Origin of the sequence: Allobranchiibius huperziae (assembly GCF_013410455.1) — a bacterium.
Classification (GTDB): domain Bacteria; phylum Actinomycetota; class Actinomycetes; order Actinomycetales; family Dermatophilaceae; genus Allobranchiibius; species Allobranchiibius huperziae.
The window spans coordinates 226866-339876 of the sequence record NZ_JACCFW010000001.1; the positions used below are offsets into that span (position 1 = coordinate 226866).

The window sequence follows — 113011 nt, forward strand, 5'->3', positions numbered from 1 at the left end:
GGTGCGGGCGGCAGCGGGAGCTCGGCATCCGTAGTGCGCTCCCGTCTCATCCAACCCTGGCGCGTCTGGTCGATGAAGGCGTTGGTCAGCGTGCGCCGGGCATACCCGAGCGGGGTCTCCATCGCTTCTACGGCGGACCACCGCACGTACAGCTTCGTCAGCGTCGTCTGCACCAGGTCCTCTGCAGCACTTTCGTCACCGACAGTCAGTAGCACCGCAGCCCGCATCAGGCCGCCACGGTGCGCTACGACGAACGCCGTGAACTCAGCCCTGTCCGGCATGTGCTCCCCTCCCCGTTCCAGCCATACTCCTAGAACGTCACCAGAGCTCGATCAGGTTGCCCCGCGTGGCATCGCGGCGCCAGTAGCGGTGGCCGCGGAGATGTCGAGCGCGTCGTATTCGGACGGGATGAGCATCTTTGCGTGATGCTTGCGCGACATCTACGAGCAAGGGGCACGCCATGCCATGGGGAAAAAGCGACGAAGAGAAGCAGGTCGAGGCCGCGCAGAGGAAACTGCAGGCGCAGCAGGCTGAAGACCAGCGGGCCCGGGAGGCATTTCTGCGCACACCGGTCGGGCAGGCCACAGAGGCGAAGAAGCGTGGCGACCGGTTCTTCGAGGCGCAACTCGACGCCGCGCAACTGAAGGGAGCAGCCAGCGCGTTCGGGTCATCGGACAACACACTGCGGCCACACGCTAGTGCCCCCGACACCCTGGGGCAGATCGAGGAGATCGGGTGGCGGCTGGAACACGTCAGCCACGCGTTCATAGAGACGGGCGCCACGACGACGAACCGGATGCTCGGAACGGGTCAGGGCATGGTGACTCGGGGCCTCGTCACCGGGTTCTACCTGTTCCGCAACGCCGACTGACCACCGTGCCCGGTGATGGGCCGGGCCAGTCGGATTCCGCACGCGCTCTTGCACTCCCGAGGATTCGCTCGAGTACGGATGGCGTGCTGGCGTGCCCGCGCGCCGATCCCCACGGACACCCACGGGTATCGCGTCGGGAACGTCGCGATCAGGCGGCTGAGCGCTCTGCGGCGGGGCGTCGGCGCATGGTCTGGTCGCCGACCGCAGGACCGCGGTAGACCATGTCCATCGCACCGATGCTCTCCCCGGGCGGGACGATCGCGTCGATACGGTCGAGCACGTCGTCCGAGAGCTCCAGGTCCACACCGGCGAGGGTGTCCTCGAGCTGCTCCATCGTGCGTGGCCCGGCGATGGCGGACGTCACGCCCGGGTGGGCGATGGCGAACGCCATCGCGAGGTGCGTGAGCTTCACGCCGAGGTCGTCGGACAGCGCGATGAGCTGCTCGACGGCGGCGAGGCGCCGTTCGTCCCGGAAGTGGCGCATGCCGGTACGCGCCGAGCGGAAGTTGTCGTTGTCCTGGTTCGCCCGGTAGCGGCCCGTGAGGGTGCCGCCGGCGAGCGGGCTGTAGACGAGCGTGCCCATTCCGTAGCGTTCGGCGACGGGGAGGATCTCCCTCTCGATCTCGCGGTCCAGGATCGAGTAGTTCGGCTGCTCGGTGCGGAACCGTTCGAATCCCCGCCGCTCGGACATCCATTGGGCCTCGACGATCTCCGACCCACGCATCGACGACGTGCCGATCGCGCGGACCTTTCCCTGACGCACGAGGTCGGTGAGCGCTGAGAGGGTCTCGTCGATGTCCGTGTCCGGGTCGGGCCGGTGCAGCTGATAGAGGTCGATGTGGTCGGTCTGCAGGCGGCGCAGCGAACGCTCGACGGCCTGCATGATCCACCGACGGGAAGCACCCCGGTGGTTGAGGTCATCGTCGACGGGTCCCCAGAACTTCGTGGCGAGAACGACCTCGTCGCGTCGGCCCTTCAGTGCCTCGCCGACCACTTCCTCGGAGTCCCCGTAGCGGTCGGCGGTGTCGACGAAATTGATGCCGGCGTCCAGCGCTCGGTGGATGATGCGGATCCCGTCCTGGCGGTCGGGGTTTCCGAGCGAGCCGAGCATCATCGCGCCGAGGGCGTAGGGAGTGACCTTGATGCCGGTGCGGCCGAGTGTGCGGTACTTCATCCGAGTGCTCCTCGAGGTGAGTCGTCAGGCGTGGGCGGGTAGGTACTGGCCGTCGCGCATCGTGGACACTGCAGTTCTCACGAATGCTGCGGCTTAGCGGAACGTCGTTCCTCTAAGATAGCAGCCTATCCGGAATCATGTTCCTTTTACAGAGGAGACGTCGCGTGCCTCACACCACGGACGGGGACGGCGGGGAGCCGCGCCGCCAGCGCGCGGACGCCCGGTTGAACATCGACGCGCTGGTGGAGGCGGCCAAGGCGGTCTTCGCCGAGTCGGGTGTCGACGCGCCGGTGCGGTCCATCGCCGAGCGGGCCGGCGTGGGTGTGGGCACGCTCTATCGCCACTTCCCGCTGCGTTCCGACCTCATCTCGGCGGTCTTCCGACGCGAGATGGACGCCTGCGTCGCGGCGGCCACCGACCTCGAGGCCGCCTACCCTCCCGGTGAAGCGTTGGACCGTTGGGTCATGCGCTACACCCAGTTCGTCGCCACCAAACGTGGACTCGCGGGAGCTCTGCACTCGGGGGATCCCGCGTACGAGCCGCTCGCGGAGTACTTCTCGACCCGCCTGGCTCCGACTCTCGAGCGTCTGCTCGACGCAGCGACCGAGTCCGGGGAGATCAGCCAGCGTGTGGTCGCGGGGGAGTTCCTGGGCGCCGTGGCGAACCTGTGCCACGACGGCGGCCCGACCCCTAGCCGGAGTGGCGGACGCGCGGAGCGGATGGTGCGGCTGCTGCTCGCCGGACTTCGGTCGGAGGACGTCGGCTGATCACGACCGGGCGCAGATCTCCCCCGTGCAGCGTCACCGAGAACGGACTCTCGGGGAATCATCGATGCACGAATACGCCCGACCGTCGCGACGCAGTGTCGACGGGCGGCTGACGAGGGTGGGCTAGGGGACGACCGTGACCGGCCACTTCGCGTCGCGCACCAGATGGACCGCGAGCGAGCCCACGAGACGGTGGCCGGCCTGGCTGGAGGCACCGACCACCACTGCGTCGGCGCGGCGCTCGGTGGCGACCGCCACGATCTCCTTGTAGGGATTGCCGTGCCGCTCGACCATCTCGAAGTCGAGGTCGTCGACGACCCCGGACTCGGCGATCTGGCGGCGCATGTCGGCAACCACTCCGGCCTGGGTCTCCCGCAGCAGCGGGATGGCGGCGGGTGCGGCAGCGGCGTACACGCCGAGGGTGTGCACGTAGACGGCGACGAGGGTGGCGTTCATCCGGCGGGCCATGCCGACGGCGTACGCGCCCGCATGGGTCGCCGACTCCGACCCGTCGACACCGACCACGATCACGACCTTGGGTGGAGCGCCGTCCTGCGTCATCTTCGGACGGTATCGAACCCGCACCGGATCGCGGGAGACCTACCGGTCACGGACCCCCACGCCAGTGATCGATCCGTCGATGGTCGGGTGAGAAGCCGTTGTCGACGCCCCACAACACGGCCTGGGTGCGGCTGGACACGTCGATCTTGCGGTAGATCGCGCGGATGTAGGACTTGACGGTGTTGGGGCTGAGGAAGGTGCGTGAGGACACCTCCGCGTTGCTGTGGCCCTGGGTGATCAGGGCCAGGATCTCCGACTCGCGCTCGGTGAGACCCTCGCCCCGGCCGGGCCAGTCCAGCCCGGTCACCGGGCGGGCGCGGCCCGGCGGATCGCTGATGACGATCTCGCCCGCGTGCACCGCCTCGATGGCCGCGATGAACTCCCGGGCGGGAAGTGCCTTGGACAGGTAGCCGTGCACACCCTGCCGCTGCGCGCTCTCGACCAGCTCGGGGTGGAAGTTCCAGGTGTAGACGATCACCTTGCGCGCGCAGGGGCTGCGGATGAGCACCCCGATCTCCTCGCGGTCGGACTCCGGCTGGGCGAACGCGTCGTAGAGCACGACGTCGACGGTGTCCCTCAGCGGTTGGTTGGTGTCGATCTCGGCGATGATCACCCGGTCGCGGTACTGGTCGATGATCTTCGCGACGCCGAGCAGGACGACGTCGTAGTCGTCCACCAGGGCGACGGTGATGGGGGCTTGGGGCACTCCTCCACGTTAAACCTCCCTAGGGGTGTGTTGCAGCAGCCCTAGGGGTGAAAATCTCTAGGAGTACACAGTTCCTCTATCGGAAGGCTCGCCATGTTGGGTCTCATCATCACCATCGTCGTCGTCGGACTGATCGCGGGCGCGATCGCCCGCCTCATCGTCCCGGGCAAGCAGGACATCTCCATCCTCATGACCATCGTGCTCGGCATCGTCGGCTCGTTCATCGGCGGATTCCTCGGCTACGTGATCTTCCACAAGGACGCCGGAGGCGGCTTCCTGCAGCCGTCCGGCATCATCGGATCGATCATCGGCGCCGTCATCGCGCTCCTGATCTGGACTCGCGTCGGCAACCGCCGCAGCTCGGTTCGTGCCTGACACCAGGACACGTGCCTGCCATCCGGGGGAGGCAACGAAAGGCCCCTCACCATCACTGGTGAGGGGCCTTTTGCAGGTGTGTGGAGCGGTCAGCCCTTCGCGGCGGCCTTCAGCTTGCTGCCGGCGGTGACCTTCGCCGCGTGCGACGCGGGGATCTGGATCTCGGCGCCGGTCTGCGGGTTACGGCCGGTGCGAGCCGCACGCTCGACGCGCTCGACGGTCAGCAGACCGGGCAGCTGCACCTTCTCGCCGCGGCCGATGGCCTCGAGGATGACGTCGTTCAGGCCGGTGATCACCGAGGTGGCGTCCTTGACGCTGACGCCGGTGCGCTGCGCAATGGTGCTCGCAAGGTCAGTGCGGTTCATGGAAGTCCTGTTCTGTTCGTTCGCTTGAAGAGGGATCGGATCCGGCGCTGGCCGGATCCGCCCGCCGGCGCGTGACCGGCGGAGCTGACGGTACTGATGGTGCACGGCATACCCACAATTCGGCGGTATTCCGCGGCACGCGATCGTTCTTCACCGTAGACGCCTGCGGCCCGGTGTCAAAAGCCCACACCGCCGGGCGCGTCGGAAAAACGCGTCCTCAGTCCAGTTTCGACTCGCCGCTGTCGGTGTCGGCGTCGACCGGGTGCGCCTCCGCGGCCTCGGCCGCGGCGCGCGCGGCGTCGGGCTGCGACGACACCGGCGGTGCGTCGACCGTGTCCGCGTCGACCGGTACGCCGCCCGGAGCGTCGGCCGAGGCGCCTTCGGCGATGGTCCCCTGCACGACGGGCCCCTCCTTCTTGCCGGTGGCTGCGTGCAGCGCGGCGGTGGCGGCGTTCTTGACGGCCTGCCCCGCACCCGCGGCGGCTGCCTGGCCGGCGGCGGCGGCCACCTCGGGACCGCGCTCGCGGATCTGCTCGCTCGCCTTGGTCACCTGCTCCTGCACCGCCGGGTGCTCCCAGGCCCTGGCCGCCTGCAGTTTGATCTGCTCGTAGCGGCGCTCGCCCGCCTTGGCGCCGAAGACGTACCCGGCGCCGAATCCGACGAGAAACGACAGCTTGCCCATGTCTGGTCTCCTAGCGTGTGATGTCGCGCTCGACCCTACCGGCGGCGTACCGGTCAGCTTGCGCTCGTTCGTGACACCGGGTGAAAGCGCCGTGACACCGGCGTGAAACCGGATGGCCGCACGGTGTCCGCATGACCACACAGATCACCCACCTTCCCACTGCGCCGACCGGCCCGCTCGCCGTCGAAGCGACCGGTCTGGTCAAACAGTTCGGCGCGGCCCGCGCGGTCGACGGCATCGACCTGCGGGTGCGGCCGGGCGAGATCTACGGCGTGCTCGGACCCAACGGTGCCGGCAAGACCACCATGCTGAAGATGCTCGCCACGCTGCTGCCCATCGACGCCGGTACGGCGCGCATCCTCGGGCACGACGTGCAGGCGTCGCCGCACATCATCCGGCAGCTGATCGGCGTCACCGGGCAGTACGCCTCGGTGGACGAGAACCTCACGGCTGCAGAGAATCTGCGGCTGTTCGGCCGGCTGCAGGGACTCTCGCTGCGGGACGCACGGGCGCGGGCCGCCCGACTGCTCGAGCAGTTCGGGTTGTCGGAGGCGGCCGACCGGCAGATCGCGCAGTTCTCCGGCGGCATGCGCCGTCGGCTCGACCTGGCGGCGAGCCTCATCACCAGCCCGCCGGTCATCTTCCTCGACGAACCGACCACCGGTCTGGATCCGCGCACCCGCGGCCAGATGTGGGAGACGATCCGTGGCCTGGTGGCCGACGGGTGCACCGTCCTGCTCACCACCCAGTACCTGGACGAGGCCGACCAGCTGGCCGACCGCATCGCCGTCATCGACCACGGTCGGATGGTCGCCGAAGGCACCCCGGACCAGCTCAAGGCGAAGGTCGGCGGATCCAGCCTGCAGCTCGGCGTCCGCGACGTCGGCCAGGTCGCCGAGGCGGCCCGGATCGCCGAGCGCCTCATCGGCGACACCGCCGTACGCACCCCTGACCGCGCCGGCTTCACGATCCCGCTCGCCGACGCCGACCGCGCCGGTGGGGTGCTGATCGCGCTGCGCGAGGCCGGCATCGCCGTCGAGTCGCTCTCGGTGCAGAAGCCGACCCTCGACGAGGTCTTCCTCGCGCTCACCGGCGAGGACACCCAGCACGACTCATCCCGTTCCACCGACCAGGGAGTTGCCTGATGACCACCGCACAGCTCGAAACCTCAACGACGGCAACACCACTCGCAACGAAAGTCGTGCAGCCGCGTCCGCACGTCGGCACCCGCGCGACGGTTGAGCAGACCTTCAGCATGGCGTGGCGAGCCTTGATGAAGATGCGCCGCAACCCCGAGCAACTCGTCGACGTGATGGTGCTGCCGATCGTCTTCACGGTGATGTTCACCTACGTGTTCGGCGGCGCCGTCTCCGGCAGCGTCGGGCGCTATCTGCCGCTGATCATCCCCGGCATCCTGGCGCAGACCGTCCTCACCGCCTGCGTGGCGACCGGCACCCAGCTGCGCGAGGACATGGACAAGGGAGTCTTCGACCGCTTCCGGTCGTTGCCGATCGCGCGGATCGCACCGCTCGCCGGCCCGATGGTGGCCGACCTGGTGCGCTACGCGATCGCCTCGACGCTCACGGTGCTGGTGGGACTGGTGATGGGCTACCGGCCCGGCGGCGGCGTCTTCGGGGTGCTCGCAGCGGTCCTGCTGCTCGTCGTCACCGGATGGTCGATGGCCTGGGTCTTCACCTGGGTCGGCACCGTGATGAAGTCCGCGCAGAGCGTGCAGGGCACCTCGATGATGATCATGTTCCCGCTGACGTTCCTGTCCAACGCGTTCGTGCCGGCCGGGTCGATGCCCGGGTGGCTGCGCGCGTTCGTCGACGTCAACCCTGTCTCGCACGTGGTCACCGCGGCGCGCGATCTGATGAACGACGGCAACGTCACCGCCGAGGTCGGGTGGGCGCTGCTGGGTTGCGCCGCGGTCATCGCGATCTTCGCGCCGTTGTCGGTGCGGTCCTACCGCCGCAAGCTCTGAGCCGACCGCAGCCGGTCGACCGTCTCGCGCAGCTGCGTGAAACGTGCGGCGGAGTCGTCGCCGATCCCAGGTCGTGCCCGGTCGATGAGATCGGGCGCGACCTGCTGCACGTCGCGGACCGCGCGCTCCCAGTCCATCGAGGGATACACCTGGTTGTAGCCGGAGGCGTGAGCGAGGACCATCAGCCGGGCGCCGGTGTCCGCGGCGTCCGGCAGGTGCGTGACGACCCACCGACCGACGGCGAACGCAAGGGCGCCCGCGGAGGGGTGGTCCAGGTCGGCGAGCGACCCGGCGAGGGTTTCGCTCAGCGCTTCGAGGGATTCGACGTACGCCGTGGTGCTGGCGGCGTCGGGCGCGCCGGCGGTGTCGGCCAGCACCACGCTGTGCAGATACGCGGCGCGGCCGAAGAGCAGCCACGGGGCGGCCCGGTCCAGGGACATGGCTAGCGAGACGGTCAGTCGCTGCATCAGGCACCAGCCGTCGAGGTGCAACCGGGCGGCCGACTGCCGATCCCCCCGCGCGAAGGCGAGCTCGGCGCGCACCGGCTCCGAGGAACCCCACCCCACGACGCCGACCTCGGCGGTCTCCGCCTCGAGTCGCTCGGCCTGCGACTGCGCCTCGGCGAGGTCGCCCGCGTCGATCGCGCCCAGCGCGATGACCATCCGCTGTTGCGCGGCGTCGTCCACCGCGTGCAGGCGCAGCAGGACGTCGATCGCGCGCTCCGCCTCTCGCGCCGCCTCGATCCGTCGGCCGCCCTGCACGAGCAGGCCCGCGCGCTCGGCACGTAGCGCGTGCACCTGCCACGGGCCGTCCGACTCCTCGCTGTTGGACAGCGCGAGGTCCAGTGCGTGCAGCGCGACGTCCAGATCGCCGGCGTTCTCCGCCAGGTGCATCCACCAGCGCGCCGCGAGTCCCGCGAGGTGCCTGTCCGGTGAGCCGGACAGGGCGATGAGTCGTTCCTCAGCCGTCGCCGCGTGGTCTCCCGTGACCTGGGCGAGCACGCCGGAGATCTGCACCAGTGCGGCGAGGCGGGAGTCATCGCCCGGCCCCAGCGTGTCGAGCGCGTCGAGGAGCGCTTGATCGGCGGCCTCGCGGAACAGTCCTTGAAACATCGCGTCCCACGCCAGCAGGGTGCGTGCGGCGTCGGCGTCCTGCGGAGCGACCGGGTGCCGCATGATCACCTGGGCTGCGCTCTCACTGGCATCGAAGGCGCGCAGGAAGTTGCCGCTGACCTGCCACAGCGTGATCAGGGTCGCGCCGATCACGGCGGTCGCCTCGGCGTCGTCGGAGGCGATCGCCCGATCCAACTCGACCGCGAGGTTGCCTTCGTCGCGGGTCAGCGCGTCGATCGTGTCGATCTGGTCGGGGCCGAAGAAGCGCGCGGCCGTCGTGCGGCTGACGTGCAGCGCCCAGGCGCGTACGGCGCCGCGCACCGTCGTGCCCCGGCCGGTCTGCTCCAGACGGTCCCGCCCGAACTCTCGCACCGTCTCCAGCATCCGATAGCGCACCGTGTCGTCCTCGACGACGGTGAGCAGCGACTGCGACACCAGACTCTCGACGTGCGTGAGCGCGGCAGACCCGACGACCCATTCGGCACCCTCGAGGTCGAAACCGTCGTGGAACGCCGACAGGGCGGTGAGGGCGTCGCGGTCGTCAGCGTCCAGCAGGTTCCAGGACCAGTCGATGACGGCCTGCAGGGTCTGGTGCCGCTCCGGCACCCCGCGGGTGCTCCCACGCAGCAGGCTGAAGCGCTGGTCCAGGCGCTCCGCGATCGCGGTCACCGACATCGCGCGGACGCGGGCCGCGGCCAGCTCGATCGCCAGCGGGAGACCGTCGAGTCGATCGACGAGCGGCCCGACGACCTCGTCGCGCAGCTCCACACCCGGGCGCGCCGCGAGAGCCCGGTCGCGGAAGAGGGTGGTGGCGTCGTCGTGACCGAGCTGGGGGAGCGCGTAGACCCGTTCGGCGCGGATCCCGAGCGCCGTGCGCGAGGTGGTGAGCACGGTCAGCGCCTGCACCTGGGTGATCAGTGCCGCGACGAGGTCGGCGACCGCATCGACGACCTGCTCGCAGTTGTCCAGCACGAGGAGCGTGGGCACCGACCCGAGGCGGTCGATGAGTCGGGTCCGCAGGTCCGTCGGGCGTGGGCGGACCGGTCGGTTCGTGGTGCTGTCGCGGACGCCGACAGCGCTCGCGAGCGTCGGCAGCACCCCGTCCCCGGAGACGACTCCGGCCAGCTCCACGAAGTGCACCGCGGGCTGCGAGGCTCCTCGGGCGATGACGTGCGCCAAGCGCGTCTTGCCCAGGCCACCCGGTCCCAGGATCGTGACCACCCTTGCGGTGCGGGTCGATTCGCGCAGGGCGGACACATCGGCGGCACGCCCGATCAGGTCGGTGTCGTCGTAGCGGACCCCGCTTCGCTGGGGGTCCTCCAGGGCAAGGAGCTCCGCGTGCAGGGCACGCAGTCGGTCACCCGGTGTCGTGCCCAGCTCGTCGGCGAGCGCACGTCGGTACGCGTCGTACCGGGCCAGGGCCTCGGCGGTGCCGGCCGTCTCCGACAGGCTGCGCAGGTAGGCCTCGAACAGCGGCTCCGCTGGTGTCGGACCGGTGACGAGCGGCTGCAGGATCGGTACGGCGCGCGCGTGGTCGCCGAGCCTGCTCGCCGCCTCGCCGAGCACCGCGCGACAGGAATCGACGTCGTCACGGGCGCTGCGGCGCAGGTCGCCCAGCGGGCCGGGCTCGGTGTCGCCGACGTCGATGGCCAGCACCTGCTCGGCGGTGTCGCGAGCCGCGGCCCACTCCTGCGCGGCCGCCGCCCGCCGAGCGGAGCGGGCCAGGTGCTGCAGCCGCCAGGCATCGACCTGGTCGGGTTCGAGGCCGCAGCGGTAGCGGGTGCCGACCCGTTCGATCACGTCCGGCGCCGTCTGCTTCCGGGCGCGGGAGACGATGACCTGCAGGGCTTTTCGTGGATCAGCGGGCGCGTCGTCCGGCCAGAGCCATTCCTCGAGCCGGGTCGCGCCGACACCTTCGCCACCGGCCGCGACGAGGTGAGCCAACAAGGTGCGCACCCGGTCGCCCGCGATCTCCTGGTCGCCCCAGGCCACCGCGTCGAGCAGCCGGAGCGCGAGGGTCACCCGGCCAGCATAGGAGCGGGGCGGCCTCGGCCGGCCGCCTCGCTCTGCTTCGCCGGCTCTGACCGGGAGGGCATCCGCCGGTGGTGTGGGCGTTCTGCGTCGGTGGCCAGGGCTGCAGCACTGGTCACCGACGCAAACCGGCCGCCTCACCGCGGAAGCGGATGCTCGGCCATGAGCGTGCGGGCGGCCACTACGATGGCGGCGGCGCGGCGTACGCCGGCCTGGAGGGCTCGCATAGTGGCCTAGTGCGGCGGTCTTGAAAACCGCTATGTCGGCAACGGCATCGTGGGTTCGAATCCCACGCCCTCCGCAGCCCGGCGGCATCCGCCCGAGGGATGAGTCGCCCCCTCGAAAGACCGTCCTGACGGGCGACGCGCGCCGACGCTGCCCCACCTAGCGTCATACCCATGAAGCGGATGAGTGGCGTGCAGTGATCGAGGTACGGAACCTGAGCAAGCAGTACGGCGACAAGACGGCGGTCGACGACCTGACCTTCACCGTGCGCCCCGGCATCGTGACCGGTTTCCTCGGCCCGAACGGTGCGGGCAAGTCCACAACCATGCGGATGATCATCGGATTGGACGCGCCGACGACGGGTTCGGTGCGGGTCAACGGCAAGCCGTTCGCGCAGCACGCCCGGCCCCTGCACGAGGTGGGCGCGCTGCTGGAGGCCCGCTCGATCCACCCGGGCCGGTCCGCGCGCAACCACCTGCTGGCGATCGGCGCCACCGCGGGCATCGGTCGATCCCGCGTCGACGAGGTCCTCGATCTGGTCGGGCTGAGCGATGTGGCGACCCGCCGGGCGGGATCGTTCTCACTGGGGATGGGTCAGCGCCTCGGAGTCGCCACCGCCCTGCTGGCCGATCCACGCACTCTGATCCTGGACGAACCGGTCAACGGTCTGGATCCGGACGGGGTGCGGTGGATCCGCACCCTGCTCAAACAGCTCGCGGCCGAAGGGCGCACCGTCTTCCTGTCCTCCCACCTGATGAGCGAGATGGCCCTGACGGCGGACCACGTGATCGTGGTGGGGCGAGGCAGGCTGTTGCGCGACCAGTCGATGGCGGACTTCATCGCCGACGCCTCGGTCGCATCGGTGCGGGTGCGCAGCCCCCAATCCGCAGTGCTGGCAGGCCTGTTGGCTTCAGACGGCGTCACCGTGCGCGACGTCGCGCGGGACACCCTCGAGGTCGAGGGCCTGTCCACCGACCGGATCGGCACCATCGCCGCGGAGGCGTCCCTGACCCTGTTCGAGCTGGCGAGTCGGGACGCGTCGCTGGAGGACGCGTACATGGCGCTCACCGAGGACTCGGTCGCCTTCCGCTCGCGCACCTCCCCTCAGCACGACGACGAAACGGTGGACGCAGCATGAGCAGCCCCGCGATCGACACAGACCGCCCCGCATCCGACGAGACCACATCGATCCGCAGTGAACCGGTCTCGTTGCCCCGGGTCGTGACGTCGGAGTTCATCAAGTTCCGGTCGCTGCGGTCGTCCTGGGCGGTCCTCGGTGGCGCCGTGCTCGGCATGCTGGTGGTGGCCCTCATCGTCGGATACAACACCCGCCACCTCACGAAGAACCTGCAACCGGACGATGTCGTGGCCTCCTCGCCGCTGCAGGGGTACTACCTCGGTCAGTTGCTCATCGGCGCCCTCGGCGTGCTCTTCGTCTCCGGGGAGTTCTCCACCGGCATGATCGCCTCGACGATGGCCGCCGTACCCAAGCGCCTGCCGGTCCTGTGGGCCAAGCTGCTGGTCTTCACCTCGATCGTCCTGGTGTCCATGACGACCGCCTCGGTGATCGCCTTCCTGCTCGGGGAGGGCGTGATCGGTCACTTCCGGGCGTCGTACGGACTCGGAGATCCGACCGCGCTGCGGGTGGCACTCGGCACGGGTGTCTACCTCACCTTGGTCGGCGTGATCGGCGGTGCCCTCGGGTGGATCGTCCGCAGCACCCCGGGCGCGCTCGTCGCCTACTTCGCGACCGTCCTCGTGGTGCCGGTGCTCTTCAACTCGGTCCTCGGCACCTGGGGGAAGGACGTGGGCAAGTACCTCCCGAGCACAGCCGGTGCGAGCTTCGTCTCCAGTCTGCGGGAGCCCCAGACGCTCACGCCCTGGGTCGGCCTCGCCGTGCTGGGTGTCTGGGCCGTGGTCGCCGTGGCCGTAGCGGCCGCGCAGCTGAGGCGCCGCGACGCGTGATGCCACACTCGGTGCCATGACTCCGGCGTCCGCGACGGTGCCACCGGCAGCCCCGGTGGCGCGGCCGACGCGGACCCCGGACGTCCGGCGGTCCGGGTTCGGACGTCTACCGCAGGCGCTGCGCACACCCCAGGTGATGGACGTGGGCATCGCGGTCGCGCTCGGTGCCGCCACGGTGCTGATGGACACCCAGGGTCCGGATGCCCGGGTATCCGCGGCGGTGTGGTGGGACCTCGCCCTCGCCGCACCGCTGATCGTCCGCCGTCGCTACCCGACGGTGTGCCTTGCGCTCGTCTCGGTGCTGTGTTTCGGACAGTGGCTGCAGGACGTCCGCGCCTCGGGGCCGCTGGCGTTCCTCATCGCGCTCTACACCTTCAGCAGCAGCGAGGTACGCCGCGCGACGATGGCCGCCGCCGTGGTCGTCGCCGGGCTGGGTGTCGCCTTGGTCATGATCCGTTGGGCGCCCTCGAGCCAGCGCCCGCTGCACACCCTGATGTTCACCGCGGTGGTCGCCGCGGCCTGGATCGCAGGTGTCTACGCGCGAACCCGGCGGGCCTACCTTCGCGCCACCCTCGAGCGGGCGGAGACCGCCGAGCGCGACCGGGACCGGCAGGCCCAGATCGCCATCGCGGCGGACCGCGCACAGATGGCGCGCGAGATGCACGACGTCATCGCGCACAGCCTGTCGGTGATGATCACCCTCAACGACGCGGCCGCGGCCGTCGCGTCGCCGGAGGCGATGCGCACGACGGTCGTGCAGGCATCCGACGTCGGCCGTCAGGCGCTCAGCGAGATGCACCGCATGCTGCGCGTCCTGCGCGAGGATGCCCAGGCCGATCTCTTTCCCCAACCCGGCCTGGCGCAGCTGGGGGATCTGGTCGCGATGGTGCGCGACGCCGGCCTCGACGTGCGGCTCAGCATCACCGGCGACGTCCGCGTGCTGCCTGCGACCGCCCAGCTGGCGGCGTACCGCATCGTGCAGGAGAGTCTGACGAACGTGCTCAAGCACGCCCGGTCGGTGCAGCATGTCGACGTGGCACTCACCGTGGGGGAGGACGAACTGCGCGTGCAGATCGAGGACGACGGGGCCCGTATCGATGAACACGGCCGCGGGCGGATGGGCCACGGGCTGCAGGGGATGTCGGAGCGGGCGGCGCTCTTCGGCGGTACGGCGGTGGCTGGCCCGAGCGCCCCGCGAGGCTGGACGGTGCGCGCCGTACTGCACACCGACCCGATGCCGGACCCGCAGTGACGATCCGGGTCTTCCTCGTCGACGACCAGCCGTTGCTGCGGCAGGGGTTCTCCATGATCCTCGGGGCGCAGGAGGACATGGAGGTCGTGGGGGAGGCGAGCGACGGTGCCCAGGCGCTGGTGGACATCGCACGGGCCGCGCCCGATGTGGTCCTGATGGACGTGCGCATGCCCGGGATGAACGGCATCGACGCCACCCGGGCGATCGCGACGAACTGGCCGGACGTGCGGGTCATCATCCTGACCACGTTCGACCTGGACGAGTACGCCTTCGAGGGGCTGCGGGCCGGTGCGAGCGGATTCCTGCTCAAGAACGCACAGACCGACGAGTTCGTGCGCGCCGTGCGCGCGGTGTCCAGGGGCGATGCCGTGATCGCGCCCAGTACGACGCGTCGCCTGCTGGAGAGCTATGCCGGCGCGTTCACCGCGTTGCGGCCGTCGCGGGTGCAGGACGACGCCATCGCCGAACTGACGGCTCGCGAGCGTGACGTGTTCGACCAGGTCGCCGCGGGCCTGTCCAACGGGGAGATATCCACCTGTCTCACCCTGTCCGAGGCGACCGTGAAGACGCACGTCGCACGGATCCTGCGCAAACTCGGTCTGCGGGATCGCGTGCAGGTCGTCATCTACGCCTACGAGTCCGGGCTCGCCCGGCCCCGGTGACCTTGACCCGCCACCGCTGGACGATCGGCGTCGCTCATTCGACGCCGATCATCACCTCAGTGGACTTCACCAGGGCGATGGCCTTGCTCCCGACCGTCAGTCCGAGCTCCTCCACGGCCTCCTTGGTGATGCTGGCGGTGACCTGCTGACCACCGCCGTCGAGCCGAAGTTTGACGGTCGCCATCACGGCGCCGACGGTGACCTCGGTGACCGTGCCGGCAAGCTGATTACGGGTGGACAGGCGCATGGTTCATCTCCCTGAGTTGACGCGGGTGATCGCGCTTCAGGATCCCACCGAAGAGGGGTGGGACAGGCACCCCGATCCGTGCTAGCGTCAGCCGTGGTTGCAGTTGGAGTTTCTCGCAGGACGATGGAGTGCCCGCAGCAGGTAGGCGGGCATTTTGCATGTGGGCCACGGTTCATGACTTGTGGGTTCGGCCGAGGCAGCCGGAGCTTTGCATCCGCGAAGCTCCACGCCGGAAATAGATAGAGAGTTACCCCGAATGGCACAGGGCACCGTCAAGTGGTTCAACGCTGAAAAGGGCTTCGGCTTCATTGCGCAGGACGGTGGGGGCCCGGACGTTTTCGTCCACTACTCCGCCATCCAGACCAATGGATACAAGAGCCTCGACGAGGCGCAGCGCGTCGAGTTCGAGATCACCCAGGGCGACAAGGGCCCGCAGGCGACCAACGTCGTCGCGGTCTGATCTTTCGACAGACTTAAGGAGTCCGCGGCTCGCCGCACCAACTCCTGCCGAGCACCCCGCTACCGAACGGTGGCGGGGTGCTTTGTCATGTCAGCCGGTGCAGGGTGGCCCGCTCGGCCCGAAACCTATGTGGTGCCGGGCCGAGCCTGCGTCAGCAGGAGCTGGCGGTGTCGGAGATGGGGTTGGCCGACGCGGTCGAGGACGGAGTCGACGTGCTGGGCGTCGTGGGCGAGGTGGAGGTCGTCGCCGACTTCGGCTTCTTGGCGGTGTGCGGACGGTCGATGGCGGCCTTGATCAGCGCCCGGATCTTCGCGAAGTCGGGGTTCCCGCTCGCGATGGTCGGGTAGCTCAGGTTGACGCTGCGCATGTCGCCCTTCTTCATGCGGTTGACCAGCGTCGCGAACGCGTCCAGGTGGTCCTGGGGGATGTCCATCGTGATGCTCTGACGAGCAACGCTCATCACGTCGGTGAACTTGGTGATCATGGTGAACGGGTTCGCCTGGTTGATCAGGCTGTTGACCATGCACCGCTGGCGGCGCGTGCGGTCGTCGTCGCTGTTCTCCACGCGGCTGCGCGAGTACCACAGCGCCTGGTAGCCGTTCAGTTTGCGATAGCCGCCGGGCACTCGGCCGGTGATGCTGCCCGGCACGATCTCGCCGTTGACGATGCGTCCGCCGATGGCGATGCCGCCGGCCGGCACGTTGACGTAGACGCCCCCCATCGCGTCGACCAGCTTCTGGAAACCGGCCAGGTCGATCACCACGGTGTAGTCGATCGGCATACCGACGATGTCGCTGACCACCTCGCGAGTGGTGTCCAGGCCGGGGTTCTTCTCGTCCTTGGGGAACAGGGTCGGATAATTGGTGCCCGCCTCGGTCCACAGCGCGTCCATCAGGCATTCGTGGCCGGTGCCGCGGTTGGGGCAGTAGAAGCCGTTGGGGTAGATCTTGTGCAACGGGTTGCTGGTCGGGATCGGTACGTGCTCCAGGTTGCGCGGGATGCTGACCAGCGTCGTGTCGCCGGTGTGGGTGTCGATGCTCGCCACCATGATCGAGTCGGTGCGGACGCCCGTGCGGTCCGCGCCCGCGTCCGAGCCCAGGAACAGCATGTTGATGCGGGGGACCGACTTCCACGGGTCCGAGCCCGCCACCGGGGTGTGCTGTACGGCGTCGCGTCCCTTGTACCGGGGGACGAAGACATGGCCGAGGGTGCCCTTGGTGACCCACACGTAGTTGGTGGCGACCGCCGCGGGCACAGCGATCACCATGCAGAGCACGGCGGTGAAGAGCCGGTGCATCCACTTGGTCTGGTTCGGCCACCGACGGCCGGAGGTCTCGGCGTACGTCGCGAGGATGCCCCCCAGCCAGATCAACCCGCCGACAACGCACACGAACAGCATGAAGAGCAAGCCACGGGTGGACAGCAGCCGCGCCGCGCCGTGCATGATGCCGCCGCGGGTCAGCAGCCAGGCGAGCACCACGAAGAGGATCACGGAGAAGCCGAGCAGTACGGCGCCGAGCTTGCGCCTGCGGGTGAGGGTCAGGCCCAGCCCCGGCACGATCGCGCTCATCGTGGTCAGCAGCAGCGCGCGGCGCACCTCGTGCGCGCGCGTCTCACGAACCGCGGAGCGCGACCTCAGATGCGTGCGTGGGCCCGTGGCGGTGGCACCGGCCGGGCGGGCACGCCGGGAACCGGCGCCGTCGTCGGCCTCGGAGGAGCTCACCGCATCGTCGGTCGTCGACGGACGCGACGCGCGCGGAAGCTGCGCCCGGCGGTGAGGCGCACCGGGTTCGCCGCGTTCAGTCATGTCTGCTCTCGTAAGTTGTGTCGAAAATCAACCAAGCCCACCACATCATCCATCACCTGTGCACATCGCAGGTGCCAGAACAGCAGATCAGCATCGGTTTGGCCCTTCGCTGTCGCGCCGGTAACCTTGCCGACGCTTGCATTGGAGGCGTCGCCTAGTCAGGTCTATGGCGCCCGCCTGCTAAGCGGGTTTGGGGCTACAACCCCATCGAGGGTTCAAATCCCTCCGCCTCCGCCACAAGGAATCACGTCGGACCCCCATCGAGCCGCGGCTCGGTGGGGGTTTCGCGCATCCCTGGACACTGTGGACACCCTCCTGCCGAATGAAGCAGTGTCGCGCCCGCTTGCTGTGCGCTCGCTGTGTGAAGAATGAGGCCGTGGGAGCGCGTCCGCCGCCCCTGTGGCAATGCTCCGAATGATGGGTCGCATCAGGTCGGCCAGCCGGGTCGGATCGCCGTATCACCAATGATTGCAGCGTTTTAACCGGCACCACATGTGAGCTCCAGTGCGGCGTTACGCGACCGTGACTATCGTTGTGCCGGGATCTGTTGACAGGCTGCTGTGACCCAGATTACTTTAAACATCACCCGAAAGCAGCACAAGATCACACAATTCTCACACGAACGTGGGCAGCGGCCCGTCGAACGTGGACGACGGGCCAGACGTCGATACAAGGAGAGCCAGGCATGCGTGCAGTCGTTTTCGCCAGTGAGGGCACGTTGGTCCTCGAAGATCGGCCCGAGCCCAAGCCCGGCTTCAAGGAGGTGCTCATCGAGACCGCCGCGGTGGGTATCTGCGGCACCGACGCCCACGTCTTCGACGGCGAGTTCGAGGGGACCGTCTTCCCGCTGGTCCCGGGCCACGAGGCCACCGGAACCGTGGTGGCGCTCGGCGAGGGATGTGACACCAGCATCAACAAGCTCGCCGTCGGCGATCACGTCGCCATCAACCCGAGCACGGTCTGCGGCGAGTGCGAGTTCTGTCTCAACGGCAAGAACAACCTGTGCCGGTCCTGGAACGGCCTCGGCGTGGTGGCCTCGGACGGCGCGTCGCAGGAGCGGTTCGTGGCGCCGCTCGCCAACGTCTTCAAGCTCAAGCCCGACACCGACCTGCATCTTGCCGCTCTGATCGAGCCGTTGGCGTGCTCGATCCGCGGGTGGGATCAGCTGCCGCGTCGGATGGGCGACCACGTGCTGGTCTACGGCGCCGGCACCATGGGCCTGCTCATGGCGCAGCTCGCGCCCTACGCCGGTGCCGCTTCGGTCACCGTGGTCGACGTCAACGAAGGGCGCCTGCAGGTCGCTGCGGACGTCGGGATCCAGCACCGGTACACCAACGCCGACGACGCGGATCGCGACCTGTGGGACGTGGTGATCGACTGCACCGGAAACGTCAAGGCCATCGAGGACGGTCTCAAGCGGCTGAAGCCCGGCGCGTCGTTCCAGCACTTCGGCGTGGCCGCGACCGACGCGGTCGCCCAGTACGCGCCGTTCCGGGTCTACCGCGACGAACTGTCGATCGGCGGGTCGATGGCGGTCCTGAACTCCTTCGGTCGCGCGGTGGAGATGTTCGAGGCCGGCGCCATCAAGGCCGCGCCGATGGTCAGCCACTCCTTCAGCCTCGACGACTACTCCGACGCGCTCACGATGTTCCGCGCCGGCACCGGCCGCAAGCTGCAGATCCGGCCCAACGACAGCGAGTCGAAGGTGCTCCTCTGATGAGCACCGCCACCGACGTCGCGCCCACGCAGGACGGTGGTCGCGGCGTGCGGCGAGGGCCGGGTGCGCTGGCGCTCAGGCGTTTCGCGCCGCCGGCCGTGCTCGTCGTGGTCCTGGTTCTGATGCTCACCGTCGGCACCACCTACGCGGGCGGTAAGACCGCGAGCGCGGGCGCCAACGGCGGAGTGGTCGCCTTCAGCCCTGCGGAGTGGGCCCAGAGGAACTTCCCAGCCGTGCAGAAGTACATCTCGACGCATGCCATCGCGGCGTCGACTCTGGTGGCCGATCTGAAGAAGGACCCGACCGGCGCGAAGGTCGGCATCACTCCCAACGGAGCGATCGGTCCGGAGATCCCGGTGAAGTTCACCGGCGTCGTCAAGAGCAACACCGGTGGCGGCATATACAACATCGCGGTTTCGGGCGTACCGACGACACAGGTCATCCATCTCGTCACAGGACCCGCGATCTTGAGCACGGATCTGCGCGATGTGTCGGGCCAGTACACCCAGAACACGCCGGGAATCAACAACCAGACCGATTTCCTGAACGCCGCGCTGGCGTTGAACAACGTGATGAAGTCACAGGTTCTCGCGAAGGCTGGCGTCTCCGACCTCACGGGTAGGACCGTGACGGTCGAGGGTGCCTTCGGATTGATCAACCCGGCCCTGTGGACCATCACCCCCTCGAAGCTGACGGTGTCGTGAGCGACAACCCGGGCGCCAGTGAACAGCCGGACAAGCCCGCCGGTCAGGACAGCGTCGTCGTGCGAGCACGGGACATCGTCAAGAGCTACGGCGGTACGCAGGCACTCAAAGGTGTCAATTTCGACATTCATCGTGGCACCGTCACGACACTGTTCGGCGAGAACGGCGCCGGGAAGTCGACACTGATGAAGATCTTGTCGGGCGTGGAGAAACCGACGTCCGGCACCATCGAGTTGTACGGGAGAGACGTCGCGTTCTCCTCGACGGTCGAGGCTCGGGATCTGGGGATCTCGATCATTCACCAGGAATTGAGCCTGGCGCCGAACCTGAGCGTGCGCGACAACATCTTCATGGGTCGTGAGATTCGATCCGCGACCGGAATCGATTACGCGGAAGAGACGCGCCAGGCCGCAGCGCTGTTGCGAGAACTGGAAGAGGACATCGACCCCTCCGTCCTCGTGTCGTCCCTGCGACTGGGTCAGCAGCAGATCGTCGAGATCGCCCGAGCGCTCTCGGTCGATGCGCGGATCCTGATCATGGACGAGCCGACGTCGGCGCTCAGCGCAACCGAGGTCGAAGTGCTCTTCAAGGTCATTCATGACCTGACCGCCCGCGGGGTGTCCATCGTCTACATCTCCCACCATCTGGAAGAAGCGCTCCAGATCACCGATTTCGCGGTCGTGCTCCGCGATGGGTCGATCACAGCCACCGGATCCGCCGCGGACATCGACCTGAGATGGATCGTGCGCAACATGGTGGGGGAGCACTTCGACCTCGGGTCTCCACCGGAGGGCTACACATTCGGAGCCGTCGCTCTTGCCATCGAGAACGTCACGGTCGACGATCCGCAGAATCCGGGTCGCGCCTTGGTGGACAACCTGTCGCTGACGATCCACGAGGGCGAGATCGTGTGCATCTACGGCCTCATGGGGGCCGGCAGGACCGAGCTCCTGGAAGCGGTGGCGGGCAAGGAGCCCATCGTCGACGGGCGGGTCATGTTGAAGGGCCGCGATATCGCGGGCCTGTCGATCGCCGAGCGAATTTCGGCCGGCCTCGGTCTCGTACCGGAGGATCGCCAACGCGATGGTCTGGTGCAGACGATGACCGTCGGTCGAAATCTTTCCCTCGCCAGCCTCAGGTCGTTCGCGAAGAACCTGCTCATGTCCCGATCCGGTGAGGCCAGCCTGGTGTCCGCCGGTATTCGTGCGGTACATGTCAAGACCTCGGGGGGAGGGGCGATGATCGGATCGCTCTCCGGCGGGAATCAGCAGAAAGTCGTCATCGGAAAGATGCTGGCGACCGAGCCTGAGGTGATCCTGCTCGATGAGCCCAGCCGCGGAATCGACATCGGTGCGAAGGCAGAAGTCTTCAAGCTGCTCGCGGAGCGTGCTCGATCCGGCCTGGGAGTCATCTATTCGACCTCCGAGGTCAACGAATGCCTGAGTATTCCGCATCGGATCATCGTGATGCGCAGGGGCAGGATAGTTAGTGAATTCGGACCTGACATCAACAAAGAAGCGATCATGGCCGCCGCCGGCGAGACCGTGGTCGCCTGATATCACAGGGAACGGGAAGAATCTCATGAGTGCTCCCACGACCGACAAGATCGGGTCGGACAGGAAGGCTCCATCGTTCATGCCGAAAGACCTCAGCGTCGGCAAGGTCCTCCTCGAGGGACGTGCGTTCCTCGCATTGATCGTGATCATCGTGGTTTTCGCGTCGTTGTCAGGGAATTACTTCACCACCGGCAACCTGATCACCATGTCATCGCACGTCGCGATCTATGCGCTCCTTGCGATCGGCCAGCTGCTCGTTGTCCTCAACGGTGGAATCGACCTGTCCGTCGGGTCGACGCTCGGTCTGTCCGGAATGGTGGCCGGATACATGATGCAGGGGGTGAAAATACCGGGCACATCGACGACGGCATTCCCATCGGTCTGGGTGGTCGTGATCGTGTGCTGCCTGGTGGGCGCTCTGGTGGGCCTCATCAATGGCGTGCTGGTCGGCCGGCTGAAGGTCGCCGCCTTCGTCGCCACCTTGGGGACGTTGTACGTCGTCCGCGGATTCGCCGAGCTGATGACGAACGGCCAGCCGTACAACAACCTGTCGGGCGACCCGTCACTCGGCAACACGGGCTTCAACTGGTTGGGGTTCAACGACATCCTCGGCATCCCGGTCGGAGTCTGGGTGATGGTGGTCGTGGCCCTCGTCATCTCGCTCACCCTCAGTCGAGCAGTCTTCGGTCGATGGCTGTACGCATCCGGTGGCAACGAGCGGGCCGCGGAGCTGTCGGGAGTGCCGGTGCGCCGGGTGAAGACGTCGGTGTACGTCATCTCCGGTGTCTGCGCGGCCATCTCCGGTCTCGTTCTGTCGTCGGAGTTGACGGCAGCGAGCCCCGTGAACGGCACATCGTATGAATTGACGGCCATTGCTGCCGTTGTCATCGGCGGGGCGTCCCTGATGGGCGGCCGCGGCAACATCAGGGGCACGCTCCTGGGCGCATTCGTCATCGGCTTCCTGTCCGACGGATTGACGATCGTCGGCGTATCCGCCTACTGGCAGACGGTCTTCACAGGCGCGGTCATCGTCCTGGCGGTTCTCCTGAACGGAATCGAGTACCGCTCTCGGCGACCGAGGAAGACGCAGTCACCACGCGAACCCAAAGCCCCGACGGGTGCAGGGCTCTCGGGTACCGAGTCCCTGGGCGGCGCCGTCGGCTCACCGCAGACGTAGTGCTCACCTGAAAGTCCTGATGTGCCCTCTGATGTAACCGATGAAAGGAAATCTCGCATGTCCCAGAAGAAGATCGGGGTTCTTGCGACCGGAGCGATCGTCGCTTTGACGATCGCAGGTTGCGGCTCCAGCAGTTCTGCCGCCAAGTCGAGCGGCAAGGGGTCAGCAAGTTCGACCTCTTCGGGGTCCTCGTCGTCGGCGACGGGTTCGACCAAGAAGGGCGGCCTGATATCCATCATCGTGAACGACCCGTCGAACCCGTTCTGGCTGACTGAGGGGAACGTGGCGAAAGCTGAGGCCGTCAAGCTCGGCTACACCGCGAACGTGTCGGCGTCGAAGGGGGACCTGAACACCGAGAGCAATCTGGTCGACACGGCGATCGCCAACAAGTCCAGGGCCCTGATCCTCGATCCGGCGAACGCGACCGGTTCGGTCGGCAATGTCAAGAAGGCCGAGGCGGCAGGGATCCCGGTCTTCCTGGTGAACGCCGAGATCGACACGCCCGGCGTTGCCAAGGCGCAGTTGATCTCCAACAACGCCCAGGGTGCGGCGCTCGGCGCACAACAATGGGTGAAGGACGTGGGGCAGAAGGGCAACTACGTCGAGTTGTACGGTCTGCCCACCGACAACAACGCGGCTATCCGGTCCGACGGGTACGCGGCTGTGCTCGGTCAGTACCCGGGGCTCAAGAAGGTGGCCCAGCAGACGGCGAACTGGATCCGCACCCAGGGTCACGACAAGATGCAATCGATGCTGCAGGCGCACCCGAACATCATCGGTGTCATCTCTGGTAACGATGAGATGGCCCTCGGCGCGATCGCGGCGCTCAAGGAAGCAGGCAAGCTCAACTCCATCAAGGTAGGTGGATTCGACGGTTCACCCGATGCCGTCGCTGCGATCAAGAGCGGGGAATTGCAGTACACCGTCCTGCAGCCGGTGGCGACCTTCGCTCAGAAGGCTGTCGAAGAAGCGGACGAATACCTGAAGACCGGCAAAACCGGTTCCGCCGTCGAGAAGCAGTCGTTCAACTGCATTCTGATCACGAAGGCGAATGTCAGCAAGATGACCGGGCCATTCACTTATACCCCGTGACGATGGTCGTCAGGTGCCGGGACCGACGGTCTTGCGGTTCCGGCACCTGCTGAGCAGAAAGGACCAGGTATGAGTTATCTCCTGAACGACCCCAGCTCGTTCGCCGATGAGATGGTCGACGGCTTCGTGCTCGCCAACCACGAATTGGTACGCCGCGTCGACGGCGGGGTCGCGCGCGCCACGGCCACCCCGCAGGGCCAGGTGGCGGTCGTCATCGGCGGCGGATCCGGGCACTACCCGGCCTTCGCGGGGCTGGTCGGCCAGGGCCTGGCGCACGCGGCCGCACTGGGCAACGTGTTCGCCTCACCGTCGGCGCAGCAGGCCTATTCGGTGGCCGCGTCCGTCGCCACCGGGGCCGGAGTGCTCTTCACCTACGGCAACTACGCGGGCGACGTCCTCAACTTCGACCAGGCACAGGAACGGCTGATCGCCGAGGGGATCCCGTGTCGCACGGTCGTGGTCACCGACGACATCTCCAGCGCCTCGGACGCCGAGCGGGGCAAGCGCCGGGGGGTCGCGGGAGACCTGGTGGTGTTCCGAGCCGCTGCGTGGGCGGCTGAGCAGGGCCGCACGCTGGACGAGGTGCACGACCTGGCGCGCGAGACCAACGAGCGCACCCGCACCCTCGGAGTCGCGTTCTCCGGGTGCACCCTACCCGGAGCAGATGCGCCTCTCTTCTCCGTCCCGCAGGGTCGGATGGCCGTGGGGATGGGCATCCACGGCGAGCCCGGGATCGATGAGGCCGCCCTGCCGACAGCCGACGAACTGGCCCACCTGCTGGTCAGCCGGGTGCTCGAGGCCGCCGGGCGCCACGACGAGACCCGAGTAGCAGTCATCCTCAACGGCCTGGGCTCGGTCAAGACCGAGGAGCTCTTCGTCACCTACCGCACCGTGGCCGCGGACCTGGAGGGCGCCGGTCTCACGATCGTCGCGCCCGAGGTGGGTGAGATGGTCACCAGCTTCGAGATGGCGGGAGTGTCCCTGACCGTCACGTGGCTCACCGACGACATCGAGGCGGCCTGGACCTCGCCCGCCGCGGCGCCCGCGTACCGGCGCGGAAGCGTGGACGCCGCCGGGCAGGCGGCCCGACTGCCCGACGAGACGGGTGCGAGCGAACGCGGCTACCCGGCGGCCAGCGAGGAGTCCCGGCGCGTGGCGCGCCGGGCCGCGGCTGCACTGCACGCCGTCCGGGCCACGGTCGAGGAGAACGTCGAAGAGCTGGGCAGGCTCGACGCGGTCGCCGGCGACGGCGACCACGGGATCGGCATGCAACGGGGTGCGCGGGCCGCCGTCGATGCGATCGACGCGACTCTCGGCTTCGGAGCCGGCGCGCAGTCCGCGCTGGAAGCGGCGGGCGACGCGTGGGCCGACAAGGCCGGCGGCACCTCCGGCGCGTTGTGGGGGGTGGCGCTGCGCACGCTCGCGGCGCGGCTCGGCAACCAGGAGCGACCGGACGCCGACGTCATCGCCTCCGGAGTGCAGGACGCCGCCGATGCACTGGGGCGCTTCGGCAAGGCCGAGCGCGGCGACAAGACGATGCTGGACTCCCTCTTCCCCTTCGCCGAGGCGTTGCGCAGAAACGCCGATGCCGGCCGGTCGTTGCCCGAGAGCTGGTCGGCCGCGGCCGCGGTGTGCACGGACGCGGCGGCCGCCACCGCGGACCTGGTGCCGAAGATCGGCCGGGCCCGACCGCACGCAGAGAAGAGCGTGGGGACACCGGACCCGGGCGCGTTCTCGCTCGCCCTCGCAGTGACAGCGATCGCTGACACGCTCACCTCCACGAAAGCCGAGACACCATGAGTCCCAAGCTGCGGATCGTCGTCGGCTCCGACGACGCGGGGTTCCAGTACAAGGAGGCCCTCAAGGCCGACTTCGAGGCCAGCTCGGATGTGGCGTCGGTGCAGGACGTGGGCGTCGACGCCGAGAGCCACACGCCGTACCCGACCGTCGCGATCGCCGCTGCGGAGCTGATCCGCACGGGGCAGGCCGACCGCGCTCTGCTGGTCTGCGGCACTGGCCTCGGGGTGGCGATCTCGGCCAACAAGGTGCCCGGCGTCCGCGCCGTCACCGCCCACGACAGCCTGTCCGTCGAGCGCTCCGTGCTCAGCAACAACGCCCAGGTGCTGACCTTCGGCCAGCGGGTCGTCGGTCTGGAGCTGGCGCGGCGGCTGGCGCGCGAGTGGTTGACCTACGAGTTCGACGAGGCCTCGTCCTCGGCCGAGAAGGTCGCCGTGCTCGACCGCTACGAGAGCAGCACCGCTCACCCCGAGGAACGGGCATGAGACGGTTCGCTGCACGCGCGCGGCTGATCCCGCGCCTGCAGTGAGCGGTGCCGCGCGTCCGCCCCTCATCGGTGTCAGTCTCAAGATGTATTTCGGTCCCGCCCGGGCCGTCGAATGGGCGCAGGACGTGGTGCGGCTCGCGGCCGAGCACGACAGCACGAGCTCCGGCACAGTGGATCTGTTCGTACTGCCCTCCATGGCCGTCGTCCCCGCCGTGCTCGACATCGCGACCGGCACCCGAGTGCAGGTCGGCGCCCAGGACCTGTTCTGGGAGGACCGCGGCGCGTTCACCGGCGGCATCAGCGGCGCGGACCTGCGCGACATCGGCTGCACCCTGGTCGAGGTGGGGCACGTCGAGCGGCGTCGGTTCTTCGGCGAGGACGACGCCACGATCGCGCGCAAGTTCGCGGCCGCGGTGCGCAACCGGCTGACGCCGGTCCTGTGCCTGGGGGAACGAGAGCCCGGCGCCACCGACGACGCGGTGGCCGACTGCATCCGGCAGCTGAGCAACGCGCTCGCCGACCTGCCGGACGATGCGCGCGCGGACGTCGTCCTCGCGTACGAGCCCGAGTGGGCCATCGGCCGGGCCGAGCCGGCCGATGCCCAGCACATCGGCGAGGTGACACGCGCCCTGCGCGAGTACGTACGCGGGCATCCGGTGGTCGCCGGGTCGCGCGTCATCTACGGCGGCAGCGCGGCACCGGGGCTGTGGACCCTCATCCACGAATCCGTCGACGGGCTGTTCCTCGGTCGTTTCGCGCACGACGTCACCGCGCTGCGAGCCATCCTGGACGAGATCACCGCGATAGAGTCCGGTGTTCTGTCCTGACCGAACAACTGAGCAGGTTGCACCGGATGTCCACCGAACCCGTCGCCGCCGACAGCCGTCAAAGCCGGCAGATGGCGCGCCAGCGGGCGATCACCGAAGCGGTGATGGCGCAGGGCGCGGTGCGGATCGAAGAGCTCGCGGAGCGCTTCGACATCAGCGTGATGACCGTGCACCGGGATCTGGACGAGTTGGAGAGCCGCGGCATCCTGCGCAAGAGCCGCGGGGTCGCGACCGCCACCGCGACGTCGTTGGTGGAGTCCAGCGACATCTACCGCACGGGCCGTGAGAAACGGGAGAAGGAAGCGATCGCCATCGCGGCGATGGACTTCGTCGAACCGGGGCAGGCGATCCTGCTGGACGACTCGACCACGGTGGCGCACATGGCTCCGCACCTGCAGAGCAAGAGCCCGCTGACCGTCATCACCAACGTGCTCACACTGATCAACGAGCTGCGCGGTGCGCGGGGGATCACCCTGCTGTCACTGGGCGGTGAGTACTACAACTGGTGCAGTGCGTTCATGGGCCGGATGACGACCCAGGCCATCTCCAACCTGCGCGCCGACACGTTCCTGATGTCGACCGCGGCGATCACCGACGACATCGTCTTCCACCAGGCGCTGGAGACCGTCGACATCAAGCGGGCGATGTTCGACTCGGCCAGCAGGCGCATCCTGCTGGTGGATCACACCAAGTTCGAGAAGCGGGCGCTGCACGCGCTCGCGCCCCTGTCGGCGTTCGACACGGTGATCGTCGACGCCGGCACGCCCGACCAGCACGTCACGAGGATGCGCGACCAGGGGATCCACGTGGTGGTGGCGCCGATGCGCGGAGTCGCCGGGGTGCCGCGCGGTCGTTCGGCACGTGGCGAATTCGAGCACTGAACGAGCGCGCCTGGGCGCGGGACCTCAGAGTGCGGTCGGGGCGGACTCGGCGGCGACGACCTCGGGGGCAGCCGGAGCGAACCACCGCCGCAGCAGTAGGAAACGGATGACGGTGGCGATCACGTTGCCGACGGCGACGGTGCCGGTCGAGACCAGGCTGTCGGCATGCGGGTCGGTCTGCCGCAGGATCTCCAGCGCGCCGGACGTCATGGCGACGGTGATCGCGAGCAGCACCAGGGACTGCAGCTGCACCCGCGCCGCGCCACCCGTCCCTCTGGCGCCGAAGGTGTAGCGGCGGTTGAGCGCGGTGTTGATCACGGTGCAGATGAGCAGCGCCGTGATGTTCGCCCACTGATTGCCGAGGGCGTGCCGGAGGAGGGCGAAGAGCAGCAGGTTCAGCACCGTGCTGCCGACGCCGATGACGGCGAACTTCACGACCTGGGCGCCGAGCTTGCGGCGTGCCGACATCAGGGAGCCACCGACGGCATCGAGGCCGGGGTCTCCTGGAACGAGCGCCGCATCCGCATCGTGAAGGTGGTCCGCCCCGGGACGGACTGCACGCGAAGGTCTCCGCCGTGCGCCGTCACGACCGCGTGCACGATCGAGAGCCCGAGCCCGGTCGAGCCCTCCGTGCGGGTGCGTGCGGAGTCGCCACGCGTGAAGCGCTCGAAGATGTGCGGCAGCAGGGAGGGCTCGATGCCCGGGCCGTCGTCGGACACCGTCACCACGACGTCACCGCCGTCGCCGGCCACGCGCGTGGTCACCTCGGTGCCCTCGGGTGTGTGGCGTCGCGCGTTGGCCAACAGGTTGATCAGCACCTGGCGGATCCGAGCCTCGTCGCCGACGACCTCCATCGGCTCGTCCGGCAGGTCGAGCTTCCACCGGTGCCCCGGGCCCGCGGCATGCGCGTCCGACATCGTCTCCATGGCCAGCAGCGTGACATCCACGGGCTCGCGGTCCAACGGCCGCCCCGAGTCCAGCCGGGCCAGCAGCAGCAGATCCTCCACCAATGCGGTCATCCGATCCGACTCGGACTCGATGCGGCTCATCGCGTGCTGGACGCCGGTCGGCACCGGTTCGCGCTCGCGCCTAGACAACTCGGCGTACCCGCGGATCGAGGCGAGCGGCGTCCGCAACTCATGGCTGGCGTCCGCGACGAACTGCCGCACGCGGGTCTCGCTCTCCTGACGTGCGGTCAGCGCGCCGTCGACGTTGTCGAGCATCTGGTTGAGCGCGAGACCGACCTGGCCGACCTCGGTGCGCTCGTCGGTGTCCGCAGGATCCACCCGCTCGTGCATGACGACCTCACCGGCGGACAGCGGAAGGGTCGAGACCCGGGTCGCGGTCTCGGCGACCCGGCGCAGGGGTTCGAGGTTGCGGCGGACCACATATGCCGTGGCCAGGCCGACCAGGATCAATCCGGCACCCGACAGCAGGGCCACGGCGAGCGCGGCCCTGCGGACGGCCGCGTAGGTGTCGCCGAGAGGAAGTCCGACGATCGTGGTGACGGTCTGCGATGAGGGCGGACCTGTCGCCTGAGTGCGCAGCTTCGCCGCGTGACTCACGGCGATGACGCGGTAATCTCCCGCCCGCCCCAGCCCGATGGTGGACGGGTGGTCGCCGATCCCGGCGGTGCGCACGATATTGATCTGAGCCACGGACAACTGCGTGGGAGGCGCGCCCAGCCTGTTGATGAGCGCGCTCGGACGTATGCCTCCGTTCTGCAGGTCCTGGACATAGACGACGTTGCCTGCGTAGAGGTCGACCCGCAGGGAGTTGCCGCCTCCCCCCTGATAGTTGAGCGCATCGCTGCGATCCGCGGACGGCACGGCCAACTGTTGGGCCGACGTGACCAACTGCTGGTCGATCCTGTCCGCCAACGTCCTCTGCAGCTGCCAGACGGTCAGGGCGCCGATCGCCATGATGATCACGACGAACAGAAGGAGGACCGAGGAGACCAGCTTGGTCCGCAGGGTCCACCGGGAAGGGTGCAGCGCGGTACTCATGCGGCTCAGGCCGCGGGCTTGAGGACGTACCCCGCGCCACGCATGGTGTGGATCATCGGCGACCGGCCGGCGTCGATCTTCTTGCGCAGGTAGGAGATGTAGAGCTCGACGACGTTGGCCTGGCCGCCGAAGTCGTAGTGCCACACCCGGTCGAGGATCTGGGTCTTGGACAGGACGCGCTTGGGGTTACGCATCATGAAGCGCAGCAGCTCGAACTCCGTTGCGGTCAGCGAGATCTCGGTGCCGTCGCGCACCACCTCGTGGCTGTCCTCGTCCAGGGACAGGTCACCGACGACGAGGGTCGAGGAGGACTCCTGGGTCAGCTGGACCGACCGGCGCAGCAGCGCGCGCACCCGCGCGACGACCTCCTCCAGGCTGAAGGGCTTGGTGACGTAGTCGTCGCCGCCGGCGGTCAGCCCCGCGATGCGGTCCTCCACCGCGTCCCGGGCCGTGAGGAAGAGCACCGGCAGGGTCGGGTCGTCGTCGCGCAGCCGCCGCAGCACCTCCATACCGTCGAAGTCCGGCAGCATCATGTCGAGCACGACGGTGTCCGGCTTGAACTCCTTGGCAACCCGCACGGCGCTCGACCCGGTGCCGGCGGACTTGATGTCCCAGCCCTCGTAGCGCAGGGCCATGCTCAGCAGCTCGGTCAGGTTGGACTCGTCGTCGACAACCAGCACGCGTACGTTGCTGCCGTCGGTGTGCTTCAGAGTGGCCGCGTTCGTAGGCATGACACTCAGTAGACCGGTCCGGCCTGTACTCCGTCCAGGCCCAGCCTGTGTCTTCTCTGTGTGAGCCCTTTGCGGGACGCGGCGCCGGTCGCGCGGGTATCGTCGGTGGCGGCTTTCCGGTGGCCAGCCCCCTGCCTCGATGGTGAACACCGGTGGATCCGATTCTGGATGATCCGACGCTCCTCGCGCGGCATCCGGCAACGCAGGGACCGGACGACGCCGCGCGGACAGGACACGTCGTGATCACCACCACCGAAGCCAAGGCACTGGCACGAGAGCTCTCCGGGCAGGGCGGCATCTCGCACTCCCAGGTCCTGGAGGCGGCCGCCCACGCGGCCGGACACCGGGACTGGAACACCTTCCACGCCGCCGCGCCCGAACGTCAGGACGACCCGGTCGGGCGCCAGCGGGTGATACCTGTGCTGCGGGTCTTCGATCATCAGCTCGCCCGTGAGTTCTACTGCTCCTTCCTCGGATTCACCTGGCGCTGGGAGCACCAGTTCGAGACGGAGACCCCCGTCTACGCCGAGGTGGGACGGGAGGGGTGCATCCTGCATTTGTCCGAACACCACGGCGACGCCACGCCCGGCAGCGGGGTGATGATCACCGTCCCGGATCTGGCGGCCTACCGGGAGGGGCTGCTCGTCCAACGGCACCGCAACGCACGGCCGGGGATCAGTCGCGACGCATGGGGCCAGACGATGACGGTGCTGGACCCGTTCGACAACCGGATCGTCTTCTGGCAGCGCGCCTGAGCGAGGCGGTCCTTCCCCTCAGTCCCGGGGGAGGTGCGCGGCGATCCAGGCCAGGACGTCGGCGGTGACCTCGTCGCGGTTGGTCTCGTTGAGCAGCTCGTGCCGGGCACCGGGGTAGAGCGTGAGCGTCACGTCGCGAACGCCGGACTTCTCCAGCTGCGCCGCGACGGCCTTGACGCCGGCGCCGCCCTTGCCACCGACCGGATCGTGATCACCGGAGATGAGCAGGATCGGCAGGCCGGCCGGGATGCGCGCGACCTGGTCGTCGCGGTTGATCTGGGCGAGGGCGCCGAGCAGATCGACGTAGAACCCGGCCGTGAACACCTCGCCGCACCGAGGGTCGGCGATGTACGCGTCGACCTCGGCCGGGTCGCGCGACAGCCAGTCGAAGTCGGTGCGGTTCGGCTTGAACGCCGCGTTGTACTGACCGAAGGTCAGGGTGTTCATCACCTTGCTGGTGTGGCGGCGTCCGAGGGTCCGCGCCTCGAGCGTCGCCACCCCCTTGCCCACCGCGCCGAGGGTGCCCGGGTCGCCGGCCGTCCCGCACAGCACGAGCCCGGCGAGGTCGGTGCCGTGGACCATCGCGTACGACCGTGCGAGGAACGAGCCCATGCTGTGCCCGAAGAGCACCACCGGCAGGTGGGGGTGCTCGGACGAGGCTCGCGCGGTGACCGCGGCCAGGTCCTCCACCACCACGTTCCAGCCGTCGGAGTCGGCGAGGTAGCCGGTGTCCGCACCCCCGGAGGTGCGGCCGTGGCCGCGGTGGTCCTCGGCGTAGACGGCGTACCCCGCCGCGGTCAGCGCCTGCGCGAACCGTTCGTAGCGGCCCGAGTGCTCCGCCATGCCGTGAGCCACCTGGACGACCGCCGTGGGGTCGCCGTCGGGCAGCCATCGACGTACGTGCAGCGGTGTGTCGTCGGCGGACTGCAGGAGGAAGGTGTCGGCGCGCATGGAGACCTCGCGATCGCGGTGGGACGGGTTGGCGTCACCGTAGTGGCCGGGCGGCCCAGTGTCGCGGCCCCTCCCCGGATGCCCGTGCGAGGTCGACGGCGGCCGCAGACTGTACGCATGAGCACGCCGCCGTCGAAGACCTGCGTGTCGTGCGGGCGCCGGATCGAGTGGCGCCGGAAGTGGGAGCGCGACTGGGAGCAGGTCCGCTACTGCTCCGCCGCGTGCCGTCGTCGTGGGGTCACGCAGACCGACACGCTGCTAGAGGAGGCGATCCTGCGGCTGCTTGCGTCCGGTTCGCGCACCGCCACCATCGCACCGAGCGACGCGGCCGAGGCGGTGAGCGCTCGCGGCGACGTCGACGAGGACCTCGCGGAGCCGGCTCGGCGCGCCGCGCGACGACTCGTGGAGTCCGGCCAGGTCGTCATCGTGCAAGGGAGCCGCGTGGTCCACCCGTCCACGGCGAAGGGCCTGTTCCGCATCCGACGCGCCTGAGCCGGGCTCGTCCTCGACGGGCCCGGCTCAGTGGGGCGTTCAGCGGGTGGCGGTCACCTGACGCAGGCCGCCACGGCTCTCGGCCGCCTCGCGACGTGCCGCGTCGGACTCCTCGTCGGTGGCCAGCTCCTGGGACTTGCGCTCCGCGTGGACCCGCTCGACGTAGGCCGCCTTCTCGTGCTCGATGGTCGCCTCGTCCCATCCGAGCTCGCCGGCCATGATCGCCGCCGTCTCGTCCACGCAGTCCACACCGCGGTGCTTGGTGTCGATAGAGATGCGGGTGCGCCGGGTCAGGACGTCGGTGATGTGCTTCGCGCCCTCGTGCGTGACGGCGTACTTCAACTCCGCCCGCAGGTACTCCTCGGCACCGGAGACCGGGTCCAGCATCGAGCGGTCGTCGTCGCCGAGCGACAGCACCTCGTTCAGCTTCGATCCGTAACGACCGAGCAGGTGCTCCACGCGCCAGGTGGAGATGCCGGCCTCCTTCGCGAGCTCGCTCTTGAGGTTGATCATCGCCTTGTAGCCGTCGGCGCCGACGAGCGGCACGTGCTCGGTGACCGACGGCTTGAGCTCGCCCAGGTCCTCCGCGCACGCGTCGATCGCATCGGCCGCCATCACCCGGTACGTCGTGTACTTGCCGCCGGCGATCGAGATCAGGCCGGGCTGCGGACGTGCCACGGCGTGCTCGCGCGACAGCTGGCTGGTGTCCTCGCTCTCACCGGCGAGCAGGGGCCGCAGGCCGGAGTAGACGCCCAGGATGTCGTCGCGACTGACCGGGGTGGTGAGCACGGTGTTGACGTGCTCAAGGATGTAGTCGATGTCCTTGGACGTCGCTGCGGGGTGCGCCAGGTCGTAGACCCAGTCGGTGTCGGTGGTGCCGATGATCCACTGCTGCCCGAAGGGGATGACGAACAGCACGGACTTCTCGGTGCGCAGGATCAGCCCGACCTCGCCGGCGATGCGGTCGCGCGGCACGAGGATGTGCACGCCCTTGGACGCGCGGACGTGGAAGCGCCCCCGGCCGCCGGCCATCTTCTGCACGTCGTCGGTCCACACCCCGGTGGCGTTGACCACGACCTTCGCGCGGACCGTGACCTCATCGCCGCTCTCGACGTCGCGCACCACGGCGCCGACCACCCGGTCGGCCTCCTTGACGATCTTGACGACCTCGGTGGAGTTGCGCACCACCGCGCCGTAGTGGGCGGCCGTGCGCACCACCGTCATCGTGTGGCGGGCGTCGTCGGACTGGGCGTCGAAGTAGCGCACCGCCCCGACGAGGGCGCTCTTCTTCAAGCTGGGGAAGAGCCGCAGCGCGCTGGTGCGGGTGAGGTGCTTCTGGCGGGGCACCGACTGCTTGCCGTTGATGTTGTCGTAGAGCATCAGGCCGCTCGCGATGTACGGGCGCTCCCAGTAACGGTGCTTGATCGGGTAGAGGAACGGCACCGGGTGCACCAGGTGCGGGGCGATGGTGGTGAGCATCAGTTCGCGCTCCTTGAGCGCCTCGGCCACCAGGCTGAAGTTGAGCTGCTCCAGGTAGCGCAGACCACCGTGGAACAGCTTGCTGCTGCGCGATGACGTACCGCTCGCGAAGTCGCGCGCCTCGACCATCGCGACCTTCAGACCCCGGGTGGCGGCATCGAGTGCCGAACCGGCCCCGGTGACACCACCGCCGATGACCAGGACGTCGAACTCTGTGTCGCGCAATGCGTTCCAGGCCTGCTCGTGCTGCTGCGGCGACAGGGTCGCGCTGAAAGGTTGCATCACCATGGGAGCTCCTCATCGGGTGTCGTTCCGAGCTTAAGCCCGCCCGATGTCACCTTGGGCACCGTCCTGGATCGGTCGCGTCCTGTGCGAGCCCTGCGAGCAGGCTGGACCGAAGACGTGATCTGGATCACGGTAGAGCGGCGTACGGTACGTTGTGACGCCGCTCACACGAGCTGCTACCTGGGCCTACCGAGGAGAGTCAATGAGTCTGTGGTCGGTGTTCTTCAGTGAGGTGCTCGGCACCGCGATCCTGATCGTCTTGGGTACCGGCGTGGTCGCCAACGTCGTGCTGCCCAAGTCGGGCGGTTTCGAGGGCGGCACGCTCATGATCAACTTCGGTTGGGGCCTCGGTGTGTTCGGCGGTGTGTACGCCGCGTACAAGTCGGGCGCCCACCTCAACCCCGCCGTCACGATCGGGCTCTGGGCGAGCGGCGCCAAGACCTATGCCACGGGAGTGTCCATCACCCCCGGGTCGACGCTGGTCTACTTCGCCGGTGAGTTCCTCGGAGCCTTCCTCGGCGCGGTGGCCATGTGGGCGGCGTACAAGAAGCAGTTCGACGACCGGCTCGACGCACCGTCGCTCGGCATCTTCTCCACCGGCCCGGCCATCAAGTCGTACGCATGGAACCTGGTGACCGAGATCATCGCCACCTTCGTGCTGATCTTCTACGTCCTGGTGTCCGGGATGACCAACAAGATCAGTAGTGCTTCCGGAAGCACCACCTTCAGCGACGCGCCCGCGGGCGCGCTCGGCGTCGCCCTGATCGTGGTCGCTATCGGAGTGAGCCTCGGTGGCCCGACCGGATACGCGATCAACCCGGCCCGCGACCTCGGACCCCGGATCGCCCACTTCGTGCTGCCCATCCCGAACAAGGACTCCAGCAACTGGAGCTACGCCTGGGTGCCGATCGTCGGCCCGATCATCGGCTGCCTGCTCGCGGCGCTGGTCGCCCGGGCCTACATGTAACGAACCCCTGCGAAGGGCTCGTTGCTCTTCGATACTTCTTAGGGAGCCGACGGACCGACCCCCAGGAAGTCGCGCCTACCGCACCCATCTAGGAGATCAGCACCATGGCCAAGTACATCGCATCGATCGACCAGGGGACGACCAGCACCCGCTGCATCCTCTTCGACCACGACGGCGCCATCGCCGCACAGGCGCAGATGGAGCACGAGCAGATCTTCCCCAAGTCGGGGTGGGTCGAGCACAACCCCGAGGAGATCTGGCACAACACCCGCCAGGTCTGCGCCGACGCTCTGGTGAAACTGGACGCCGCGACCAGCGACGTCGCCGCGGTCGGCATCACCAACCAGCGCGAGACCGCGGTCGTCTGGGACAAGACCACCGGCAAGTCGATCTACAACGCCATCGTCTGGCAGGACACCCGCACCCAGCGCATCTGCGACGAGCTCGCCGGTGACAAGGGCGCGGACATCTACAAGGACAAGGTCGGGCTGCCGCTCGCGACGTACTTCTCCGGCCCCAAGGTGCGCTGGATCCTGGACAACGTCGACGGCGCCCGCGAGAAGGCCGAGGCCGGCGACCTGCTCTTCGGCAACATGGACACCTGGGTGCTGTGGAACCTCACCGGCGGCACCGACGGCGGCAAGCACTACACCGACGTCACGAACGCCTCGCGCACCCTGATGATGGACCTGGACACGCTCCAGTGGGACGACGACATCGTCAAGGACATGGGCATCCCCAAGTCGATGCTCCCGGAGATCCACTCCAGCTCCGAGGAGTACGGCAAGGTCCGCGAGCGCGGCCCGCTGGCCGGGGTGCCGATCGCCGGCATCCTCGGCGACCAGCAGGCGGCGACGTTCGGGCAGGTGTGCTTCGAGGTCGGCACCGCGAAGAACACCTACGGCACCGGCAACTTCGTTCTCCTCAACACCGGTGAGGAGAAGGTCATGTCCAAGAACGGCCTTCTCACTACCGTCTGCTACAAGATCGGCGACAAGAAGCCGATCTACGCGCTCGAGGGCTCGGTCGCCGTGACCGGCTCCCTGGTGCAGTGGCTGCGCGACAACCTGAAGATGATCGACTCCGCGCCGCAGGTCGAGGACTACGCCAAGGAGGTCGACGACAACGGCGACGTCTACATCGTGCCGGCGTTCTCGGGCCTCTTCGCGCCGCACTGGCGCCCGGATGCGCGTGGCGTCATCGTCGGTCTCACCCGGTTCAACAACCGCAGCCACATCTGCCGCGCCGCGCTGGAGGCGACCGCGTTCCAGTCACGTGAGGTCGTCGACGCGATGAACGCCGACTCCGGTGTCGCTCTCACCGAGCTGAAGGTCGACGGCGGCATGGTCGTCAACGAGACCCTCATGCAGTTCCAGGCCGACATCCTCGGAGTGCCGGTCATCCGTCCGGTCGTCAGCGAGACGACGGCGCTCGGTGCGGCGTACGCCGCGGGGCTCGCCGTCGGGTTCTGGAAGGACGAGGGCGAGCTGCGCAAGCAGTGGGCCGAGGACAAGCGCTGGGAGCCCAAGATGGACAAGGACAAGGTCAAGTGGCTCTACTCCAAGTGGAACAAGGCCGTGCAGCGCACCCTGGACTGGACCGACAAGGACCCGTCCGAGTTGTACTGACCTGAGCTCAGCTCAGCTGAAGGGCCCGTGGCGTACGCGCCGCGGGCCCTTCGCCGTACCCTCGGGCACGTGTTCGTCCTGATCCTCGGTGGCACCGCCGAGGCACGCGACCTGGCCGACCGATTGCACGACGCCGGCGTGCCGTTCGTCTCCTCCCTCGCCGGTCGGGTCGCCCGGCCGCGGCTGCCCGTCGGGCAGGTGCGGATCGGCGGCTTCGGCGGTGCGGCCGGCCTGGCGGCGTACCTGCGCTCCTCCGAGGTCACCCATCTGGTCGACGCCACCCATCCGTTCGCCGCGACGATGACGCAACACGCGGCGCAGGCGTCTGCGGACGTCGGCATCCCGTCGATCCGCCTCGCCCGCCCCGGCTGGTCCGGTCGGCCCGACGCTGCCGGATGGCACTGGTGCGTCTCACTGTCCGAGCTGTGTGACGTCGCCGGGGAGATCGGCGCGCGGCCGTTCGTGACCAGCGGGCGGCAGACGCTTCCAGCGTTCAGGACGTGGAGCGATCGTAACGTGCTGGTGCGCGTCGTCGAGCCCGTGCAGGAGCCGCTTCCGCCGCGGTGGACCGTCGTGCAGGACCGCGGGCCGTACGATATCGACGGTGAGCTCGCGCTGCTGCGGGACCACCGGATCGACGTGCTGGTGACGAAGGACTCCGGCGGCGCCTACACGAGCGCCAAGCTCGATGCCGCGGCCAGGCTGGGGGTCCCGGTCGTCGTGCTGTCCCGGCCGGACGCACCCGCCGGGTTGCGCGAGGTCAGCTCCGTCGACGCATGCGTCGCCGCGCTGCTCGGGTGACGAGACGCCCGCCGACGACGAGTGCCAGGGCGATGGCGGCGGTGCGATGGTGCAGCCGGGCCGCGGCGTCGATGTCCTCGACGTCGACGTCGGGTCCGTCGCCCAGCGTGCCGCGGTCGTCGGTGACGCCGCGGTAGGTGTTGCGGCCTCCCAGGCGACGACCGAGCGCTGCCGCGAACGCCGCCTCGACCGGACCGGCGTTGGGGCTCGGGTGGGCAGGCGCGTCACGGCGTACGACGTGAAGCACCCGACGCGCCGCCGCGGGGGACCCGGTGGCCAGGGCGATCGACAGCACGGTCAGCCGCGCGGGCACCCAGTTCGCCACATCGTCCAGTCGTGCTGCGGCCCAACCGAACTCGCGGTAGCGCACGGAACGGTGCCCGATCATCGCGTCCAGCGTGTTGACCGCGCGGTAGCCGATCAGGCCGGGGACGCCAGCGATCGCTCCCCAGAAGAGCGGGCTCACCACGGCGTCGGCGCCGTTCTCGGCGACCGATTCGATGCAGGCGCGGGCGAGCTCAGCGGGTGACAGTTGCGAACTGTCCCGCCCGACGAGATGCCGGATCCGCACCCTTGCCCCGGCGAGGTCGTCGCGCGCCAGCAGGTCGTGCATCGCGGCCGCCTCACGAAGGAGGGAGCGTCCGCCCAGCACCGTCCAGGTGGCCAGGGCGACGACCGGCACCTGCGGGCGCACGCGAGCGGCGGCGCCGCCGAGGACGACGACCCCACCGACCAGCACGGCCTCGTGCAGGACGCCGCGGGAGCGGTGAGGCGCGTAGGTGCGCTGCTCCAGCGCCGCGGCCGCATTGCCGAAGCCGGCGACGGGGTGGCCGCGGCGGGGATCGCCGAAGGCCAGGTCGGCGGCGTACCCGACGAGGAGACCCGCGGCGATGGGGTCGGGTCTCACGGTGCCTTCACCGTCAGCACCTGCCCGGCCACGACGAGCTGCACCGCGTCGCAGGCGTCGGCGACGCGCTGATTGGTGAGGCCCAGCAGATCGGCGAACACCCGGGCCGAGCGGTGCTCGGGGACGAGCGTGAGGCCGACCTCGTCCGAGACGATCACGAGGTCGTGGGCGCAGTCGCAGACGGCGGTCGCGAGGTCGTCGATCAGCGTCAGCGCCGCGGGTTCCCAGTCCTCACGCGGCGCGTCCCAGGCCTGCAGTCGGTCCAGGTGGACGGTGAGCCACGTGCCGAGCCCGTCGACCAGTGCGGGCCGGGTGAGGTCGGCGAACACGGCTGGAAGATCGACGGATTCGACCGTCGACCAGTGCGCGGGACGACGCTCGCGGTGGGCGTGCACCCGGTGGGCCCAGTCGTCGTCCAGCTCGGGGCCGGGGCCGGTCGCGACGTACGTGACGGCCGGTACGCCGGCGAGCGTGCGTTCGGCGGCCGCGGACTTACCCGAACGGATGCCGCCGAGGATCAGGGTCTTCACGCGCCACCCCGGGTGGACAGGACGAGCAGGCTCACGGCGAGGGCGATCTCGACCCCGGCACCCATCACGTCTCCGGTGACGCCGCCGAGCACCGTGCGGCAGCGGATCGCGAGCACCGACACCGCGACGAATCCGAGGGCGACGGCGACCGGGGCGAGCACGACGTGCCCGGCGACGAGGCCGGCCGCGGCGGCGACCGCGAGGGTCACCAGCACCGTGACCGCGAGGGCGGGGACGGGCACGTTGTCGGCCACCACGACACCGAGGCCGTCGGAGCGGGCGGGCGGCAGGCCGCGTACGGCGACCAGCGTGCACGCGGCCCGGGACGCGAGCACGGCGACGCCGACGAGCAGCCACCCCCAGGAGTCGTGGGCAACGGCGGCGATGGCGGCGGCGTCGAGCAGCAGGACGACCACGAGCACGCCGACCGCCACGGGGCCCGTGTCGCCCTTGCGCATGACCTCCAGGGCGCGTTCGCGGCTCCACCCCGCGGCGAGGCCGTCGGCGGTGTCCGCGAGGCCGTCCCAGTGCATGGCGCGGGTGCCCCAGCCGAGCGCCGCGCAGACGACGATGCCGACCACCAGTGCCGGTAGGTGCACCATCGGTCCGACCCAGGCCAGCAGCCCGGCGAGCACCGCGACGGGCAGCGCACCCACGGGTGCCAGCACCATCGCCCAGCGTGCACTGGTGCGGTCCACCTCGGGCAGCGTGCCCACGGGGACGATGGACAGGGTGCCGACGGCGAGGCGCAGGCCGATCAGCAGCTGCCTCACGACGTGCCGGTGTCCTGGGGGCGCAGCGCGGCGACCGAGTGACCGATCACCGTGACGGCGGGCGGCCGGATGTCCGCTTCGTCGCCGATCCGGGCGATGTCGCGCAGCGGTCCGCGGGCGACCCGCTGACTCGGCAGGCCGGCGTCCGCGACCGATGCCGCGGGCGTCTCCGGGTCGAGGCCGTGCGCGACGAGTGCGTCGGCGATGCTCGCGAGCGTCTTGACTCCCATCAGGACGACGACCGTCATCCGCGTCTCGGCGACCGCCCGCCAGTCGACGGTGCTGCGCGGGTCGTCGGGGGCGACGTGTCCGGAGACGACCACGAAACCCTGGATGACGTCGCGGTGGGTGAGGGGGATCCCGGCGAGCGCAGGTGCGGCGATAGACGAAGTGACACCAGGGATCACTGTGACCGAAACGCCCGCGTCGACGCACGCGTTCCATTCCTCGCCGCCGCGGCCGAAGACGAAGCTGTCGCCGCCCTTGAACCGCACGACGTTGCGCCCAGCCTGCGCCTGCTCGACGAGGATCTCGTTGATCCGCTCCTGAGGCGTGAAGGCACCCGAGGGGATCTTGCCGACGTGGATGATCTCCGGCCGGGGATCCAGCTCGTCGAGCACTCCGAGCGGCGCCAGTCGGTCGCAGACCACGACGTCGGCTTCGCGCAGTGCCTGCATCCCGGCGAGCGTGAGCAGGCCGCGGTCGCCCGGGCCGCCGCCGACCAGCACCACCCGTCCACCGGTACTGGGCCGTGGCGGCTCCTGCGCCTCGAGCGCCGGGTCGCGCAACACGACGTCGTACGCCGTGAGATCGGGTGCAGCCACCACCGTGACGAGGCGGCGCGCGGCCAGGTCGCGCACCACCGGGTGCGTCCCGGACTCCTGTACGTCGACGACGGCTCCACCGTCGAGCAGGGTGTGCACGATCTCGGCCACGCGCGGCCCGGGGTCGCGCACCAGCACGCGAGCGCCGGTGCCGGGGATGTCGAGCCTCATCGGGCGAGCTCGGGTGCGGGCGCGGCGGTGTGGGCGAGGACGTCGTCGAGCGCGGCGAGGAAGGCATCCGACGTGGTGGTGTCACGCACGGCGATACGGATCCAGGCGGCGTTCAAGCCTGGGAAGGTGTCGCCGCGACGGACGGCGAAGCCGTTGTCGCGCAGCGCTTCCCGCGCCCCCGGGGGCCCTTCGACGAGCACGAATGGGGCCACTCCGTCGACCGGCCGCAGCCCCCGTGCCTGCAGGCCGCGGACGAGGTACGCCCGGTCGCTGGTCGCCCTTCGGGCGAGGTCGTCGGCCTGCTCGAGCGCGGACCGGGTCGCGGTCGCGGACATCACGACCGCCGCGGGCGTCGACACCGACCACGGCGGCTGGTGCTGCGCCAGGAGCGCGATGAGGTCGGGGTCGCCGACGACGTAGCCGGCGCGCAGTCCGGCCAACCCCCAGGTCTTGGTGAGTGAGCGCAGCACCAGGAGGCCGGGCATCTGCGCGCTGATCAGCGAATCGAGCTCTCCCGGCACGGCATCGATGAATGCTTCGTCGACGACGACGGTGCGACCGGGGCCCAGCAGGGACTCGAGGGAGGCGCGCGGGTGCAGAACGCTGGTCGGGTTGGTGGGGTTGCCGAGCATGACGAGGTCGGCGTTCGGGTCGATGAGAGCAGGGTCGAGGACGAAGCCGGTGTCGCCGTGCAGGAGGTGCCGCTCCGGCACCCGGCCGACGCGGCGCAGCGCCGCCTCGGGCTCGGTGAACTGCGGGTGCACCACGAGCGGGTGCCTTCCGGGCACGGCGCGGGCGATGAGGGTGAAGGCCTCGGCGGCGCCGCTGGTCGGCAGCACCATCGTCCCGGGCACACCGTGGCGACGAGCGATCGCCGTACGCGCTTGCGAGACATCGGGATACGCGGCCAAGCGGGTGGTGCAGGCAGCGATCCGGTCGCTGAGCCAGACCGGCGGGACGGGCACCCGCACGTTGACGGCGAGGTCGACAAGGGTGCGTCCGGTGCCGCGGAGCTCGGCATCGCCGTGGTGGTCCAGCGGGTCGACGTTGTCTGCGGTGGTCGCGGGGTGCGCTGCCACCGGCGCGTGGTCGTCCGAGGGACGTACACCCGTGGTCACGGGCTGGTATGCGTGCACCGCGTCGGCGAACGACGTCGCGAGAGATGGATTCCCGGCCCAGTGCACGTGCAGGTACGACGCGTGCACGGTCGGACGCCCGATGCCGGCCGGGTCGAGCGCGAACCCGACCGGTGCACCGTCGACCAGCCAGGCGCCGGGCCCGGCGGTCGGGGGAGACGTGCGGGTGCGGTGGAACTCGTGGGCGTGCACCGCCGTGCCGGCGGCGCCGAGCATCCCGTCGACCGGGAGGACCGCGGTGCGGTATCCGAGGGTCAGGCGCGGATGCATCGCAGCAGCCGCGGGCAGGGCGCCGACCATCGGGTGGTCGTCGAGTGCCTCTGCGAGATAGAGCAGCCCGGCACACTCGGCGACGGTCGGCATCCCGGACGCGACGGCGGCGCGCAGCTCGGCTAGGAGGGGCGTGTTGCGCGCCAGCGCGGGCGCGTGCGCCTCGGGGAAACCGCCGCCGAGGTAGAGGCCGCTGGTGCCCTGCGGCAGGGACGTGTCGGTCGCCGGGTCGAAGACGACCGGCTCGCACCCGGCGGCGCGCAGCAGCTCGTCGGTCTCGGCGTAGCGGAAGGTGAAGGCCTGCCCACCGGCTACGGCCACGACGCGCGGCGGCGTGGTGCGGTGGACGACCGGCGGGGTCCAGGGCTCGTCGGCCAGGTCCGGCGCGGTGCGCGCGAGATCCAGGACGGCGTCGAGGTCGAGGTGCTCGGCGATCTGGCCGGCGAGCCGGTCGAGTCCGGCCGCGGCCTCGTCGCGCTCGGCGGCGGGGACGAGTCCGAGGTGGCGGGACGGCACGCTGACGCCCGCGTCGCGGGGCAGGACTCCCAGGACAGGCAGGCCGGTGGCCTCGACGGCGCGGCGTACCTCAGCAGCGTGCCGGGCGCTGCCGGCCTTGTTGAGCACGACGCCTGCGACGCGCACCGACGGGTCGTAGCTGGCAAGTCCGTGCACGCTCGCGGCGATGGTGCGGGCCGCCGAGGAGATGTCGATGACCAGCAGCACCGGTGAATCGGTCAGCGTGGCGACGTGGGCGGTCGAGGCGAAGCCGTCGGTGCCCATCTGCCCGTCGTACAGGCCCATGACGCCCTCGATGACCGACAGGTCCGCGGTGTACGGCGTGCGTGCGCCGTGCAGCAGCAGCGGCGCGATCTGCTCCGGCGAGGTCAGCCACGGGTCGAGGTTGCGGCCGGGGCGACCGGTCGCGAGCGCGTGATAGCCGGGGTCGATGTAGTCGGGGCCGACCTTGGCCGGTGCGACCGCGAGTCCGCGGCGGCGCAGCGCGGCCATGATGCCGACGGCCACCGTGGTCTTGCCCTGACCCGAGGCGGCGGCGGCGATCACGACGCGGGGCAGCCGGGTCACCACTCGATGCCCTTCTGGCCCTTCTGGCCCTTGTCGAAGGGGTGCGCGATCTTGGTCATCTCGGTCGCCACGTCGGCGATCTCCAGCAGGCGGGGGTCGGGGTTGCGACCGGTGATGACCACATGCTGGTGGCCGGGGCGGTCGCGCAGCGTGCTCACGACGTCGTCGACGTCGACCCAGCCCCACTTCATGACGTAGGTGAACTCGTCGAGGATGTAGAGCGTGTGGGTCTGCTCGGCGAGGCGCCGCTTGATCTCGACCCATCCCTCGCGGGCGGCGTCGGCGTGCTCCTGCTCGCTGCCGGCCTTGCGGGACCACGACCAGCCCGAGCCCATCTTGTGCCACTCGATCGGGCCGCCCTGGCCCGTCTCGCGGTGTACGACGTCGAGCGCTTCGAGGGCGCTCTGCTCGCCGATGCGCCACTTGGCGGACTTCACGAACTGGAAGACACCGATCGACCAGCCCTGGTTCCAGCCGCGCAGCGCGAGCCCGAACGCGGCCGTGGACTTGCCCTTGCCGTCGCCGCCGTGCACGACGACCAAGGGGGAGTTGCGCCGTGCGCGGGTGGTGAGTCCGTCCGCCGCGGCGACGGGGGTCTGTCCCTTCGGCATCAGGCCACACTCCTCTCGCGGATGGCGCTGACCAGGCTGTCGGCGGCGAATTCTGCCAGCGTCACGTGCTCGGCGCCCATCCGCTCGGCGAGGTCGGCGGCCAGGCCCATCCGGAACCGGCCGGTCTCGGCGTCGACGACCACGGCGTCCACCCCGGTGCTCGGCCAGCGGTCGGCGACCCAGCGGGCGCGCTCGAGGGCGTCCGGCCCGGAGGTCGCGCGGCCGTCGGTGACCAGGACGAGCAGCACTCGCCGGTGTGGGTCGCGGATGCGCTCGACCTCCAGGGCGCGGGCGGCGGTCAGCAGTCCCTCGGCGAGCGGCGTACGGCCGCCGTGCGGCAGGTCGGTCAGGCAGGCCGCGGCCGCTTCGACCGAGTGCGTCGGGGGCAGCGCCAGGTCGGCCTCGGCGCCGCGGAAGGTGACCACTCCGACCCGGTCGCGGCGCTGGTAGGCGTCGGTCAGGAGGCTGATGACGGCGGTCTTGACCTCTCGCATCCGTTCGCGCGCACCCATCGATCCGGAGGCGTCGACGGCGATGAGGACGAGGTTGGACTCGCGGCCCTGGGTCACCTTGTGGCGCAGGTCCTCACCGGCGACGTGCAGTCGCCCGGCGCCCGCCCGACCCGCGCCGCGCAGTGCGGCCGCCCGGATGGTGGCTGGCAGGTGCACCGCGCCGCTGCCGTCGCGCTCGGAGCCGATCGTCGCGCCCCAGTTGGTGATCGCCCGGCTGCGCCGGCCGGCCTCTCCGCGGCCCACACCGCGCACGGTGAACGACCGCACCCGGTAGGGCTCCTCGGCCTGCGCGACCTGCGGGGCCGCGCTCGGCGCCTCGGGCGCCGCTGTGTCGAGCTCCTGCTCCTGGTCGGAGCGGTCGGCCTCGCCACCGTCCTGGTGCGGGGTCGGCGGGGCGGCGTCTTGCCCGGAATCGCCGCTGTCGGAGGACGACGAGTCACCACCGGACGGGGAATCCTCGCGGTCAGTCTCGCCGCCGTCGTTCTGCGAATCAGGCTGCGGCTGCTGCGGATCCGGGTCGTCGTTCGTGTCGTCGGGTGTGGGATCCGGCTCGTCGTCATCACCGAGCAGTCGGTCGAGCAGGTCCTCGTCCAGGCCTGGCGCGTCGAACGGCTTGCGCCGGCGACGGTGCGGCAGGGCCAGCTTCGCGGCGACCCGGATGTCCTCGCGGGCGACACTGTCGCGGTCCTGCCACGCTGCGTGCGCCCGGGCCGCGCGCGCCGTCACGATGTCCGCGCGCATCCCGTCGACGTCGAACCCGGCGCAGACGGTCGCGATCTTGCCCAGCGCCCAGTCCGACAGCTCCACGTCGGCCACCCGCTGCTGCGCGGCGGCCAGCCGCGCGCCGAGCGTGGCCTGCGCGTCGGCGTACGTCGTGGCGAAGCCCTCGGGGTCGGCGTCGTAGGCCAGTCGGCGACGGACGATCTCCACGCGCTCCTGCGGCACCCGGGACGCGGTGATCTCGACGGACAGACCGAAGCGGTCGAGCAGCTGAGGTCGCAGCTCACCTTCCTCGGGGTTCATGGTGCCGACGAGCATGATGCGCGCGGCGTGGGTCACGGACACGCCGTCGCGCTCCACGGTGTTGCGGCCCATCGCGGCGGCGTCGAGCAGGAGGTCGACCAGGTGGTCCTGCAGCAGGTTGACCTCATCGACGTAGAGCAGGCCGCGGTGCGCGTCGGCGAGCAGGCCCGGCTCGAACGCGGTCTGCCCCGATCCGAGCGCGCGGCTGAGGTCGAGCGATCCGGTGACCCGGTCGTCGCTGGCGCCGATCGGCAGCTCGACCAGCCGGGCCGGCCGTTGCACGGCGTCCTCGCCGGGTGTGTGCGGGCCGTCGGGGCACTGCGGGTCGGGCTCGCTCGGGTCGCAGCCGAACCGGCATCCGTCGACGACGTCCTGCTCGGGCAGGACCGCCGCGAGCGAGCGCACCATCGTCGACTTCGCGGTGCCCTTCTCGCCGCGGACGAGCACGCCGCCGACATCGGGGGCGACGGTCGTCAGGACCAGCGCGATGGCCATCTCGTCGGCACCGACGATGGCGGAGAACGGGAACTGCGGCACGGAATCCACGGGCCCTTCTGACGAGTGACCACGCTCGCCGGTCGAGTGGCCCGGTCGGGTCGCCGACCGGGCATGACGCAGGTCGACATCCTGGCTCGTGCCGGATCGACTCCAGCAGCTCACAGTGGCGGGACCGCTCCGGATTCGCACCGGATTCCTCGCCCTGCGTCGCAGCGATCATGTCATATCGGCGCCCTCGCCTAGAGTGCCGACGTGATCGACGTCGTGGGCATCGGGGACGGCGGCGAAGCCGAGCTTTCCCCTCAGAGCCGGGCCCTGGTGATGGGCGCCCGGACGCTGCTCGGCGGCCGCCGGCACCTGGACCTGGTGCCCGACGTGCCGGGCCAGACCCGTCGCCCGTGGCCCTCGCCGCTGCGCGAGGGGCTGGCGGCGCTGCTCGCCGAGGTGCACGCCGCCGACGCACCCATCGGGCACGTCGTGGCACTGGCCAGTGGCGACCCGCTGCGCTCCGGCATCGGCACCACCCTGATCGACCTGCTGGGGGCCGGCGCCGTGCGTGTGCACCCGGGGTTGTCCTCCGAGACGCTCGCGCGGGCCCGGATGGGGTGGTCGGCCGAGCAGACGACCGTGGTGACGCTCGTCGGCCGCTCACCGGACGGCGTACGCCGTCACCTCGCCCCCGGTGCGCATCTGGTCGTGCTGTGCAGCGACGGGAACACGCCCGGGGTGCTGGCCCGCCTGCTGACGCAGCAGGGGTGGGGTGCCTCGTTGATGACGGCGTGGTGGCATCTGGGTGGCGCGGCCGAGGGGTCGTTGCGCGCATCGGCCGCGGGGTGGTCGGCTGAGCGCACCGCCGACCTGGTGCTGGTCTGCGTGGAGGTCTCCGCGGTATCGGCGTCGGCGTCGCCGTCGACGGCAGCGGCAGTGGGTCCGGCTCCGGGGCGACCCGAAGCGTCGTTCGAGCACGACGGCCAGATCAGCAAGCGCGACGTACGCGCGTCCGCCCTCGCTCATCTGCGCCCGACCCCTGGCGGCCATCTGTGGGACCTCGGTGCCGGATCGGGTGCCGTCGGGATCGAGTGGGCCCTGGCCGCGCCCGGTGCCAGCGTGAGCGCGGTCGAGCGCAACGCGGCGCGTGCCGAGCGGATCCGCAGCAATGCCAGGGAGTTCGGTGTGGTGTCGGACGTCACGGTCGTGGAGTCCGCGTCGATCGACGCGCTGGCAGATCTCCCGGATCCGGACGCGGTCTTCGTCGGCGGAGGCCTCTCGCCGGCCCTCATCGACGCCGTGCGATCGCGGTTGCGGCCGGGCGGGCGACTCGTCGCGCATGCGGTGACCCTGAGCACGGAGGCCCTGCTCGTCGGTGCTCAGGAGCGCTTCGGCGGGGAACTGACGCGCATCAGCATCGAGCGCGCGACGTCCCTGGGCGAGCACGTGTCGTGGACACCGTCGCGTGCCGTCGTCCAGTGGAGCTCCACGAAGGGAATGCCGTGACCGTGCACTTCATCGGCGCCGGACCCGGCGCCGCCGACCTGCTCACGCTGCGCGCGGTGCGGCTGCTCGAACAGAGTCCGGTCTGCCTCTTCGCCGGCACCTACCTGGACGACGCGGTGTTGGCGCACTGCCCGCCGGACGCCGAGCTCATCGATACCCAGCACCTCAATCTCGACGCGATCACCGACCACCTGGTGGCGGCGACCTCACGCGGCGCCGACGTCGCACGGCTGTGCTCCGGTGACCCGTCGGTCTACTCCGCGATCGCCGAACAGACCCGGCGCCTGGACCAGGCGGGCGTGGACTGGGACGTGACACCCGGTGTCCCGGCGTACGCCGCGACCGCAGCCCTGGTGGGGCGGGAGCTCACCGTCCCCGAGGTCGCCCAGTCCGTCGTGCTCACGCGGGTGCAGAAGGACTCCACGAAGATGCCCGCGGGCGAGTCGCTCGAGGCGTACGCCGCGACGGGCGCGACGCTGGTGCTGCACCTGGCGATCCGGCACATCGACACGATCGTCGAGCGGCTGACCCCGCACTACGGCGCGGACTGCCCGGTGGTCATCGGCTCGCAGGTCAGTCAGCCGGCCGAGCTGGTCCTGCGCGGGACGCTGGCCGACATCGCCGGTCGGGTGCACGAGCACGGCCTGCGGCAGGCGGCGGTCATCCTGGTCGGACCCGCGCTAGGCACCCGTGACTTCGTGGAGTCGCACCTGTACTCCTCGCGCCCACCCGCCTGATTTTGGACATGCACCGCGGGTCACATCTGACCCGCCGTGCATGTCCAAAAACTCAGGGCTGAGCGACGGAGCGCGGCGTCCAGACCTGGCCGCCCGGCGTGACCCGGGTGGAGCACGCCCCGATGATCACCAGGCACTTCATGTCGACCGTGTCGGGGTCGAACTCGCCCAGCGTGGTTACGACGGCCGACTCCTCGGCGCGGCCGACGTCGCGCGCGATGACGACCACGGTGTCGGCGGACTTCACATCGAGTAGCGCGGCGCGCGCAGTGTGCAGCTGGTCGGGCCGGGACCGCGAGCGGGGGTTGTAGAGCGCGATCACGAGGTCGGCGGCGGCCGCCGCACGGAGGCGTGCCTCCAGCACCGACCAGGGCTTGAGCCGGTCCGAGAGGCTCATCACGGCGAAGTCCGCGCCGAGCGGAGCGCCGACGAGCGCCGCGGCGGCCTGCGCTGCTGTAAGCCCCGGTACGACGTGGACCGGCACCTCGGCGTACGCCGTGCCACCTGCCTCGGCGGCCTCGAAGACCGCAGCCGCCATGCCGAATACCCCTGCGTCGCCGCCGGATACGACCGCGACGTCGACACCAGCGGCAGCCAGGTCGAGCGCGTCGCGCGCCCGGTCGACCTCGACGGTGTTGCCGCTCGCATGGCGGGTGAGACCGACGCGCTGCGGCACCCGCTCGACGTACGGCGCGTACCCCACGACGTGGTCGACCTCGGCCAGGATCGCGCTCGCCTCGGGCGTGAGCCAGCGGTCCGGGCCCGGGCCGAGGCCGACGACGTGGACGGTGCCGGTGGTCGATGTGGGAGGCGCTTGCTCCGCCGCTGGGGCCGCTCGTCCTGCGGCATCCGCCCGCCGGTCCTGACCCGGGACGATCACGATCGACATGTACGGGACGGTCGACGGATCGACATCGGCCGCGGGCAGCACGCGTTGGCCGTCACGGGTGGCGCGTTCGACGTAGACCGCCCGATCGAGCAGGCCGGCCTGCCGTAGCGCCTCGCGCACGTTGGCGAACGTGCGGCCGAGCTTCATCACGACGGCGGCGTCGGTGTCGGCGAGACGACGCGCGAGCTCGGCGACGGGCAGCGTGCCCGACAGAACGGTCAGCACGTCCTCGTGACGGGCGAGGGCGTGCGCGGACACGGCGGTCGCCCCGGACACCGCGGTCACGCCTGGGACGACCTCGGTGGGAAAGCTGTCGGCGAGGCGATCGTGCAGATACATGAACGACCCGTAGAACATCGGATCACCCTCTGCCAGAACGACGACCGAGCGGCCGGCCTCGAGGTGCGCGCGCAACCTCGCCGCGCACTCGTCGTAGAACTCCGCGAGCCACCCGTGGTAGCCGGCCGGGTGCTCCACCGCGCCGGTCGTGACCGGGTAGCGCAGCTCTTCCTCCTGGACGCCCGCCGGGATCAGGTCGGCGGCGATGGCACGCGCGATCGATGACTTGCCGGTGCCCGCGTGATAGGCGATCACGTCGGCGGAATCGATGAGCCGGGCCGCCTTGAGCGTGATCAGGTCGGGGTCGCCGGGGCCGAGGCCCACGCCGTACAGGTGCCCGATGATGTTGCTGCTCATGCGAGTTCGGACTCCGTGGCGAGCGCGTTGACAGCGGCCGACGCCATCGCCGACCCGCCGCGGTGGCCGTGCACGGTGATCCACGGGATCTGCCCACCGCCCGGCAGGACGTGTTCGGCCAGGGCGACCTTGGACTCGGCCGACCCGATGAATCCGACCGGCATCCCGACGATCGCCGCCGGTCGCGGGCCGCCGTCCATCACGACTTCGAGCAGGTGGAAGAGCGCGGTGGGTGCGTTGCCGATGGCGACGACGGCCCCGTCGAGGCGCTCGTCCCACAGCGACACCGCCGCCGCGGCGCGCGTGGTGTGCCACTGCTTCGCGAGCGCAGGCACGCGGGCGTCGCGCAGGGTGCACAACACCTCGTTGTGTGCCGGCATCCGGCGAGCGGTGACCCCGGAGGCGAGCATCACCGAATCGGTGAACACCGCTGCGCCCGAACGCAATGCGTGCCGCGCCGCGGTGACGACATCGGATGAGGCGGCGACCGCGGGCACGATGTCGACGTCCCCGCAGGCATGCACGATCCGGGTCACGACGACCCGCAGGTCGGCTGGGACCGCGGACAGGTCGGCCTGCTCGCGGACCATGCCGAAGGAGCGGCGGTAGATCTCCGCGCCGTCGGCCACATAGTCGTAGCGACGGGTGGGTGGGCTCGGGTCGGCGTTCATCGAGGGTCTCCAGAGGCGGCAACGACCTGGTGCACGTCGGTCGGTGCCACGAGGGTGAGGTGGTCGGACGACGGCTCGCCGCAACGGCGTTCGCATCCGACGACGTGGACACGGGGTCCGGCCCCGGTCATCCGAGCGGTTGCCGATGTGGCGAGGTCGAGGGTGTGGGTCTGGGTGCGGGCGCAGTAGGGCGCGCCGACGCACGCGGTGATCCGCGACCAGGGGGAGGCGCCGGTGATGACCAACCCGGCGTCGCGCAGACGAGACGGGTCGGCCGCCGCGCCAGGTACGACGAACGACTTCCACGGGGTGAGCACCACCTCGTCGGCGAACGCGGCGATGGCGTCGAGATGGGCGGGTCGCAGCATCCCGAGCGGGACGCCGACCACCAGGTCGTCGCCGGCCGGGCCGGGCGGGAGCGGCGCGGGCGGGTGCACGTCGTACGGGTGCATCCCCTCGAAGACGGGGGAGCCGGTGGGTAGGTCGCGGACGTTCCAGACGTCGTCGCCTGAGCGGTGGTCGAGGAAGAGGTGGGCGCGGCGGATGAGTTCGGAGACCGCGTCGACCGACCGGACCTCGATCGCGTGACCGCCGGCGAGGACGAGGCCCTCGTCTGCGTCGAGCGCCTGGTAGGCCAGGTCCCACCCCTCGGTGAGCACTGAGCCGGACCGGTCGCTGAGCGCGAAGAGGAACCGCCCCGGCAGCCGTGCGAGCACCGGATCGTCGGTGATCGCGGTATCGAGTGATTCCACGAGCGGGCGCAGAGATATGGCCAGCGGCGCGGACAGGATGTTGCGTACCCGCTCATGGGAGGCGCTGGGAAGGAGCCCGGTCGCCTCGATCCGCTCGATCAGCACCTGGGGCAGCGGATCCGGAAGAGCGCGCAGTTGCAGGTTGCCGCGGCTGGTCAGCTGCACCACGGGTGCGCCGTACTCGGTGGCGATTCCCATGACGTCGCCGAGCACGTCGACACCGATCCGGCCGCCGGGCACGCGCAGCCGCACGAGGGCGCCGTCGCCCGCGACGAACGGGCGCAGCACCCCCGGGCAGCGGTCGCCACCGTCGGGGCGGGCTCGGGAAGTCACCGGGTGAGCCTAAGTCGGCCCGTCGTGCCGGGCGTCAACTGCCCGACCGAGCCCCTGAGGTATGCAGCGGGAGGAGACCCGTCGCCCGCAGGCCGCTGTCAGCCTAAATCGGGGCACATCTCCTCCCGCCGTACACGCGGCGCCGGGCGCACGACCGGACGGACGGCGTATGCAGCCTGTGGTGGGCCGCAACCTGGTCGGCGGGTAGGTAGGCTGCGGGCGGTACACGCTCGCGGAACCCGGTGAAAGTCCGGGACGGTCCCGCCACTGTGAACCGGGGATGTCGCCCGGTGAGTCAGGTACGCGGGCGCGCACCGCCGCCCCGGAACGGGTGCGGCCCTCAGCACGAACTGCCAGCTCGGGGCGCGGACCCCGGCCAAGGAGACTGATGCCTCGCGTCGCCCTGTTGTCCACCTCGGACACCGACCTCTTGAGCGCCCGGGCCAGCGGCGCCGACTACCTCTTCGCCAACCCGGCCCGCTCCGCGCACACCGAGATGGGTGCGGCGATCGAGGGCGCCGATGTGATCGTCGCCCGCATCCTCGGCGGCCCGCAGGATCTGTGCAGCGGCTTCCGCCGGTTCGCCGAGACCGACGTGCCGATGGTGGTGCTCGGCGGCGAGCAGACCCCGAACGCGGCGCTGATGGAGTGCTCGCGGCACGTGCCGGCGGGCATCGTGGCCGAGGCGCACCGCTACCTCGCGCAGGGTGGCCCCGCCAACCTCGCCAACCTGCACGCGTTCCTGTCCGACACCCTCCTGCTGAGCGGTGAGGGCTTCGAACCGCCGTTGGAGCTGCCCGTCTGGGGAGTGCTCGACCGCGCCGAGCCCGCCCCGCTCGAGCGCGTACGACCGCGCGTCGGCGTGCTCTTCTACCGCGCCCAGCAGGCCGCCGGGAACGTCGCCCACATCCACGCGCTCTGCGACGCGATCGACGCGGCAGGCGGCACCGGCGTGCCGATCTTCGCCACCTCCCTGCGCGACGCCCCACAGGATCTGTTGGACCACCTCGCCACGCTCGACACCCTCGTGACCACCGTCCTCGCGGCCGGCGGCACCCGCCCGGCCGGCGCGCAGGCCGGCGGCGAGGACGAGACCTGGGACGTGCAGGCGCTCGCGGCCCTCGACATCCCGATCATCCAGGGACTCGCGCTGACCTGGAGCCGCGCCGACTGGGCGGCGTCGGACGAGGGCATGTCCCCGCTCGACGTCGCCACCCAGGTCGCGGTGCCCGAGTTCGACGGACGCCTCATCACCGTCCCGTTCTCGTTCAAGGAGGTCGACGCCGACGGCCTGCCGCACTACGTCGCCGACCCCGAGCGCTGCGACCGGGTCGCCGGGATCGCCGTCAACCACGGTCGCCTGCGGCACACCCCGGTCGGCGAACGCAAGATCGCGCTGGTCCTCTCGGCGTACCCGACCAAGCACTCCCGCATCGGCAACGCGGTCGGCCTGGACACCCCCGTCTCCACCATCCGGCTGCTGCGCGAGATGCGCGCGGCCGGCTACGACCTCGGCCCGCGCGGTGCGATCCCCGGGCTCGACGACGTGCAGCCCATCGAGGGCGAGGCGCTCGACACCACGGCCGGCAACGCCCTGGTGCACGCTCTGATCGCCGCGGGCGGGCAGGACCCCGACTGGCTCACCCAGGAGCAGATCGAGGGTGCGCTCGTGCGGATCCCCGCGAGCCGGTACGCCGAGTGGTTCGGCCGGGTGCCCACCGACCTGCAGGAGGCGATGGAGCAGCACTGGGGTCCGGCTCCCGGCTCCCTCTATGTGGACAAGACCACCGATCCCGATGGTGAGATCTTCTCTGCCGCAATGGTGTCCGGCAATCTCGTCATCCTGGTGCAGCCGCCGCGCGGCTTCGGTGAGAACCCGATCGCGATCTACCACGACCCCGACCTGCCGCCCACGCACCACTACCTCGCGACGTACCGCTGGATCGAGGAGGAGTTCGGCGCGCACGCGGTCGTGCACGTGGGCAAGCACGGCAACCTGGAGTGGCTGTCGGGCAAGAACCTCGCGATGTCGCCCTCCTGCGGCACCGACGCGGCACTCGGCAACCTGCCGCTGATCTACCCCTTCCTGGTCAACGACCCGGGCGAGGGCACTCAGGCCAAGCGCCGCGCGCACGCCACGATCGTCGACCACCTGATCCCGCCGATGGCCCGCGCGGAGGCGTACGGCGATATCGAGCGCCTCGAGCAGCTGCTCGACGACTACGGCAACGCCTCGGTGATGGACCCGCCCAAGGCCGCCGCGCTGCGCGGGGAGATCTGGACGCTGATCCAGGCGGCCAAGCTCGACCAGGATCTGCAGCTGACCGACCGCCCGGACGACGAGTCGTTCGACGACTTCGTGATGCACATCGACGGGTGGCTCTGCGAGATCAAGGACGTCCAGATCCGCGACGGGCTCCACGTCCTCGGCGAAGCGCCGTCCGGTGAGGGCCTGATCAACCTGGTGCTCGCGGTGCTGCGCGCCAGCCAGGTCTTCGGCGGCCGCGACAACGGCGTGCCCGGGCTGCGCGCCTCCCTCGGCCTCGTCGAGGGCGCGTCGTCCGGTGAGACCGACCGTGTCGAAGCGCTGGCGCACGAGCTCGTACGCCGCCTCGCGGAGTCGTCGTGGGACGCCGGCTCTGTCGACGCGATCGTCGACGCCGTGGTGGGAGAACCCAACCCGGGTGCATCGGCATCACTGGAGTTCGCCTGCCGTGAGGTCGTGCCGCGTCTGGCGGAGACCATCCGCGAGCTGCCGATGGTGCTGCACGCGCTCGACGGCGGCTACGTGCCGGCCGGTCCGTCCGGGTCGCCGCTGCGCGGTCTGGTCAACGTGCTGCCGACCGGCCGCAACTTCTACTCCGTGGACCCCAAGGCGATCCCCTCACGCCTCGCGTACGGCACCGGCGCGGCCATGGCCGACTCGCTGCTGGCGCGCTACCAGGAGGAGAGCGGGGAGTACCCCGAATCGGTGGGGCTGTCGGTGTGGGGTACCTCGGCGATGCGCACCTCCGGCGACGACATCGGCGAAGTGCTGGCGCTGCTCGGCGTGCTGCCGGTCTGGGACGAGGCGTCCCGCCGGGTGGTCGGTCTCGACCCCCTGTCGCTGGCCGAGTTGGGTCGCCCGCGCATCGACGTCACGGTGCGCATCTCCGGCTTCTTCCGCGACGCGTTCCCGCACGTCATCAGCATGCTGGACGACGCGGTGCAGCTCGTGGCGGGTCTGGACGAGCCGGTCGAGTCCAACTTCGTGCGCAAGCACGCGCTCGCCGACATCGAGGCGCACGGTGACGAACGCCGTTCGCGCACCAGGATCTTCGGTTCCAAGCCCGGCGCGTACGGCGCGGGCATCCTGCAGCTGGTCGAGTCCGGCACCTGGCGCGACGACGCCGACCTGGCCGAGGTCTACACGCAGTGGGGCGGCTTCGCCTACGGGCGCGGGCTGGACGGCGTACCGGCGCGCGACGACATGGAGCGCAACTACCGGCGCATCCAGGTCGCCGCGAAGAACATCGACAACCGCGAGTCGGACATCCTCGATTCCGACGACTACTTCCAGTACCACGGCGGCATGGTCGCAGTCGTGCGCTCGCTGACTGGGTCGGAACCCAAGGCGTACGTAGGGGATTCGACGTCACCGGACTCGGTGCGCACCCGCACTCTGCAGGAGGAGACCAACCGCATCTTCCGCGCGCGCGTGGTCAACCCCCGCTGGATCAGCGCGATGCAGCGGCACGGGTACAAGGGCGCGTTCGAGCTCGCGGCGACCGTGGACTACCTCTTCGGATTCGACGTCACGGCCGGGGTGGTGCAGGACTGGATGTACGAGACCCTCGCCCAGGAGTACGTGCTCGACAAGACCAACCGCGACTTCATGCAGCACGCCAACCCGTGGGCGCTGCGCGGCATCGTGGAGAAGCTCGGCGAGGCCGCCGACCGTGGACTGTGGGAGTCGCCGGACCCTGAGCTCGTCGCGGCAATGCAGCAGGTCTACCTCGATGTCGAGGGGCAACTCGAGGAATGACCGGCGAGAGGTGGCCGCGTCCCGTGCCGGTAGTGGGAGACACGACCAGCGCGCGGCGTCGCGGCGCCGACCCGACCGGATGGGCGATGGGCGCCGACGTCGCGGACGCGCTGCGCGATGTCATCGACGCCCGTCGCGACATCCGTCGCTACCGGCCCGACCCGGTCCCGGAAGAGCTGCTCACTGCCGTGCTGGAGGCGGGCCACCACGCTCCGAGCGTCGGGCACTCCCAGCCGTGGCGGTTCATGGTCGTGCGCGACCAGGCGACCCGCGACCGCGCCGCACACCTGGCCGATCGCGCCCGGCTGGCGCAGGCGTCGGATCTGACGCAGGACCGCGCCGCGCGGCTGCTCGACCTCAAGCTCGAGGGTCTGCGCGAGGCGCCGGTCGGCATCGTCGTGGCGTGCGACCGCCGTACGCCGGCCGCCGGCGTGCTCGGTCGCGCCACCTTCCCCGACACCGACCTGTGGTCCTGTGCCACCGCGATCGAGAACATGTGGCTCACCGCCCGCGCGCATGGTCTGGGGATGGGCTGGGTGACGCTCTTCGAGCCCACCGATCTCGCGATGCTGCTCGACCTGCCCACCGGGGTGGACACGCTGGGCTGGCTCTGCCTGGGCTGGCCCGACGAGCGGCCGACGTCGCCGGGGCTGGAGCGTGCCGCCTGGTCGCGGCGTACGCCGTTGCAGGACATCGTGATCCACGAGCGGTGGCCGTCGTCGGGCTCCCCGGACGCGCCGGTGTCGCACGTCCGCGGCCCCGCGCAGGACCGCCTGGTGACGGCGACCGACGCCGCCGATGAGCTGCTCTCGCCACCCGAGTCGCTGGGTCTGCTCGACCGGGTGCTCAACCGGGTTCAGGCACTCGCGCCCGGCGGTCTGTCCGGAGGCACCCTCGTGCTCGCCGCGGCGGACCACCCTGTCGCGGGGCTCGGCGTCAGCGCGTACCCCGCTCACGTCACCCACGACGTGGTGTCGGCCGCGCTGGCGGGCGGCTCGGTGGGCGCCGCGGCAGCGACCGCCGCAGGGTTGAGGTTGGTCGTCGTCGACGCGGGCGTCGACGGGGCTGCCATCACCGGCGCCGTGTCCTCCCGTCCACTCGACGATCGCGGCGACCTGTGCACCACCGACGCACTGACAGCCGCCGACGTCGAGCGACTGCTCGAGGCCGGGCGTCGGATCGGCCGCTCCGCCGCGACCGACGGCCTGGTCGTGCTCGGCGAAGTGGGTGTCGGAAACACCACGATCGCAGCGGCATTGGTCTGTGCGCTCATCCACGTCGATCCGCGGGACGCCGTCGGGCTCGGCGCCGGGTCGGACGCCGCGATCGTGGCGCGCAAGGCGGACGTCGTCGAGGCCGCGCTCACCCGCGCGCGGCCCGCGATCGGCGCGGCAGCCGACGCACCGTCGTACGCCCTTGCCGCGCTGCGGATGCTCGGCGGCCCCGAGCTCGCGGTCCTCACCGGTGTGGTGCTCGGTGCCGCGGATGCGGGGGCACCCGTGGTGCTCGACGGGCTCTGCGGATCGTTGCCCGGGCTGCTGGCCGTGCGACTCGAACCCTCCGTGCAGGCCTATCTCGTCGCGGGGCAGCAGTCCCGCGAACGCGCCCACGCGGCCGTGTTGCGCGAGCTCGGACTCGAGCCGCTCCTCACCCTGCGGCTGCGCGCGGGCGAGGGCGTCGGTGGCTGCCTCGCTGCATCGATGCTGTTGCAGGGGCTGAAGATCCGCAGTCTCGCCGCGCGTACCGTCGAGAATGTGCTCGATCCGCACCGATCCGACCTCGAAGGGACACCGCAGTGAGTTCGCTCGATCTGTCGCACTGTCAGGAGCTCGACCGCCAGGACCCGCTGGCCGCGGTACGCGACCGGTTCGTGCTGCCCGAGGGCGTCACCTACCTCGTCGGCAACTCTCTCGGCGCGATGTCCAAGGACGTGCCGGCCCGGGTGCAGGAGGTCGTGGCCACCGAGTGGGGCCAGGGGCTGGTCGGCAGCTGGAACACCGCCGGGTGGTTCGACAAGCCGCTGACCGTCGGCGATCGGCTCGCACCGCTGATCGGTGCGGGGAATGGCCAGGTCGTCGTCGGCGACAGCACCTCGATCAACCTCTACAAGGCGGTCGGCGCCGCCCTGGGGATGCGCCCGGACCGGGCCGTGGTGCTCTCGGAGGCCGGCAGCTTCCCCACCGACCTCTACATGCTGCAGGGCATGACCGCGTGGACCGGTCGTCACCGGCTGGAGCTGATGGACGCCGACCGCGGCAACCTGCAGCAGATGCTCACCCCGGACGTCGCCGTCGTGGTGCTCAGTCACGTCGACTACCGCACGGGCGAGCTGCTGGACATGCAGGCGATCACCGAGCAGATCCACGCGGCGGGCGCCCTCGTGGTCTGGGACCTGTGCCACAGCATCGGAGTCGTGCAGATGGATCTGGCCGGCTGCGATGCCGACTTCGCCATCGGCTGCACGTACAAGTACGTCAACGCCGGCCCCGGCGGTCCGGCGTTCGTCTACGTCGCACCGCGGCTGCAAGCGGAGGCGCAGCAACCTCTATCGGGCTGGCACGGGCACAAGGCGCCGTTCGCCTTCGTCACCGATTACGAGCCAGGAGAAGGGGTCTCGCGTTTCCGCATCAGCACTCCGCCGATCGTCTCCTACGCGCCGCTCGAGGTCAGTCTCGACATGTTCGCCGAGCTCGACATCGCACAGGTGCGGAGCAAGAGCGAGGCGCTGACCGGGCTGTTCATCGAACTGGTCGATCAGGAGTGCGGCGGCTTCGACCTGGAGGTCGTCACCCCACGGGACGCCGGCCGACGCGGGAGTCAGGTCTCGCTGCGCCACCCGCGCGCCTACCAGGTGGTGCGGGCACTGATGGAGCGTGGCGTGCACGGTGACTTCCGCTCGCCTGACGTGCTGCGACTGGGGTTCGCGCCGCTCTACCTGCGCTTCGAGGACGTCTGGGACAGCGTCGTGGCCCTCCGCGCGGTGCTCGAGGGCGAGGAGTGGCGTTCCCACCCCGAGCCGCAGCTCACCGCGGTGACGTGAGCGCGTAGACGTCCATCACCCAGCCGTGCCGCTCGCGCAGAGCGGCACGCAGCCCGGTGATCTCGTCGATCACATCGGCGAGGCGCCCGGCCCGAAGCTCCTGCTGCGGCATGCCGACGTACGCGCCCCAGTGGATCTGCAGGTCGGGCGCGAGAGGCACGAGATCACGGCACGTGAGGTGGCCGTCGAGCATCACCACGACCGTGCCGAGGCCCGGTGCCCACTCTGTGACAAGTCGACGTCCGGTGGTGATGTGCACCGGTTCGCCGATCTCGTGCAGCACGATGCCGTGCGCGGCCGCGAGGGCCTGGAAGGCAGAGATGCCGGGAATCACGTTGACGGAAAGCGCCGTTCGCTCACCGATGCTGCGCACGACCCGGATCGTGGAGTCGTAGAACGCGGGGTCGCCCCAGACGAGGAATCCCACGACGGCTCCCTCCGGCAGCGCGTCGATCGTATCGGCGTACCTGTCGGCGCGCGCGGCGTGCCAGTCACGGACCGCCTCGCCGTAGGCCGCGTCGGCCCGGTCGGCGTCCACGCCGCGTGTCGGATCGGGCACCGTCACGAACCGGTACGGATGCGCGGGATCGATGAACCGCTCGCAGATCGCCTTGCGCAGCGCGACGAGTTCGTCGGTGGCAGAGCGCTTCTCGGCCACGAGGAAGACGTCGACCTCGTTCAGCGCGGCGATCGCCTGCTGGGTGAGGTGCTCGGGCGACCCGGCGCCGATGCCGATGACCTGCACCCGGCGCACACTCATGCTCCCGCCTCTTGGGCGATCGCCAGCAGCCGGTCCAGATCGAGGGCCTCGGTCACGGCATCGGCGAGAGCGTCGATCTGCGCCTCACGTCGTGCGGCGAACGACGGCGCAACCGCGACCGGCGCCCACGACGAGCCGGCGGCCGCCGCCACCTCGGTCAGCCACGCACGCCGGAAGTCGTCGCCCTCCAGCGTGCCGTGCCAGATCGTGCCGTAGGTCGAACCTTCTCGCGTACCCCCGGGGAACGTGTCGGCCGCCGCCACGACGCCGTGGTGGATCTCGTACCCCTCGACCGGCCATCCCTGCCACGAACCATGGGATCGGGCCAGCACCTTCGACATCCCGAACGTCGTTGTCGCCGAGAGGAGTCCGAGGCCCGTCACCACTCCCGCCGCGGACTCGACCGGGTCGTCGATGGTCTCGCCCAGCATCTCGTAACCGCCGCAGACCCCCAGCACCGGACGACCGTCCGCGACCCGCGCGGCGACCACGTCGGCGAGCCCTCGCGAGCGTAGCCAGCCCAGGTCCGACACCGTCGCGCGAGACCCCGGCAGCACCAGCAGGTGCGCGTCGCGGCACACCGCGGGATCGCTCGTCACGCGCACCCGTACCCCTGGCTCGGCGGCGAGCGCGTCGACGTCGGTGGCGTTGGAGGTGCGGGGAAACCGGACCACCGCGACGTCCAGGGTCGCGTTCGGATCCGCAGGCATCGAGCGGCCGACGGACAGCGCGTCCTCGGCGTCCAGCCACACGTCCTCCAGCCACGGGATGGTCCCGAGCCACGGCATCCCGGTGCGTTCGGTGACGACGTCCAGGCCCGGCGCGAGCACCGACGCGTCACCGCGGAACTTGTTCACGACGTACCCCCGCAACAGCGTGCGGTCGGCGTCGTCCAGCAGCGCCCAGGTGCCGTACGTCGCGGCCAGCGCGCCACCACGGTCGATGTCGGTGACCACCACGGTGGGCAGGTCGAAGCGCCGTGCGAGACCCATGTTCGTGTAGTCGCCGGCACGCAGATTGACCTCGGCGGGCGACCCGGCGCCCTCGGACACGACCAGGTCGACCGAGTCCGCCAACTCGGCGTACGCCGCGAACGCCGCCTCGGCGAGATGCGCCCGGCCCGTCGCGTACTCGCCCGCAGCGAGCTCACCGGCCGGCTGACCGCGCAGCACCACGAACGCGCGCCGGTCCGAGCCGGGTTTGAGCAGCACCGGGTTGTGCAGGGACGACGCCTCGACGCCGGCGGCCTGCGCCTGCAGATACTGCGCGCGGCCGATCTCGGCGCCGTCCACGCAGACCATCGAGTTGTTGGACATGTTCTGGCTCTTGAACGGCGCGACGCGCACCCCCGCGCGTGCCCATGCGCGGCACAGCCCCGTCACGACCAGGGACTTGCCGGCGTCCGAGCTCGTTCCCGCCACCAGCAGACCTGCCACGCTGGCCGACCTTACAGTTGCGGTTGTGCCGATGCCGACCGAGACCCTACGGGTGCACCTGGTGCGGCACGGGGAGTCGACCTGGAACCTTGCCCACCGGATCCAGGGTCAGACGGTCCACCCCGACCTCACCCCCCTCGGCCGGATGCAGGCGGCTGCCGCTGCGCAGACGCTCATGCGACGGGTCGACGGCCGCGTCGTGCTGTGGAGCAGCGACCTCGTACGCGCCGCCCGCACCGCTGAGCTCATCGGTCGCGCTCTGCGGGTGCCGGTGCAGTACGACGAGGCGCTGCGCGAGCAGCATCTCGGCATGATGGAGGGGCGCACGGTCGACCAGTTGCACCCGGAGCCCACGCCACCGGGCGAGCACGTGAGCGAGGTGCGGTGGGCCGGAGGCGAGAGCACGCAGGACGTCGCCGCACGGTTCCGCCGGTTCGCGGCACGTGAGCTGCGCGCCACCTCGCCGCGGGTGCGCGATCTGGTCATCGTGAGCCACGGCGACACCATCCGGGTGGCCCGCGCCGTCCTGGCCGCTCGCAGCCACCGCGAAGTGCAGTGGGATCCCATCGAGAACGGCAGCGTGCACACCGTCGAGGTGCCGCGTCAGTGAATTGCCTCGCCGCGCTCGAACTGCTCCACGAACGCGGCGATCCGACGGGCCCGGGTCTCGGGTCGTTTCGCGTCGTTGATCCGGTAGTAGACCGCGAAGTGGTTGGTCCGGTTGAGCGTGGCGAAGAACGCCTCCGCCCGCGGGTTCGCGGCCAGCGCCTCGAGGAAGTCATCAGGCAGCTCGAAGTCGCTCTGGCCGGCGTACGCCGCGTCCCACCGACCGTTCGCCCTGGCCGCTTCCACAGCCGCGAGGCCGGTCGCGGTCATCCGACCCGCGGCCATCAGTGCCTCGGCCTTGCGTCGGTTGATCTGCGACCACGGGCTGCGCGCCCGGCGCGGTGAGAACGCGAGCCGGTAGCAGTCGTCGTCCAAGCGGCCCGCCTGCCCGTCGATCCAGCCGTGCATGAGCGCGAGCTCGACCAGCTCGTCGTACGTCGGGGTGGGCACCGACCCGCCCTTCTTGCCGATCGCGATGAAGACCGCGTCGGTGTCGTGCTGGTGCTCGGTGAACCAACGGAGCGCCTCCGCATGGTTTCTCAGCCGTACGAGGGGACGCTCGAGTGCCATGGCGTCAGCCGATCTGTCCGATGGGCTCGCGCTTCTCGGCCTGGAAGCGGTCCTCGGTGCGTCCGAACGCCCAGTAGCCCGACAGGCTGACCGACTCCCGGGGGAGTGCCTGCTCGCGGAAGAGGATGTCCCGCAACGATTTCATCGACTCCCGCTCGCCGTGCGCGAAGACCTCGACGCCATCGGTCGGCCAGTCGAGGGCACGTAGGGCGTCCGGCAGCAGGGACCCCTCGCCGGGGGTGGCGCCGTCGCGGTGCAGCCACTGCACGGCGACTCCGGCCGGGGTCTGCGGTAGCAGCTCGTCGGCAGCCGCGTCGACCTCCACGACCACCTGTCCGCGGGCATCGGTCGGCAGTGCTTCGAGCGCGGCGCTGATCGCCGGTAGGGCCGAGTCGTCGCCGACCAGCAGGTACCAGGACGCCGTACCGCTCGGCCGGTAGCCGCTGCCCGGCCCGTTCGCGGCCACCAGATCACCGGGCTGCGCACGCATCGCCCAGGGCGCCGCGATGCCCTGGTCGCCGTGTGTGACGAAGTCGACGCTGATGGTGCCGTCGGCGTGCCAGGTGCGGATGGTGTAGGTGCGCCGCACGGGCTGGTGCTCGCGCGGCAACTCGTCCAGGTCGTACGGCGGGACGAGGCCGAGGGCCGGGTCGGGGAAGAGCAGCTTGAGGTAGCTGTCGGTCGCGTCGGGGCGCTCGGCGGCCATCGCCCGGACGTCGGCTCCGCCGAACCGCACGCGGACGACGTGCGGCGTGACCTGCTCGCGGGCGACGACTTCCAGGACGTGCTGACGACGCGGCTTCTTCGGGCTCATAAGGCAACCCTAAGTCGCCCTACCGACATCGAGCGGAGTGGTCCGGCGTCGAGAGGCGGGGACGTCACCCCTGCACTCGCGCGCGGACCACTCCGCTCGATGGAAGAACGACCTGCGACTACAGGCCGAGGCGGGCCTTCAGACCGTCCAGCTCGATCTGCAGCTGGGTCGGCAGCGTCTCGCCGAACTTGGCGAACCACTCCTCGATCTGGGGGATCTCGGCCTTCCACTCCTCCGGGTCGACCGCGAGCGCGGCCTCCAGCTCGGCGGCGGTCATGTCCAGGCCCTCGACGTCCAGCGACTCCGGGGTGGGCACGTGACCGATGGGGGTCTCGACCGCGGCGGCCTTGCCCTCCATGCGCTCGATGACCCACTTGAGCACGCGGGAGTTCTCCCCGAAGCCCGGCCAGAGAAAGCCACCGTCCTGGTCACGACGGAACCAGTTGACGTAGAAGATCTTCGGCAGCTTGGTGGCGTCGGCGTCCTTGCCGAGGTTGACCCAGTGCTGGAAGTAGTCGCCGGCGTTGTAGCCGATGAACGGCAGCATCGCCATCGGGTCGCGGCGTACGACGCCCACCTCGCCCTTGGCGGCCGCGGTGGTCTCGGACGACAGCGTGGCGCCCATGAACGTGCCGTGCAGCCAGTCGCGCGACTCGGTCACCAGCGGCACCGTGGTCTTGCGGCGGCCACCGAAGAGGATCGCCGAGATCGGCACGCCCTGCGGGTCGTTGTACTCGTCCGCGAGGATGTCGCACTGCTCGATCGGGGTGCAGTAGCGGCTGTTCGGGTGGCTGGACAGCTCGCCGGAGTCCGGCGTCCAGTCCTCGCCCTTCCAGGACGTCGCGTGCGCGGGCTCGTTCTCCAGGCCCTCCCACCACACGTCGCCGTCGTCCGTGAGCGCGACGTTGGTGAAGACCGAATTGCCCTTGTTGATGGTCGTCATCGCGTGCGGGTTGGTGTGCTCGTTGGTGCCCGGCGCGACACCGAAGAAGCCGAACTCGGGGTTGACGGCGTAGAGGCGCCCGTCCTTACCGAAGCGCATCCAGGCGATGTCGTCACCGAGGGTCTCCACCGTCCAGCCGGGGATGGTCGGCTTGAGCATGGCCAGGTTGGTCTTGCCGCAGGCGCTGGGGAACGCGGCCGCGACATAGTAGACCTGCTGCTCGGGCGAGATGAGCTTGAGGATCAGCATGTGCTCGGCCAGCCAGCCCTCGTCGCGCGCCATCGCCGAGGCGATCCGCAGCGAGTAGCACTTCTTGCCCAGCAGCGCGTTGCCGCCGTAGCCCGAGCCGTAGGACCAGATCGTGCGCTCCTCGGGGAACTGCACGATGTACTTCTCCTCGTTGCACGGCCACTTCACGTCCTGCTCGCCGTCGGCCAGCGGGGCGCCGAGCGAGTGCAGCGCCGGCACGTACTTGGCCGCGTCGCCGAGCTCTTCGATGCGGTCCAGGATCTTGGTGCCGCAGCGCGCCATCACGCGCATCGAGACCACGACGTACTCGCTGTCGGTGATCTCCACACCGAACATCGGGCTGTCGGCCTCGAGGTGACCCATGACGAACGGGATGACGTACATCGTGCGGCCCTTCATGCACCCCTGGTAGAGGCCGCGCATGAGGTCCTTCATCTGCTCCGGGTCCATCCAGTTGTTGGTGGGCCCCGCGTCCTTCTCCTCGCGGCTGCAGATGAAGGTGCGCTCCTCGACCCGTGCGACGTCCTCGGGGGAGCTCGCCGCGTGGAAGGAGTTGGGCTTGATGTCCTCGTTGAGCCGGGTGAAGGTGCCGGCGGCGACGAGCTTGTCGGTCAGTTCGGTCCATTCGTCGGCGGAGCCGGTGACCCAGCGCACCTCGTCCGGGGTCGTCAGCGCAGCGACCTCGGCGACCCACCTCGCCAGTCCTGCGTGCGTCGTGCCGGACTTTTCGGGTGCGTCCAAAGTCATGTGACCGTCCTTCGTAGGTGTTCGTCGCGGTTCGTACACCGCATCGCACGGGGGCCATGGCGCGTCGACCGAGCGGTCGGGCTGCGCGGCGTCGTACGCCGGGCGGATGCGGTGCTGTCGAACGTAACCCGGCCCCGAGCGGGCCGCCCAACGGGCGAAGACGGCTCAGATGTGACCCCCGTCACACGTTCGGTGACCTGTGTCGCTTTCCCGCGGGGGGTCTCGACGAAGCCGACGCAATGCACCGTCGAATCAACAAAATCCGACTTCTTCGGTCGGGGGAACAGGTCGGTTAGATCCAGTCGCGGCGGCGGAAGACGATGTACATCGTGGTGCAGGTGAGCACCATCAACCCGATGGCCATGGGGTATCCCCAGTACCAGTGCAATTCGGGCATCTTGTCGAAGTTCATCCCGTAGATGCCCGCGATCACGGTGGGAGCGAAGAGGATCGCCGCCCAAGAGGAGGCCGACTTGACCCGGTCGGACTGCTGGTTGGCCGTCTCTGCCAGCCGCGTCATCTTCTCGTTCTGGGTCTGCGCGACGAGGGTGGAGTTGAGCGACAGGATCGACATCAGCGTCTGCCGGAAGCCGTCGACGCGCTCCACGACCCCGGTCGCGTGGTCGGCGACGTCGCGCATGTTGCGGCGCAGCTCCTCGTCGACGCCGTACTTCTCGTGGCCCCTCTTCAGTGCTTCGAGGATGTCCAGCAGCGGCTTGGTCGCCCGCTGCAGCGCGAGCACCTCGCGGGACAGCTCGTAGATACGCCGTGACACCGCCGGGTCGGACTCGAAGACCTGCTCCTCGATCTCGTCGATGTCGTTCTCCAGACCGGCGATGACCGGGGCGTAACCGTCGACCACGAAGTCCAGGACCGCGTAGAGCACCGCCTCGGGCCCGAGTGCCATCAGGTGCGGGTCGTTGTCCATCCGCTTCCGGACCGGCGCGAGTCGCGGCTCGTCGGAGTGCCGGACAGTCACCACGAAGTCCGGTCCGATGAACAGGTGCAGCTCGCCGAGATGCACGGTCTCCGTGTCGTCGTCGTAGGTCGCCGGCCGGAGCACCACGAAGAGCGTGTCGTCGTAGCGCTCGATCTTGGGTCGCTGGTGCGCGACGATCGCGTCCTCGACAGCCAGCGGGTGCAGGTGGAAGATCTGCGCGACCTGCTCGATCTCCTCGGGCGCAGCGTTCGCCAGCCCCACCCATGCGACGGCCTGGTCGGGTTCGGCGAGCCGGTGCACGACGGCCCGGAAGCTGTGCGGATTGTCCTGGCGTACGCCGTGCAGATAGATGGCGCGCTCCACGACGGTCCCCTCGACGCCCTCCGGATGCGACGTGCCGAGGGAGTTGCGGTCAGGTTGCAGGACCCGTTCGGGGGCGTCCTGCGTCGACACCGGTGGCGCGTGATGCGCCGGGCGCGTACGGATCCGGGACCTCCAGGTGGACACGGCCCGACTGTAGTGCGCGAGGCTGCGCGGCCGCCCATACGGCGCTGCCCGTGCTTAGGGTGCGGTATGACCACGCATCCGCAGTCCGCCCGCAGGACCCGGATCGCCGTCGTCGCCGGGGTGGTCGTGGTCGTGCTGTTGATCGCCGCGGCCCTGGGGTGGTGGCTCACCCGTGACGACGGTCCCGCCGCGACGAAGCAGGTGCTGCCCAGCACGCCCATCGGCGTCCGCACGATCCAGGACCCCGTGCGGCTGGTGCGGGACACCTCCGGCATCCCGGGCGTCCTCGCGTGGGATCAGGGGCAGTACATGACCTTGGCGACCCAGGACGGGAAGGCCGTGCACCTGTCGCACGTCCGTGGACCGGTGACCTACACGATGACGCCGCCCGCCGGTGGGCCGCACAACATCGTCTGGATGAACGCGGGTGTCTACACGAAGCCGGTGCCCAGCGAGCGCGCCGTGCACAACATGGAGCACGGTGCCATCTGGATCACCTACGACCCGAAGCTGCCGAAGAGCACGGTCGCGAAGCTGGTCGCCTTCGTCGGGCGGCAGAGCCTGATCCCCGAGCCGAAGGGTCAGGGCGGCGTGAAGGTCTCCGGTCAGGCGAACCGCTTCATGGACCTGTCGCCGTGGGCCTCGAACTCGCTGCCCTCGCCGATCGTGCTGTCGTCGTGGGGGCACCAGTTGCGCGTGACCAGTGCCACCGACCCGCGGATGCAGCGCTTCGTCGACACCTTCCGGCACCGCAAGCCCTACAGCCCCGAGACCAACGAGCCGGTGGACGGCATACCGACCGGGACCGGGGGCGTCGCCGCGCGGTACGGCGGTGTGCAGCCCAACCCGTCGGGCACCAAGAACTGACCGACCTAGGATCGAGCACATGCCTGATCCCACGTCGACCGACCGCGCCGCCAAACTGGCGGCGCTGAAGAAGCAACAGAAGTCCCGCCCCGGGTGGCTGATCCCGGTGGTGATCGCGGTCGTGCTGATCGTCGTGATCGGTGGCGTCGCGACCTACTTGGGCACCCGCTCGAGCGGCAGCAGCGGTACGACATCGACCGGTGCATCCGGGGTGCCGAAGTACGGCAGGCAGGTGCTGCCGTCCGCGGTGACCGGTCAGACGACGACGCAGCCGAAACCGGCTCAGGTCAAGGACGACTCGGGCATCTCCGGGGTCCTCGCCTGGAATACCGCCGGCTACCCCGCGTCGGGCACCCCGAACTCGGGCACGGTCGGACACGACCACGTCCCCGGACCCGTGGCGTACGCCGTAACGCCGCCGATCGGCGGCCCGCACAACGCGACCTGGATGAACGCCGGCATCTACACCAAGCCGGTGCCCAACGAGCGCGCCGTGCACAACCTGGAGCACGGGGCGATCTGGATCACCTACGACCCCAAGCTGCCGACGTCCGAGGTGAATCAGCTGGTCGCGTTCGTGACGAAGCAGTCCCTCATCGCCGAGCCGGCGCTGGAGCAGCAGGGCATCACCGGGCAGAAGAACCGCTACATCGACCTGACCCCGTGGGCCTCGAACTCGCTGCCGTCGCCGATCGTGCTGTCGTCGTGGGGTCACCAACTGCGGGTGAGCAGCCCCACCGACCCGCGGATGCAGAAGTTCGTCGACACCTTCCGCAACAGCCAGAAGTACACCCCGGAGTACGGCTCGCCCGTCGACGGAGTGCCGACCGGCACCGGCGGGATCGCCGCCCTCGACGGCGGCACCGTGCCGAACCCGGGCGGTACCGCGAACTGAATCGGTGACAGGGCGACACCCGTGGTCGCTCTGTCACTCGCTGGTGATGGGCTCCCGGCCGGCCGGTTGCGTCGGGCGGGGGGTCATCGGCTGCACCGGGGTGATGTCCCGGGTGACCGGTTCATCGGTGGTGAGCGTGAACATCTCGCCGTAGTGCGAGAGCTCGGTGTAGCCGTGCACGCCGTCCTCCAGCTCGTAGACCGCGTGGTCGGGGTGCACGGTGACGCGCACCTTGCAACCGCGCCACCGGATCGCGAAAGCCAGTCGGGACAACCGTTTCGGCAACGCGGGCGCGAACGACAGCTTGCCGCCGTGGTCGCGCATCCCGCCGAAACCACACACCAGCGCCAGCCACGCACCCGCGAGCGACGCGACGTGCACGCCGTCTCCGGTGTTGTGCTCCAGGTCGCGCAAGTCCATCAGCGCGGCCTCGGTCAGATAGTCGTGCGCAAGCTCCCGGTGGCCCACCTCGGCGGCGATGACCGCCTGGGTGCACGCGGACAGGGATGAGTCGCGCACGGTGATCGCCTCGTAGTACGCGAAGGCCTTGGCCTTGTCCTCGAGGGTGAAGTTGTCGCCGCACCAGTGCATCGCGAGCATCAGATCCGCCTGCTTGACGACCTGTTTGCGGTAGATGTCGAAGTAGGGATAGTTGAGCAGCAGCGGATAGTCCTTGTTGTTCGCCGTGCCCTTGAAGTCCCACACCTCGCGCTCAGTGCTGCCTCGATCCTGTTGATGCACACCGCGTTCGACGTCGTACGGCATGGCCATCGCCTCATCGGCGGCGCGCCAGGTGGCGATCTCGCGCTTCATCACACCGAGGGCCAGGGCCTCCTGCGGCCAGCGTTCGGCGGTGTCGGCGGCGTAGCGGAAGTTCAGCGCCGCCATCAGGTTGGTGTAGGTGTTGTCGGCCACGACCGCGGAGTACTCGTCCGGGCCGGTGACGCCGTCGATGTGAAACTTGCCGTCGTCGCCGTGGTAGCCGAGGTCGGTCCACAGCCGGGCGGTCTCCACGAGCAGCTGCAGCGCCACGTCGCGGTCGAACTCCTCGTCCTGGGTCCAGAAGACGTAGCGCGCGGCCGCCACGGAGATGTCGGCGTTGATGTGGAACGCGGCCGTGCCCGCCGGCCAGTACGCCGAGCACTCCTGGCCGCGGATGGTGCGCCAGGGGAACGCCGCCCCGTGCAGCTTCAGCGTGGTGGCCCGCTCCGACGCGAGGTCGATGATCGACTGGCGCCAGGTGAGCGCGTCTCGTGCCGCGAGGGGAGCGGTGGCGGTCAGCACCGGCAGGACGAACTGCTCGGTGTCCCAGAACGCGTGCCCGTCGTAACCAGGTCCGGTGAGGCCCTTGGCGAGGATCGCGCGGCCCTCGGCGCGGGCACCTGCCTGCAGCACGTGCCACAGGCCGAACCGCACTGCCTGCTGGACGGTCTCGTCGCCGTCGACCTGCACGTCGGCGCCGTCCCAGAACTCCTGGACGTAGCCCTCCTGCTCCGCGACCAATTGGTCCCAGCCGGTGTTCACGACCGCCGACAGCGCGCCGTCGACCTGGTCGCGTAACGCCGGGAGGGTGCGCTGGGAGGACCAGCCGTAGGCGACGAACTTGGTCAGGCCGAGCGTCTCGCCCGGGTCGAGGTGCGCACCGAGGGTCATCCGCGACCAGTCCGGCTGGATGAAGGTGTTGGGCTCGTAGTCATGATCGCCGTGCAGCTCGTGGTCGCACGCGGCCGCCATCCTCAACCCGCTGCGCCGGGTGCTGTGGATCAGCTGCGCGCGGGTGACGCCGGCGAGGTGCTGCTCGGAGACCAGTGGGCGCTCGAGCGCGGCAGCCACCCGGGGGTCGGCCGAGGTCACCGGCAACTCCTCGTTGGCGACCATCTCGGACTGGATCACCACGCGCAGCGGTTTGTCCACGGCCTCGACCTGGTACCAGATCGCCAGGATGGAGCGCTGGGTGAAGGAGACCAGCCTCTTGGAGCGGACCCGGATGATGCGGCGCGCCGGTGACTCCCACAGCACGTCACGGGTGAGCACGCCCGTGCGCAGGTCGAGGGTGCGTTCGTGGTGGCGGATGGTGCCGTACCGCATGTCGAACGGCTCGTCGTCGACGAGCAGCCGGATCAGCTTGCCGTTGGTGACGTTGACGACCGTCTGTCCCGATTCGGGGTAGCCGTACCCCGCTTCGGCGTACGGCAGGGGCCGGGTCTCGAAGAAGGAGTTGAGGTAGGTGCCGGGCAGCCCGGCGGGATCGCCCTCATCGAGGTTGCCGCGGACGCCGATGTGGCCGTTGGCGAGCGCGAAGATCGACTCGGCCTGCGCGAAGTTGTCCGGTGCGATGCCGATCTCGCGGATCCTCCAGGGTTCGACGACGAAGCCCTCGTAGTCGGTGCTCACGCGGGTGCATCTCCATCGGTCGACGTGGAATCCAGCAACTCGGACAGGTCCTTCACCACGACGGTCGCGCCGTGCTCGCGCAGCTCCTGCGCGTGGTCGACCCGGTCCACGCCGACGACGTAGCCGAAGTGGCCGGCCTTGCCCGCGGCAACGCCGGACGTGGCGTCCTCGAAGACGACGCACTGCGCCGGCGGCGCACCGGCGAGCTTCGCGCCGGCGAGGAAGGAATCGGGCGCCGGCTTGCCCTTGATGTGTTGCTGCGCAAGCGTCTTGCCGTCGATGCGACCTTCGACGTACTGCGCCAGACCGGTCACGTCGAGCACCATCTCGGTGTTGGCCGACGACGAGACGACGTACCGCTGCAGGCCTGCCGCCTGCGCCTGCTGCAGGTAGCGCCGCGACCCGTCGTAGACCTTCACGCCGTCGCGTTTGATGGCGACCTGCACCAGATCGTTCTTGCGGTTGCCGACCCCGTAGACCGTGTTCGCGTCGGGCGGGTCGTCCGGGCTGCCGTCGGGCAGGTCGATGTTGCGGGACTTCAGGAAGTCGCGGACACCGTCTTCGCGCGGTTTGCCGTCGACGTAGTCGTTGTAGTCGCCGGCGATGTCGAACGGCGTGTAGCCGTCACCGTCGCGCGCCTTGAGCAACGCGTCGAACGTCTCCTTCCACGCCGTGCGGTGCACGCTCGCCGTGTCGGTGAGGACACCGTCCAGGTCGAAGAGACACGTGGTGATGTTCTCTGGCAAACCCAGCATGGTGGTCCTCCGCTCGCGGGGTGGTCAGACCCCGTCGCAGGTTACTGCGGTGGAGCCTCCCGGAGTGGGCGACCCGCAGCAGTGCCAGAACATCGGTACCCGTGGCGCAGGGGCCCAACCTCGAAGGCGCCCCAGCGTGACTCGATGGAGATGCGACAGGTCGGCCCGTCGTCAATGTCGTGGCGGCGGGCCGACCTGTCGTGCGGGGTCAGGCGGCGGGATCGGCCGCCAGTCGCTCGTGCAACTGGGCGCGTAGGCGGTCCACGTCCGTCATGGCGGCCACCATCGCCCGGGTCGCCGGATCGTCGGAGTGCAGGATGGCGAGCACGATGTGCTCGGCGCGGAACATCGCGTGGAACTGTGCGCGACCGGACTGACGGTCGTCCTCGTGCGCCGTGGCGCGCGCCTCCTGTGCCTGCGCTCGCAGGTCACGGAAGATGCGCACGGTCGCCTCCGACGGGCGAGGCCCACGGCCGAACCGGCGGCTCTGCGGACCCCGGCGTCCGCGGCCGCGTGGACCGCCGAACGGGTTGAACTCCTGGAAGTCCGGGAAGTCCGCGAACCACTCGGGGTTCGGGAACCGACCGAATCCGCCGGGTCGGGGCGCCTCGTCCGGACCAGGCCCACGGCGGGCGTCGTCCGGACCGCCCCGCCCACGGCGAGCGTCGTCCGGGCCGCCCCGCCCTCGGCGGACGTCACGCTCGGCGCGCTCGCGGCGCCGGCCCCAGGCGCGGGTGATGTCCTCACCGAACGCCTCGCCGACCGCCTCGGTCACCTTGTCTAGGTCGATGCCGATCGAGGCGAGGGCGTCCCGGTCGTCGTCCAGGTTCGCGGTCTGCGGACCATCGTCGTCGCTGTCGTTGTCAGGATTACTTGCTTCCCCGCTGTGCTGGGCGGTGAGGATGTCCCTCGCCGCCGGATAGGTGAGTCCGTGCTCGGCGAGCAACGGCGCCACGGGGGAGCGCAGGTTGGTCGTGAGTCCGAGCAGGATGTGGTCGGGGCCGACCTCGGAGTGTCCGAGCTCCGCTGCCACGTCGTGGGCCTGCATCATGGCGATGCCGACATCAGAGTTTCGTAGGTGAAACATGTTGTGCTCCTTCAAAATCGGTGGAAAGCAGCTCAACTCCGAGCGTGCTTCTGATGGACGGCCTGGCGGCTGACGTGCAAGACGTCGGCGATCGCCTGCCAGCTCCAGCCCTGGTCCCGCGCATTGCGCACCTGCACCTCTTCCAGTCGATCGGCCAGCGTCCGCAATGCGCGGATCGCGGCTAGACCTTGTGCCGGATTGGTGCTTGCGGCCGCGGCGGCCGGGTCCTGAGTCGTGTCCATGCGTCAACTAAACATGACACCGGCGCATCTGTCAACAATTATTGACGACAGATTCTCGACCCGGCTCGAGGGGGGGACTAACGAGAGGTGACCGGAGGTTGCACCGGGGGAGCGCTCCGCGGTCCACAGCGGTGCGCCGCGACAGGAGGAGCAATGCGATGAAAGCTGTTCAGTTCTCCGAGTACGGCGGCCCTGAAGTCCTTTCGGTCACCGAGGTCGACGATCCGCACGCAGGACCGGGGCAGATCCGGATCGCGACGCGAGCTGCGGGGGTGAACGCCATGGACTGGAAGATGCGCGAGGGCTACATGAAGGACCTGATGCCCCTGCAGCTGCCCGCCGGATCCGGGGCGGACGCGGCCGGCGTGGTCGACGAGGTGGGCGAGGGCGTCGAAGGCGTCGCGGTGGGCGATGCAGTGTTCGGCTCCGGGGCGAGCGCGTACGCCGAGCGGGTGGTCCTCGATCACTGGTCCGCGAAGCCGCAGGGACTGTCCTTCGAGGAGGCCGCCGGCTACCCCGTGCCCGTCGAGACCGCGTTGCGGATCCTGCGGGAGGTGGGCATCCAGACCGGCCAGACGCTCCTGGTGAGCGGCGCGTCCGGGGGCGTCGGCTCATCGGTCATCCAGTTCGCTGTCGACCGGGGTATCACGGTGATCGCCACCGCCAGCGAGAAGAACCAGGACTACCTGCGCGGGCTCGGTGCGACGGCGACGACGTACGGCGACGGCCTCGTCGAGCGGGTGCGCGCTCTCGCGCCGGACGGGGTCGACGCGGCCCTCGACATCGCGGGCTCCGGGGTGATCGACGAGCTGATCGAGCTCACCGGCGACCCGCAGAAGGTGCTGTCCATCGCCGACTTCGGCGCGGGTGAGAAGGGCGCGAAGGTCTCCACGTCCGGCTCCGCCCAGGAGGCGGCGTACGCCGAGGCGGCGCAGCTGTTCGAGGCGGGGAAGTTCAGCCTTCCCGTCGAGCAGACGTTCACGCTGGGGCAGGCCGCCGACGCCCAGGACGCCAGCCGGGCCGGACATGCGAAAGGCCGGTTCGTCATCACGGTGTGACGACGAACCGGCCTCTTCACGCGCTCATTTCGTTATTCAGGCGGTGCGTGCCCCTTCGAGCTTGGCCATCTCGGCCTGCACGAACTCCTCGTGCCGGGCGGCGTCCTCGCGCGCCTTGCGCGGACTCCACCGGCCGACCATGAGGAAGACGAACGGGATGAAGAGCAGATCGGCCAGCGCACAGATCAGCCACCACCGCTTCCACTGACCGGGGCTGTCCTTCGCCGCCTTCTGCACCTTGTCGCCGTTCTTCTGCAGGAACGCCGAGTCGGCGGCCTTGATCGGGTGGGCGCCCAGGTACTTCAGCTGGGCCACGGCGTCCGCCGGGGACTTCGCGGCCCCGGACTTCACCAGGTCGCCCACGGCGGCCGCCCCGGCACTCGGTGACGTCGGATCCTTCTCCAGCGCAGCCAGATTGGCTGGAGTGATGCCCTTCACCGTCCCCAGCTGCGTCTTGTACTCCGCCGCCAGCTCCTGCACCTTGGCACCCTTGTCGACCAGGACCGAGGTCGCCGGGAGCGCCGCGCCGAACCCGATCAGTGTCAGACACACGATGATCCGCAGTGTCCAGCCCCACGTCGCGAGACCCGTCGCCGTGGCGGCCGGGTTGTGCTTCTCGACCGTCTCGGTGAAGGAGGCCATCCACGCGCAGTAGGTCATGCCCTGCGAGGCACTGATGATGATGAGCAGCGTGCGGAAGGTCTCGTACGACGTGCCCGACGAGGTCGCCTTCATGGCGAAGACGACCAGAGCGATGACGCTGATGACCGAGCCGACGATCATCAGCGGCTTGCGCACGCCCAGCTTGTCGGAGATGAACCCGGCGACCACCAGGGCGATGGCGTTGGGCAGCCAGTACCAGTTGGCCAGGGAGTTGGCGCGCTCGGGCGTGTATCCGAAGATCGTCGCGAAGTAGACGACGAAGAAGCCGACGGCGATGTAGTAGAAGATCAGGAAGATGCTGATCGCGAACGCCGATCCGACGACGTCCAGTTTCATCATCTGACGCCACTGGCCCTGATGCACCTGCGTCTCGTCGACGTCGGCCGCGCGCGCCTCGATCAGCTGCCGGTCACGCATCGAGACCATCAGCTGGTCGCGCAGGCCGGGGGACAGTTCGCGCAGGAAGAGCAGCGCGATGACCGCCACGACCAGCCCGACGATGCCGCACACGTAGAACTGGAACTGCCAGTCCGGGTGCGATCCCAGCGTGTGGCTGGAGACCTCGGTGACCATCAGGGAGCCGAGCACCGGGCCGAGGGTCCAGAAGCCCATGGCGGACGCTCGTCCGAGCTGGGGGGAGAAGTCGCGGATCAGTGCCGGGGTGGCCACCAGGATCATGCCCTCGACGAGGGAGAGCACCGCGAACTCGAGCAGATAGACGGTGCCGTTCGGCGCGTGGGGCAGCGCGAAGGTGACGAGCAGGCCGGTGAGGAAGAGCCCGACCACCACCAGATTGGCCCGGCCCCACCGGTCGGCGAGGCCCGCCGCGAGCGAGCCGAACGCACCGACCAGGTTGCCGATCACCGAGATGAAGACGAACTGGTTGAAGCTGATGTTGAAGCTGGTGATGATCTGCGTCGCTACGGCGCCCGGGATGTAGAGCTCGTAGTAGAGGACGACCGTCGCGGCCACCGTGATCGCGAGGTAGGCGATCCGCTGCCCGGTAGCGGGGTATTTGGCCAACTGACGGTGCACGAGCGGGTTGCCGGTGCGGGGTGCCGAGCGTGCGGCGGGGGATGCTGCGCTGGACGAGGCCATTGGAGCCCTATCTGTCGAGGTGTGAGCCACCTCACAGTCCGCGCAAAGCCGTTGACTGTCAAGCACATCGAGGTCACGGTTCGGTGTGGCGTCGTCCGTAGGCATCGGAAAGTGACCGCAAGGTCGATAACCCACTGGGCTGCCGTACGCGCGTGCAGGTAAGTGACCGCCGTGCCCATAGCCCACCTCATCGCCCGGTCGGGTGGGCCGGTTTCGCGGTCCGGTGACGCCTTCAGGCGCCTGGAAGGGCACGCTCGCCCCGCCGGCCGCTACCGGGTTGCCCGCCGCGTAGGAAAGTGACCGGGCGGCCGATACCCCACCTGGCTGCCGCCAGCCGGCGTAGGAAAGTGACCGCGCGGCCGATGCCCCACGCACCGAGCCACGCAGCGGAAGCCCACCGGAGCGATCCTCGTCCGAAGCCGCCTGAAAACGCCAGCCACCTGAACCCGCCGCCCAGTGCAGGAAGATGACCGCAGCGCCGCTGGCCCGCGCGGAAAGAAAGGGCCCCGACCGGCGTTCTCACGCGATCGGGGCCGTTCTACTGTCTCAACACAGCGTGCACCCGGAGAGATTCGAACTCCCAACCTTCTGATCCGTAGTCAGATGCTCTATCCGTTGAGCTACGGGTGCTGGTGTGGGCGCGTCAGGACGGCCCGTTCACCGGAGAGGTACGTTACCTGCTCGCTCTCGACAGCGGAAATCGGCGGCCCGCCGACCACCCATCGGCGTACGCCGGATGCCTCAGCCTGCGAACGGCCGGGCAGGGAGACCGCCGATGCCGGGCTCGCAGGCGAATACCGCTCCGGCCAGAGGCTGTTCGCCGTCGGGCACGTTCTCCCTGGTGGTGGTGATGTAGAGCGTGCGTAGCCCGTCGCCGCCGAAGGTGCACGCGGTGACGTTGGTCACCGGCAGTTCGACGACGTGGTCGAGCTCACCCTCGGGGGAGTAGCGGTGCACCGCGGAGCCGCCGTAGAGGGCGACCCAGACCCCGCCCTGCTCGTCGACGCACAGTCCGTCGGGGTCGCCGGCTAGGTCCTCCGGCAGCGTGACGAACGGTCGGCGGTCGGTGATCCCGTCCGGCGACCAGTCGAAGGTCGACACGACCCGCGTCGGGGTGTCGTTGTGGAAACCCCTGTCTCCCAGACCGGTCCAGCCGATCCCGTTGGAAACGGTGAGGTCGGTGATCACCTGCGACGCGAGCCCGTCGGAGGTGAGGAGATACAGGGAACCCGCGCCGGGCGTCTGGTCATAGGCCATCGTGCCGCAGTAGAAGTTGCCCATCGGGTCGCAGCCGCCGTCGTTGAAGCGGATGCCCGGGTCGCTCCACAGCGGCTGCATCTGCTGCACGTCGGACAGGTCCGGTGCGCTCGCGAGGGCGAAGCCGCGCTCGGTGGCGATGATCGCGCCGCCGGCTCCGCGGGGTCGCAGCGCGGCGGCGACCTTGCCCACGTGCACCCGGTCGACTCCGCCGTCCGGGCGAGGCGACAGGACGTCGCCGGCGAGCATGTCGACGTACTTCAGCCCGCCCCAGTCGACGTCCCAGCAGGGCCCTTCGGCGTGGAAGGCGTGCGGTGCGGAGATCTCCTGGGCGCGCATGCCCGCACCCTATGCCGGGCCGTTGCGATACCGGTCAGACGTCCTCGGCCTCTTGCTGCAGCGGATCCCACTTGGTGATCCGCGCGGACTCCCACCCGCGGGACTTGACCGCGTCGCGGGCCTGCGTGCGGTACGTCGGGGTGAGGCGCTCGACGTAGAGCTTGCCGTCCAGGTGGTCGGTCTCGTGCTGCAGGCAACGCGCCAGCGTGCCGCCCTGCGCCTCGACGACGACCTCGTTGCCGTCCAGGTCGGTGCCGGTGACCCGCGCCCAATCCGAGCGCGCGGTGGGGAAGTGCTCGCCGGGCACCGAGAGGCAGCCCTCGAGCTCGCCCGGGTCCGGATCGCCCGGAGGCACGGTGCCCTTCTCCAGCACCGGGTTGATCACGACGCCGCGCTGGACCACGTCGTCGTCAGCGGCGCAGTCGTAGACGAAGATCCGCAGCCGCACCCCGACCTGGTTCGCGGCCAGGCCCGCGCCGTCCGCGGCCTCCAGGGTGTCGAACATGTCGGCCACCAGCTCGCGCACGTCGTCGGTGACCTCCCGGACGCGCCGGGTCGGCTGATGCAGCGCCTTGTGCCCGATGATCGTGATCGGCCGGACCGCCATACCTTTTTCACTCCTGGGGTGTTGCTGCATCGCTGCGCGGATCGTTGCAGCGAGGAGTGTTTCACGGCCGGTCGTCGTCCGTGCGCCGGTCATGGCGCGGGCGGACGCGCTGGGGCGGCGGCGCGTCCTCGCGGCTGACCGACCAGCTGGCCTCCGGGTCGTCGGACAGCACGGTCGCGGCGCGCACGACGCGGCGACGGTTCGCGCCGTAGTCCGGGGGTGGCCGGTCCTCGAAACCGGAACGTACGGGCCGGCGTACGGGCACCGGGATGCCGTACGGATCGGTCGCGTCGACCGGGTCGAGCGAGCGATGGTGGTGCTGCGGCTCGTTGCTGTCCTCGTCGACCGACTCCTCCTCGCCGAAGATCTCGGCGCAGATGGAGCGGTAGTGCAGGTCGGCGTCGGGGATGTAGTCGATCTGCCGCAGCGCCTGGTCCTGTCCCGCGCTCTCCATGACGAAGGTGCCGTAACCGAGGAACCGCGCGGACACCGACTGGTTGAACGACATGTCGGTGACCTTGGCCAGCGGCATCATCGCCACCTTGCGCGACACCAGGCCGTACGTCAGCAGCAGGCGCCGGTCGGTTGCGACGAACCAGTCGTGGCGCCACAGCAGCAGTTGGACCAGGCAGTAGACCAGCAGCGCCAGCCAGAGCCACCACGCGAGGTCGGAGACCAGCCCGGCGCTTGCCGGAGTGACCAGCGCGATCGCCACGACGAGCAGCAGTCCGACCACCGTGCCGGCGACGACCCCGGCGACACGGGACCAGTGCTGGTGGACCGCCACCACCATCCGCTCACCGTCGAGCAGATAGCGCCCCATCGCCCGTTCGGCGCCCGACGCGACCCCGTCCATGTGCGATCAGGAGTGCAGGATGTCGTGGTAGAAGTCGCCCACGTGCTGCACGCCGGACCGCAGGATGCTCCAGATGTTGTGCACGATGCCGGCGGAGTGGCCCGGGTCGGTGAAGATCGCGTAGAGGAGGAAGATGAAGACCGCCCAAATGACGATCTTCTTCACCTTGTCGGTGGCCATCGGTCCTCCGGAAGTGCGTGGGTGCCGACGGGACGTGCGGCACGATTCATGAGCCAGTGTGACAGGAGTGACGCGTGTGACGACACCGTCTGCCGCCGCCGGGAGTGTCGCGACCAGCGCCCAGGTGGTCGCGGGGCTCAGACCACGCCGTACAGCCGGTCGCCCGCGTCGCCGAGGCCCGGCACGATGTAGCCCTTCTCGTTGAGCCGTTCGTCGATGGCGCCGGTGACCAGCGTGACCGGCACGTCCAGCTCTCGCAGCTGGTCGTCGAGGGCCTCGATGCCCTCCGGCGCGCACAGCAGGGTGACCGCCGTGATGTCGTCGGCGCCCCGGTCGACCAGGTACTGGATCGACATGGCGAGGGTGCCGCCGGTCGCGAGCATCGGGTCGAGCACGTAGCACTGCCGACCGGACAGGTCGTCCGGCAGCCGGTTGGCGTAGGTGATGGCCTCGAGGGTCTCCTCGTTGCGCTGCATCCCGAGGAAGCCCACCTCGGCGCTCGGCAGCAGTCGCACCATCCCCTCCAGCATGCCGAGCCCGGCACGCAGGATCGGCACGACCAGCGGCTTCGGCGTCGAGAGCTTGATGCCGGTGGCGGGGGAGACCGGGGTGTTGATCTCGAACGGTTCCACGCGCACCGAGCGGGTCGCCTCGTACGCGAGCAGCGTCACCAGCTCCTCGGTGAGCCGTCGGAACGTCGGGCTGTCGGTCCGCTCGTCGCGCAGATACGTCAGCTTGTGCGCGATGAGCGGGTGATTGGCGACCTGGACACGCATGGCCCAGACTCTACGGCGTGACGGCAGGCTTCCCTGGCGCTCCCGAGCCGCCGTACGACGCGTGGATGGGACTGGCGCTGCTCCGCGCCCGCGAGGCGCTCCTCACCGACGACGTGCCCGTCGGCGCCGTGGTGCTGGATCCGCACGGCGAGGTCATCGGCTCCGGGCTCAATCTGCGGGTCGGCGACAAGGATCCGCTCGCGCACGCCGAGATGCTCGCGATCCGCGCTGCCGCAACGCATCTGGGCCACTACCGACTCGACGACTGCCTGCTGGTGGTGACGCTCGAACCGTGTCTGATGTGCACCGGCGCGGTGATGCAGTCGCGGCTGTCCGGGATCGTCTTCGGCGCGTACGACGCGAAAGCCGGCGCCTGCGGGAGCGCGTGGGACGTCATCCGTGACAACCCGTCGCCGCACAGGGTGACCTGTGTGGGCGGCGTACGCGAGCAGGAGTGCGCTGGGCTGCTGACCGATTTCTTCCGGTCCCGACGTCGTCGCGGCGCGGGCGGTCGGTAGCCTGCGACGGTTATAGCACTCCTATCGACAAGGCCCCCAGCGGGCCGGAAGGTGGCCCATGGCCTCCCCCAACAAAGCCGCCGAACCCACGACGAACACCGCCGACGGCGGTGATCCGCACCTCAAGCGGCACGTCGGCGTGGTCGGCCTCCTCTTCGCCAGCGTCGGATCCATCATCGGATCCGGGTGGCTCTTCGGTGCCCTCAACGCATCGCAGGAAGCCGGGCCGGCCGCGGTCATCTCGTGGGGCCTCGGCGGAGTGATGATCCTGCTGATCGGCCTCTGCTACGCCGAGCTCGGCACGATGTTCCCGCTGTCCGGCGGCGTCGTGCGCTTCCCGCACATCGGCTTCGGGTCGTTCGCCAGCTACATGACCGGGTGGATCACCTGGGTGGCGTGCATGGCCGTCGCGCCGATCGAGGTCGAGGGCGCACTCACCTACGCCACCAAGTACGCGGCGTTCACCGAGAAGCACACGGTCGACGGTGCCGTCGTCCACACCCTGACCGGCCTGGGACTCGGTGTCGCCGTGATCGCGATGGCCGTCTTCGTGGTCATCAACTACTTCGGCGTGCGGTGGTTCGCCCGCGTCAACAACGTCCTGGTGTGGTGGAAGCTCGGCATCATCACCCTGGTGATCGTGGCCTTCCTGGTCACCAAGTTCACCCCCCACAACTTCACCTCCCACGGCTTCAGGCCCGAGGGGTGGCACGGGGTCTTCACCGCGATCTCGACCTCGGGAATCGTCTTCTCCTTTCTCGGTTTCCGGCAGGGCATCGAGCTCGCCGGCGAGACCGACAACCCCAAGCGCAACGTGCCGGTCGCGGTCATCGGCTCGGTCCTGCTGACCACCGTGATCTACGTCCTGCTGCAGGTGGCCTTCGTGGGTTCGCTCTCCCCGTCGGATCTCGCGCACGGCTGGGCCAAGGTGTCCTTCACCGACGACTTCGGCCCGCTCGCGGCCATCGCCAGCGTGCTGGGTCTCGGCTGGCTGGCCACCCTGCTCTACATCGACGCGGTGGTCTCGCCGGCGGACACCGGCCTGATCTACACCACGGTGACCTCGCGCATCTCCTTCGCGATGGCGCGCAACCGCAACGCGCCGCAGGCGCTGGCGAAGACGACGTCGAACGGCGTACCGCTCATCAGCATGGTCCTGGCGTTCGTGGTCGGGCTGATCCTCTTCCTGCCCTTCCCGAGCTGGCAGCAGCTGGTCGGCTTCATCACCTCCGCGACCGTGCTGTCGTTCGGCTCGGGACCGCTGGTGCTGCTGGCCTTCCGCAAGCAGCTGCCGGACCACCCGCGCTCGTTCCGGCTGCCGGGAGCGCACGTGCTGGCCTTCCTCGCGTTCTGGTCGGCCAACCTGATCGTCTACTGGACCGGCTGGAAGACCAACGAGAAGCTCTTCATGGCAGTACTACTCGGTGTCGTGCTGCTCGGCGTGATGTACGCCGTCAACGCCGTGCGGGGCCAGCAGCCGGAGTGGGACTGGGTGTCCGGTCTCTGGTACGTGCCGTGGCTCGGTGGCCTGGCGCTGATGTCCTACCTCGGCAACTACGACGGTGGGCGCAACGTGATCCAGTTCGGCAGCGCGTTCATCGTCACGTTCATCTTCTCCGCCGCGATCATGGCGCTGGCGTACTCCACCCGCCTGTCCCGCGTCTCGGTCGACCGCTACATCGCCGACTCCCAGCGTGAGGCGCAGATCGAGGAGGAGACCCTGGCCGGCTGACGGCCGACGGTCACGCCCCGGGTCTCCCGGCGCGCGTACTGACGCAGAACGCCCACCCCGCCGTACGACGGGGTGGGCGTTCTGCGTCCGTGGCCAGTGCTGCAGCCCTGGCCGCAGACGTAAAAGGCCCTCGCGGCGCCGCGCTCGACGGACCGGTGATCAGCGGCCGGTGGGCTCCGGTGTGGGGGTGGGCGTGGTCGTGCTCTCCCGGAACGTGCCGCCGGTCATGTCCTCCAGTTCGGTGCCGTTGGTCTCCGGGATCATCGCGCGCACGAAGAAGTAGGAGATCAACGCGAAGACGGCGAACCCGCCGTACACGAAACCCAGGCCGACCCGGTCCGACAACCACGGGAACGACACCGTGACGATGAAGTTGAAGATCCAGTTGGCCGCGGTGCAGATCGCGATGGCGTAGGAACGCTGTCGGTTGGGGAACATCTCCGACAGCAGCGTCCACATCACCGGGCCCCAGGTCGCGGCGAAGAAGATGACGAAGAGGTTGGCGCCGACGAGCGCCACGATGCCCCAGGTGTGCGGCAGCGTGATGTTCTTGCCCGACCCGGAGGCGTTGAAGAATGCCGCGGACGCCAGGGCGAGGCCCACGAGCATCCCGGCGGAGCCCACGAGCAGCAGCAGCCGGCGACCGAAGCGGTCCACGAAGAGCAGCGCCACGAACGTGAAGGCGACGTTGATGACGGCGGTGATGACCGAGGTCTTGAACGAGTCGCTGTCGGAGAAGCCGACCGACCGCCACAGGGTGGTGGAGTAGTAGAAGATCGCGTTGATCCCGACGAGCTGCTGCAGCGCGGCCAGCACGATCCCGACCCAGACCAGCGGTTTGAGTCCGAAGCGGTCGCCGGCGATGTCGGCGAAGCTGGTGCGGTCCTCGCTCTGCAGGGACTCCCTGATGGCCTCGATCTTGTGGTCCGGAGCTTCGTCGCCCATGGTCTGCAGCACCGAGCGGGCGCCGTCGGTCTCGCCCACGCGCACCAGGTAGCGGGGCGACTCCGGCAGCAGGAAGGACAGGACGCCGTAGACCAGCGCGGGCACCGCGCCGACCAGGAACATCCAGCGCCAGGCGGTGATCCCCAGCCAGGTCGCCTTCGACGCTCCGCCCGCGGAGTTCTGCACCAGATCGTCGGACAACAGGGCCGCGAAGATGCCGATGGTGATGCCGAGCTGGTTGATCGAGGTGAGCCCGCCGCGCATCCGGGCGGGCGCGATCTCGGAGATGTACGCCGGGGAGATCACCGACGCGAGACCGATCCCGAGACCGCCGACGACCCGCCAGAACATCAGCTCCCCGATGTTGCCCACGAAGGCCGAGCCGATGGAGCTGGCGAGGAAGAGCACGGCGCCGAGCAGCATGACCTTCTTGCGGCCGAGGCGGTCGGCCAGCTGACCGGCGTACCAGGCACCGGCGGCGCAGCCGAGCAGTGCGATGGCGACCGCGAAGCCCTTGACGAAGGCGCTCAGGCCGAAGCCGCTGTTGATGGCGTCGACCGCTCCGTTGATCACCGAGGAGTCGAACCCGAAGAGGAAGGCGCCGACGGCGGCGGCGAGGCTGGCGGCGATCACCTTCCCGTGACCCGTGCGAGGTGCTCCGGCGACGGCCTGGCTCATGTGTGGAGTCCCCTCTGTTGGTCACGTACTTCTACGCACCGTATCGCCCTGCAAGGCAAAAGGGTTGAGCTGCAACCGGGGCGCCTGTCCGAGCGGCCGCGGGACGGCGACACGAGCGTGCATCAGTCGTAGTGGCGCACGTCGCGCCAGATGGCGGACCAGGGCCGGGGCACACGGCACAAGAGGACGGGTATCCCCTGTTCCTGGTTGTCCAGGTGGTCACCGTTGTCGATCCGGGCGAGGGTCGCGCAGTCGGTGAAGTACGGCGCGGCCTCACTCCCTTCGTACCCGAGCAGGAGCACCGAGGTGTCGTGATCCGGTGGCGGGGGCCACTCGCTGTACGCGTTCTGGCCGCTGTAGGCCTGGGGCAGCCCATGGGCGGCCCCGAACAGGTTGATGTCGGATGCCTCGCCGTAGTTGCCGGTGAAGACCGCGGTGTCGCTCCGACGTGCCGGGGGGATGGATCGCCACGCGGCCGCCACCGTGGTGGTGAACCTCGGCCACCCCACCTCCTCGCCGATATCGGGGTTGAGCGCCATCGCCAAGCTGCCCTGGAGCGAGCGCTGCGGCACGACCGGGAGCGCAACGCCCGCCGAGATCAGGGCGGACACCGCGACGGCGACGATCAGCAGCGCGGGCCGCAGCATTGATCGGCCACCCCGAAGCCACTCGACGGTGGATGTCGCACCGAGGCCGAGGAGCGCGGGATAGATCCCGGCCAGGTAGTAGGCCTTTCCGTCGCCGAGCAGGTAGACGACGGCGAGCACGGCGTACGTGAGCGGGACGAAGCGAGCCGTGCGCAGACCCGGCCGCCGCCAGGGTGCGATTAGCCCGGCGATCCATACAGGGACCAGCACCGGGCTGACCATGACCAGCTGGAAGGGCAGGAAACCGACGCGCCCACCCTCGGCGGACCCGGCGACGTTGCCCGCCACGGTCAGCTGCGGCCAGCCGTGCACGGCCTGCCAGACGACGTAGGGGCCGGCGATGACGACGGCCGTGACGACACCTGCGGCGAACCCGCGGGTCCGCAGCATCGTCCGCGGGCCGACGGCGGCGAGGACGATGACGGCGACGACCGCCACCAGTGCGACCTGCGGCTTGAACTGGCAGCCCACGCCGGCGGTCACCCCTGCGAGCACGAGATCCCGGTTGCGGGCCCGGGCGGCGCCCGTGCTGTCGTGCCGCACGGCCCGTAGGAGGAGCCACAGCAGGACGGTCGTGGAGAGAAGGTCGAAGGTGGTGGTGGAGACGATGTGGCCGACCGCGAGCGCGAAACCCGACACGGCGGTGCAGGCGGCTGCGACGAGTTCGCCCCGCCGGTCCGCGCCCACCTCACGGGCGACGAGCGATGCCACCAGCGTGGTCGCCGCGCACGCGACCGCCGACGGCAGCCGCAGGACGACGAGCGAGCCCGGGTCCAGATGGTGCATCAGCCACGCCAGCAGCGGCACGAGTGGCGGCTGATCCGGGTAGCCCCACGCCGGGTGCCCACCGGACACGATGAAGTACATCTCGTCGCGGTGGTAGCCGTACCCCCCGCTGAACGCCGCCAGGACGGCGAACTGGACGGCGGCGACCGCTGCGGCCGGCCCGAAGGACCGTGAACCGTCGAGGCCACCCGCAGGCCAGCTGCTGCGGTGTCCTCGGCGAGCCGGTCTGCCCTGAGCCAGAGACACGGTCCAGTGTGCGTCCGACCGGTCCCCGGAGACGTCCGAACGGGCGATCTCGGGGAGCCTCGGCCATGTCCAGTGCGCTCCGGGGGTGGTGCCGCCGGGCGGAAGGGGCACCGGGTACGACGAAGCCCCGGGCGGCTGCCCGGGGCTTCGTCGTACCTACTGGCGGTGGCGGTGGGATTTGAACCCACGGTGGAGTTACCCCCACACACGCTTTCGAGGCGTGCTCCTTAGGCCGCTCGGACACGCCACCGCCGACGAGGGTACCCGAGGGCTGCGGTCGGGACGAAATCCGTTACCTCATGCGGTCCGTCAGCAGGATGTCGACGGTGAAGCGGTCGGTACGTCGGCCTTGAACTCCTTGCCGAGCACCAGGTCGACGGAGGAGTCCGAGCGCCCGTCGCGGGCGAGCGTGGCTCCGGGGACGCGCGGCAGGACGTAGCGCCTGGCGAAGTCCTCGCCGGTCGCGCCGAAGCGGATCTGGGCGACGCCGTCGACCCTCTGCTTGTACGGGTCGTTGCTGATCGAGCCGATGTCGAAGCCGCCGGACGCGAATTTGGCGGCGACATCGCGGGCGCTTCCGCTGGTGTCCGAGGCGTTGTAGACGTTGAGCTTCGCCAGTGCTTGGGGGAGGGCGAGCGTGGTGCACGACGGGGTGGACGGCCCGGTCGGGGCCGCGCTCGGCGGGCTGATGTTGCGCACGGCGTACACCAGGCCCGCGATCACCAGGATCGCGGCGATCCCGAGGACGACGGTCGCGCGGATCCGGCGGCGCCGGCGAGCGGCCTGCAGGCCGTTACTGGTGCTGCTCACAGCGACAGCACCCGGGCGTGCAGGACCGGACGCTGCTGCAGGGCCGCGCGCAGCGCCCGGTGCAGGCCGTCCTCGAGGTAGAGGTCGCCGCGCCACGACACCACGTGGGCGAAGATGTCGCCGTAGAAGGTGGAGTCGACCGCGAGGACCAGCGCCAGGTCGAGTGTGCGCTTGGTGGTGATCAGCTGCTCCAGGCGCACGATCCGTGGAGACACCGCGCTCCAGTCGGACGGTGTCTCCAGCCCGTGGTCAGGGTAGGGGCGCCCCTCCCCGACAGCCTTGAAGATCACGGCCCGATGCTACGGGGACCGCTGCACGATTCCCCGTAGCCTGCGGCTCCCACGCCGCTATCGTCGCTTCCATGACCACCTCGGAAGACGCCCTCGCCCAGATCAAGGCCGGCTACGGATTCTCCGGCGCCGCACTCGAGCTCGGGGTCGCCGTGACCGACGGGAAGGCGCATCCCGACGTCCCGGTCAGGTTGCCGCTGTCGATGATGAACCGCCACGGTCTGGTCGCGGGTGCCACCGGCACCGGCAAGACCAAGACACTGCAGTTGATGGCCGAGCAGCTGAGCGCCCAGGGGGTGCCGGTCTTCCTGGCCGACATCAAGGGCGACCTGTCCGGCGTCGCGACGGCGGGCCAGCCCGGTGACCGGGTCACCGCCCGCACGAGCGACATCGGTCAGCAGTGGACGCCGACGGCGTACCCGACCGAGTTCTACGCGCTCGCCGGCCTCGGCAAGGGGGTGCCGGTCCGTGCGACCATCACCTCGTTCGGGCCGACCCTGCTGTCGAAGGTGCTGGGGCTCAACGAGACCCAGGAGTCCAGTCTCGGACTGGTCTTCCACTGGGCCGACAGCCAGGGGATGTCGCTGCTGGACCTGAAGGACCTGCGCGCGGTGATCTCCCACCTGACCTCCAAGGAGGGCAAGGCGGACCTCGAGGGCCTCGGCGGGCTGTCCTCGGCCACGGCGGGGGTGATCCTGCGCAACCTGGTGGCGTTCAGCGACCAGGGCGCCGACGCGTTCTTCGGCGAGCCGGAGTTCGACACCGCGGACCTGCTGCGCACCTCCTCCGACGGTCGCGGCGTCGTGAGCTGCCTGGAGCTGGCGGCGGTGCAGGACAAGCCGGCGCTCTTCTCGACGTTCCTCATGTGGCTGCTGGCCGACCTCTTCCACGACCTGCCCGAGGTCGGCGACATCGACAAGCCCAAGCTGGTCTTCTTCTTCGACGAGGCGCACCTGCTCTTCGACGACGCCTCCAAGGCCTTCCTGGACGCCATCCAGCAGACCGTGCGGTTGATCCGCTCCAAGGGCGTCGGCATCTTCTTCGTCACCCAGACCCCCAAGGACGTGCCGAACGACGTGCTGGCACAGCTGGGCAACCGGGTGCAGCACGCGCTGCGCGCCTTCACCCCGGACGACGCGAAGGCGCTCAAAGCGACCGTGCAGACCTTCCCGCACAGCTCCTACGACCTGGAGGAGCTGCTCACCCAGCTCGGCACCGGCGAGGGCGTGGTGACGGTGCTGTCGGAGAACGGCGCACCGACCCCGGTCGCGTGGACCCGGATGCGGGCGCCCCAGTCGCTGATGGCGCCCAGCCCGGACGCGACGATCGACGCGACGGTCAGCGGATCCTCCATCGTGGGCAAGTACGCGCAGGCGATCGATCGCGAGTCGGCGTACGAGATGTTGAACACCAAGCTCCAGCAGGCGCCCACCCCCGCGGAGGCGCCGGCTCCGGCGCCGTCAGGCGGCCAACAGCCGGCGCAGGCGCCTCAGGAGGCTCCGCGTTCGGCCCCGCGTGCCAAGGAGGACAAGGGCATGATCGCGAACGTGGCGGGGTCGCCGGCGTTCAAGTCGATGATGCGCTCGGCGGGCTCGGCGCTGGGTCGGGAGATCACGCGGAGCCTGTTCGGGACGGCCCGCCGGCGCCGCTGAGCGTCGGCCGGCAGGCCGCTCGGGTCAGGAGCAGGTGCGGCTGGGCTTGGGCACCGGCGGGGCCGTCGCCTGAGCCGCAGGCACCAGCCCGGAGAACCGGTAGTCCAGCACCAGGTCCACGGAGGAGTCGGTGCGCCCGTCGAGCACCAGCTTGGCGCCCTTGACCGACAATGCGACCCGCCGGGCCGCGGGCTCGCCCTTGGCGCCGTACCGCACGATCGCGATGAGCTCCGGGTTGAAGCTGCCGAGCGGATCGTTGCCGACCCGGTCGGTCTTGAAGCCGCGGGCGCGCAACTCCTTGCCGACGGTGGTCGCCAGCCCAGGCCGCGCGGTCGTGTTGTAGACGTTGACGGTCACGCTCTTGGCGGCCGGCGGGGGCAGCGCGGCGAGCTGGAACGACGGTCCGAGGACCAGGTCGATCGAGGGGTTGGTGCGGCCGTCGTTGTAGAGGGTGGCGTGCTCCACCTGGGTCGCCAGCGTCAGCGCCATCTGGTAACCACCTGCGCCGTAACGGATCTCGGCGTACGTCGGGGTCGGCCGGTTGTCATCCTGCGGATCGCTCGCCGTGCTGATCACCTGGAAGCCGCGCCACGACAATGCGGTGCCGACCTGCCCGGCGAGACCCTGGGTGTCGGACGCGTTGAGGACGTTGACGTGGATGTAGGACGCGGGGATCGCGACGGTCGGGGTGGGGGTCGTGGTGCATACGGGCTTCTTGGCCGGCGCCGCCTCCTGGTCGCCGCACCCCGCGAGCACCATCGAGCCGGCCATCAGTCCGGCCGTCGTGAGAAGGGCGAGCCGCCCCCTGGTACGCATGATGCCTGTCTGCCCCTTGTGACTCTCTGTCCCGGAACCCAAGTGTGCCGCCGCACGAGCCGATCGAGCCAGCGGCGCGCCAAGCCGTTTCCCTCTTGTGACCCACCTCAGGCTAGGGAAGCGAGGTGAACGGCGGGTGACGTGCGCTCGGGGGCCACGTCGGTGCCCGCAGGTCGCGCTCTCAGCCGGTCGGATCGGGCGACGTCACCGTCAGGACGGCTCCATCAGGTGCTCGATGGCCGCGGCCGCCCGCAGCACCACGTCGTCGGCGAAGCGGGTGCCGACGACCTGCATCCCGACCGGGAGCGCCCCGGCCGGACCGATGGGGACGCTCGCGGCGGGCAGGCCCGCGAGGTTGGCGGGCAGGAGCAGCGCGCACCACGCGTCGAACCCGTCGGGGACCGCTCGGCCGGCCACGGTGGCCGGGCCGAGCCGGTCGGCGGCGAAGGCCGTCACGGGGAGGGACGGAGTGAGCAGCACGTCGTACTCCGACAGGAACTGCAGCCAGGAGGTGGTGAAGCGGCTGCGGGCGGCCTGCGCGTCCAGGTAGGCGCGGGCGCTGACACCGGCGCCGGACTCGATGATGGCGGCGGCGTCGGCGCCGATCAGATCGGGTCGGTCGGCGAGCAGCTGCCCCTGTGAGGCGTTGCCCTCCGGCAGCGCGGTGGCGTCCCACAGCGCGCAGACGTCGACCGGATCCGGGTGCACCAGATCGATCCTGACGCCGGACCGCCGCAGCGTGTCGAGCGCCCGCTCGAACGCGCCCCGCACGTCGTCGTCCAGGTCGGACAACCCGAGCGTGGCGGAGGCGGCGATGCGCAGCCCGTGGAGCGAGGCGCCGCGCACGGCGTCGAGGAAATCGAGTGGCCGGGGCGGCGCGACGCTGGTCGGGTCCTGCGGTGCGGGGCCGCCGAGCACCGTCATGGCCAGCGCCAGATCCCGCACGCACGACGCGATCGGTCCGACGACCGACAGGCTCGGCCATCCGCGGAACCCCGGCGTGGTCGGCACCAGCCCGAAGGTGGGTTTGAGCCCGGCGACTCCGCAGAAGCCGGCCGGGATCCGGACCGACCCGCCCCCGTCGCTGCCGAGCGCGAGGCGGGCCATGCCGGCCGCCACCGAGGCAGCTGCACCGCCACTGCTCCCGCCCGTCGTACGGGACAGATCCCGCGGATTGCGGGTCGTTCCGTACAGGTCGTTCGTGGTGACGCCGCGGTAGCAGAACTCCGGGTTGTTGGTCTTGCCCAGCACGACCGCGCCGGCCTCCAGCAGCCGGTCGACGGCCACGGCCGACGTGCCGGGCCGGAAGTCGGCCAGGACGCGAGATCCGTTGGTGGCCGGGGCTCCCGCGAGCCAGATCTGGTCCTTGATGGACACCGGTACGCCGGCCAGCGGGCCGATCCGCTCGCCGGCGGCGATGCGTCGGTCGACGTCCGCGGCCTGCGCGAGCGCCTCGTCGCGCAGCACGACGGTGTACGCGTTGATCTCACCGTCGCGCGCCTCGATCGCCGCGAGGCACTCGCGGGCGGCGTCCACGGCGCTCAGGCGTCTGCCGGCGATCGCGTCGGCGACCTCCCACGCGTTCGTCACAGGGTGCCCTGCACCGCTGCCCGCTCCAGCTCCTCCTGCTCCTCACGGGCGACGCGGGTCTCGGCCTCGACGTCGATGTTGCGGGCCAGGAACCAGTAGAGGAGCCCGGCGACCGGCAGGCCGATGAAGAAGGAGATGTCAACGTCGTGGATCGATTTGGCCACGAACCCGGTGTAGAGGCTCCCGACCACGAAGAACGGTGTCATGGCGATGAATCCGACCAGGTAGGAGACGATCCCCGGCCAGCCCCACCGTCCGTACATCCCGTTGGGTTTGAAGATCTCGGCGATCGCGTAGTGCCCTCGTCGCACGACGTAGTAGTCGACCAGGTTGACGGCGGTCCAGGGGATGAAGAGGTAGAGCACCAGCAACAGGAAGTTGTTGAAGTCGCTGAGGAAGTTCGACGTCGCGACCAGTGCGCCCAGCAGGGACAGCACCGCGGTGAACGCGATGGTGGCGATCCGGATGCCGAGAGTCGGCTTGACCTTCGAGAAGGAGTCGACAGCGCTGATGAGGGTCAGCGAGCCGCCGTACATGTTGAGCGCGATCACCGAGACCAGGCCGAGCGCCGCGAGGACCAGGACCACGTCGCCGAATCCGTTGAAGAAGTGGTTGCCGACCTCCTTCAGCTCGGCGATCGCGTTGCCGCTGAACGCCTTTCCCTTCCATGCCGCGAGCGTGGCACCGATGACCATCATCCAGGCGCCGCCGACGGCCGACCCGCCGTACGTCCAGTAGAAGGTCTTGCGCACCGTGACGTCCGGCGGCAGGTAGCGCGAGTAGTCCGAGACGTAGATGGCCCAGCTGATCTGGTAGCCGGCGACCACCCCGAACTGACCGAAGAACGGCGCCGCCTGGAAGTGCCCGAGGTCGAACGTGCCGGCCGGGTAGTGCAGCGTGAAGAGCAGGACCGTGACGATCCCGAAGACGATGAGCATCGCGTAGGTGAGGATCTGCTCGGCCCGGTGGATCAGGTCGTAGCCGATGATCGCGATCGCGACGCCGATGAGGGTGATGATCACGTGCCACGGTTTGATCCACGACGTGCCGGTGCTCTTGGACATCGACTCGCTGGCGAGCACGGTGTTGAAGACGTTGAACCCGGCGTACTGCACGTAGGCGAACAGCCAGACGAGGAGCGCGCCGAGGTAACCGAACTGGGGCCGCGACTGGATCATCTGCGGCAGACCGAGCTGCGGGCCCTGCGCGGAGTGGAACGCCATGAAGAGCGTGCCCAGCAGCGTGCCGACCACGATGGCGATGATCGACCACGGCAGCGTCGCGCCCTCGGTGATGCTGATGAGGCCGACCGCCAGCGTCGCGATCTGCGCGTTCGACATGAACCACAGCGGCCCGAGATGCCACAGCTTGCCGTGTCGTTCGGTGAGCGGCACGTAGTCGATCGAGCGGGATTCGATCCCGCCGGCCCGCTGAGCGGGTTCCTTCGTCTGCGTCATGGGACCACTCTCCCGCGAGATGCATTGTTACTGCTGGGTATTCCGTACGGCGCGCGTCGCAGAGGAGTGCAGGTCCCCGGACGTCGCCCGGAGGACGGGGAAATGGCTTGTGCCGGCGGGAGCCGGCTGCTGCGATCGTGACGTGCCCGAACCGAACCTGGCCAGCGCGGGCGGATCGCCCGATGCCTCGGGCATCCGCGTCGTCCGGGCGAACGACGCCGCCGCCGTCGCCCGCATCCTGGCCACCCTGCCGCAGTGGTTCGGCATCCCCGAGTCGAACGACCACTACGTCGAGGCTGCCGCGTCGATGCCGTCGTATCTGGCCGTGACCGGCGACCGCGTCGTGGGCGTGTTGCTGACGACGATTCATTTCGCGGAGGCTGCCGAGGTCTATCTGATGGCCGTCGACGCGGCGTACCGACGCCGGGGCATCGGCACCCGGCTGATGGAAGCCGCGCGGGCAGAATTGCGCCGCGACGGCGTCCGCTTCCTGCAGGTCAAGACGCTCGGTCCGAGCCGACCGGACGAGAACTACGCGGCGACCCGCCGCTTCTACGAACGCTGCGGATTCACCCCGTTGGAGGAGCTGCTGCAGCTGTGGGAGGGCAATCCCTGCCTGCTGATGGTCGCGGCGCTCTGACCCCGCGTCCCAGGTCTGCCGGCCCGCTCCCGCCGAACCAGGGCGGCGCCGCCACATCGGCCCTAGCCTGAGGTGGTCCGCGCCGGGGAGTGCGGACCGGCGATGCCGATGGAGCAGAGGGAGTCCCACCATGACCGACGGGAAGCGGCCGATGTTCGAGAGGAAGCGGGTGGGGTACGGCGTCTGTCCCGCGTCCCCGACCGGGTGGCTGGTGGCGTTCCTACCGGGTCTGATCGTGCTCGTCGTCGTGCTGGTGGTGGTCCTGGTCGTGGCACGGTGACCGGCACCGCGGCGGCGACCGCGGCAGGTCGCAGCCGATGCGCGCGGGTCGTGGCTCGACGGGTGGCTGCCGGTATCGCGGTGGTCATGTCGGCGGCGGCGTGCAGCTCACACTCCACGGCATCGTCGGGTACGACGGCGAGCGCATCGGATTCGGCGTCGGCGCCGAGTTCGTCGACCTCGAGTTCCACGACGGCGAGTCCATCCGGATCGACGTCGGCGGGCAGGTTCCCGCAGGGCTGGGTGGACGAGCAGGTGAGCTTCACCGTCGACGGGATGACGATCTACGCGACCTACCGTCATCCGGTCTCATCGGCCCGCGGACCGGCTGCGTTGCTCATCGCGGGGAGCGGGATCCCCGATCGCAACGGCGACTCACCCGGGTCGCCGGAGGGTTCGATCCGCCTGCTCGCCAATCAACTCGCACTCGACGGTGTCGCGACCCTGCGCTACGACAAGCTCGGTTCCGGCCGGACGGGTTTGGGCACGTTCGCCGCCGACCCGGCCTCGGTCCGGGTGGCCACCTACGAGCACGAGGCGGCCGCAACACTGCGCTTCCTCGCGAGCAGACCGCGCTCGGACGCTTCCCAGCTGTCGGTGTTCGGCCACAGCGAGGGCGGTTTCTACGCGCTCATGATGGCCACCGGTCATGCGGGCGTCGTGCCGCACATCGCCCGCCTCGGTCTGATCGAGCCCTTGAGCCGGCGGACCTTGGACGTCCTGGACGAGCAGGTCACAGGCCTTTTGAGGCGGGACGTCTCGGCGGGCAGGATCACCAGCGCCGCCGCCGCCACCCAGGAGCAGCAACTCACCGCTGCCATCACCGCCGTGCGCGCCGGCCGGACGCCCGCCCAGATCCCGGCCGTGGCAGCGACGACCTTCAGCCCGAACAACATCGGTTACACCGCCGACCTGGATCGTTACGACCCGGCTCAGCTGGCGGCCGGGCTCCCCGCGGGGACATCGGTCCTGCTGACCTGCAGCCCCCAGGACTCGCAGGTGCCCTGCTCCGACGTCGACCACCTGAAGAGCGGTCTGACCAAGGCCGGGGTGTCCCTGGACTACGCGCCGATCACCGACATGGATCACGCGCTGAAGACGGACGACACACCCGACAACGACAACGACGATGCGGCTGTGCCGATGGCGCCGGCCCTTGCCCGTGCCATCGCGACGTTCGTGAAGTGATCAGGGAGCGCCGAGCGCAGCGAACACCTCGATGAGCTCGTACGCCGCGGCGATGTCCGCGGCGGTGAAGCCCAGTGTCAGCGGGCCGCGTAGTCCGACCCCGGGGATTCCCAGCGCGCGCTCGGTCATCGACGGCCGGAGGACGTCCACCTCGAGGTCGACCGGGCCCTGGAAACGCGGCGCCTGCACGTCGCCGAGGCGCGTGAGCGCCGTCTGCGTGGCAGCCTCGATCCGTCGGCACGACTCGCGCGGGTGCAGTCCTTCGGCGGCCCGGCTGCCCCTCGAGGTCTTGACGACGACCGTGGTCATGCCGGGCACCACCGAGGCGGCCTCGGCCGCCAGCGTGTCGTCACCGGTCGCGAGCACGGGCGCCGCGCCGTAGTGCACCGCCAGGGCCGCGTTCAGTCCGAGCTCGCCCAATTCGCGCCCGTCACAGCGGACCTCGGCGATGACGGCGCCGCTGACCGTGTGCGCCAACACGGAGTGCGGCGTGCCGGCCCGTCCGTGATAGCCGACGAAACATGCCGCATCCACGCCCTCGTCGATCCCGGTCATCATCGCCAGGCGCCGGGGCGATCCCCGCAGCAGCGTGCACCCCTGCTCCAGGCGGTCCGGGATGAGGTTGCGGAACCGTGCGTGCGCGTCACAGACCACGATCTCCGCCGCCGGGTCGTGGGCCAGCACACCGCGTACGACGGCGCTCGCCTCATCCGTCATGTAACCGCGGTTGCGCTCGTACTCCGGGTTTCCCGGGCTGGTGTCCTGCGGGTCGACGACTCCCGCAACACCCTCCATATCGACCGACACCAGCACCCGCACGACACCCTCCGATCGGCTCCGGACCTTTGCCCTCCATCCTGCGGGACGAAGGCGCGATCACCTAGCACAGGGCCAGGCCATTAACGAATCTTGATGCGCCGCAGGGTCGCTCATCCGGCCGATCGGGATCAGACTGGGAGGAGAAGACATCGGAGCAGTGCCGCTCCGGGTGGAAGGAAAGTGATCCTGATGACCGGCCGGATGCGTTTCGAACCGTCGGCGTGGGCCCAGGCCGGGTGGTGGACCACAGCGGTGCGTGTCGGTGCGGCGATCGGTCCGCTCGTCATCTGCGCGCTCCTCGCGACCGACCGCAGGGACATCACGCCGGTCATCGCGGTCCTCGTGCTCGTGCTCTGGGTGGTCGCAGCCGCCGCCACTGCCGACCGGCTGGCCGCGCTGATCGCCGCCGTGTCCGGAGGCGTCTGGTTCGACTTCTTCCTCGCCCGGCCCTACCACCAGTTCGCGATCGCCGACACGGCTCACGTCGTCGCGACGGTGCTGCTCGTGCTGATCGGCATCGCCGTCGCCGAGCTCGCGCTCTGGGGCCACCGTCAACAGGCCGGTGCCGCGCGCCGTTCGGGTTATCTGGACGGGCTGTTGGCGAGTGCCGCGGCGATCAGGGAGGGCAGCGCGCCCACCCGGGCGGTCACCGAGATCGCCGCTCAGCAGATCGCCGACACCCTGGACGTCGAGCGGTCCACCTTCGTCGACGGCCCGATCCGCGATGCGCCGATCGCCGTCCTGGAGCAGGACGGCACGGTGGTCCGGGGCGGTCGCCGGGTCGACGTGACCCGGATCGGGCTGCCCACCGACGAGTACATCGCGATCCCGGTGCAGCGGGGACAGGCGGTCCTCGGCTACTTCCGGGTGTCGTCCGCGACCCATGTGCGGCATCCGAGCTCCGAGCAGTGTCGGGTCGCGGTCCTGCTCGCCGATCAGGTGGCCGGCGCGTTCGGAACGGCGAGCTCGGCGAGCTCGGTGAGCACGGACTAGGCCCCGCGAGTCATGCGGCAGGTCTCTGTCCGGGTCGGCTGGGCATCAGTCCGGGGGTGAGGTCCCAGGTGACACCGGTCGTGGTGACCTGAGCGGTGAGCAGGTCGCGGTGCACGATCGTGTGGTGGCGTGCGCACAGCAGGGCTGCGTTGGTCAGTGTTGTCTCGCCGCCGGCCCACCAGGGCCGCACATGATGTGCATCGCACCAGTCCGGTGGGCGGTCGCAGCCGGGGAAGGTGCAGTGCTGATCCGGGTGAATGATCGCGGTGCGTAAACCCCCGGTGAACAGGCGTTTGGCGCGGCCGACGTCCAAGGGTTCGGACTCGGTGCCGAGGACTGCGGGGATGAGATCCGCATCGCACGCGAGTCGGCGGAGAGTGCCGGCGTCGAGGTGATCGCCGTCGGTGGTGCGTCCGATGCCCGGTAGGTACGTCGGGGCGAATCCGTCTTCGCCCGAGCCGTGTTGGCCGAGTCGGCCCGCGTCCCGGAGCCCCTCGTACAGGGTGTTGTAGTCCATCGTGACCAGGATCTTCGCGGTGCCGCCGAACTCCCCGACCGGCCGCGGGCTGGTGCCGTCGAGCACGCCGGCGGAGGTCTCGACGAGTCGCACCAGGGCATCCGCGCGCCGTTTGGCCGGGGTGCGGGTGTCTCGTTCCAGCGCACCCGTCCCGGTTTCTAGCCGGGCCCCCGCGCTGGTCGGGGACTCTTGTGGCGCAGGCGCAGGCGTGGGTGCGGAGAGGGCACGCAGGGCGTGTTTGACCACGGCGGCATGCCCGCTCGAGAGTTCGGCGACGAACCTCGTTAACCCGTTGGGCAGGTCGGCCCAGAACACCGACTCGCACTCCTGCTGACGTTCCTCGTCCCGCACGAGCTGCTGCGGGGCGTACTGACCCAGGATCCGGGTGGTCAACTCCCGCAAGGTCCGCCACCCCTGATCGGACAGCGACAGGTACCGCCCGAGCAGGTCATCGCGACCTGCGGTCGGCAGTTGCGGCAGGATCCGGGGCACCTCCCGCAACGCGGCAGCGGCCACCGGCACACTCGCCGACCCGGTCGCGAGGGCCTCGGCCACGACTCGGTTGCGCGGATCGGCGCAGTCCACGCCCACCGTCCCGACCCGGCGCACCACGACCGGGTCCACACCAGCCGCTTGCCGGGCCACCCACGCCGGAGCACCCGTCGCGGTGGAGTTCGCCACGGTCCCGCGGCTCAGTGCGTCCGCGGTCGCCAGAGCCGCGACGTTCTCCATCCGGGCGCCCATCCGCAGCATGCCCCCGACGACCTCGCCCAGTGCCGCTTCGTCCAACTGCCACAGGGCGCCCGGCCACTCCTCCAACGCAGCAGTGAACTCCCCCATGAGGGCCATCAACCGAGCGCCCGTGCCAGGCGCTACGGGACCATGAATGTCGGTCGTCGACTGCGCCATGGCCCCTCCTACGCTGGTGACGGCACCCCTTGCCATCTACTGTGAATCATACGCGTGTTCGATATCGATGGCAAGGGCAAATACGGCCGAAGATGCTGCGAATGTTAGTTATTCGCCAGAGGTATGCATCACCAACCTCTTCTCGTCGGGCGTGTGAGGGGCCTCCGCCGAAGCCCACGCGGTGATCGGTGCCCAGATGGTGCAGCGGCCGCCCGGTAGTGCGTTCTGCAGGGTGATCAGGACTGGTCGCCAACCCGGACGCGGTCCGGGACAGTGGTGGGGTGAGCACACCGACCAGCACCACGACACGGAGACACTCGTGAACAAGAACCCTCGCACCGCGACCGTCAAGACGCCTGCGGAGAACTTCACCGGCGACGTGTGGATGAATCCGCTCTTCGACGGCGACGGCACGTCCCGGTTGGTCTGTGGACACGTGCGTTTCACCCCGGGGGCGCGCACCAACTGGCACTCCCACTCCAACGGGCAGCTGCTCGTGTGCACCGACGGCGTCGGGCTGGTCGGCACCCGCGACGGGCGCTCGGTCCTGCTCCATGCGGGGGAGAGCGTGTGGACCCCGGCCGGCGAAGAGCACTTCCACGGCGGCACCGCCGATCAGATGATGTGCCACTACGCGATCCTCGATGGCAGCGGCGACGCCGACGCGACGACGTGGTTGGAGCCGGTCACCGACGACCAGTACGCCGCGGCCGAGGCCGCCGCCACCGGGAGCCGGTGATGGAGTACCGCCCACTCGGCCGCACCGGCGTGCAGGTCAGCCCGCTCTGCCTCGGCGCGATGATGTTCGGCCCGTGGGGCAACGACGACCGGGCCGATGCGACCCGCATCATCCACGCCGCCCTGGACGCCGGGATCAACATCGTCGACACCGCCGACATCTACTCGGCCGGTGTCTCGGAGGAGATCGTCGGGGAGGCCCTGCAGGGTCGGCGGGACGACGTCGTACTGGCGACCAAGTTCTTCATGCCCATGGGGGATGGCCCCAATCAGGGCGGGGGCTCGCGGCGGTGGATCATCCGCGAGGTCGAGAACTCGCTGCGGCGCTTGAGGACCGACTACATCGATCTGTACCAGATGCACCGGCCGACACCGGAGACCGACGTGGAGGAGACCCTGGGTGCGCTCTCGGACCTCGTGCACGCCGGGAAGGTGCGCTACGTCGGCTCCTCCTCGTTCTCGGCGTCACAGATCGTGGAGGCGCAGTGGGCCGCACGGGAGCGCAATCTCGAGCGGTTCGTCACCGAGCAGCCGCCGTACTCGATCCTCGTCCGCGGCATCGAGGAGGACCTGTTGCCGACCGCGCTGCGGCACGGGATGGGCACCCTCACCTACAGTCCGCTGGGCGGCGGATGGCTCTCCGGCAGGTGGCGCAAGGACGCCGCCTCGGAGCCGACATCCAGCGCCCGCCCGAGCGTCCGGTTCGACATGAGCATCCCGGCCAACCAGCGCAAGCTCGATGTCGTCGAGGACCTGGCACAGCTGGCCGAGCAGGCCGGTGTGAGTCTGATCGAGATGTCGATCGCGTTCGTCATCCGCCACCCCGGTGTCACCGCGGCGATCGTCGGTCCGCGCACGATGGCGCAGTTGGAGTCCTACCTGCCTGCTGCGGACCTCACCCTCAGCGATGACGTCCTCGACCGGATCGACGCGATCGTGGCTCCAGGCGTGACGGTCAACCCGGAGGACACCAGCTACGGCCAGCACGAACTCACCCCCACGGCGCTGCGTCGCTGACCGCGTCGTCGCCCCGGGCCATCCCGAACGAGGAGAGAACCATGCAAGAGCTGACCCTGAACAACGACGTACGGATGCCCGCGATCGGGCTCGGTGTGTTCCAGACACCCGCCGACGAGACGCGCAGCGCGGTCGCCGCGGCGCTGTCGACCGGATACCGCCATATCGACACCGCGGCGGCGTACGGCAACGAACGCGAGGTCGGAGAAGCGATCCGTGACTCCGGGCTCGCACGCGACGACGTCTTCGTCGAGACCAAGGTGTGGATCAGCGACTACGGGTACGACGAGACGCTGCACGCGTTCGACAAGAGCGCCGGCAAGCTCGGCGTGGAGCAGATCGATCTGCTGATCCTGCACCAGGCGCTCCCTTCGGATTTCGAGAAGACCCAGCAGGCGTACCGCGCCCTCGAGAAGCTGCTGGCCGACGGCAGGGTGCGCTCGATTGGGGTCAGCAACTTCATGGTCGAGCACCTCACCGCGCTCCTGGAGAAGGCCGCCGTGGTGCCCGCGGTGAACCAGATCGAACTACACCCCTACTTCCAGCAGCGGGAGGTCCAGGCATTCGGCGCCCAGCACGGAATCCTCACCCAGGCCTGGTCGCCGATCGGCGGGATCACGTTCTACCGGGACGGCCAGCACACCAGCACCCTGCAGGACCCCGTGATCGGTGACATCGCGCGAGCGCACGACAGGTCGCCCGCGCAGGTGATGCTGCGCTGGCACCTGCAGGCGGGTCGCTCGGTGATCCCGAAGTCGACCAAGCCGCAACGTATCGCCGAGAACTTCGACGTCTTCGACTTCGAGCTCGGCGGCGATCAGGTGGACGCCATCGACGCCCTGGACACCGATCGGCGCGGCGGTCCCGAGCCGACCGCCATCACGCTGGAGAGCTTCGGCCGCGACATCCCCGAAGCTTGACCGGCCCTTTGTGGCGCCCGGACGCCGTCACCGTCCGACGGCGTACCCCTGCATGCCGCGGGGGTTGGCGCCGGCGCGCAGCACTCCCGTGGCGGGGTCGCGGGTGACGGCGCACAGCCGTCCCTCGCTCCACGCCGGTCCGAGCTGTACGCCGTGACCGCGGGCCGACAGCTCGCGCGCCACAGCCGGGTCGATCCGGTCCTCGATCACCAGCACGCCGGGCTGCATGCCGCGCGGGTAGAACGAGCTGGGGACCGCCTCGCTGTGCCAGGCGGGTGCGTCGATGGCGTCCTGTAATGCGTTGCCCTGAGCCAGGACTCGTAGTAGGAAGAGCAACTGCCACTGATCCTGTTGGTCTCCGCCCGGCGTACCGCAGGCCATGGACGGCGCGCCGTCGCGCAGCACCAGGGTGGGGCTGAGGGTGGTCCGCGGCCGGCGGCCGGGCGCGAGAGACGCCGGAAGGCCCTCCTGCAGCCGAAACATCTGTGCGCGGGTGCCGAGGCAGAAGCCGAGCTCGGGGATGGTGGGCGAGCTCTGCAACCACCCGCCGCTCGGCGTCGCCGAGATCGTGTTGCCGAAGCGGTCGACCACGTCGACGTGGCAGGTGTCGCCGCGTTGCGCGGTGGGAGCTGTCCGATCGGACACAGTGGGCTCACCGACGGTGGAATCGCCTGTTGCAGAGGCGGTTTGCCCCAATCCGTGGGGGAGCACCGGGGTCCGGCCGCCGGGGGAGCCCGGCCGGATCTCCATCGAGGCGTCCGCGCCGACGAGCGCGGCGCGCTGAGCGGCGTACGCCGGGTCGAGCAGGTCGGCGAGCGGGACGTCGACGTCGCCGTAGAACGCCTCGCGGTCGGCGAAGGCGAGTTTCATGACCTCGGTCGTGGTGTGCACGCCCTCGGCGCGGAGCAGATCCAGCTCCGACGGGTCCCCGAGCGCGTTCATCATCTGCAGCGACTGCAGCAGCACCGGCCCCTGGCCCCACGCACCGGTCTTGGCGACGGTCGCGCCCGCCCAGTCGAGGGTGACGGCGGGCTCCCAGGTGGCCTCGAACCCACCGAGGTCTTCACCGGTGATGACGCCGGCGTGGGCCGCGCCGCTGGAGTCCAGGAAGGACCCGCGGGCGAAGCGGTCGACCGAGTCGGCGACGAAACCGTCCGACCACGCACGCCGGGCGCCCTCGATCCGGCTCACCCGGTCGGTGCCGGCTGCGGCACCCTCGGCCAGCAGGCGGCGCAGCGTCGCGGCGTACGCGGGGTTCGTCACCAACGAGCCCGGTGTGGGTGCCTTTCCGCGCGGCAGCCAGGTGCTCGCGGAGGTGGGCCAGTGCTCGGTGAACATGCCCGCCACGCGTTCGATCGTGGCGCTGACGGCGGGGAGCACGGGGTGGCCGGCCTCGGCGTACCCGATGGCCGGCTCCAGCACGTCGGACAGCTCCCAGGTGCCGTGGTCGCGCAGCAGCACCAGCCAGGCGTCGACCGCGCCGGGGATGGCCGCGGCCAGGAGGCCGGAGCCGGGCACCTGGTCCAGGCCCTCAGCGCGGTAGTGCTCGATGGTGGCTCCCGCCGGCGCCGGGCCCTGGCCGCAGAGCACCCGCGGGGTCGGGTCGTCGGCGGTGGCGACGATGGCGGGCATGTCGCCGCCGGGGCCGTTGAGGTGCGGCTCGACCACGTGCAGCACGAAGCCGGCGCAGGCGGCCGCGTCGAAGGCGTTGCCGCCGCGTTCGAGCACGCTCATCGCCGACTGCGACGCGATCCAGTGGGTGGAGGAGACCATGCCGAAGGTGCCCGCGAGCGTGGGGCGCGTGGTGAACGTCATGCGTTCACAGCGGCGTTCGGCTTCATGACGCTCAGCAGCTCGTAGCCGACGTGCGAGGCGGCGATCCCGGTGATCTGCGCGTGGTCGTACGCCGGCGCCACCTCGACGATGTCGGCCGAGACGACGTTCGTGGCCTCCAGCGCTCGCAGGATCGCGAGCAGCTCCCGACTCGTCAGGCCGCCGGCTTCCGGGGTGCCGGTGCCCGGCGCGTGCCCCGGATCGAGGACGTCGATGTCGATCGAGACGTAGACCGGGGCGTCGCCGAGCCGCGCGAGCATCGCTTCGATGACCCCGCGCGTACCGAGCTCGTCGAACTGGGCGGCGTGGATGGTGGCGAAACCGAGGTCGGCGGACTCCGGCAGGTCGCGCGCGTCGTAGAGCGGGCCGCGGATCCCGATGTGCAGGCAGTGGTCCCGGTCGAGCAGCCCCTCCTCGGAGGCCCGCCGGAACGTCGTGCCGTGGGTGTGCGGGGCACCGAAGTAGGTGTCCCACGTGTCGAGGTGGGCATCGAAGTGCAGCACCGCGATCGGGCCGTACGCCGCGTGCATCACCCGCAGCAACGGCAGGGTGATCGTGTGGTCGCCACCGAGCGTGAGCAGCCGTCGTCCACCGGCGGTCAGCTCCGCCGCGTCCCGCTCTATCTGCCCGATCGCGTCCTCGATGTCGAACGGGTTGGCCGCGATGTCGCCGGCGTCCACCACCTGCTGCAGGTCGAACGGCGCCACGTCGAGCTCGGGATTCCATGGCCGCAGCAGCCGCGAGCTCTCCCGGATGTGCGAGGGCCCGAAGCGGGCGCCGGGTCGGTAACTCACGCCGCTGTCGAACGGCACCCCGACCACCGCGACGTCGTAGTCCTCGACGTCCTCCATGTCCTCGCGGCGCGGCAGCCGCGCGAAGGTGGTGAGCCCGGCGTACCGCGGGGTCTTGCTGGCGTCAGTCGGACCGACGGGCATCGGGGCTCTCCTGCGGGGTCGTGGCGACCGGATCGGACCCGGCCGCTCTCTGCAGGATGCTCTCACCACGTCGGGAGCGTTCGACCGTGTAGGCCGCCGCGACGGCCAGCATCGCGACCGAGATCGGCCACGTCCACCAGCCGGGGCGTTCGAGGGTCTCGACCAGCTCGAACGTCTCGTGGATGCCGATCAGGCTCGCGCCGCCGGCCACCATCGCCCAGCCCGTCGCGCGGTTGGTGAAGGCGAAGACCACCTCCAGCTCCGCGGGCTGCAACCGGCGCATGACCTCCTGCCGGTACGCGCCCGAGGCCCGTCGGTGCAGCACGTAGCCGACCGGTGGGATCAACCACCACCAAGGTGAGACGTCCGGTTCGTCGACCCGATCCGCCGCGCCCTTCATCGCCGACCGCGCGACGTCGACGTCGAGCTCCTGCAACTCCAGCGACGCCTGCAGGATCGGGCCGGCCACCAGGAGCCACGCTCCGAGGAAGGCGCACCACGCCGTCACTTCGTGCATGGAGGGGAGCCTTCCATGCTCTGCATGACCTCATGGGCGCCCGGACGAGGAATGGCCGGCCCCTCGTCGTACGGGGCCGGCCATCCGATGCTGGCGGAGGATGCGGGATTTGAACCCGCGAGGGGTTTCATCCCCAACACGATTTCCAATCGTGCGCACTAGGCCACTATGCGAATCCTCCAGGCGAGCAGAGGTTACCCGGTCGCGGCGGGACTGCATAAATGAGGCGTGCCCGGTGCACCCGCCGCGGTGTCCTAGACTGTTCGCCGATCCCCCACGCGGTGGTACCGCGCCGAACTCCCCCAGGGCAGGAATGCAGCAAGGGCAGGCGTGCTCTTCCAGGTGCGTGGGGGGTCCTTCACGTCCGGCCCGAGGCTGACAGGGTCACGATTGTCCGCAGATCCGGGTCGACGGGTGCACGAATATGCGGACAACCGATGCCACCTGTACGAGCTGGTCGCACTGACGGTCCCGGCGCATAGAGTTCCCCAGGTGAGCACCGCGTTGTACCGCCGATACCGCCCCGAGACGTTCGCCGACGTCATCGGCCAGGAGCACGTGACCGTGCCCCTGATGCGCGCCCTGGAGACCGGCCGGGTCAACCACGCCTACCTCTTCAGCGGGCCGCGAGGCTGCGGCAAGACCACCAGCGCCCGGATCCTCGCGCGCTGCCTCAACTGCGAGCAGGGCCCCACCCCGACCCCGTGCGGCGTGTGCGACTCCTGCGTCGCGCTGTCCCGCGGCGGCGCGGGCACGGTCGACGTGATCGAGATCGACGCGGCCAGTCACGGCGGCGTCGACGACGCGCGCGACCTGCGTGAGCGGGCGGCGTACGGCCCGGCCAGCAGCCGTTTCAAGGTCTACATCATCGACGAGGCCCACATGGTGACCACGCAGGGTTTCAACGCCCTGCTGAAGGTCGTCGAGGAGCCGCCGGAGCACGTGAAGTTCGTCTTCGCGACCACCGAGCCGGAGAAGGTCATCGGCACGATCCGGTCGCGCACCCACCACTACCCCTTCCGGCTGGTCCCGCCGCAGCGGCTGACCGAGTACATGGAGCAGCTCTGCGTCGCCGAGGGCGTGCAGGTCGAGCCGGGCGTGCTGTCCTTCGTGACCCGCGCCGGCGGCGGGTCGGTGCGCGACTCGCTGTCCGTGCTCGACCAGTTGATCTCCGGATCGCAGGACGGCGGCCTCACCTACGCCGGGGCGGCCGCGCTGCTCGGGTTCACCGACGGTGAGCTGCTCGACGCCACCATCGACGCGCTCGCGGTGTCCGACCCCGCCGCGACCTTCCGTCAGATCGGCCGGGTCATCGAATCCGGCCACGATCCGAGGCGATTCGTGGAGGACCTGCTCGAACGGCTGCGCGACCTGATCATCGTCGCCGCCGTCCCGGACGGGGTCGCGCAGGTGCTGCGCGGAGTGCCGGAGGATCAGCTCGAACGGATGCGCCAGCAGGCCGCCGCATTCGGCGCCGAGACCCTGGCCCGGGCCGCGACCATCGTCAACGCCGGCCTGACGGAGATGACCGGGGCCACTGCCCCGCGGCTGCAGCTGGAGCTGATCTGCGCCCGCGTGCTGCTGCCGGGGGCGAGCGGCGAGGAGGGGTACGCCGCGCGGCTGGACCGTCTCGAACGCCGCCTCGCGATCGGCGCCGTGCCGGGCGCCCGGCCCACCGCGTCCGCGTCCGAACCGACCACTGCGCAGCCCTCGACACCCGCACCGGAGCCGTCGAACCCTGAAGTCCCGGTGCCCCACCCGCCGCTGGAGCAGCCGACACCACCCGCCGGACCGGCCGATCCGGCTCCGGCGCCGGCGCCGACACCCACCCCGGAGCCGACGCCCGACCCCGAGCCGTCGCCCGTGCCCGACCCCACGACCGTCCCGCATCCGAGTCCCGCGCCCGACCCGGACATGCCGGACGAACCTGACGAGGCCGGAGCAGGCGGCGAGCCCGTCGACGTGCGGTCCGAGGGGCGCGACATCCCGGAGGTGGCCGACCCCGTGGGCGTCGCACCGGGCGGTGCGGGCCAGGGACCGGGTGGGCCGCCGTCGGCCCAGCAGTCGGCTGTCGGGGGAGGGCTCGACACCGACGCGATACGCCGGGCCTGGCCGGATGTGCTCAACGCCATCGCGCGAATCAAGCGGGTGACCTGGGCCCTGCTGAGCCAGCACGCCCACGTGCTGGAGTACGACCCACCGCAGCTCGTGCTCGGGGTGAGCAGTCCCGGGCTGGCGCAGACCTTCGAGCGGGGGTCGCACCGCGACGTCGTACGCCAGGCGCTGCAGGAGGCCCTCGGCGTGACCGTGACGGTGACGGCCCGCACCGACAGCGGCGCACCGACCGGCACGCCGCAGCCGGACGATCTCGCCCCGGCGCGGCCTGCCCAGCGTGCCGATCCCGGCGGACAGCAGGACGCGCAACCGGCCGCACCTGACACTGGGGCGGAGACGTCGGACCCGCAGCCCGCGGCACCCGTGGCCGCGCGCCGCCCCCAGCGCTCCGCGCCGCGCAAGCGGTCCGAGCCCGAGGTCGAGCCGGGCGGATGGGGCGCGAGCAGTGCGCCGGCGCCGAGCTGGGCCAGCGAGCCCGCCGCGCAGCAACCAGCGGCCGGAGCGTCCGCGACCGCCGTCCCGATGGCCGATGAGGACGAGGGATCACGAGACGACGAGGACGTCGAGGACGCCGGTGAGGTCGGCATCCCCGTGGTGACCTCGATCCTCGGTGGCGTGGTCATCGAGGACCAGCGGGACTGACCTGTGCTCTACCGCGCCGCCAAAGGCACCGTCTCACCCGTCGTACGCGCGCTATGGCGCCCGCAGGTCGAGGGCGCCGACAACGTGCCCCGCCAGGGGGGAGTCCTCCTGGCGAGCAACCACCTGTCCTTCATCGACAGCGTGGTGATCCCGTTGGTCGCCCCGCGCCAAGTCCGCTTCCTGGCGAAGTCGGACTACTTCACCGGCACCGGCGCGAAGGGCACGGCCTCACGCCTCTGGTTCGAGACGATGGGGATGATCCCGGTCGAGCGCGACGACTCCCAGGCCGCCGCCAAGTCGCTCGAACTCGCCCTGCGGGTGCTGGCCGCCGGGGATGCCTTCGGCATCTACCCCGAGGGCACGCGCTCGCGGGACGGACGTCTCTACCGCGGGCACACCGGTGTCGCCCACCTGGCCATGACGGCAGGTGTGCCGGTGGTGCCGGTGGGTCTGATCGGCACCGACAAGGTGCAGCCCGTCGGCGACAACCGGGTGCACCGGGAGCGGTTCACGGTGCGTTTTGGCACGCCGATCGATCCGGCGGGCCGGTGGTCCGGTGTGCCCGCCGGCCGGGCCCGACGTGAGCTGACCGACGAGGTCATGGACGCCATCGCCCGGTTGTCCGGGCAACCGCGCGCCACGGCGTACAACGAACGGCCCTCCACCGTCGCGTGATTCACCGTCGTTGCCGCGAGAGTCTTGTCGATACCTAGATAATCTGGGTATGGTCCGAGCATGGGAACCGATCTTCTGCGGGGGCACCTGGAAGGGCTCCTGCTGGCCGTCCTGGTCGACGCGCCCGGTCACGGATACGCGCTCAGCCAGCGGCTCGGCGAGCGCAGCGGCGGCACGCTCTCGGTACCGGAGGGGTCCCTCTACCCGGCACTGCAGCGCCTCGAGCGCGCCGATCTGGTGACGAGTGCGTGGAGCGTCACCGACGGGCGGCGCCGGCGCGTCTATCGACTCAGCCCGGCCGGGCGCCGGGCGGCGACCCGTTCCGCGCAGGAATGGCAGGCCTTCTCGGCGGCGGTGGACCGCGTGATCGGGGGACTCGCGTGAGCTCCGTCGAGGACTACCTGGACGAGCTGCGGCGCCTGCTGCGGGTGCGCGGATCCGTCCGACGCCGGCTGTTGGCGGAGTGTCGCGACCACCTCGAGGACTCCGCTGCCGCGGTGGGGCCGACAGAGGCCGTACGCCGCTTCGGCGACGCCGCCGAGATCGCGGCGTCGCTCGACGCGGAGGTCGCCACGCGGCGAGCCCAGCGTGCGACTCTCGCCTCCGCCGTCGGGGTCATCGCGGTCGGCGGTTCGACGCTGGTCGTGCTGAACTCCACGACCGCCGCGACGACCGGGTCGATCGGCTGGGCGGTGACCTTCTTCGCCGCCGCACAGGTCGCCATCGTGTCGCTCGTGCTGGCGGTGGTGCAGGCGGGCGCCCTGCGCGGTCGGCCGGCGAGCGCCGGGGAGGTGTCGTTGCTCTGCGCCCGGAACGGCTGCGCGCTGCTCGCCGCGGCGGTCACCCTGTTCGCGGCCGCCGGCGCGGTGCCGGGGCGCGGCGCGGCGGTCCTCATCCTCGGCGGGCCCGTCCTCGCCGCCCTGGCGGCCGCGAGCGTCCTGCGGGCCCGATCGGTCATCCGCGGCTACCGGCGACCGGGGGATCGGCCGGTGCGGTCGCCGCTCGCCGACCTCGGTGCGCTCACCCACCTCTCACTTCCGGAGGTGGGCCCCGGTCGGTTGCTCGTGTCGACCGCGCTCGTCGCGGCTGCGGCGGCCTTCGCGCGCGACCGGGCCGAGCACTCGGCGGTGCCCGCCGCTCTCACGACGGCGGGGGTCGAGATCATGCTGGTGGTCCTCGGGATGGCGCTGCTCGGGCCGGCGCTCGGCCTGCGCGCGCGATGGCATCACCTCTGACGCCGAGCGCTCAGAGATCGCCTGCCATCCGGGTCAGGAACGGCACGCAGGCCGCGCCCAGCGGCGTCGCCCAGTAGTAGACCCAGGTGCCTCGGCGCTCGCAGTCGACCAGGCCGGTATCGCGCAGCTTGCGCAGGTGATGGGAGACCGTCGGCTGAGAGACGCCGGCGTCGGGGATGTCGCAGACGCAGACCGGGTTCGGATGCGCGGCGATGTGGCTGAAGAGCAGCAGCCGGATCGGGTCGGCCAACCCCTTGAAGACGTTCGCCACGTCCTCGCAGCGGTCGGCCGTGAGGGGCCCCTCGCCGGGCGCCACGCGCGCCCGAGGGCCCGCCACATCGCGTACCGGGATGAACGTCACCCCTCTATATTGACAAATATCGAACCAGCGCGCCACCCTCTCTGCATCGACGTGTATCGAAGCAAGGAGCAGTCCCATGAGTGATCCGATCGTCATCCGCGAGGAGGTCCGACGCAGGTACGCCGAGTCCGCCCGAGCCGCGGCCGAGGGGGCCACCTCCTGTTGCGGCCCCAGCCTCTACGACCAGAACGTCACCCCGGACGGTCGGGCGGTCTTCGGTGCCGGCCTGTACGCGGGCGCGGACACCGGGGCCGCGGGCGCTGCGGTCGAGGCGTCTCTGGGATGCGGCGTCCCCACCGCGGTGGCCGACCTCGCGGCCGGTGAGATCGTCCTCGACCTGGGCGCGGGTGCCGGGGGCGACGCGTTGATCTCCGCGCGGCGGGTCGGGCCCACCGGTCGGGCGATCGGGCTGGACATGACGCAGGAGATGCTCGATCTCGCCCGCCGCAACGCCGCCGACGCGGGCGTCACCAATGTGGAGTTCCTGCACGGCTACCTGGAGGAGATCCCGCTGCCGGACGCCTCGGTGGACGTGGTGATCTCCAACTGCGTCATCAACCTGGCCGCCGACAAGGGCATCGTGCTGGCCGAGGCAGCCCGCGTGACCCGGCCAGGCGGCCGGTTCGCGGTCTCCGACGTCGTCGCCGACACGGACATGGACGAAGGAACTCGCGCCGACGTGGCGGCCCACACCGGCTGCATCGCCGGGGCGCTGACCGAGCAGGAGTACCGCGACCTGCTCACCGCGAACGGCTGGGGCGAGGTCGAGATCCGCTACACCCACGCGGTCCACGAGCACGCGCAGGCGGCGATCGTGCGGGCGGTGCGCACGTGAGCGTCGCCACCACGCCGCGCCCGGCGGTCGACCAGGGAGTCATCGCCAAGCTGTCGACGCTGGACCGGTGGTTACCTGCCTGGATCGTCGCCGCCATGGCGATCGGCCTGCTGCTCGGGCGGCTCGTCCCCGGACTGTCCGGGGCGCTGTCGGCGGTCGAGGTGCAGGGCGTCTCGCTGCCGATCGCGATCGGGCTGCTGGTGATGATGTATCCGGTCCTGGCGAAGGTCCGCTACGACCGCCTCGACCAGGTCGCAGGGGATCGGCGCATGCTGATCAGCTCGCTGGTCCTGAACTGGCTCGTGGGACCCGCGCTGATGTTCGCGCTCGCGTGGGTGTTCCTCGCGGACCTGCCGACCTACCGGACCGGGCTGATCATCGTCGGGCTGGCCCGCTGCATCGCCATGGTCGTCATCTGGAACGACCTGGCATGCGGGGACCGGGAGGCCGCAGCCGTGCTCGTCGCCCTGAACTCCGTCTTCCAGGTCGTCATGTTCGCGGTGCTGGGCTGGTTCTACCTCTCGGTGCTGCCGGGGTGGCTCGGGCTGCAGCAGACCCGGCTGGACGTGTCGGTGTGGCACATCGCCGGGTCGGTCCTGGTCTTCCTCGGCGTGCCGTTGCTCGCTGGTTTCCTCTCGCGCCGCATCGGCGAACGCCGTTGGGGCCGTGCGCGGTACGAGGCGGCGTATCTGCCGCGGATCGGGCCGTGGGCGCTCTACGGGCTGCTCTTCACCATCGTGGTGCTCTTCGCCCTCCAGGGGCACCAGGTCACGTCACGACCGCTGGACGTCGCCCGGATCGCGCTGCCGCTGCTGGTCTACTTCGCGCTGATGTGGGGCGGCGGCTACCTCCTCGGCCGCTGCCTGGGAATGGGCTACGCCCGGACGACGACGCTGGCGTTCACCGCGGCCGGCAACAACTTCGAGCTGGCGATCGCGGTCGCGATCGCCACCTTCGGCGTCACCTCCGGGCAGGCGCTGGCGGGTGTCGTCGGGCCGCTCATCGAGGTGCCGGTCCTCGTGGGACTCGTCTACGTCTCGCTGGCCCTGCGCTCGCGGTTCCCGGTGGAGCTCGCCGATGCCTGACCCCTGTGTGCTGTTCGTGTGCGTGAAGAACGCGGGCAAGTCCCAGATGGCGGCCGCGCTGCTGCGGCAGCTGGCCGAGGGCCGCGTCGAGGTGCACTCCGCGGGCACCCGGCCCGGCGGCGGGCTCAACGACCTGTCCCGGCGGGTCGTCGAGGAGGTGGGTGCCTCCATGGACGGCGAGTCGACCAAGCCGGTCGATCCGGACCTGCTGCGACGTGCCGACCACGTCATCGTCGTGGGCTCGGAGGCGCGCCTGCCTCCGGTTGCCGGGATGCGCGCTCCGATCACCACATGGGAGCTCGACGAGCCGGCCGATCGCGGGGTCGACGGGATCGAGCGGATGCGCCTCCTGCGCGACGAGACGGCCGAGCGGGTCCGCCGGCTGCTGGCCGAGATCTGATCAGATGATCCCGGAGTCGCGGTGACGAGCGGCGGACTCCCGGATCTGCGGCGTCAGATCCGCCTCCGGGGCCCGCACCGCCATCTCCCACCTGTGGTGGATCGGGCAGCGCTGCAGGCGTCTTCGTCCCAGCCGGACGGCCTTGAACGACACCCATCGTCTCCAGACGGTCTCGTAGTAGTCACCGCCGGAGCACTGCACCACGGTCCAGTCGCGCGCCATACCCTCCAGGGTAGGAACTGCACCTCGCCGGCGCGACGCCTCGGGAGCAGCCGGCTTCGATCTCAGCGGTCCGAGCGGGGACGCCGCAGCTGGAAGGTCTCGAAGGCCCGCAGTCCGCCGCCGACGCCAGTGGCGTCGTAGTAGGTGACGGTGATGGTGGTGTCCCCGCCCGGACGCCCCGGGTCGACGTCGAATGCCGCGAACCCGTAGGGGTGCTCCCCGTCGCGCGAAGCAGACCACCGGGCGGTGTCCATGACGTACACCGGGGCCCGCTTGCCGGTCGTCGGATCTGGGGCGCCGACCCCCGTGATGACCCGACAGGCGGGCGGTTGGAAGAGCAACTGATTGGACGTGAAGGAGGAACCGCCTCCGCCGAGGACCATGTGCACAGTGCCCCTGGTGGTGTCGACGACGGTCGTGTCGGTCGCCGCCACCTTCGGGGTGAGGGTCGCGTTCCGCTGCTGGCCGCGGATGGGATGGCTGCGTTCGTAGTGGTGCTCGTGCCCGCAGACGACCAGGTCTACGCCGTACCGGTCGAAGAGCGGGATCCATTCCTGACGGATGCCGAGGTCGGCACCATTGGCCTTGTCGGCTGAGCTGATCGCGACCTGGTGCATGCACACCACGACCCAGTCGATCTCCCGGTCGTGGCGTGCGCGCCGCAGCTCCTGCTCGAGCCAGGTGCGCTGCGCGCCCTTCGAATAGCCGCGTACGTAGGAATTCCCGCCGTCCTGGTAGCAGACGTCGTCGTTGGCGAGGCTGATCACGCGGACCGCGCCGACGGTGAAGGAGTACCAGAGGCCCCGGGTCACCTGCGTCTGTCCGCGGGCTCTCGGCACCGAGAAGTAGGTCTGGTAGGCCTCGTAGCCGATCGGCCCGTTGCCGAGTTCGTTCTCATGATTGCCGGCGGACGGCATCCAGGGCCGATTGCGCGCGCTGCGGGAGTTGTTCGCCCAGAAGTCCCACCAGGTGCGGATGCGGTCGGTGGCGAGATTGGCGTAGCAGAGATCGCCGTTGAACAGGTGGAACATCGGAGCGACCTGCTCCACGCCGGCCGTCGTGTCGGACCCGGCGGGGGCGCCGAGGTTGTCGTTGACCCAGGTGGTCGTCGTACCGGCGAGCAACTTGCCGAGGGTGGGCGTGCCTTGGTCTCCGAAGCTGGTGAACGTCACCCGCGCGCGCCCACGAGGCCCGGTCGAGAACGTGCCGAACTGTGGCGTCGTCCCCTCGTGCAAGGCCGCGTACAGGTACGACGTGCCCGGCCGCAGCCTGTCGAGCGCGGCGTGGTGCGCGTACACCGTCGTGCCCGACTTCTCGTCGACGTACGACCTGGTCTCGGCAGAGGCGCTGCGCTTGAAGTCGCCGCGCTCATCGCCGAGCAGCACCCGCGGTCTCCGCACGGGCGCCAGAGTGTGCCAACTGACCACGACCTCCGTCGCGGCATCCGATCCGAACTGCAGGTGCAGACCGTGTACGACGGGCACCGGCGCGGTATGCGATCCACCCTTGGTGGAACGGAGCGACGTCACGGGTGATGCGGCGGCATCGGCGGCCGTCGACACACCCAGAGCCGTCGCCGCGGTGACGAACCCCGCCCCCGCCAGCAGATGCCGCCGGGCGACGCCCGGATCCCCGTCGATCTCAGAAGAACTCATGGGCACCACGATCTGGAACCCGACGTGCGCTCACCACATGATCTGAATGAACGCACCGAGAACTCTCGGTGCGGTCACCGATGGTGTGCCGGCGACCCGTCGGCTTGCGTCCACCGTTCACTGAGTACGACGAAGCGCAGGGTGGTGTCAGCGTGAGCCCGTAGGCTGTCCGGTTGTGTACGAAGGTGTGGTCCAGGACCTGATCGACGAGCTCGGCAGGCTGCCGGGCGTCGGTCCGAAGTCGGCGCAGCGCATCGCGTTCCATCTGCTGCAGGCCGACCGCGCCGACGTACAACGTCTCAGCGAGGTGCTGGCCGTGGTCAAGGACAAGGTCCGCTTCTGCGACCTGTGCTTCAACGTCTCCGAGGACGCCCTGTGCCGCATCTGCGGCGACTCCCGACGCTCGATGAGCCTGATCTGCGTCGTGGAGGAGCCCAAGGACATCATGGCCATGGAGCGCACCCGGGAGTTCCGGGGCCGCTACCACGTGCTCGGCGGGGCCATCAGCCCGATCGACGGCATCGGCCCGGACGATCTGCGCATCACCGAGCTGATGCGACGCCTTGGCACCGAGCCGATCGAGGAAGTCATCATCGCCACCAACCCCAATCTCAACGGCGAGGCGACCGCGACCTATCTGTCGCGGCTGCTGGCGCCGCTGGGCATGCCGGTCTCGCGCCTGGCCTCGGGGCTGCCGGTGGGCGGTGACCTGGAGTACGCCGACGAAGTGACGCTGGGCCGCGCCTTCGAAGGTCGCCGGTTGATCGGTGGCTGAGGTAGACGCCCGGACCCGGGCGGAAGTCGACGCCGGCCAGGGGGCGCAGGCGTCCGACCAGTGGCGGGAGATCGCGCGGCGGTACGCCGGGATGGCCGGCGGGTTCTTCGTCTTCGCCCTCCTGGTGCACGTGCCCGGCTACTTCCACCAGCTCTACGACCCCGACGAGGCCACGATCGCCGACCAGGCGATCACCCTGCAGCACGGCGGGCGGCTCTACATCGACGCCATCGACCGCAAGCCGCCCCTGCCGACCTACCTCTACCACGCGGCGTTCGCGATCTTCGGCAACGTCGACCTACGCCCCGTGCACCTCGTGGCGGCCCTCCTGCTGGCCGTG

Annotated in this window: 107 protein-coding genes, 5 tRNA genes, 1 other RNA gene and 2 riboswitches (2 of these 115 only partly in view); of the genes, 55 read left to right on the forward strand and 58 right to left on the reverse strand. The window is 70.0% G+C overall.

The genetic code is table 11. The annotated features are described in order from the left end of the window. Positions 1–281 carry the 5' portion of a SigE family RNA polymerase sigma factor gene (locus HNR15_RS01100; protein WP_179478414.1) on the reverse strand. Its footprint begins 235 nt before the window's first position, so only the first 281 of its 516 coding nucleotides appear in the window; it begins with the start codon at positions 279–281; its stop codon lies beyond the left edge, outside the window. A 179-nt stretch (positions 282–460) separates the two neighbouring features. On the opposite strand from HNR15_RS01100, the gene HNR15_RS01105 reads away from it, so the two are divergent. After that, positions 461–871, forward strand: coding sequence for a hypothetical protein (locus HNR15_RS01105; RefSeq protein ID WP_179478415.1), 411 nt, complete (start codon positions 461–463; stop codon positions 869–871). Between the two features lie 148 nt (positions 872–1019). Here HNR15_RS01105 and HNR15_RS01110 read toward each other — a convergent pair whose 3' ends face one another. After that, positions 1020–2045, reverse strand: coding sequence for an aldo/keto reductase (locus HNR15_RS01110; RefSeq protein ID WP_179478416.1), 1026 nt, complete (start codon positions 2043–2045; stop codon positions 1020–1022). A gap of 164 nt (positions 2046–2209) precedes the next feature. On the opposite strand from HNR15_RS01110, the gene HNR15_RS01115 reads away from it, so the two are divergent. Further along, on the forward strand, positions 2210–2812 hold the full coding sequence (locus tag HNR15_RS01115; protein ID WP_343048355.1) for a TetR/AcrR family transcriptional regulator: 603 nt from the start codon (positions 2210–2212) through the stop codon (positions 2810–2812). 123 nt (positions 2813–2935) lie between these two features. On the opposite strand, the gene HNR15_RS01120 is transcribed toward HNR15_RS01115, so the two are convergent. Together HNR15_RS01120 and HNR15_RS01125 are read right to left on the reverse strand one after the other, a co-directional pair. Next, positions 2936–3373 (reverse strand): universal stress protein, encoded by a 438-nt coding sequence (locus tag HNR15_RS01120; protein ID WP_179478418.1) that lies wholly within the window; start codon positions 3371–3373, stop codon positions 2936–2938. Positions 3374–3419: 46 nt separating this feature from the next. Then, positions 3420–4079 (reverse strand): response regulator transcription factor, encoded by a 660-nt coding sequence (locus tag HNR15_RS01125; protein WP_343048356.1) that lies wholly within the window; start codon positions 4077–4079, stop codon positions 3420–3422. 93 nt (positions 4080–4172) lie between these two features. On the opposite strand from HNR15_RS01125, the gene HNR15_RS01130 reads away from it, so the two are divergent. Continuing rightward, positions 4173–4454: a GlsB/YeaQ/YmgE family stress response membrane protein gene (locus tag HNR15_RS01130; RefSeq protein ID WP_179478419.1), complete on the forward strand. Its 282-nt coding sequence runs from the start codon at positions 4173–4175 to the stop codon at positions 4452–4454. A gap of 89 nt (positions 4455–4543) precedes the next feature. On the opposite strand, the gene HNR15_RS01135 is transcribed toward HNR15_RS01130, so the two are convergent. Together HNR15_RS01135 and HNR15_RS01140 are read right to left on the reverse strand one after the other, a co-directional pair. After that, positions 4544–4819: an HU family DNA-binding protein gene (locus HNR15_RS01135; protein ID WP_179478420.1), complete on the reverse strand. Its 276-nt coding sequence runs from the start codon at positions 4817–4819 to the stop codon at positions 4544–4546. A gap of 217 nt (positions 4820–5036) precedes the next feature. Continuing rightward, positions 5037–5501, reverse strand: a complete 465-nt coding sequence (locus tag HNR15_RS01140) for a hypothetical protein (RefSeq protein ID WP_179478421.1) — start codon at positions 5499–5501, stop codon at positions 5037–5039. A 131-nt stretch (positions 5502–5632) separates the two neighbouring features. Between HNR15_RS01140 and HNR15_RS01145 the strand changes: the two genes are divergently transcribed. After that, positions 5633–6646 carry an ATP-binding cassette domain-containing protein gene (locus tag HNR15_RS01145; RefSeq protein WP_179478423.1) on the forward strand — a complete coding sequence of 338 codons (1014 nt, stop codon included), beginning with the start codon at positions 5633–5635 and terminating at the stop codon, positions 6644–6646. Beyond that, entirely contained in the window at positions 6646–7485 is an 840-nt protein-coding gene (locus tag HNR15_RS01150) for an ABC transporter permease (RefSeq protein ID WP_179478425.1), read from the forward strand. Before HNR15_RS01145 ends, HNR15_RS01150 begins: the two co-directional genes overlap by 1 nt. On the opposite strand, the gene HNR15_RS01155 is transcribed toward HNR15_RS01150, so the two are convergent. Beyond that, positions 7467–10619, reverse strand: a complete 3153-nt coding sequence (locus HNR15_RS01155) for a BTAD domain-containing putative transcriptional regulator (protein WP_179478427.1) — start codon at positions 10617–10619, stop codon at positions 7467–7469. The two genes, HNR15_RS01150 and HNR15_RS01155, sit on opposite strands and share 19 nt — an antisense overlap. A 223-nt stretch (positions 10620–10842) precedes the next feature. Here HNR15_RS01155 and HNR15_RS01160 point away from each other — a divergent pair. From HNR15_RS01160 to HNR15_RS01180, 5 genes are all read left to right on the forward strand, one after another. Beyond that, positions 10843–10929 (forward strand) — tRNA-Ser (locus HNR15_RS01160). 120 nt (positions 10930–11049) lie between these two features. Continuing rightward, entirely contained in the window at positions 11050–11991 is a 942-nt protein-coding gene (locus HNR15_RS01165) for an ATP-binding cassette domain-containing protein (protein WP_179478429.1), read from the forward strand. Then, positions 11988–12818 carry an ABC transporter permease gene (locus HNR15_RS01170; RefSeq protein ID WP_179478431.1) on the forward strand — a complete coding sequence of 277 codons (831 nt, stop codon included), beginning with the start codon at positions 11988–11990 and terminating at the stop codon, positions 12816–12818. The genes HNR15_RS01165 and HNR15_RS01170 overlap by 4 nt, the downstream gene beginning before the upstream one ends. Before the next feature lie 16 nt (positions 12819–12834). After that, the gene (locus HNR15_RS01175) at positions 12835–14070 is read left to right on the forward strand and encodes a sensor histidine kinase (protein ID WP_179478433.1); all 1236 of its coding nucleotides are present in this window, start codon (positions 12835–12837) and stop codon (positions 14068–14070) included. Continuing rightward, positions 14067–14732 (forward strand): response regulator, encoded by a 666-nt coding sequence (locus HNR15_RS01180; RefSeq protein WP_179478435.1) that lies wholly within the window; start codon positions 14067–14069, stop codon positions 14730–14732. Before HNR15_RS01175 ends, HNR15_RS01180 begins: the two co-directional genes overlap by 4 nt. A 34-nt stretch (positions 14733–14766) precedes the next feature. Here HNR15_RS01180 and HNR15_RS01185 read toward each other — a convergent pair whose 3' ends face one another. Continuing rightward, complete coding sequence (locus HNR15_RS01185) at positions 14767–14979, reverse strand: TOBE domain-containing protein (protein WP_179478437.1); 213 nt, start codon at positions 14977–14979, stop codon at positions 14767–14769. A 256-nt stretch (positions 14980–15235) separates the two neighbouring features. Between HNR15_RS01185 and HNR15_RS01190 the strand changes: the two genes are divergently transcribed. After that, complete coding sequence (locus tag HNR15_RS01190; protein WP_179478439.1) at positions 15236–15439, forward strand: cold-shock protein; 204 nt, start codon at positions 15236–15238, stop codon at positions 15437–15439. Positions 15440–15590: 151 nt separating this feature from the next. Here the strand turns inward: HNR15_RS01190 and HNR15_RS01195 are convergent, their stop codons facing one another. Further along, on the reverse strand, positions 15591–17246 hold the full coding sequence (locus HNR15_RS01195; protein WP_179478441.1) for an LCP family protein: 1656 nt from the start codon (positions 17244–17246) through the stop codon (positions 15591–15593). 143 nt (positions 17247–17389) lie between these two features. On the opposite strand from HNR15_RS01195, the gene HNR15_RS01200 reads away from it, so the two are divergent. The 10 genes from HNR15_RS01200 (at position 17390) to HNR15_RS01245 (ending at position 27484) form a co-directional block, all read left to right on the forward strand. After that, positions 17390–17483 (forward strand) — tRNA-Ser (locus HNR15_RS01200). Between the two features lie 448 nt (positions 17484–17931). Further along, complete coding sequence (locus HNR15_RS01205) at positions 17932–18963, forward strand: alcohol dehydrogenase catalytic domain-containing protein (RefSeq protein ID WP_179478443.1); 1032 nt, start codon at positions 17932–17934, stop codon at positions 18961–18963. Beyond that, positions 18963–19667: a DUF2291 family protein gene (locus tag HNR15_RS01210; protein ID WP_179478445.1), complete on the forward strand. Its 705-nt coding sequence runs from the start codon at positions 18963–18965 to the stop codon at positions 19665–19667. Before HNR15_RS01205 ends, HNR15_RS01210 begins: the two co-directional genes overlap by 1 nt. Next, positions 19664–21223: an ATP-binding cassette domain-containing protein gene (locus HNR15_RS18720; RefSeq protein ID WP_179478447.1), complete on the forward strand. Its 1560-nt coding sequence runs from the start codon at positions 19664–19666 to the stop codon at positions 21221–21223. The genes HNR15_RS01210 and HNR15_RS18720 overlap by 4 nt, the downstream gene beginning before the upstream one ends. 25 nt (positions 21224–21248) lie before the next feature. Then, positions 21249–22400 (forward strand): ABC transporter permease, encoded by a 1152-nt coding sequence (locus tag HNR15_RS01220; protein WP_179478449.1) that lies wholly within the window; start codon positions 21249–21251, stop codon positions 22398–22400. 57 nt (positions 22401–22457) lie between these two features. Beyond that, positions 22458–23492, forward strand: a complete 1035-nt coding sequence (locus tag HNR15_RS01225; RefSeq protein WP_179478451.1) for a D-ribose ABC transporter substrate-binding protein — start codon at positions 22458–22460, stop codon at positions 23490–23492. 69 nt (positions 23493–23561) lie between these two features. Next, the gene (locus tag HNR15_RS01230; RefSeq protein ID WP_179478453.1) at positions 23562–25292 is read left to right on the forward strand and encodes a dihydroxyacetone kinase family protein; all 1731 of its coding nucleotides are present in this window, start codon (positions 23562–23564) and stop codon (positions 25290–25292) included. After that, positions 25289–25774 (forward strand): ribose-5-phosphate isomerase, encoded by a 486-nt coding sequence (locus HNR15_RS01235; RefSeq protein WP_179478455.1) that lies wholly within the window; start codon positions 25289–25291, stop codon positions 25772–25774. Before HNR15_RS01230 ends, HNR15_RS01235 begins: the two co-directional genes overlap by 4 nt. 40 nt (positions 25775–25814) lie before the next feature. Further along, the gene (locus HNR15_RS01240) at positions 25815–26603 is read left to right on the forward strand and encodes a triose-phosphate isomerase (RefSeq protein ID WP_179478457.1); all 789 of its coding nucleotides are present in this window, start codon (positions 25815–25817) and stop codon (positions 26601–26603) included. Positions 26604–26629: 26 nt separating this feature from the next. Then, positions 26630–27484 (forward strand): DeoR/GlpR family DNA-binding transcription regulator, encoded by an 855-nt coding sequence (locus HNR15_RS01245; RefSeq protein WP_179478459.1) that lies wholly within the window; start codon positions 26630–26632, stop codon positions 27482–27484. Between the two features lie 24 nt (positions 27485–27508). Here HNR15_RS01245 and HNR15_RS01250 read toward each other — a convergent pair whose 3' ends face one another. Genes HNR15_RS01250 through HNR15_RS01260 form a run of 3 tightly spaced genes read right to left on the reverse strand, consistent with a single transcriptional unit; the run spans position 27509 to position 30221 of the window. After that, positions 27509–27952 (reverse strand): GtrA family protein, encoded by a 444-nt coding sequence (locus HNR15_RS01250; RefSeq protein WP_179478461.1) that lies wholly within the window; start codon positions 27950–27952, stop codon positions 27509–27511. Then, the gene (locus HNR15_RS18525; protein ID WP_179478462.1) at positions 27952–29490 is read right to left on the reverse strand and encodes a sensor histidine kinase; all 1539 of its coding nucleotides are present in this window, start codon (positions 29488–29490) and stop codon (positions 27952–27954) included. Before HNR15_RS18525 ends, HNR15_RS01250 begins: the two co-directional genes overlap by 1 nt. A gap of 5 nt (positions 29491–29495) precedes the next feature. Next, positions 29496–30221 carry a response regulator transcription factor gene (locus tag HNR15_RS01260; protein WP_279538801.1) on the reverse strand — a complete coding sequence of 242 codons (726 nt, stop codon included), beginning with the start codon at positions 30219–30221 and terminating at the stop codon, positions 29496–29498. 152 nt (positions 30222–30373) lie between these two features. On the opposite strand from HNR15_RS01260, the gene HNR15_RS01265 reads away from it, so the two are divergent. Then, the gene (locus HNR15_RS01265; RefSeq protein WP_179478463.1) at positions 30374–30976 is read left to right on the forward strand and encodes a glyoxalase superfamily protein; all 603 of its coding nucleotides are present in this window, start codon (positions 30374–30376) and stop codon (positions 30974–30976) included. Between the two features lie 18 nt (positions 30977–30994). Here HNR15_RS01265 and HNR15_RS01270 read toward each other — a convergent pair whose 3' ends face one another. Then, positions 30995–31927, reverse strand: coding sequence for an alpha/beta hydrolase (locus tag HNR15_RS01270; protein ID WP_179478464.1), 933 nt, complete (start codon positions 31925–31927; stop codon positions 30995–30997). 117 nt (positions 31928–32044) lie between these two features. Here HNR15_RS01270 and HNR15_RS01275 point away from each other — a divergent pair, with 117 nt between their 5' ends. Next, entirely contained in the window at positions 32045–32419 is a 375-nt protein-coding gene (locus HNR15_RS01275; protein ID WP_179478465.1) for a DUF2256 and DUF3253 domain-containing protein, read from the forward strand. Between the two features lie 39 nt (positions 32420–32458). On the opposite strand, the gene HNR15_RS01280 is transcribed toward HNR15_RS01275, so the two are convergent. Beyond that, entirely contained in the window at positions 32459–34186 is a 1728-nt protein-coding gene (locus HNR15_RS01280; RefSeq protein ID WP_179478466.1) for a glycerol-3-phosphate dehydrogenase/oxidase, read from the reverse strand. Between the two features lie 199 nt (positions 34187–34385). Here HNR15_RS01280 and HNR15_RS01285 point away from each other — a divergent pair, with 199 nt between their 5' ends. The 3 genes from HNR15_RS01285 (at position 34386) to HNR15_RS01295 (ending at position 37579) form a co-directional block, all read left to right on the forward strand. Beyond that, the gene (locus HNR15_RS01285; protein ID WP_179478467.1) at positions 34386–35150 is read left to right on the forward strand and encodes an MIP/aquaporin family protein; all 765 of its coding nucleotides are present in this window, start codon (positions 34386–34388) and stop codon (positions 35148–35150) included. A 104-nt stretch (positions 35151–35254) separates the two neighbouring features. After that, on the forward strand, positions 35255–36778 hold the full coding sequence (gene glpK / locus HNR15_RS01290; protein WP_179478468.1) for a glycerol kinase GlpK: 1524 nt from the start codon (positions 35255–35257) through the stop codon (positions 36776–36778). Between the two features lie 69 nt (positions 36779–36847). Further along, a complete protein-coding gene (locus HNR15_RS01295) occupies positions 36848–37579 on the forward strand; it encodes a cobalt-precorrin-6A reductase (RefSeq protein ID WP_179478469.1) in 732 nt (243 codons plus the stop codon). Here the strand turns inward: HNR15_RS01295 and cbiB are convergent. The 7 genes from cbiB to HNR15_RS01325 are packed head-to-tail and all read right to left on the reverse strand — an operon-like array spanning position 37539 to position 45965. Next, complete coding sequence (gene cbiB, locus HNR15_RS01300) at positions 37539–38486, reverse strand: adenosylcobinamide-phosphate synthase CbiB (protein WP_179478471.1); 948 nt, start codon at positions 38484–38486, stop codon at positions 37539–37541. The two genes, HNR15_RS01295 and cbiB, sit on opposite strands and share 41 nt — an antisense overlap. Beyond that, the gene (locus HNR15_RS01305) at positions 38483–39016 is read right to left on the reverse strand and encodes a bifunctional adenosylcobinamide kinase/adenosylcobinamide-phosphate guanylyltransferase (protein WP_179478473.1); all 534 of its coding nucleotides are present in this window, start codon (positions 39014–39016) and stop codon (positions 38483–38485) included. Before HNR15_RS01305 ends, cbiB begins: the two co-directional genes overlap by 4 nt. Further along, positions 39013–39789, reverse strand: a complete 777-nt coding sequence (locus HNR15_RS01310) for an adenosylcobinamide-GDP ribazoletransferase (RefSeq protein ID WP_343048358.1) — start codon at positions 39787–39789, stop codon at positions 39013–39015. Before HNR15_RS01310 ends, HNR15_RS01305 begins: the two co-directional genes overlap by 4 nt. Next, the gene (gene cobA, locus HNR15_RS01315; protein ID WP_179478475.1) at positions 39786–40784 is read right to left on the reverse strand and encodes a uroporphyrinogen-III C-methyltransferase; all 999 of its coding nucleotides are present in this window, start codon (positions 40782–40784) and stop codon (positions 39786–39788) included. The genes HNR15_RS01310 and cobA overlap by 4 nt, the downstream gene beginning before the upstream one ends. Beyond that, the gene (cobBC, locus tag HNR15_RS01320) at positions 40781–43273 is read right to left on the reverse strand and encodes a bifunctional hydrogenobyrinic acid a,c-diamide synthase/histidinol phosphate aminotransferase CobBC (RefSeq protein ID WP_343048359.1); all 2493 of its coding nucleotides are present in this window, start codon (positions 43271–43273) and stop codon (positions 40781–40783) included. Before cobBC ends, cobA begins: the two co-directional genes overlap by 4 nt. Continuing rightward, entirely contained in the window at positions 43270–43884 is a 615-nt protein-coding gene (gene cobO, locus HNR15_RS17865; RefSeq protein ID WP_218883503.1) for a cob(I)yrinic acid a,c-diamide adenosyltransferase, read from the reverse strand. The genes cobBC and cobO overlap by 4 nt, the downstream gene beginning before the upstream one ends. Then, positions 43884–45965, reverse strand: a complete 2082-nt coding sequence (locus tag HNR15_RS01325; RefSeq protein ID WP_343048361.1) for a VWA domain-containing protein — start codon at positions 45963–45965, stop codon at positions 43884–43886. The genes cobO and HNR15_RS01325 overlap by 1 nt, the downstream gene beginning before the upstream one ends. Before the next feature lie 54 nt (positions 45966–46019). Further along, a riboswitch (cobalamin riboswitch) is annotated at positions 46020–46138 on the reverse strand. Positions 46139–46169: 31 nt separating this feature from the next. Here HNR15_RS01325 and cbiT point away from each other — a divergent pair. Both cbiT and HNR15_RS01335 read left to right on the forward strand, forming a co-directional pair. Continuing rightward, a complete protein-coding gene (cbiT, locus tag HNR15_RS18725; RefSeq protein ID WP_179478479.1) occupies positions 46170–47411 on the forward strand; it encodes a precorrin-6Y C5,15-methyltransferase (decarboxylating) subunit CbiT in 1242 nt (413 codons plus the stop codon). Beyond that, positions 47408–48148, forward strand: a complete 741-nt coding sequence (locus tag HNR15_RS01335) for an SAM-dependent methyltransferase (RefSeq protein WP_179478481.1) — start codon at positions 47408–47410, stop codon at positions 48146–48148. The genes cbiT and HNR15_RS01335 overlap by 4 nt, the downstream gene beginning before the upstream one ends. A 52-nt stretch (positions 48149–48200) precedes the next feature. Here the strand turns inward: HNR15_RS01335 and HNR15_RS01340 are convergent, their stop codons facing one another. Genes HNR15_RS01340 through HNR15_RS01350 form a run of 3 tightly spaced genes read right to left on the reverse strand, consistent with a single transcriptional unit; the run spans position 48201 to position 51489 of the window. Beyond that, positions 48201–49733: a precorrin-2 C(20)-methyltransferase gene (locus tag HNR15_RS01340; RefSeq protein WP_179478483.1), complete on the reverse strand. Its 1533-nt coding sequence runs from the start codon at positions 49731–49733 to the stop codon at positions 48201–48203. Further along, the gene (locus HNR15_RS01345) at positions 49730–50404 is read right to left on the reverse strand and encodes a precorrin-8X methylmutase (protein WP_179478485.1); all 675 of its coding nucleotides are present in this window, start codon (positions 50402–50404) and stop codon (positions 49730–49732) included. Before HNR15_RS01345 ends, HNR15_RS01340 begins: the two co-directional genes overlap by 4 nt. Beyond that, entirely contained in the window at positions 50401–51489 is a 1089-nt protein-coding gene (locus HNR15_RS01350; protein WP_179478487.1) for a cobalamin biosynthesis protein CobG, read from the reverse strand. Before HNR15_RS01350 ends, HNR15_RS01345 begins: the two co-directional genes overlap by 4 nt. Before the next feature lie 220 nt (positions 51490–51709). Continuing rightward, positions 51710–51806, forward strand: a riboswitch (adenosylcobalamin (AdoCbl) riboswitch). Between the two features lie 71 nt (positions 51807–51877). On the opposite strand from HNR15_RS01350, the gene cobN reads away from it, so the two are divergent. Genes cobN through kynU form a run of 3 tightly spaced genes read left to right on the forward strand, consistent with a single transcriptional unit; the run spans position 51878 to position 58553 of the window. Continuing rightward, positions 51878–55513 carry a cobaltochelatase subunit CobN gene (gene cobN / locus HNR15_RS01355; RefSeq protein ID WP_179478489.1) on the forward strand — a complete coding sequence of 1212 codons (3636 nt, stop codon included), beginning with the start codon at positions 51878–51880 and terminating at the stop codon, positions 55511–55513. A gap of 32 nt (positions 55514–55545) precedes the next feature. After that, a complete protein-coding gene (gene bluB, locus HNR15_RS01360; protein ID WP_343048362.1) occupies positions 55546–57312 on the forward strand; it encodes a 5,6-dimethylbenzimidazole synthase in 1767 nt (588 codons plus the stop codon). After that, positions 57309–58553: a kynureninase gene (gene kynU / locus HNR15_RS01365; protein ID WP_179478493.1), complete on the forward strand. Its 1245-nt coding sequence runs from the start codon at positions 57309–57311 to the stop codon at positions 58551–58553. Before bluB ends, kynU begins: the two co-directional genes overlap by 4 nt. On the opposite strand, the gene cobF is transcribed toward kynU, so the two are convergent. Both cobF and HNR15_RS01375 read right to left on the reverse strand, forming a co-directional pair. Further along, a complete protein-coding gene (gene cobF, locus HNR15_RS01370) occupies positions 58537–59313 on the reverse strand; it encodes a precorrin-6A synthase (deacetylating) (RefSeq protein ID WP_218883504.1) in 777 nt (258 codons plus the stop codon). The two genes, kynU and cobF, sit on opposite strands and share 17 nt — an antisense overlap. Next, positions 59310–60749 carry a cobyric acid synthase gene (locus HNR15_RS01375; RefSeq protein ID WP_179478495.1) on the reverse strand — a complete coding sequence of 480 codons (1440 nt, stop codon included), beginning with the start codon at positions 60747–60749 and terminating at the stop codon, positions 59310–59312. The genes cobF and HNR15_RS01375 overlap by 4 nt, the downstream gene beginning before the upstream one ends. A 31-nt stretch (positions 60750–60780) precedes the next feature. On the opposite strand from HNR15_RS01375, the gene HNR15_RS01380 reads away from it, so the two are divergent. Then, on the forward strand, positions 60781–61359 hold the full coding sequence (locus HNR15_RS01380; RefSeq protein ID WP_179478497.1) for a histidine phosphatase family protein: 579 nt from the start codon (positions 60781–60783) through the stop codon (positions 61357–61359). Here the strand turns inward: HNR15_RS01380 and HNR15_RS01385 are convergent. The 4 genes from HNR15_RS01385 to corA all read right to left on the reverse strand — a co-directional run bounded on the left by HNR15_RS01385 (position 61353) and on the right by corA (position 66041). Next, on the reverse strand, positions 61353–61925 hold the full coding sequence (locus HNR15_RS01385) for a YdeI/OmpD-associated family protein (RefSeq protein WP_179478499.1): 573 nt from the start codon (positions 61923–61925) through the stop codon (positions 61353–61355). The two genes, HNR15_RS01380 and HNR15_RS01385, sit on opposite strands and share 7 nt — an antisense overlap. Positions 61926–61929: 4 nt before the next feature. Beyond that, positions 61930–62739 (reverse strand): siderophore-interacting protein, encoded by an 810-nt coding sequence (locus HNR15_RS01390; protein WP_179478501.1) that lies wholly within the window; start codon positions 62737–62739, stop codon positions 61930–61932. Positions 62740–62857: 118 nt separating this feature from the next. Next, positions 62858–64678 (reverse strand): phosphoenolpyruvate carboxykinase (GTP), encoded by a 1821-nt coding sequence (locus HNR15_RS01395; RefSeq protein WP_179478504.1) that lies wholly within the window; start codon positions 64676–64678, stop codon positions 62858–62860. A gap of 292 nt (positions 64679–64970) precedes the next feature. After that, positions 64971–66041, reverse strand: coding sequence for a magnesium/cobalt transporter CorA (corA, locus tag HNR15_RS01400; protein WP_218883869.1), 1071 nt, complete (start codon positions 66039–66041; stop codon positions 64971–64973). 150 nt (positions 66042–66191) lie between these two features. Between corA and HNR15_RS01405 the strand changes: the two genes are divergently transcribed. Together HNR15_RS01405 and HNR15_RS01410 are read left to right on the forward strand one after the other, a co-directional pair. Continuing rightward, a complete protein-coding gene (locus tag HNR15_RS01405; RefSeq protein WP_179478506.1) occupies positions 66192–66992 on the forward strand; it encodes a thioredoxin-like domain-containing protein in 801 nt (266 codons plus the stop codon). 19 nt (positions 66993–67011) lie between these two features. Beyond that, entirely contained in the window at positions 67012–67887 is an 876-nt protein-coding gene (locus HNR15_RS01410) for a thioredoxin-like domain-containing protein (RefSeq protein ID WP_179478507.1), read from the forward strand. 33 nt (positions 67888–67920) lie between these two features. On the opposite strand, the gene HNR15_RS01415 is transcribed toward HNR15_RS01410, so the two are convergent. From HNR15_RS01415 to HNR15_RS01430, 4 genes are all read right to left on the reverse strand, one after another. Then, on the reverse strand, positions 67921–70281 hold the full coding sequence (locus HNR15_RS01415; protein WP_179478508.1) for a glycoside hydrolase family 65 protein: 2361 nt from the start codon (positions 70279–70281) through the stop codon (positions 67921–67923). Then, positions 70278–71036: a beta-phosphoglucomutase family hydrolase gene (locus tag HNR15_RS01420; RefSeq protein ID WP_179478509.1), complete on the reverse strand. Its 759-nt coding sequence runs from the start codon at positions 71034–71036 to the stop codon at positions 70278–70280. Before HNR15_RS01420 ends, HNR15_RS01415 begins: the two co-directional genes overlap by 4 nt. 208 nt (positions 71037–71244) lie before the next feature. Continuing rightward, positions 71245–72123 carry a Clp protease N-terminal domain-containing protein gene (locus tag HNR15_RS01425; protein WP_179478510.1) on the reverse strand — a complete coding sequence of 293 codons (879 nt, stop codon included), beginning with the start codon at positions 72121–72123 and terminating at the stop codon, positions 71245–71247. A gap of 32 nt (positions 72124–72155) precedes the next feature. Further along, complete coding sequence (locus HNR15_RS01430; protein ID WP_179478511.1) at positions 72156–72365, reverse strand: RNA polymerase sigma factor sigma-70 region 4 domain-containing protein; 210 nt, start codon at positions 72363–72365, stop codon at positions 72156–72158. A 158-nt stretch (positions 72366–72523) separates the two neighbouring features. On the opposite strand from HNR15_RS01430, the gene HNR15_RS01435 reads away from it, so the two are divergent. Then, on the forward strand, positions 72524–73423 hold the full coding sequence (locus HNR15_RS01435) for an NADP-dependent oxidoreductase (RefSeq protein WP_179478512.1): 900 nt from the start codon (positions 72524–72526) through the stop codon (positions 73421–73423). 36 nt (positions 73424–73459) lie between these two features. On the opposite strand, the gene HNR15_RS01440 is transcribed toward HNR15_RS01435, so the two are convergent. From HNR15_RS01440 to upp, 7 genes are all read right to left on the reverse strand, one after another. Further along, entirely contained in the window at positions 73460–75184 is a 1725-nt protein-coding gene (locus tag HNR15_RS01440) for an MFS transporter (RefSeq protein ID WP_179478513.1), read from the reverse strand. 557 nt (positions 75185–75741) lie between these two features. Beyond that, positions 75742–75814 (reverse strand) — tRNA-Arg (locus HNR15_RS01445). A gap of 111 nt (positions 75815–75925) precedes the next feature. Further along, positions 75926–76780 carry an SMP-30/gluconolactonase/LRE family protein gene (locus HNR15_RS01450; protein WP_179478515.1) on the reverse strand — a complete coding sequence of 285 codons (855 nt, stop codon included), beginning with the start codon at positions 76778–76780 and terminating at the stop codon, positions 75926–75928. Positions 76781–76814: 34 nt separating this feature from the next. Next, positions 76815–77387, reverse strand: a complete 573-nt coding sequence (def, locus tag HNR15_RS01455) for a peptide deformylase (protein WP_179478517.1) — start codon at positions 77385–77387, stop codon at positions 76815–76817. Positions 77388–77448: 61 nt separating this feature from the next. Next, entirely contained in the window at positions 77449–78243 is a 795-nt protein-coding gene (locus HNR15_RS01460) for a PH domain-containing protein (RefSeq protein ID WP_179478519.1), read from the reverse strand. A gap of 6 nt (positions 78244–78249) precedes the next feature. Then, positions 78250–78423 (reverse strand): hypothetical protein, encoded by a 174-nt coding sequence (locus HNR15_RS01465; protein WP_179478521.1) that lies wholly within the window; start codon positions 78421–78423, stop codon positions 78250–78252. Between the two features lie 137 nt (positions 78424–78560). After that, positions 78561–79199 (reverse strand): uracil phosphoribosyltransferase, encoded by a 639-nt coding sequence (gene upp, locus HNR15_RS01470; RefSeq protein WP_179478523.1) that lies wholly within the window; start codon positions 79197–79199, stop codon positions 78561–78563. Between the two features lie 17 nt (positions 79200–79216). Here upp and tadA point away from each other — a divergent pair, with 17 nt between their 5' ends. Continuing rightward, complete coding sequence (gene tadA, locus HNR15_RS01475) at positions 79217–79717, forward strand: tRNA adenosine(34) deaminase TadA (protein ID WP_343048363.1); 501 nt, start codon at positions 79217–79219, stop codon at positions 79715–79717. Positions 79718–79775: 58 nt separating this feature from the next. Continuing rightward, positions 79776–81449, forward strand: a complete 1674-nt coding sequence (locus HNR15_RS01480; protein ID WP_179478525.1) for an APC family permease — start codon at positions 79776–79778, stop codon at positions 81447–81449. 159 nt (positions 81450–81608) lie between these two features. On the opposite strand, the gene HNR15_RS01485 is transcribed toward HNR15_RS01480, so the two are convergent. The 5 genes from HNR15_RS01485 to HNR15_RS01505 form a co-directional block, all read right to left on the reverse strand. Further along, the gene (locus tag HNR15_RS01485; RefSeq protein ID WP_179478527.1) at positions 81609–83072 is read right to left on the reverse strand and encodes a sugar porter family MFS transporter; all 1464 of its coding nucleotides are present in this window, start codon (positions 83070–83072) and stop codon (positions 81609–81611) included. A gap of 122 nt (positions 83073–83194) precedes the next feature. Continuing rightward, positions 83195–84751, reverse strand: a complete 1557-nt coding sequence (locus HNR15_RS01490; RefSeq protein ID WP_179478529.1) for a glycosyltransferase family 39 protein — start codon at positions 84749–84751, stop codon at positions 83195–83197. A 160-nt stretch (positions 84752–84911) separates the two neighbouring features. Further along, positions 84912–85001, reverse strand: a tRNA-Ser gene (locus HNR15_RS01495). 59 nt (positions 85002–85060) lie between these two features. Then, entirely contained in the window at positions 85061–85561 is a 501-nt protein-coding gene (locus tag HNR15_RS18730) for a LytR C-terminal domain-containing protein (protein ID WP_179478531.1), read from the reverse strand. After that, positions 85558–85851, reverse strand: coding sequence for a type II toxin-antitoxin system VapB family antitoxin (locus HNR15_RS01505; protein WP_179478533.1), 294 nt, complete (start codon positions 85849–85851; stop codon positions 85558–85560). The genes HNR15_RS18730 and HNR15_RS01505 overlap by 4 nt, the downstream gene beginning before the upstream one ends. Before the next feature lie 71 nt (positions 85852–85922). Between HNR15_RS01505 and HNR15_RS01510 the strand changes: the two genes are divergently transcribed. Next, positions 85923–87503: a helicase HerA-like domain-containing protein gene (locus tag HNR15_RS01510; protein ID WP_179478535.1), complete on the forward strand. Its 1581-nt coding sequence runs from the start codon at positions 85923–85925 to the stop codon at positions 87501–87503. A gap of 24 nt (positions 87504–87527) precedes the next feature. Here the strand turns inward: HNR15_RS01510 and HNR15_RS01515 are convergent, their stop codons facing one another. The 3 genes from HNR15_RS01515 to HNR15_RS01525 form a co-directional block, all read right to left on the reverse strand. Then, a complete protein-coding gene (locus HNR15_RS01515; protein WP_179478537.1) occupies positions 87528–88319 on the reverse strand; it encodes a LytR C-terminal domain-containing protein in 792 nt (263 codons plus the stop codon). A 210-nt stretch (positions 88320–88529) separates the two neighbouring features. Further along, on the reverse strand, positions 88530–89909 hold the full coding sequence (locus HNR15_RS01520; RefSeq protein WP_179478538.1) for an amidase family protein: 1380 nt from the start codon (positions 89907–89909) through the stop codon (positions 88530–88532). Beyond that, positions 89906–91366, reverse strand: a complete 1461-nt coding sequence (locus tag HNR15_RS01525) for a purine-cytosine permease family protein (protein ID WP_179478540.1) — start codon at positions 91364–91366, stop codon at positions 89906–89908. The genes HNR15_RS01520 and HNR15_RS01525 overlap by 4 nt, the downstream gene beginning before the upstream one ends. A 142-nt stretch (positions 91367–91508) precedes the next feature. Between HNR15_RS01525 and HNR15_RS01530 the strand changes: the two genes are divergently transcribed. The 3 genes from HNR15_RS01530 (at position 91509) to HNR15_RS01540 (ending at position 93473) form a co-directional block, all read left to right on the forward strand. After that, on the forward strand, positions 91509–92006 hold the full coding sequence (locus HNR15_RS01530; protein ID WP_343048364.1) for a GNAT family N-acetyltransferase: 498 nt from the start codon (positions 91509–91511) through the stop codon (positions 92004–92006). Between the two features lie 130 nt (positions 92007–92136). Further along, positions 92137–92286 carry a hypothetical protein gene (locus HNR15_RS01535; RefSeq protein WP_179478542.1) on the forward strand — a complete coding sequence of 50 codons (150 nt, stop codon included), beginning with the start codon at positions 92137–92139 and terminating at the stop codon, positions 92284–92286. Next, positions 92283–93473, forward strand: a complete 1191-nt coding sequence (locus tag HNR15_RS01540) for an alpha/beta hydrolase family protein (protein WP_179478544.1) — start codon at positions 92283–92285, stop codon at positions 93471–93473. Before HNR15_RS01535 ends, HNR15_RS01540 begins: the two co-directional genes overlap by 4 nt. Here the strand turns inward: HNR15_RS01540 and HNR15_RS01545 are convergent, their stop codons facing one another. After that, entirely contained in the window at positions 93474–94292 is an 819-nt protein-coding gene (locus HNR15_RS01545) for a M55 family metallopeptidase (protein ID WP_179478546.1), read from the reverse strand. A gap of 189 nt (positions 94293–94481) precedes the next feature. Between HNR15_RS01545 and HNR15_RS01550 the strand changes: the two genes are divergently transcribed. Further along, complete coding sequence (locus HNR15_RS01550; protein ID WP_179478547.1) at positions 94482–95285, forward strand: DUF4118 domain-containing protein; 804 nt, start codon at positions 94482–94484, stop codon at positions 95283–95285. A gap of 10 nt (positions 95286–95295) precedes the next feature. Here the strand turns inward: HNR15_RS01550 and HNR15_RS01555 are convergent, their stop codons facing one another. Then, positions 95296–96642, reverse strand: coding sequence for an HNH endonuclease signature motif containing protein (locus tag HNR15_RS01555; protein ID WP_179478549.1), 1347 nt, complete (start codon positions 96640–96642; stop codon positions 95296–95298). A 388-nt stretch (positions 96643–97030) separates the two neighbouring features. Here HNR15_RS01555 and HNR15_RS01560 point away from each other — a divergent pair, with 388 nt between their 5' ends. From HNR15_RS01560 to HNR15_RS01570, 3 genes are read left to right on the forward strand one after another with little or no spacing between them, the layout of a single operon-like run. Beyond that, positions 97031–97450, forward strand: a complete 420-nt coding sequence (locus tag HNR15_RS01560; RefSeq protein WP_343048365.1) for a (R)-mandelonitrile lyase — start codon at positions 97031–97033, stop codon at positions 97448–97450. Continuing rightward, positions 97450–98466, forward strand: coding sequence for an aldo/keto reductase (locus HNR15_RS01565; RefSeq protein ID WP_179478553.1), 1017 nt, complete (start codon positions 97450–97452; stop codon positions 98464–98466). Before HNR15_RS01560 ends, HNR15_RS01565 begins: the two co-directional genes overlap by 1 nt. Before the next feature lie 41 nt (positions 98467–98507). After that, entirely contained in the window at positions 98508–99386 is an 879-nt protein-coding gene (locus HNR15_RS01570; RefSeq protein WP_179478555.1) for an aldo/keto reductase, read from the forward strand. Positions 99387–99413: 27 nt separating this feature from the next. Here HNR15_RS01570 and HNR15_RS01575 read toward each other — a convergent pair whose 3' ends face one another. From HNR15_RS01575 to HNR15_RS01590, 4 genes are all read right to left on the reverse strand, one after another. Beyond that, complete coding sequence (locus tag HNR15_RS01575; RefSeq protein ID WP_179478557.1) at positions 99414–101201, reverse strand: gamma-glutamyltransferase family protein; 1788 nt, start codon at positions 101199–101201, stop codon at positions 99414–99416. After that, complete coding sequence (gene speB / locus HNR15_RS01580; protein ID WP_179478559.1) at positions 101198–102154, reverse strand: agmatinase; 957 nt, start codon at positions 102152–102154, stop codon at positions 101198–101200. Before speB ends, HNR15_RS01575 begins: the two co-directional genes overlap by 4 nt. Next, entirely contained in the window at positions 102135–102671 is a 537-nt protein-coding gene (locus HNR15_RS01585) for a hypothetical protein (RefSeq protein WP_179478561.1), read from the reverse strand. Before HNR15_RS01585 ends, speB begins: the two co-directional genes overlap by 20 nt. 91 nt (positions 102672–102762) lie before the next feature. Continuing rightward, positions 102763–102852: transfer RNA gene (locus HNR15_RS01590), tRNA-Ser, on the reverse strand. A gap of 84 nt (positions 102853–102936) precedes the next feature. On the opposite strand from HNR15_RS01590, the gene ffs reads away from it, so the two are divergent. The 5 genes from ffs to HNR15_RS01615 all read left to right on the forward strand — a co-directional run bounded on the left by ffs (position 102937) and on the right by HNR15_RS01615 (position 107338). Continuing rightward, positions 102937–103033: signal recognition particle sRNA small type (ffs, locus tag HNR15_RS01595), an RNA gene on the forward strand. 130 nt (positions 103034–103163) lie between these two features. After that, positions 103164–105428 carry a DNA polymerase III subunit gamma and tau gene (locus HNR15_RS01600; RefSeq protein WP_179478563.1) on the forward strand — a complete coding sequence of 755 codons (2265 nt, stop codon included), beginning with the start codon at positions 103164–103166 and terminating at the stop codon, positions 105426–105428. Between the two features lie 3 nt (positions 105429–105431). Continuing rightward, positions 105432–106103 (forward strand): 1-acyl-sn-glycerol-3-phosphate acyltransferase, encoded by a 672-nt coding sequence (locus HNR15_RS01605; RefSeq protein ID WP_179478565.1) that lies wholly within the window; start codon positions 105432–105434, stop codon positions 106101–106103. Between the two features lie 60 nt (positions 106104–106163). Next, positions 106164–106487: a PadR family transcriptional regulator gene (locus tag HNR15_RS01610; RefSeq protein WP_179478567.1), complete on the forward strand. Its 324-nt coding sequence runs from the start codon at positions 106164–106166 to the stop codon at positions 106485–106487. After that, positions 106484–107338 carry an HAAS signaling domain-containing protein gene (locus HNR15_RS01615; RefSeq protein ID WP_179478569.1) on the forward strand — a complete coding sequence of 285 codons (855 nt, stop codon included), beginning with the start codon at positions 106484–106486 and terminating at the stop codon, positions 107336–107338. The genes HNR15_RS01610 and HNR15_RS01615 overlap by 4 nt, the downstream gene beginning before the upstream one ends. A gap of 10 nt (positions 107339–107348) precedes the next feature. On the opposite strand, the gene HNR15_RS18025 is transcribed toward HNR15_RS01615, so the two are convergent. After that, positions 107349–107699: an ArsR/SmtB family transcription factor gene (locus HNR15_RS18025; protein ID WP_343048367.1), complete on the reverse strand. Its 351-nt coding sequence runs from the start codon at positions 107697–107699 to the stop codon at positions 107349–107351. 76 nt (positions 107700–107775) lie between these two features. On the opposite strand from HNR15_RS18025, the gene arsM reads away from it, so the two are divergent. Genes arsM through HNR15_RS01635 form a run of 3 tightly spaced genes read left to right on the forward strand, consistent with a single transcriptional unit; the run spans position 107776 to position 110019 of the window. Then, positions 107776–108534 carry an arsenite methyltransferase gene (gene arsM, locus HNR15_RS01625; protein ID WP_179478573.1) on the forward strand — a complete coding sequence of 253 codons (759 nt, stop codon included), beginning with the start codon at positions 107776–107778 and terminating at the stop codon, positions 108532–108534. Further along, positions 108531–109619 (forward strand): ACR3 family arsenite efflux transporter, encoded by a 1089-nt coding sequence (gene arsB / locus HNR15_RS01630; protein ID WP_343048368.1) that lies wholly within the window; start codon positions 108531–108533, stop codon positions 109617–109619. The genes arsM and arsB overlap by 4 nt, the downstream gene beginning before the upstream one ends. After that, positions 109612–110019 carry an arsenate-mycothiol transferase ArsC gene (locus HNR15_RS01635; protein ID WP_179478575.1) on the forward strand — a complete coding sequence of 136 codons (408 nt, stop codon included), beginning with the start codon at positions 109612–109614 and terminating at the stop codon, positions 110017–110019. The genes arsB and HNR15_RS01635 overlap by 8 nt, the downstream gene beginning before the upstream one ends. Here HNR15_RS01635 and HNR15_RS01640 read toward each other — a convergent pair whose 3' ends face one another. Further along, positions 110020–110241, reverse strand: a complete 222-nt coding sequence (locus tag HNR15_RS01640; protein WP_179478577.1) for a hypothetical protein — start codon at positions 110239–110241, stop codon at positions 110020–110022. 62 nt (positions 110242–110303) lie between these two features. Further along, positions 110304–111896 carry a purple acid phosphatase family protein gene (locus tag HNR15_RS01645; protein WP_179478579.1) on the reverse strand — a complete coding sequence of 531 codons (1593 nt, stop codon included), beginning with the start codon at positions 111894–111896 and terminating at the stop codon, positions 110304–110306. A gap of 175 nt (positions 111897–112071) precedes the next feature. Here HNR15_RS01645 and recR point away from each other — a divergent pair, with 175 nt between their 5' ends. Continuing rightward, positions 112072–112671, forward strand: coding sequence for a recombination mediator RecR (gene recR, locus HNR15_RS01650; protein WP_179478581.1), 600 nt, complete (start codon positions 112072–112074; stop codon positions 112669–112671). Beyond that, positions 112664–113011, forward strand: partial view of a hypothetical protein gene (locus HNR15_RS01655; RefSeq protein ID WP_179478583.1) — the beginning only. The gene runs 1218 nt beyond the window's last position; only the first 348 of its 1566 coding nucleotides appear in the window; it begins with the start codon at positions 112664–112666; the stop codon falls past the right edge of the window. The genes recR and HNR15_RS01655 overlap by 8 nt, the downstream gene beginning before the upstream one ends.

Excerpts from the sequence above, each read along its gene's own strand:
- HNR15_RS01105 (WP_179478415.1), top strand. The coding sequence starts at position 461 with ATGCCATGGGGAAAAAGCGACGAAGAGAAGCAGGTCGAGGCCGCGCAG.
- HNR15_RS01110 (WP_179478416.1), bottom strand. The coding sequence starts at position 2,045 with ATGAAGTACCGCACACTCGGCCGCACCGGCATCAAGGTCACTCCCTAC.
- HNR15_RS01120 (WP_179478418.1), bottom strand. The coding sequence starts at position 3,373 with ATGACGCAGGACGGCGCTCCACCCAAGGTCGTGATCGTGGTCGGTGTC.
- HNR15_RS01130 (WP_179478419.1), top strand. The coding sequence starts at position 4,173 with ATGTTGGGTCTCATCATCACCATCGTCGTCGTCGGACTGATCGCGGGC.
- HNR15_RS01135 (WP_179478420.1), bottom strand. The coding sequence starts at position 4,819 with ATGAACCGCACTGACCTTGCGAGCACCATTGCGCAGCGCACCGGCGTC.
- HNR15_RS01140 (WP_179478421.1), bottom strand. The coding sequence starts at position 5,501 with ATGGGCAAGCTGTCGTTTCTCGTCGGATTCGGCGCCGGGTACGTCTTC.
- HNR15_RS01145 (WP_179478423.1), top strand. The coding sequence starts at position 5,633 with ATGACCACACAGATCACCCACCTTCCCACTGCGCCGACCGGCCCGCTC.
- HNR15_RS01150 (WP_179478425.1), top strand. The coding sequence starts at position 6,646 with ATGACCACCGCACAGCTCGAAACCTCAACGACGGCAACACCACTCGCA.
- HNR15_RS01170 (WP_179478431.1), top strand. The coding sequence starts at position 11,988 with ATGAGCAGCCCCGCGATCGACACAGACCGCCCCGCATCCGACGAGACC.
- HNR15_RS01175 (WP_179478433.1), top strand. The coding sequence starts at position 12,835 with ATGACTCCGGCGTCCGCGACGGTGCCACCGGCAGCCCCGGTGGCGCGG.
- HNR15_RS01185 (WP_179478437.1), bottom strand. The coding sequence starts at position 14,979 with ATGCGCCTGTCCACCCGTAATCAGCTTGCCGGCACGGTCACCGAGGTC.
- HNR15_RS01190 (WP_179478439.1), top strand. The coding sequence starts at position 15,236 with ATGGCACAGGGCACCGTCAAGTGGTTCAACGCTGAAAAGGGCTTCGGC.
- HNR15_RS01195 (WP_179478441.1), bottom strand. The coding sequence starts at position 17,246 with ATGACTGAACGCGGCGAACCCGGTGCGCCTCACCGCCGGGCGCAGCTT.
- HNR15_RS01205 (WP_179478443.1), top strand. The coding sequence starts at position 17,932 with ATGCGTGCAGTCGTTTTCGCCAGTGAGGGCACGTTGGTCCTCGAAGAT.
- HNR15_RS01210 (WP_179478445.1), top strand. The coding sequence starts at position 18,963 with ATGAGCACCGCCACCGACGTCGCGCCCACGCAGGACGGTGGTCGCGGC.
- HNR15_RS01220 (WP_179478449.1), top strand. The coding sequence starts at position 21,249 with ATGAGTGCTCCCACGACCGACAAGATCGGGTCGGACAGGAAGGCTCCA.
- HNR15_RS01225 (WP_179478451.1), top strand. The coding sequence starts at position 22,458 with ATGTCCCAGAAGAAGATCGGGGTTCTTGCGACCGGAGCGATCGTCGCT.
- HNR15_RS01230 (WP_179478453.1), top strand. The coding sequence starts at position 23,562 with ATGAGTTATCTCCTGAACGACCCCAGCTCGTTCGCCGATGAGATGGTC.
- HNR15_RS01235 (WP_179478455.1), top strand. The coding sequence starts at position 25,289 with ATGAGTCCCAAGCTGCGGATCGTCGTCGGCTCCGACGACGCGGGGTTC.
- HNR15_RS01245 (WP_179478459.1), top strand. The coding sequence starts at position 26,630 with ATGTCCACCGAACCCGTCGCCGCCGACAGCCGTCAAAGCCGGCAGATG.
- HNR15_RS01250 (WP_179478461.1), bottom strand. The coding sequence starts at position 27,952 with ATGTCGGCACGCCGCAAGCTCGGCGCCCAGGTCGTGAAGTTCGCCGTC.
- HNR15_RS18525 (WP_179478462.1), bottom strand. The coding sequence starts at position 29,490 with ATGAGTACCGCGCTGCACCCTTCCCGGTGGACCCTGCGGACCAAGCTG.
- HNR15_RS01260 (WP_279538801.1), bottom strand. The coding sequence starts at position 30,221 with ATGCCTACGAACGCGGCCACTCTGAAGCACACCGACGGCAGCAACGTA.
- HNR15_RS01270 (WP_179478464.1), bottom strand. The coding sequence starts at position 31,927 with ATGCGCGCCGACACCTTCCTCCTGCAGTCCGCCGACGACACACCGCTG.
- HNR15_RS01275 (WP_179478465.1), top strand. The coding sequence starts at position 32,045 with ATGAGCACGCCGCCGTCGAAGACCTGCGTGTCGTGCGGGCGCCGGATC.
- HNR15_RS01280 (WP_179478466.1), bottom strand. The coding sequence starts at position 34,186 with ATGGTGATGCAACCTTTCAGCGCGACCCTGTCGCCGCAGCAGCACGAG.
- HNR15_RS01285 (WP_179478467.1), top strand. The coding sequence starts at position 34,386 with ATGAGTCTGTGGTCGGTGTTCTTCAGTGAGGTGCTCGGCACCGCGATC.
- glpK (WP_179478468.1), top strand. The coding sequence starts at position 35,255 with ATGGCCAAGTACATCGCATCGATCGACCAGGGGACGACCAGCACCCGC.
- cobA (WP_179478475.1), bottom strand. The coding sequence starts at position 40,784 with ATGAGGCTCGACATCCCCGGCACCGGCGCTCGCGTGCTGGTGCGCGAC.
- cobO (WP_218883503.1), bottom strand. The coding sequence starts at position 43,884 with ATGCCGAAGGGACAGACCCCCGTCGCCGCGGCGGACGGACTCACCACC.
- HNR15_RS01340 (WP_179478483.1), bottom strand. The coding sequence starts at position 49,733 with ATGAGCAGCAACATCATCGGGCACCTGTACGGCGTGGGCCTCGGCCCC.
- HNR15_RS01345 (WP_179478485.1), bottom strand. The coding sequence starts at position 50,404 with ATGAACGCCGACCCGAGCCCACCCACCCGTCGCTACGACTATGTGGCC.
- cobN (WP_179478489.1), top strand. The coding sequence starts at position 51,878 with ATGCCTCGCGTCGCCCTGTTGTCCACCTCGGACACCGACCTCTTGAGC.
- cobF (WP_218883504.1), bottom strand. The coding sequence starts at position 59,313 with ATGAGTGTGCGCCGGGTGCAGGTCATCGGCATCGGCGCCGGGTCGCCC.
- HNR15_RS01380 (WP_179478497.1), top strand. The coding sequence starts at position 60,781 with ATGCCGACCGAGACCCTACGGGTGCACCTGGTGCGGCACGGGGAGTCG.
- HNR15_RS01385 (WP_179478499.1), bottom strand. The coding sequence starts at position 61,925 with ATGGCACTCGAGCGTCCCCTCGTACGGCTGAGAAACCATGCGGAGGCG.
- HNR15_RS01390 (WP_179478501.1), bottom strand. The coding sequence starts at position 62,739 with ATGAGCCCGAAGAAGCCGCGTCGTCAGCACGTCCTGGAAGTCGTCGCC.
- HNR15_RS01395 (WP_179478504.1), bottom strand. The coding sequence starts at position 64,678 with ATGACTTTGGACGCACCCGAAAAGTCCGGCACGACGCACGCAGGACTG.
- HNR15_RS01405 (WP_179478506.1), top strand. The coding sequence starts at position 66,192 with ATGACCACGCATCCGCAGTCCGCCCGCAGGACCCGGATCGCCGTCGTC.
- HNR15_RS01410 (WP_179478507.1), top strand. The coding sequence starts at position 67,012 with ATGCCTGATCCCACGTCGACCGACCGCGCCGCCAAACTGGCGGCGCTG.
- HNR15_RS01420 (WP_179478509.1), bottom strand. The coding sequence starts at position 71,036 with ATGCTGGGTTTGCCAGAGAACATCACCACGTGTCTCTTCGACCTGGAC.
- HNR15_RS01425 (WP_179478510.1), bottom strand. The coding sequence starts at position 72,123 with ATGTTTCACCTACGAAACTCTGATGTCGGCATCGCCATGATGCAGGCC.
- HNR15_RS01430 (WP_179478511.1), bottom strand. The coding sequence starts at position 72,365 with ATGGACACGACTCAGGACCCGGCCGCCGCGGCCGCAAGCACCAATCCG.
- HNR15_RS01435 (WP_179478512.1), top strand. The coding sequence starts at position 72,524 with ATGAAAGCTGTTCAGTTCTCCGAGTACGGCGGCCCTGAAGTCCTTTCG.
- HNR15_RS01440 (WP_179478513.1), bottom strand. The coding sequence starts at position 75,184 with ATGGCCTCGTCCAGCGCAGCATCCCCCGCCGCACGCTCGGCACCCCGC.
- HNR15_RS01450 (WP_179478515.1), bottom strand. The coding sequence starts at position 76,780 with ATGCGCGCCCAGGAGATCTCCGCACCGCACGCCTTCCACGCCGAAGGG.
- def (WP_179478517.1), bottom strand. The coding sequence starts at position 77,387 with ATGGCGGTCCGGCCGATCACGATCATCGGGCACAAGGCGCTGCATCAG.
- HNR15_RS01460 (WP_179478519.1), bottom strand. The coding sequence starts at position 78,243 with ATGGACGGGGTCGCGTCGGGCGCCGAACGGGCGATGGGGCGCTATCTG.
- HNR15_RS01465 (WP_179478521.1), bottom strand. The coding sequence starts at position 78,423 with ATGGCCACCGACAAGGTGAAGAAGATCGTCATTTGGGCGGTCTTCATC.
- upp (WP_179478523.1), bottom strand. The coding sequence starts at position 79,199 with ATGCGTGTCCAGGTCGCCAATCACCCGCTCATCGCGCACAAGCTGACG.
- HNR15_RS01480 (WP_179478525.1), top strand. The coding sequence starts at position 79,776 with ATGGCCTCCCCCAACAAAGCCGCCGAACCCACGACGAACACCGCCGAC.
- HNR15_RS01485 (WP_179478527.1), bottom strand. The coding sequence starts at position 83,072 with ATGAGCCAGGCCGTCGCCGGAGCACCTCGCACGGGTCACGGGAAGGTG.
- HNR15_RS01510 (WP_179478535.1), top strand. The coding sequence starts at position 85,923 with ATGACCACCTCGGAAGACGCCCTCGCCCAGATCAAGGCCGGCTACGGA.
- HNR15_RS01515 (WP_179478537.1), bottom strand. The coding sequence starts at position 88,319 with ATGCGTACCAGGGGGCGGCTCGCCCTTCTCACGACGGCCGGACTGATG.
- HNR15_RS01525 (WP_179478540.1), bottom strand. The coding sequence starts at position 91,366 with ATGACGCAGACGAAGGAACCCGCTCAGCGGGCCGGCGGGATCGAATCC.
- HNR15_RS01535 (WP_179478542.1), top strand. The coding sequence starts at position 92,137 with ATGACCGACGGGAAGCGGCCGATGTTCGAGAGGAAGCGGGTGGGGTAC.
- HNR15_RS01550 (WP_179478547.1), top strand. The coding sequence starts at position 94,482 with ATGACCGGCCGGATGCGTTTCGAACCGTCGGCGTGGGCCCAGGCCGGG.
- HNR15_RS01555 (WP_179478549.1), bottom strand. The coding sequence starts at position 96,642 with ATGGGGGAGTTCACTGCTGCGTTGGAGGAGTGGCCGGGCGCCCTGTGG.
- HNR15_RS01565 (WP_179478553.1), top strand. The coding sequence starts at position 97,450 with ATGGAGTACCGCCCACTCGGCCGCACCGGCGTGCAGGTCAGCCCGCTC.
- HNR15_RS01570 (WP_179478555.1), top strand. The coding sequence starts at position 98,508 with ATGCAAGAGCTGACCCTGAACAACGACGTACGGATGCCCGCGATCGGG.
- HNR15_RS01575 (WP_179478557.1), bottom strand. The coding sequence starts at position 101,201 with ATGACGTTCACCACGCGCCCCACGCTCGCGGGCACCTTCGGCATGGTC.
- speB (WP_179478559.1), bottom strand. The coding sequence starts at position 102,154 with ATGCCCGTCGGTCCGACTGACGCCAGCAAGACCCCGCGGTACGCCGGG.
- HNR15_RS01585 (WP_179478561.1), bottom strand. The coding sequence starts at position 102,671 with ATGCACGAAGTGACGGCGTGGTGCGCCTTCCTCGGAGCGTGGCTCCTG.
- HNR15_RS01610 (WP_179478567.1), top strand. The coding sequence starts at position 106,164 with ATGGGAACCGATCTTCTGCGGGGGCACCTGGAAGGGCTCCTGCTGGCC.
- arsM (WP_179478573.1), top strand. The coding sequence starts at position 107,776 with ATGAGTGATCCGATCGTCATCCGCGAGGAGGTCCGACGCAGGTACGCC.
- HNR15_RS01635 (WP_179478575.1), top strand. The coding sequence starts at position 109,612 with ATGCCTGACCCCTGTGTGCTGTTCGTGTGCGTGAAGAACGCGGGCAAG.
- HNR15_RS01640 (WP_179478577.1), bottom strand. The coding sequence starts at position 110,241 with ATGGCGCGCGACTGGACCGTGGTGCAGTGCTCCGGCGGTGACTACTAC.
- HNR15_RS01645 (WP_179478579.1), bottom strand. The coding sequence starts at position 111,896 with ATGAGTTCTTCTGAGATCGACGGGGATCCGGGCGTCGCCCGGCGGCAT.